Genomic DNA, 82731 nt, shown 5'->3' with positions numbered 1-82731 from the left:
TTTCTTTATGCCAAATAGCGTCTCTTCTCTTTTTTTGGTCCTTTTCTCAGACTCGCTTCGGATCCGTCCGAAAAGCTCTTTACCAAATTGTTTTACCAGCGGGTTATCTACGTTCAGGTCAAACCAATGAAAAGCCCGAATATCAACAATACCCACAGTAAGCTCTCCCCAGCGCCAAAAGTCTAAAGAATTATTTGCTTGCAATGCCTTGGTCGCCCAAGTTCGAGACCAGATATTTCGTTCATGGGAAAAACGAGCTTGTTTTGCAACCTCGCCCAAAAATCCGGGACCCCAGTCACGCGATAGAAATGGCGATGTTACGGAACCAAAATTTCTAAGACCTTCAACCATCAATCCCCTTGCAATGCGGCCTGGTATTTCTGTTGCTACTTCGTTAGCTATCCAGTGTTCAAGCCAGTCAATATGCCCGGATCTTTCGGCTGCGTAGATCAGAGTTTGAAGCTCGGCATCAGTTTTTGCTTGTACCAGCGCTTTTTTTCTTAATTTAGATAAAACCTCAACGTCTGGCCCAGCAAACAAAGTAACTGCTTCTTGAGGAATTTTGGCGTCACCGATATTGATATTTACTATGCTGTCGACACTGGAAAGATGGTTGAATAAATCAGACGTAGTAGTCGGGTTGGTATCTGCCAATGATTCCGCAAGAGCGAGGGCAAAGCTTCGAACGGCACTCAATCTTTCAGGATTTACTTCTTCGAGAATCCGATTCGCCAAGGCTATTGTTTTATTCGGATTTCGTCTGCTAAGTTGCGTCAACGCGATACGGTCAGGTTCTTGGATTAGGCATAGAGCCCCTTCCATTTCGAGCTGCTCGGTGTAGCTTCTGAATTCCAGATCCCGGAGTCTAAGTCTCTCTGAATGTTTATCCAATGAACAGGAATTTACAAAGGTTTGCAAACTGTCATCTGCATTGCCCGTAAATTCTCGGACACGTTCCTCGACATGAATCATAGGATCTCGTGCAGTTTGGTCAATATCGAGATTTAAAGTCCCCAAACTTGGTACGTTAGCCAGAACAGGTTTTAACAAACGATTAACTGCATGTTCAATTTCATCTTCAATTCTGTCGGCCAATTCGCCGTTGAGCTTCGAGGCTGCACGACCCAAAAAACGTGGCGCAATTAAAGAAATCGCTTCGCAAAGATCGAGTGACACTACAGCGGCGGTAACAGCCCTGTCTCGGTGAAATGTTTCCCTAGTATATTTGCTGGTGCCTCGCTGCTTAGCTGCCGTAATCACCAATTCATCAAGAAATTTATCCTGCGCGATAAAGGCAACATCGGAAGCGCACGTAACGACAAGAGGATCATTATCTGTGAGAGCCAAACCCAAAATTTCACGACTGCGATTTGTTAGCGTCGGACGATGAGCGGATATAAAAAAACAAGTTCGTCTCAATTTCCCCGGATCGAACTGAGCAAAAATTAAAGCCATTTCAATTTCCGTCTCATCAAGTGCCTTGAACACATCGCGAAACGTATACATTTCGCCAACTACAGCGGGCAGTCTCAGAAACAGCGCTAATTGTTCGTGCGCAGAATAGTGCGGCAATAGACTTAGTAGAATAAATCCAGTAACGAATGTTTTATCGTTTTCATCCACAAGATCGGGCTGCACTACTATCCGTTCATAGCCTGTTACAACGGATTTAAGCGTATCTTCGTCAAAAAGGGGGCTGAATCTTGGTAGATTCCAACTAAGTTGGCGCAATGGGAGTTCACTTCGAGTTTCAAGTGTTTTGCATACTTCTCGAACTATATGAACAATCAGATCCGGTTGGAAACGAACCAAAGCAGGAGTTATCAATTCCAGCTGATGGTTTTCCTGAGTCACAGAGAATTGCGTCCAAAGAATCTCAGGATTTAAAGTGTTTGCCAAATTAATTGCGTTTTCTAAGTTTTCCGGTCTATCAGAATCAGGATCGTATGGATCAGTCGCGCAATAATTTTCGATTGCTCGCCATCCTTTTCGATATTCGCGTGGGTTTAATTGTTCAGCTTCCAGTGCACCATTAACGGTACCGATCAGACGTAGCGCAATCGCTGCGGCTTTTTTGCTAACCTCGGAGTGCGACTTGGTAAGTAGTCGGTCAATAGCTTGCCTGAGTTTGAGTTCAAACGCTTCAAAATCGGTGGTATTCAACCGAACGCTCCAGCACAAATCGGCATCGCCGTACCGGTAGCCACTTGTTATGGCCAGAGTGAAAGCCCAAGCTAAAACCGCTTCGGCATATTCCGCTTGAGAGTATCCAGCCATCAACTTGGCAGCGACCGAATCTAGCTGAGCGGCTTCTGGTGAATCTACTTCAAAACATGCGGCTGCTAAGAACTCCTTTTCTATTGGTGTCAGATTTGCCAACTTATCCAAAATAGGCTTAGCCTTCTCACTCTGTTGGGATTGCGTTTGCTCATCTGATACCCCCAAGATTTGTGGTACTCGGGACCATCGACCAAGCCATCGACTAATACGTTTATCTATTGCTGAATGGACATTTTGATTTCCGCCTTTCTGTAATAGCGCATCGACAAGCCAATCTCTCCGACTACCGTTAGAACGTTCATCGAATTCGATTTCGACGGTATCCAAAACGGCTTCTGGACAAGCGGAAACATAGGCAACAAGAGCGTCATACGCTGAATCGTCAATATTTTGCAACTCAAGCCAAGCCGAAATGAGTGCAGCTCGTCCCCCCGCTGGATAATTTTCTTTAAAACAACCAATACCAGCGGCTGCGCGTAATGCTTCTCCGACTAAATCAAAACCGCGAATCTCATCAACGATGCGATCAATTAGTTCCCTGGGTTCTTGGTTCGGTTTTCGAAGTTCGTCTTGTAATTCTTGCGCTATCAGCAATCCCAATGCAAAAGGGACTATATCCGGTTTGAACTCGTAAAATCCGTCCCTGTCAGGGGCGATTCGCAAAAATGCGCCTTCTTCAATGTCCGATAAGTCATTTTCTAGCGAGCGACCGTCCGAACGCCTCGCCGCACCAGAATGCTCACGCCAGTTGTCGCGATCAAATTGAACGCCCTGTGCATTGCGAAATTGTTTAGCATGGGATCTAAGCAATTTCTCAAAATCTGGAAGGCTATGACCGGTCAAGTCGCCTCGTTCCTCAAGTCGCCGCCGCCAGTATTCAAGAAGAAGCCGCTCAACGGTTAATGCATCAACCTGCAGAGAAAGGTTTTCCAGAAAATCGATGGCAATCGAACAAATACGCGGATTAAGGATAAAGTCACGCACTTTACCGGGGATCGTGTCAATTGCTATGCCACGTTGCTTGAGCAAATCACCTAATTCATCCGGCGTATAACCGCCCACTCGGACAATCCTAATCGTGACCCCAGCTAATCGAGGCGCTACTTCCCGACCCCAAAACCCTTCGCGGCAGGTTGTAACTAGGCAACCGCCGAGTTTTTCAACTTCAGCTTTTAGAAGCAAAATGGTGTCTGCCCAATGCATCCCACTTCTTTCGTTGAGGCCATCAAGAACGACCAAGAATCTGAGTTGTTCAGCGTTGGAAACTGGACCATGTTCCCTCCAACGTTTCAAACGCCTTAGCCAATGATCGCTCGAATCGATTATTCCATCTTCGCTTTGAGCAGCCAACAACCTAGCCAATGTTAGTAAAGGATCTCTTGAATCGATCCGATCCGCCATCCAGGAGCCTCCCATCACCAGGATAGGCTTGTCATCACAAGCGGCCCACCAATTGGCGACTAACCAGGATTTTCCTGCCCCCTCCGGGCCGAGAATGGCAACGCAGGATGACTCATTAACCGCCTCGGAAAGAGCCGTATTGAGTTGGCAACGGGAAATTACCGGATACCGCTCGTCCAGTATGGTTAGGTATTGTCCAAACGCGGTTCGGGAATTAATTCGATTAGAAAATACTCGATTAATCCAATCCTGGTTGATCTTCCTGAGCGCCGCCAGTCCGCAATAACTAGCACTTGCATCTCTGATTAGTTGATTGCGAGCGGGGATAAAGTTGTTATCCGCTTTAAGGGTATTAAGTTCCGCATCAATAGCTTCAGCAATTTCCTTTGACGTGTAATTGGTGAACCATCGTATGATCGATGATTGCGTAGCTGCCAAGAGTGCCGCCAAACGAGGTAACGGTGCCTCCGTCCAATCGAGCATCAGCAGAGTAATGCCTTTTTCTTCCAGCATATCTTCAAGCTTCTGAAGAACTCCGTCCCCCATTTCGGAAGTGGCGCAAAGTACCCACATATCAACATCAGAGGCAAGTTCATTGGAAGCAAGCCAAATTTTTCCGGCAACATCTTCGAGGCGGAGCGATTCCTTGTAACGCTTGGCTTCCATTGCTATTGCAAAACGTCCGCTGGGCGTGCTGGCATCTCGCCCAAATTGCGATCCACTCTTTGCGAGGCGAAAGGTTAATCCGGTTAAATCGGATAATGCAGTAGCAACCAAACCCTCAAAGCCGTTTGGTCCCGCTGGTTCTAACTTTAAGAGTTGATTACGGAGATTTTCCAGCGGTTGGTATCTTTTGCTTTGCTTGCTCGCTTTGGGTGACATGAATCTGATAAAAGTTAAAGAATTGATCTTTGAAAGACAAGACCACAGAATACTGTGCGTTGCCTATATTTGCGATAGCTATCCAAGAGAAATGTGGGAATCGAAATGCTGATCTTGCGCACTGATCACACTGACGTTTAAATGACCGCAAACTGTAGCGCAGGCGTCGTTTGATTAAAACAGTTGTGTGTCGTTGATGGGTCGGAACCTGCCAATTTACCTCAACTTCCGCTTAACATCCGCCAATTCCTTCTTCCGCTGCAAGGCCTGATCGAACGTCTCCCCCGGCTTGGCGTCCTTGGCCACCGAATTACCGGTCAAACGCGCGATCACAGCCGCCCTCGTCTCTCCCGGCCTCGCCTCGCGTTCAATATCGGCGTCGGTCAATTGTTGCCTCGGCTTCGGCTGATCCTTCAATCCGAATTTGAATTGAAAATGCGTCACAGTTCGTCCGGATTTTCGTTGACCATATCTAACCCAAATATTTGAATGTTCGTTGATCTCGGCAACGGCCGGGTCAATGACACGTTTTTTTAAATTACCTAAACGATCATACTTATCTTCAACCTGGAACTGTTTTTTCAGCCACTCAATTTCGATTTCACGCTCACCGGCAGAACTCCATTGCACTAACAATTCATATAGACGGATCGAATAAACGCTTTCGAACCGTGCGACATGCATCAATTTGTATTTGGTAAATTCTTTCGAGAGCTGGGATAGATAAGGAATGATGCCGACCGAGAAGCTGAGCACCAGCTTCCCCTCTCCTGGCACGTAATCGATGCTGCTGATCCAGCGAGTTTTCCGCAGCGTGATTTGCGGGTTACCCGGATCCGGGTCGTCGATAATCACGCTGCGTTCGTAGAGTTTTTCAGCCGCTTTCTTGAGATCCCGGTAAGCGTTCGAAAGACTATCCAGACCGGCCAGGTCCGCTACGCCAGAAGCGGTAACCTCGAACCGAAAGTTTTCGGACAATTCCGCCGTCGAATCGACCTGCGCAATGCACGCCAACAAAACCCGCTGTTCAGCCAACGTAAGCATATAGCTGGCTTCGACGACCTTGTTCGATTTAACGACGGTTAAGTAAGTGGGCTTGTCCAAATTAGTATCTGGCTACAATATGATAGTGTGCCTCGACTATACGCCCGTTTAATAGCCAAAACAACTACAAATTAATAACGGTGTAGTTATTAACGATCAATTTGTAGTCCTAAGAGATCAATCTGTAGTTTCTAAACGATCAATTTGTCGCTATATGACAATCAATCTGTAGTCATATAGCGATCAATTTGTAGTCATATTCGTGCTGTATCCCTTATAAATAAAGGCTTCCAACGCTCTTAAAAAAAGAAAAAAGGTAAAAAAAGAAAAAATAAGGGTATCGACGATCAATCTGTAGTCATATCAGGAAAATGAAAATGTCCTTTCCCTAAATACAGTCAATTACTCCCTTAATAGCTTACATATTCCGAACATACTTCACAGATTCATCAATCGTTCCAAAATGCCTCGTATTCGGTCGACCGATCTCAACAGCCATCCAAGCCTTTGACCCAAAAGCCTTGTTCCGCTAGGAAACTACTCGAACCATCGCTTCCCACGTTTCTCGGTCATTGATTTTGATATCTGACCATTCGCTCAATCGATCCATAAGCGTTTCATAGTCTGGATCGCCTATATCTTCAACCGTATCGGTAACAATAAACGGTATTCCCCACCATTTCTCGATTTCTTTGATGCTTCTCTTCTCATTAAGTATCGTGTTGATGGGCGAATTTGGCGAAACATGAATAAATGATTCTACCATTAGGCTCATCAGAGAATAGTAAATCGAATGCAGTTTCATCGAACAATAAATTTGAAGAAATGGTATGACTATGAAAAGTCGTCATATTGACGTACAATATCAACCAATATGAAGAACACGACCGATGAGGTTACCCATGTCCAGCAAGAACTTGCAGTTAGCACAAAACCCAGTACGCAAAGAAAGGCTTGGTTTTCGTTTGGATGAACAAACCAAGGACTTAATCGAACGCGCAGCTCATCTGGAATCACGAAAACTCACTGACTTTTGTATAGCGGCACTTACCGATGCTGCACGACGAACCATTGCGGAGCATGAAACACTTATGCTTTCCGAGCTTGACCGAAAGGTATTTTTCGATACGCTCATGAGCCCACCGCAAGCAAGTGAACGACTTGTTCGCGCACTGGCCGAGCACAAACGGCGGATCATTTCATAAATGACTGAGGCGATATCGCCAGACTTAAAAATCGAACCATTCGGCTCCCATCACAACCGTGCTGGCTTTGCCTGCGGCGTCGAAAGCCTGGATCGCTATTTCAAAACACAAGCCAATCAGGATGTGAAGCGCAAAATCAACGGCGTATTCGTTCTCGTCGATCCGCGCGAACCGACTGAAGTACTTGGCTACTACACTTTGTGTGCGACCGCGCTCGCGCAAGGGGACGTACCAGTAGAGGCCCGCAAACACGTCCCGCGCTATCCTTTGGTCAGCGCAACCCTTATAGGCCGTCTGGCGGTCGCAAGTCATCAACAAAGACAGGGATTGGGCGCACTGTTGCTTGCGGATGCGGTGAAGCGGGCTTATGCGAGCGCAAGTTCTATTGGATCTTCCATGCTCATCGTAGATGCCATCAGCGAACAGGCGGCTGCCTTCTACGAGGCTAATGGCTTTATTTGCTTACCAGACTCTCTTCGACTGATACTGCCAATGCAAGCGATTGCAAAGCTGGTGGAGTCGTAATCGCCAATACTGCCCATTTCTGAGCCCGAGCCATCCTAGGGCGCCGCTGGCATGACCACCGGTCCCATTCTCAGTTAATGTGGTCCCGAAAAACAGATGTAATCAGTTTCTGTGCTTCATGTTATCGGCCCGCGACCCTAAAATACAGTCAATGACTCCCTTAATAGTCTACATCTTCCAAGCATACGCGACGGCTTCATCAAGCATTCCAAACGTCTTATACGCGGTACCAGTCTTTACTATCCGGCGTTCTTTCCTTTCTGTTTCCCTGGTTTTACGGTCTTTGAGCTTGATGTCTCCCCTAATGCTTATTTTTCGCACAAAGCCTTACGGTCACCCTATTTAGGAGAATTTGTATTTATATCCTTCGATAGGGTAGCCATTACTTCCTCCAACGCCTGAATACGTCCACGAAGAGAAGCGATTTCCTCGCGAACTTTAGCAGCATCCTTAACTGCCTCATCCCGCTCAGCGCGAACCTTGGTGTAGCGTTCGGCCTGACGAGAAGCTTCTTGAGCACTTGCTTTGCGCTGCTCCTGCTGAACCTTCTGCTCAGCGACCATCTGAGCCTTAAATACAGCAAGCTGCTCAGCGACTTGGTTCTTCTCGCTCTGAGCGGCTTCCAGGGCGCTATTCAACTTACTCGCCTCTGCCTCACTCTTCTCGGTCGCCATCACAGCACGCTGCTCGCTTGCCGCTAGTCGCTCGCGCAACTGAGCCAGCTCTACAGCATGCGCATCGTTCTCACGCTTCAACTGCACACCTGTCGATTGAGCGGATTCCAAGGCGCTATTCAGTTTACTTATCGCTGCCGCATTTTGCTCGGCAGCCGCCCTAGCGCTTTGCTCGGTAGCCGCCAGTCGCTCGCGAACCTTGGCAAGCTCTACGGCTTGTACCTGATTTTCTCTAGACATATCCGCAATGCGTTCCTGAGCAGCTTCCAGCTCAGCCCGTAGCTCATCAAGCTGTTCTTCCAGGTCATCAACCGTCTGCGATGCGTCAGCAAGTTCGCGCTCGGCCTGTTCGCGCTGCTCGCCAGCGGTCCTAATGACTTCTGCAACGCGGCGCTCTGCGGCCTTAACGGCCTTATCGTTTAACTCTACTGCCAAACTTGCCAATCGATCAGTAAGCGATTTAGTGACGGCCGCCACCTCGTCGGCGACTTCAATTGGCAGTTCTGCCACCGGCTCAGTTTTAACAACGGACTGACTACTAACGTACTCATCCCAGACCTGTTTCAATCTGCTTGGATTGCCGCCACCAACCTTGGTGCGGAGGGCAAATCCGGTGATATTGCGACCGGATTCTTGCAGTTCTTGGCCGGCTGTGATGATGTCTTCTTGGGCAAATTCTACGGGTCTCATGGCGGCATTCTCAACAGTTATTTGACGCTTTTAGTATAGCAATAAATAGAATAATAAACAAATAAATTAACAAACAAACTAATAAACTTACAAACAAACAAATAAATTATCCTAGCAAATAGGCAAAAAAAACCCCGCACAGGGCGGGGTTGGTGGGTTTAAGGGGAGAGTGAGTTATCCTTCTAGCACTGCAATAAGCTGCACACTACCAAGGTCAGTTTCGAACTCATTCCCGTCATCATCATATTTCACCCATGCGTAACCGTCTTGAGTCGGTCGTCGCGATAGAACCAATCGGGCGATACGACCGTCATGCAGTACCCGTACAATCGCTTTCTTGAGCTTGTCCGAATCGTTCTCCTTCTCTTCCCTTTTATGTTTGGGCTCTTCTGTCTCGTGCTCCTCTTCTCTATCGACTGTCTCGGTATAAGTCTTGACGGTTTCGGCATCGGTCTTGTCGGTTAGCGTATCCACTGTATCTGGATAATACTCTTCGTCACTGTCTTGATCCTCTAGTTGTTGACGTTTCTTGTCATCGAGGTATTCACGCAACAACTTAACCGATCCCCGCGTCAAGTCCAGGCTGTCGTCGTCCAGCCATGTTTCCACTTCAGAGGGATTCTTTTTGTAAACAGTCACCAGCTCATTGATGACGGTTACATCCCTGACGCGACCGGTGTTGAATATCAGTGCAATCGGCTCCGGCAAATCCAGCAATGTGACATGCTGCGTCACAAATGCCGCCGATTTACCGATTTCTTTGGCAATTTCGCCCTTCTTCTTACCCATCGCCAGCTCGCGACCGATAAAATCAGCGATCTCGCGCGGAGTCAGCTCATTTCGTTGCAGGTTCTCAATAACCTGGTCTGCGTGATTGTAATCGTTGTCAATGAAAACCGGGATGGTCTTCCTTCCGGCCCACTTGGATCCACGGTAACGACGCGCACCGTGATTGATAATGTAGCGGCCCTCTATCTCGGGGTGTTCCCTTACCGATATGGGGGATTTCACGCCACGATCTTTGATCGTCTGCCCTATCTCTGCAATACTCTCGGATGAGAAACCGGGGTTTTCGGCTGTTCGAGGCTGATCCGGATCTTCATCAATCAGTTCTAGCGCCAGTTCCAGCGGGCCGAAGCTCTTAGTTATTTCCGGCTGGTCCAAAAGTTCTGAAAGATCGCCTATGCTCTCTAGGCCCAAGCTCGATTTCTTCTTGGCGTTCATTGTGTAATCTCCATTTTTTCAAAAATATGTGTCGCAAACGCACGAACTTCCTGTGCGGCCTTGCGCGCGGCGGTTTTCTTAATTTTCCAGACGGGCATGCCTGACGCTAACGCATCGGCAATACTACTTCGGAGGCCAATACCGACAGGTATCATCAATTGGGGATAAGCGCGCTTCAATTCTTCCAGGTGTCGACCGTGGCGTGGGTTTCGGCCATCGACCTTACTCGGCACCATGCCCAAAAATTGCAAACCGGGATTTGATTTGCGGATGTTGACAATTGTCGTGACCATCTTCTTGATGCCCTGGATGCTATACGCTTCAAGTTCAATGGGCGAAAAAACATAATCGGCCGCAAAAAGAGCGGCGGCCATACTGACGCCAAGAGACGGAGCGGTGTCGATTAAACAGACATCAAAACCACATTCAGCCAATACTTTGATATTCCGCTTAAAGCTTGTTGCCGCTTCCGTCATGGTGAGCTTTTCCATGTTCGCCATAGCCGCATCGGAACTTATCAAGCACAGAGCTGGTTCGGCGGTCAGATTGTTGAAACAAGCACGCAATTTGTCATCGTCAGCCGTGAACATCTGACTGGCAAGAGAGCCGCTTTCAAATTCTTGCAGCGTATAAGACGCGTTTGCCTGTGTATCAAGGTCGATCACAGCCACTTTCATACCTCGCTCAAGGAAGTCAAACGCGAGATGTACCAGGGTCGAAGTTTTGCCAACGCCCCCTTTTTGGTTCGCTGTGACCAGTGTTTTCATTTCTTTGTCTCCAATTTTTTGGTTGCGTCCTCTGCCCATTTCTTGACGATAAACGCTTGATGTTTCGGTAGGACCGCCGACACCCGCTCGAAGCCCTCCGGGATCTTCTCTTGTTGGACCGCCGCCTTTACGCGGCTGACTGCTTGCGACACGGCCCCCTTCGATATCCCTAGTGCCGCCACAAACTCGGACTGCGGTCTTCCTTCTACCAGCACCCCCCGCGCGATGTCGATGGTCTGCCGACCGACATTCAATCCCTTTATGGCCTCTTCGAATTGAGCTTCGCTTAGTCTCTCTATCATGAAATCCACGCATATATTCGCCACCCTGATGTTGAACCATGGCGGTTACAGCCGCCAATATTTAAAAGTTTTGCTAAGCCACTATTGCTTATCAATTTTTTTAGCGGCTAAAATTTATTGTTGCTTCATGCCTTGCGGTCTATAAAAATCGACAAACCAGGTCAGCGCTACCAATACAGAGAAATGCAACAGAAAAGTCCAACCGGCATAAACGCCGGGCGTGTTCCAATGGTAGATCATGCGCAGCATCTGGAAGAAAATCTCGATTGACAGCACCCATTTAACAAATGGCCAGACAAGCACTGTCATCACCCAAACAAAACTCACCATTTTGTCGAGGACGATTTTTACTCTCGTGGGTTTAACCGACTTACGCGTAAGATCAGGAGTCGGAACCGTCGCTTGTTTGCCGGCCGGTCTCCCCTTTTGAGGAAACTTGATTATGTTCATGCTTGACTCTCCACGCTTTAACGTGTCCAATACCGACGACTTCTCCCACCCTGGGAAAGTAAGGCTTCGGTGTTACAGCGCCAAGCCAAACGCCCCGGAGTACTCCGGGGCAATCTCCACCCGGCACCAACGATTAATACGCATCTGCTTTGTACTCACAGCAACCCGTCTTCCAATGGGTTACGCCCTCGCTCCCCTGTTCGCGAATTCTGGCCATTCACGAAATTCTGCACGTTCATGATTATCGTGACTCGGCAATTTTACGGTAGTGACCGGAACGGAATTCCCGGCCTTCAAAAACGATACTAAATGAAATATCGTTGCTAGTCAATAAGTTTAGCTATACGAATTTCATTATAACGAATAATATATTTTTATTATGCCCCTTCTCTTTCTTGGCGTTAAAGCTTTTTTGAGCCAAAACAAGATGCTGTCTATGAGTTAAGTGTTGTTCCAATCATTAGTTATGTTGCAGCAGCACTGGAGAAGTCGGGTTTTAAGAGATTTAAGAGTATTAATAAGTTTTAGGCCAAAAAAGCGCCTATTTATTCCACATAATCAATACCTTACTGAACCTATTGGTTCCTAATAGACGGATTTGGGTTCCTAAAAGACGGGTTCCGGTTCTTAATAGACGGATTTCGGTTCCTAATAGACAGGCTATACACAGTTTAAGGCTTGTTACGGTCGAAACAAGTTTATATCGGAGATTATGGCTTAGTTTAGCTTTGCCGACAGGATGCAAAAGCACGCAATAACAACTATTATCAGCCGCTGTGGTTTTTATGCCGTCTATTAGGAACCCTATTAATTTTCGATTAATGACTCTTTATGTTTTATGACCAATAAGGGGCCTTCCTGCCCGCTTTCCTCTGCGAGTCGGTATTCAGGCAGGTCGTTAGTTTCGATCAGCTTGCGTAAGGTAAATGTGAACTTCTTGAACGTACCCGTGCTACCGCTGCGCTGGTAGATGAGTTGAAACGACCACTTAGCCACGCTTTTGCCTGCGGCGCGGCGTGCCAAGCGATAGATGAATCGGCCGATGCCGGGTTCTATCAGGAAATAATCAGGGTGGACAGTCAATACGTCCGGACGCTTCCGATCTGTAACTTCGCGGTGCAGCCATTTCGGGATCTCTATTTCAACAGACGCAATCTTTCCGGTTTCGGTGTAGGAGAGCACCGTGTAATCCCCGATTAAGCCTTCAGCCTTGATTTCGCGTAAGCCGCGCTTCCCTCCGATGGCGGGTCGCTCGCGCACACTCTTGATGGTCGTTCCTCTCAGACGATCCAGCGCTTTTTCGACTTCTTCAATTTGTCGGCCACCGTCGCCTTTTCGGCAGAACTTGAGAATTTCGCTAACGTGTGGACGGAATGTGCGGCCTGGCTTGTCTTCCTTCCCTTCACAATAGCGGTTCATGGCATCGGTCAAATGAGAGATCAACATCAGCACGATGTCGTAATCCCAAATCGACGCCATGCCGTCCGGACCGGCCTTGACCTCGACATATCCGTCCGGCAGATCGTATCGGATAACATCTCCCGCGCGCTTCTCTCGCTTGGACAGCCGGAATACTGCGACGTCCATGATGCTTCGGCTGTCACGCGTGCCAACATCATAGCGTGTCGGCACGAAAATATCAGCCTGTCTGTCGCTTGAAGGTGCTTGATGTGTATGTGACCTATGAGGAATGGTGTTTTCTTCGTTTTGCAGAATTCTAGCCGCAGCTTGCTCATAAGTTTCGCCTGGCCTGGCAACGGCCTCTATCTTGCGTCGCAGTGCGGTGCTCTCAAGCGCTTTCAGCTTGACCACGGTCTCCTCAATCATGGCAATTTCCTATCTTTTGGTGTTTAATGATTCGCATTTTGTTGGTCCTTCGTGTTGATCGATTATTATGACTTACAGAGAGGCGTCTTATTTATCGAATTGAAGTTTAGCTAAACCTTTAATTATCGTCAATATTATTTTAGCGGCTAAAATAGGCCAAACTTAACAAGGTAAACTCAGTGTACAACTACATATTCTTTACCAACATTCTTCGTATTTTGGACGAGCGTGGAATGTCCAAAAAAGAATTACATGACCTATCCGGAGTGTCGAACTCGTTTTTATCCGATCTAACATCGGGTACCGGCAATCCATCGCTTAAGGTAATGGAGGCTATAGCAAAGGCGTTAGAAGTTCCGTTGCCTCTTCTGCTCGAATCAACTGACTTGGACAAGGCAGCGCTCGATGAGCTGGCGGGCGGTACGGCTATGCATAGCCTGCCACCGGGATACGAGCGCGTGTCTGTTATTCTCCCCGAAGTCAAAGCCTTTATCGTCAAAAAATGGGGCGAAGAAACCAGGGCTAAAATAAGACAATCTTAATATAACGCCAATACAATAAACCTTCATCCAAAGCTAATAAGGAAACTTTAGCCGCTAAAATTCGCATTTCACCGGGATGACACCATCCCGGTTCATGACTATATCCAGACATCTCAAAGATACCACAACCTGAAAAAATTTCGCTATACCGTTGCATTTTTTATTGTTTCGGTATATCGTATCTATCAAAAGACATGACCTAAATCCGCAGATCTGCAGGATAACGATGACCTCATTAAACGATAACCATGACAGCACCCGTGATCGAGCCAAACGTAAGTTGGAACGCGACATGGGAGCGTCACTCTTGTCGGCTCTATACGATCCGAAAACTGTTGAAATCATGCTCAATGCGGACGGCAAGCTGTGGCAAGAGCGGCTTGGCGAGCCCATGCAATGTATCGGCACCATGCGCGTTGCGCAGGCGCAAGCCATCATCGAAACCATTGCCGGTTATCACGGCAAAGAAGTGACTCGTCAAAAACCGATACTTGAAGGAGAGCTGCCGTTAGATGGTTCTCGCTTTGCCGGTCAGCTTCCACCGATTGTTCCGGCCCCGACTTTTGCCATCCGGAAGAAGGCGGTTGCCATTTTCACGTTAGAGCAATATGTCGAGGGCGGAATAATGACCCCCGGACAACGCCAAGTGATTATTGAATCAGTTGCCGCACACCGAAACATTCTGGTTATCGGTGGCACGGGCTCAGGCAAGACGACTCTGGTCAATGCGATTATCAATCAGATGGTGGCTAACGATCCGACTGAACGCGTCTTCATCATCGAGGACACCGGCGAAATCCAATGTGCTGCGGAGAATTACGTCCAGTACCACACCAGCATCGACGTCACAATGACGGCGCTATTGAAAACCACGCTGCGTATGCGCCCGGACCGGATTTTAGTCGGTGAAGTGCGCGGCCCGGAAGCGCTCGATTTGTTAATGGCCTGGAATACCGGCCATGAAGGCGGGGCGGCAACACTGCATGCCAATAACGCCAGAGCCGGACTTGATCGGTTGGCCATGCTCATCAGCATGCATCCCGATTCCCCCAAACCCATCGAACCGCTCATCGGCGAGGCGGTTCATGTTGTCGTGCATATCGCCAGAACCCCGGAAGGTCGTCGTATTCAGGAAATTATTGAGGTTTCCGGATACCACGGCGGCCAATACAACACAAGATCACTTTAGGAGAAACATCTATGCAATTCGCAATTCCATCGCTTCAGAACGACCGTAACAGCGTTTTGTACCTGAGCCTATTCGTACTGCTCATGGCCGTTATCTTTTTGCCGCAACCGGCCTTTGCGTCGGAAGGCACCGGCGGCTCGCTGCCCTATGAGAGTTGGCTGACGAATCTGCGCAATTCCGTTACCGGTCCGGTGGCGTTTGCGCTCTCGATTATCGGCATTGTGGTTGCCGGCGGCGTGCTTATTTTCGGCGGCGAACTGAACGGTTTTTTCAGAACGTTGATTTTTATCGTCCTGGTCATGGCGTTACTGGTCGGCGCCCAAAATATGATGGGTACCTTCTTTGGTCGCGGCGCCGAAATAGCCTTACTGTCTGACGGTTTAGTCAATTACGCTCACAACGCGGCATCTATCGCTACCGGAAGGGCTGTGTAACATGGCCGGTCGCACGATTCCCATTCGTCGGGCCGGCAATAGAGACAACCTATTCATGGGCGGGGATCGGGAATTGGTGATGTTCTCGGGACTGCTCGCCGGAGCGCTTATTTTCAGTGCTCAGGACATGAGGGCTACGGTATTCGGCGTCTGTCTTTGGTTCGGCGCACTCTTTGTGTTCCGTCTCATGGCAAAGAGCGATCCTAAGCTGCGCTACGTTTATCTGCGGAGCCGTCGCTACAAGAAGTATTACCCGCCGCGTAGTACGCCGTTTCGTGACAATACCAATACCCAAGGGGAGCAATATCAATGATGATCGAAGTACTCGCGATTATGATTGCTGTACTCGGTGCCGTCCTGCTGCTTATGCTGTTCGCCCGCATCCGGTCGGTCGATGCGGAGCTGAAGCTCAAAAAGCATCGATCCAAGGACGCCGGGCTGGGCGATCTGCTTAATTATGCCGCCGTCGTCGATGACGGTGTCATTGTCGGTAAAAACGGCTCATTTATGGCGGCATGGATATACAAAGGGGATGACAACGCGAGCAGCACCGATGAGCAGCGCGAAATGGTGTCTTTCCGCATCAATCAAGCCCTTGTCGGCCTCGGCAGTGGGTGGATGGTACACGTCGATGCGGTGCGCCGCCCAGCCCCTAATTACGCTGAATTGGGTTTGTCGCATTTCCCCGATCCGGTATCCGCCGCGATCGATGAAGAGCGACGCAGGCTATTCGAGCGCTTGGGAACGATGTACGAGGGTTATTTCGTATTAACGCTGACCTGGTTTCCGCCGGTTCTAGCGCAACGTAAATTTGTCGAGCTCATGTTCGATGACAACACGCCGGCGCCGAATCACAGAGCCCGTACCACGGGGCTCATCACTCAATTCAAACGTGAAATAACGTCGATAGAGGAACGCCTGTCAACGGCTATTACGATGACACGGCTCAGAGGTCAAAAGGTCGTTACGGAGGAGGGAACGTCTGTTACGCATGATGATTTTTTGAGCTGGATACAATTTTGCATTACCGGCAAGCATCATCCCGTACAGCTCCCCAGCAACCCCATGTATCTGGATGCTCTCATTGGCGGGCAAGAACTGCGTACCGGGGTCGTGCCAAAAATAGGCCGCTCTCTTATGCAAGTCGTCGCGATCGAAGGGTTCCCGCTGGAGTCAACTCCCGGAATCTTAAGCGCTCTGGGCGAATTATCCTGCGACTACCGCTGGTCATCCCGGTTTATTTTCATGGATCAGCATGAGGCGGTTGCCCACCTGGACAAATTCCGTAAAAAGTGGCGCCAAAAAGTGCGCGGATTCTTCGACCAAGTTTTTAATACCAATACCGGACCTATCGATCAGGATGCTCTGTCGATGGTAGAGGATGCCGAATCAGCGATAGCCGAGGTGAACAGCGGCTTTGTCGCGATGGGCTATTACACCAGTGTCGTTATTTTGATGCATGAGGATAGAACGCGACTTGAGGCAATCGCACGGCAGGTAGAAAAGGCGATAAACCGTCTCGGTTTTGTCGCGCGTATAGAGACCACCAACACAATGGATGCGTATCTAGGCAGCTTACCGGGTCACGGTGTCGAGAATGTTCGCCGGCCCCTCATCAACACGATGAACCTCGCCGATCTGTTGCCCACGTCAACGATCTGGACGGGTAGTGCAACAGCCCCTTGTCCGCTGTATCCGCCCATGTCTCAGGCACTGATGCACTGCGTGACTCACGGGGCCACACCTTTCCGACTGAATCTGCATGTCCGCGATGTCGGCCATACTTTTATGTTTGGACCCACAGGTGCGGGTAAATCGACGCATCTAGCCATTATCGCCGCACAATTACGACGTTATGCCGGCATGTCGATCTACGCATTCGATAAGGGTATGTCAATTTATCCGCTTACCAAGGCCGTTGGTGGGCTGCATTTTTCAGTGGCGGGGGACGGCGAATCACTCGCATTTTGTCCATTGCAATTCTTAGAAACGCGGGGCGACCGGGCTTGGGCAATGGAATGGATAGATACGATCCTGGCGTTGAACGGTTTGATAACCACGCCCGAGCAACGCAATAAAATAGGCCATGCCATCCTGAGCATGAGCGGCACTCAGTCCCGCACACTATCCGATTTCAGCACGACCGTACAAGACTTACCGATTCGTGAGGCGCTACAGCAATACACTATCGGTTCATCTATGGGCTATCTGTTGGACGCCGAAGAGGATGGACTCTCTCTGTCCTCATTTACGACGTTTGAAATCGAGGAGCTGATGGGATTAGGCGATAAATTCGCGCTCCCCGTGCTGTTGTATCTATTTCGCAGAATAGAGCGATCACTCCACGGCCAACCGGCCGTCATCATCCTGGACGAAGCCTGGTTGATGCTTGGGCATCCGGTCTTTCGCGACAAAATCCGTGAATGGCTCAAAGTCTTGCGCAAAGCCAATTGCCTTGTCTTGATGGCGACGCAAAGCCTGTCTGACGCGGCCAACTCGGGTATCTTGGATGTCATCGTTGAATCGACAGCCACCAAAATCTTCCTGCCCAACGTGTATGCCCGCGACGAAGACACGGCAGCCCTCTACCGTCGTATGGGCCTTAATGCCCGCCAAATCGAAATTTTGGCGACCGCCATTCCGAAACAGCAATATTACTACGTTTCCGAATATGGCCGCCGTCTCTACGACCTCGCTCTCGGACCGCTTGCCCTGTCACTTGCCGGTGCATCGGACAAGGATTCCGTTGCCGCCATCAAGAGCCTGGAAACCAAATTCGGCGATCGGTGGGTTCATGAATGGCTCGCCGGGCGTGGACTGAAACTCAATGACTACCTGGAGCCCGCAATATGAGCCTGATTCTATCCAAGAAAAAACCAGTTGACTCTCGGCCTATCAATAAACCCAAAAACGAGGACACTAACCCGTACCTGACTGCCCGGCGCACATGGAATGAGCATGTCGGTTCGGTCGTGTCGTCACGGCAGACCTGGCAAGTTGTCGGTATTCTCTCGTTGTTGATTGCGCTGGCCGGTGTTGGTGGAATCATCCATATAGGCAGTCAATCTAAGTTCATCCCTTATATTATCGAGGTTGACAAGCATGGCCAGACCATTGCCGTCGGACCGACGACAGCGGGTTCTACCGCCGATCCCCGCGTTATTCATGCGTCTATAGCCGATTTCATCGCTAATGCCCGTATGGTCACGCCGGATGTCGCATTACAGCGGAAAGCGGTATTTCGCGTCTACGCAATGTTATCGCCTAATGATCCCGCAACCCAAAAAATGAACGAATGGCTGAACGGAACGCCCGATTCCAGCCCGTTCAAACGTGCCGTGAAGGAAATGGTCAGCACCGAAATCAAGTCCGTGCTGCCGCAATCGCCGGATACCTGGCAGGTCGAATGGGTAGAAACCCTTCGCGATCGGCAAGGCGTTCTAAAAAGTCAGCCGGTCAATATGCGGGCATTAGTTAATGTCTATATCGCCTCGCCTACATCTCAAACAACAGACGAGCAATTACGCAACAATCCGCTCGGTATCTATGTGCGTGATTATTCCTGGTCGATCATCACTTCCTCGAAATAATGATAATGAGACTATTCACCATGAAAAAACATATGATCACCCTTCTGGCCGCCGCTATGGCGGTGTCGGAACCCATCCTGGCCGTTCCCGGCGACGATCTGGCCGACAAATATTTTTCGAAAAACAACCCAAAGCTAACCGCACAAGAAAAGACGGCTCTCGCGATTGCGAAACGCTGGGAAGCCGGAAAATCCAACGGCATAAAGCCAGTATCCGGTGCCAATGGGGCCATCCATTTCATATACGGCGCACAACAGCCCAGTATCGTTTGCGCGGTTCTTCAGGTCTGTGACGTGGCCCTACAAGCCGGAGAACTGGTCAATTCGATCCATCTGGGCGACACGGCCCGCTGGACTGTGGAACCGGCCATCACCGGCAGCGGACCGGCCGAAACGCAACATCTCATCATCAAACCGATGGATGTGGGATTGGAGACCAGTCTGGTCGTGACGACAAACCGCCGCACGTATCATTTCAAGTTGCGCTCGCACCGCACAGAGTACATGCCGCAGGTTGCGTTCACCTACCCGGAAGATGCTCTCGCCAAATGGGATGCGATCCAAACGCGGGAAACACAAGCGCGCGAACAAAAAATCCTCCCGCAAACAGGCGAGTACCTGGGCGATCTGAATTTCAACTATGAGCTGGACGGTGATGCCGCATGGCGTCCGATTCGCGTCTTTAACGATGGAAGTAAAACCATCTTACAAATGCCGAAGGCGATGGCGCAGACCGAAGCGCCGACGCTGTTGGTCTTGCGCAAAGAAGGCGGCCTGTTCTCGGATGATGAGACCGTCATAGTGAATTACCGTGTTCAAGGCGACCGCTACATCGTGGACACGGTATTTGACCAGGCCATCTTGATTTCCGGCGTTGGCAGAAGCCAAGACCGAGTAACCATCAGACGGGAGCAATAATCGTATGCGCACAATATCTCTAGCGGCTTTGGCCGCTCTATTTCTCGCAGGATGCGTGACATCGCCATACGGCAACCATCTACGTAATGTTTCAGTAGATCAACAAAAACTGGCTGACGATGCCGTCAAGCAGCTCGCCACGCTATGGCCGCCGGCAAAAACACAATTTGAGCTAAAACAAACGACACCGGATGTTTTCGGGAATGCGCTGGTAAAAAACTTGCGCGAAAGCGGCTATGCCGTCATGGAGTTCAGCCCAAACACGACAGAGGACAATACCCTACTGCCATTGCGCTATGTGCTCAGTCAAGTCAAGGGAGAAAACGGCAACTTATACCATTTGACCCTATGGGTCGGTACTGAATCCATTACTCGCCCGTACATCGAGCAAAACGGCATGGCGATGCCGGGCGGCTATTGGACGCATAAGGAGTAAATGATGACAGAAGATATCGACAACATGGAACCGGACGCATCGCCAAGCGCTGGCGTGCGCCGCGTCAACAATTTACCCATGTATCTACTCGGCGGGGTATTGACGGCGTTTTTAATTATGATGGGGATTGTCGCGGCGGATCGTGCAGCCCAGCAGACTGATGCGGAAGATCGGCATCTAAAAACCGGCAACACGTCGATGTTCGCTAAGGAAATTGCCGGCGATCACATGGACGGATTAATCACGCCTTTGATACCGCCCGCTGAAGAAACCATGCTGAAACCCGAACCGGTACTCATTGCGCGTCCGGAAACATTGGACAGGCCACCGGCTCCCCCTATGCAGCCGCCGCATGATGATGAAGCGGAGCGTATCCGCCAAGCAAAACTGCAAATGTTTCAAGAAGCGGTGAAAGCCAAAACCGGCGTGCAAGTCATTGCGCCAAAAAGCTCCGGCTCGTCATCCAGTCATGCCAATTTGGGCGCTAACACGCCCAAAACGCGCGAAGCCATGCTGGCTAGGTTATCCGCCGTGCGCCAAGAAATAGACTCGATACAGCATGAGGACCCATCAACGGCGTATCAAAAGCGATTAAATCATCTTCGCAGTAGGCATAGCCTGAATAGTACCGGCGGGATGCCGGCGAATTCATCCGCTTCACCACAAACCGGAACCTCAAGCGAAGGAACCGGTAATGATTACGCGCAATTTGCGAATAATGCCGGTGATCGTTGGCAACTCGAATCGACTACGCAAGCCCCCCGTTCACAGTATGAACTGCGAGCCGGGTTTGTGGTGCCGGCAACGCTAATATCCGGAATCAACTCCGATCTACCGGGACAGATCATGGCGCAAGTGGCGCAGAACGTGTACGACACACCCGTTGGAAAATACCTCTTGATTCCGCAAGGATCGCGTCTGGTCGGCACGTATTCGAGCGATGTGGCCTATGGCCAAGCCCGTGTCCTTGTCGCTTGGCAACGTATTGTCTTCCCCGATGGGAAAGCGCTGGATATCGGTGCGATGCCGGGAGCGGACAGCGCGGGGTACGCTGGATTTAATGATCTGGAAAATCATCATTACGTCCGACTCTTTAGCTCGGCGCTGCTAATGTCGGCCGTAACGGCGGCGACAACCTACAGCCAGCGACAAAATCAGAGTAGTGCGACATTTGGCCGGCCGGATGCCAGTAGCGCGTTGAGTGAGGCGTTAGGCCAGCAACTTGGCCAAGTCACCGCACAATTGATTGCCAAAAACATGAACATAGCGCCAACTCTGGAGATTCGCCCTGGCTATCGATTCAATGTGATTGTCACGAAAGACATGACGTTTTCAAAACCTTATCAACCGTTTGATTACTAACCCTAACCCTAACCGCCGAGCGTAGCGGGTCGGGTTGAGCGGCCGGCTATGCAAAACACTGGAGAATAAAATGAGAAAGAGTTCTTTGACAACATCGATGCAGCATAAAATTTTAGCGGCTAAAAAAATCCTTCTGGCCGCAGTCGAAATCACTTTGGTGGTTTCGATTACGCAGCAGGCGCACGCGCAAACCGCTGTAATTGACATGACCAATTTAACGCAAAATATTGAAACTGCGATTCAATCAGCTATGTCAGCGGGAGAGGAGGTCGCGCAAACACTGAAACAAATTGACCAATATGCGACTCAATTGCGGCAATATGAGGATCAAATACGGAACACGGTAGCGCCGGCGGCTTATATCTGGGATCAGGCACAATCGACGATCGATGGTCTAATAACCGCTACCGACACACTCAACTATTATAAGAATCAAGTCGGCAGTCTCGATAGCTACCTGAGTAAATTCCAAGACGTTTCTTATTACCGTAACTCGCCGTGTTTCTCGAATGAGGGATGCAGTGACGCCGAGTTCGCGGCAATGAGCGAAAACCGGCGCTTGGCATCCGAATCACAAAAAAAGGCAAACGATGCGCTTATTCGTGGACTGGATAAACAACAAGATGCGCTCAAGTCCGACTCAAGACGATTAGAGCAACTGCAATCAGCGGCTCAAAGCGCCGGCGGACGAATGGAAGCCATTGGCTATGCCAACCAGCTTGCGAGCCAACAGGCAAACCAGCTATTACAGATACGTGGACTGTTGATCGCGCAGCAGAACGCAATTGCAACCAGGATGCAGGCGGAGGCGGACCTTGAGGCTATGCAGCAAGCTGCACACGCCACATCGACAGAAGGGCGAGGGCCTGACACACTACCCACCAATCCGAAAAAATGGTGAAGGAGTACGATCATGAAAACAAAAGCTCTAATTTTGATTTTGGTAACCGTCATGCCAGCTTTCCTGGCGGGCTGTGATCCAGAGCCAGCCGAGCAAGCGATGCCAGAAGTCAACGACGAAAATTGCCAGCTAGAAAAGATAATGCAGATAGCGGACAGAACAACACGCGAACAATTTAGCGGGTTGTGTTCGCGTCGTTCTACCGGGGCGGAAACGTTGCCTGCTAATCCGAAAAAGTGGTGATGCTATTATGCGCACGATGATTAAACCAGCGGTGGTTGTGGCCGCATTTGTATTACTAAAATCGACCGATGCAGCGGCTCAATTGGCCTTTCATGACTCTGGCACCAATCAGGGTATCCTTGATAAAGTAATTACCGAATTTTCTACGAGAGCGTCGGGATGGCGAACCTTTGTCATGAATGCGGCACTGTGGCTGTTCTGGACACTGGGCACGATTTCACTGGTATGGACGGGGGGAATGATGATATTGCGTAAAGCAGACATAGGAGAATTCTTTGCAGAGTTTTTCCGTTTCATCATGTTTTTCGGTTTTTTCCTCTGGTTACTCAGGAACGGGCCAGAATACGCCGATTCCATCATTAAATCGCTGCGACAGATTGGCGAGAACGCGATAGGAAAGACCGGTATTTCTCCGTCAGGGATTGTGAACGTGGGCTTTATGATCTTTAAGCAGGCAATTAAAAATATGTCCGCGTGGCAACCTATCGACAGCTTGGTTGGCCTAACCTTGAGCGCCGGTATCTTATTGCTGCTTGCGGCAGTCGCGGTGAATATGCTGTTGATCTTGGTGTCCGCGTGGATTTTGATGTATGCCGGTATATTCTTCTTGGGCTTCGGCGGGTCTCGGTGGACTTCCGACATGGCGATCAACTACTACAAGACAGTCCTTGGCGTTGCCGTTCAGCTTTTCGCCATGGTGCTCCTGGTCGGCATTGGCAATGATTTGCTTTCTACATTCTATGACAATATGAACAAGGGCACGCTCAACTTTGAGGAGCTAGGCGTAATGCTAGTATTCTGTTTTGCCCTAATGATGCTTGTCAATCGCATTCCACCATTGCTTTCTGGCATCATCACCGGCGCGAGCATAGGTGGTGCCGGCATTGGTCAATTCGGTTCAGGAGCTGCAATCGGTGCGGCTGGAATGGCCACGGCAGCAGCGGCAACAGGAGGCGCTATGGTTGCAGCCGGCGCGGCTAATGCCGCCGGAGGTGCGCAGGCGGTCATGGCCGCGTTCTCCAAGGCCAGCGAAAACGTTTCCAGCGGGTCCGATGTCCTGACCAACATGTGGGGCAGTAGCGCCGCCGGTGGCGTAAGCAGCGATAGCAGTAATACCGGCGGCACTCCATTTGCTAAAGCAGCAGGATTCAGCAACAGCTCGGACAGCATGTGGGGCCGCGGCGAAGATATGGAAGCAAAATGGCAAGCCGAAAGAGGCTCCGACCAAGCGAAGAGTGACGATAAACAGGGTAGCGGCTCGACCGAATCAACCAGCTCGGCAAAAACCGGGCAAGGCGGTAACCGGCAATCAACAGACACGCAAAGCGGTGGTTTCATGGCGGCAGCGGCAACTTCCGGAAAAATTGCCGTCGATGCTGGCGTTAATCTGGCTAAGGGTATTGCCGATGTAACCAAGGCCAAAGCCAACGAGCGCATTGCTGATACGACACCGGGCAAGATTGCCGGCGCCATAAGGGGCGGCAGTTCGCCCGAAACAAACATCGAATTCGCCGGCAACAGCCTCAGTGGGGAAAACGATGCTCATTCCGAAGTTGCGGCCTTCGTGAACCGCAGCAATAGCGGCGCACCGACTTAACCCAAAGGGGCGTTATGCTGCCGTTTATTGCCGACCTTACACCTTTTGAACAAGAGCGCGTCGTGTGCGCAATCTCGGCCGCCGTCAAATATGAAGTACCGGCCAACATTGTGTTGGCTGTGGCAGAAAAAGAAGCCGGCAAGCCGTGGCAGTGGGTGCGCAACACGAACGGCACCCATGACGTAGGCTCCATGCAATTCAATACCGCATACCTGCGCGACCTGGAACGGTACGGAATCACAGCGAACGATGTAGCGGCCGCTGGTTGCTATTCGTTCGATCTGGCCGCTTGGCGATTGCGGATGCACATCCGCAACGACAAGGGCGATCTGTGGACCAAGGCCGCTAACTATCACTCGCGCACGCCGCGATACAATGCCGTGTACCGCGCCGATCTCATTCGCAAGGCGTCGAAGTGGGCTGACTGGTTGGAAGCCCATTTCGTGACGCTAGATGTAACCAAAGCGGATACAGCGCCTTCGATGCCGTTTCAACCGATAGAAGTACAACGTGTAACCCAGCAAACCACGGCTTCGTCTCCTTTGTCTTCGCCGGCGGCGAAGCAGGCTTTGGTCCGCTCCCTGAGCCAGAAAAATTATGTGCCACGCTCAATTTCCTTCAAAACCGATGATTAAGAAAACCTGCAATAACCCTCAAGACTCTCATTCCGGCAACCGACGGTGCTACGTTAACAAATAAATCGTCACGGCCAAAAGCACATTACCGTAAAGCTCAACGCAAGTGCCTTGAACGCTGAACAAGAGCAGAAGCTGAAGGATTTCCTCGAAGACCTGGTCCAAGGCGAAGAGTGAGGATTTTTCCAAAACGCCATGAAAAAGTGTCGCAACTTGCGACACTTTTTACATCACCATGCCTTCTCCAATTTGCCGAAGGCAAGCGCAGACGACATCCGAATGATTGGCTGATTCAACAAGCGATGCCCTCTCAATTCGCCGGCCGGTGAATAAATCACACAATCGGCGTGACTCGATCACCGCCTTTTTCTCCAGAAATCGGGATACTGTACACAAGTTCAACGAAACGCTTGAACGAACCATACCAACAAAAACCAAGGGGAAATCATCATGAAAACAGTATCTTTAGCAGCAGTCGTTTTAATGTCAGTCGTCGCCGGCACAGCCATGGCCGAAGGCTCGAAAATCGAAAAATCCACGATAATCAACGCTTCCAAAAACACGTTGACCAACACACAGGCGATCGGCCGCAACAGCGCCGCTCACACAGGTTCTATCAGCATAGTCGGCTCGAAAGTTGAGAAATCGACTCTGATCAACGCCTCAAAAAACACGCTGACCAACACGCAAGCGATCGGCAGGGATTCGGTGGCGACAACCGGTACGATCGACATCCGCTAAGTAGCGCATGAAAGCACAAGGACGTGCGCTATCGGGACAGCAGGACGCGCAGGGATAGCAAAGCTTGGATACCGGCGATCGACCGTAAGAGCAACAAGACTTCGGGCGGCGATGACAGGGACGTATTGCGCTTGGTCAAACGATTGGCGGATTCAGAACGTCGAACGGCTGGACGCGGTTGTCATGGACGACTACCGCGTTCTCACAGGGACGCTTTCAAAAGCAAGCTTGGCGATAGCCTTGCGCAGCGATTAATGGCAGTTTTTCAGACAAAAAAATGCGGACAGCTAAGCCTCCGCATTAGAGTAAGGATATATGGCTGATCCAGGAAAAAGATCAGTGCTTACAGAATATCCGCTAAACGCACCGGCGCAACTGTGACAGATTGTCGCGTCAGCTGTCGCACTCCCACACGATAAACCCGTCCACCACGCCCTCGGCCGATTCCGCCGTCTCCGCATTGAGCAGCGACAACACGGTTTCGTTGAGAATCGTCAACGCCTCCGGATCGGATGCCTCGACAAAACGTTGTTGACGAATGGAATTACTCGGACATTCCTTCGGTATCCAGCGCTGCGTAAACGATTTCACGCGAAAGCCCTGATTGGCCAGTATTTCGGCAGCATAAGGCTTGCCGGTCGGCACCGTCCAGTCGACCTTTTTGAGCGTATGCAATGCACCCACCAATACGACCACAGGCCTGTCGGTCGGCAATGACGAAAGCCGAGCCGCCATCCATTTGTTACGGTCGACGGTTGCCTCCTTGCTTGCGTCGATCGCAACCACGCCTAAACAGGAACCCCGGGCTTTCCGTTTGGCGAAATAGTGGATCATCAAGCGATAAGGCTCATGATCGATGATGTCGGATATCTCGATCGCGCCGGCCGGTTTTTCGCTCGCCATCACTTGGTCGATCACCGATTGTTGGTCGCTGCCGATTTCGAGCGCGAGGATCGGGCATCGATTGCTTGCTATCAGCTCATTGACCAGTCGCTTGATCAGCAAAGGTGATTCGGCTCGATGATGGCTTTCGCCGATGAATACTATCGTGCCCGGCTCGATGCCGGTCAGAATGGCATCTAACGGCGCCGCCGAAAGAGATGAAGCGCAAAGCATGAAGGCCAGGAGTTTTAGGTTTGGCATATTCCTTTCCAGGGTTATCGTTCAAAAAAGTGTCGCAACTTGCGACACTTTTTTGATAACAATGAATACGGTTTTGGATTGATCGTACACGATTTTATGTTCGAAAAAGGCAATCCAAACTCAATCGAGCGATAATCTGAGCATATATTTGTAATAAATAAGCTGTTTATACCAAAAATACCAGGTTTGCATTACCAGATATAATCTTTATACTGGATACAAAATTAAATAAAACGAACACAAAAATGAAGTCAACCGAGAACAAAAAAACAGCCGTCATCGCCGTCGCCAATCACAAGGGCGGGTGCGGCAAAACCACGACGGTAGTCAACCTTGCAGCGGAATTGGCGAAGATGGACCTTTCCGTCCTGGTCATCGACCTCGATCCGCAGGCCAACGCCAGCCTGCATATAGGCAAGAAGCACCCGAGCGAAGTGCCGGTGACCTGCGCGGAACTGCTGTTGTCCGAGGTCGAGAAACTGCCGCAATCGATCTACGATGACACTAACATCGAGGGCGTATCTCTGATCTACGGCTCGCTCAATCTCGGCAAGGCCGAAGACGAATTGAAGGACGAAGCCCCCCGGCCTTCCGAGGAACTGCGCGAAAAAATAAACCACCTTCGCGGCATCTACGACGTGATCCTAATCGACTGCCCGCCCAGCCTCAAGCTACTGACCAGCAATGCATTGGCGGCAGCTACGCATCTGATCATCCCGATCGAGTCCGGCTCGCAGTACGGCATGTACGGCGTGACCGACCTGATGAAGTTAGTCGAAAAAATCAGGCGCATCAACCCGGAGCTCGAATTGATCGGCGCCTTGCTGATCCGTCATGACGCCCGACAAACCGTTTGCAAACTGATCGAGGCTTCGGCGAAAGAGCAAATCGGCAAACTCATCGATGTCCGCATATCGACCAGCACTAAGGTTAATCAGTCGGCGATAGCGCAAACGAGCGTTCATGACATAGACCGAACCTGCAAAGTCTCGCGCGAGTTTAAACGGCTGGCCGACGTGATCGCCAAACAACTCAATCTTGTATAAGGAACCGGCTCAATGGCTAAAGACATTAAAAAAATGCTGGAGAAAAAGCTGCAGGAGAACACGCAGCGTCATGCCTCGGCGGAACAATCCGTCAATTTTGATCAAGGCCGGGAATTGGTCTCGGTTCTGGTCGGAAAGATCGAGCCGAACCCTTACCAGCCCCGCCGCATTTTCCCGCAAGACGAATTGGACAAATTGGCCCAGTCGATCGCCGAAGTTGGTTTGCTGGAGCCGATCTTGCTCAGGAAAACCGGTGATAGCTACCAAATCGCCGCCGGCGAGCGCCGCTGGCGGGCGCATAAGCAAATCGAACGGCGCCATATCGATGCTGTGGTCATGGAGATATCCGATAGCGACATGGCGGTATTCGCGCTGGCCGAAAACATCGACCGGGAGGATTTGAGCGACTACGAAATCGGCATTGCCCTGAAGCAAGTCGAGAAAGCCTTCCCGACCAAGAAAAAACTGGCCGAATCGATGGGCTTGAGTCGCCAGGATATGTACCGGTATTACGCCTACGACGATTTGCCGGATTTCATCATCGCCGATCTCAATGAAAACCCGCGCTTGCTTTCGAGATCCGCAGCAAGCGACATCAAGCGGCTTTTGAACGAAAACAAGGATCATCCCTCGGTCAACGATTATTTGGCCGAAGCCTGGGCGCAATTATTGAAAAGCGACCTCGACCAAACGAAAATCACGGCTTACGTCGCGCGCAAGCTCAAAGGCCATGAAACAAGAGACAGCCATATCCAGGATGCGCACAATTTGATCAGGGACGGCAAGAAAGTCGGTAATATCGCCAGAACCGAAAAGCACATCACTGTAAAGCTCAACGCAAGCGTCTTGAACGCCGAACAAGAGCAGAAGCTGAAAGATTTTCTCGAAGACCTGATCCAAAGCGAAGAGTAGGGATTTTTCGCAACGCCATTAGAAAGTGTCTCAAGTTGAGACACTTTTTACATCACCATTTCCCCTCCAATCTGCCGAAGTCACGCATCGCTGGGATTGCGAAGCGCCGGGAAAGCAACCTGTCGGACACTATGAACGATCAGAAGATAGACAAAACTTTGGGCGGCGATAACATGGACGTTTTCGCCGCGCGGCCAGGGAAGATAAATACCCGCACACGTTCGGGATAGGAAGGCGTGAGCCATTCTGGAGGGCGTAGTGTAAAACAGGGACGTTTTGCGCTCGCCCGGACGATTGGCGGATTCTGTGCGCTGTATTTCCGATTAGAACAACACATTATTGTCCTGTACGATTACCCGTTTTTTTCGGATAACGGGTAACAACATTGATCAATACAGCCAGAACCATTGGCCTTCTACTTTTCTTTGCCGCTCTCCAAACCTTTGCGGCACCTCAAACCTTCGAGCAAGCCAAAGCCGAAGCCCGGCAATACGTCTACCACGACCGAACCCAAGCGGGTACCTTCTATTGCGGCTGTAACTGGGAATGGGTCGGACGATCCGGCGGCCGCGTCGATCTCGAATCCTGCGGCTACCAAATCCGGTCACAGGCAAACCGGGCAATCCGGACCGAATGGGAGCATGTCGTTCCGGCCTCAAACTTCGACCGGGCCCGGCTATGCTGGCAGAACGGCGGACGGAAGAACTGCAACTCCGTTGACCCGGTGTTCAACGCGATGGAAGCCGATCTTCACAACCTGACGCCGTCGGTTGGCGAAATTAACGCCAATCGCAGCAATTACAATTTCGGCATGCTGCCGTCGACGCCTAAACAGCACGGGGCCTGCGATTTCAAAGTCGATTTCAAGGGCCGAACCGCCGAACCCAGGGATGAGGTCAAAGGCCAAATCGCGCGTATCTATTTCTACATGCACGACCGCTACAACATGCGGATGTCCCAGCAGCAGCAACAGTTATTGCTGGCGTGGGACAAGCAATTTCCGGTCAGCGAATGGGAAAGGGATCGTGATAGACGCATTGCCGCCCGCATGGGGCACAGCAACCCGTTCGTGACCGGCGAACGGAAATGGTCGCTAAACCACAAGAACACCGCCGACGGCATTGTCACGCCGATCACGGCGAGTCATCCGGCGTCATCCGAGCCCAAAACGGTAATGGCTGCAGCGGGCGGCACGATCCGGGGCAACCGCAACAGCAGGGTCTACCATCTGCCGGCCGGATGCCCGAGCTATGACGCGATGAAGCCGAAGAACATCGTCGAATTTTCGAGCGAGGCCGAGGCTCGAGCAGCAGGATTCCGGAAAGCGGGGAATTGCCGGTAATCCTCCATACAAAATTACATCCTGAACAGAGCAATTTTCGCACTGATAATGCTGCTCATAGCCTTGTTTAGCGCATGGGCGTTGTTCCCGTCCGGAAAACCGGAAGTTCGAACAGTGACCGGCACGGTTATCGAGGTCAACCAAGGCGAAAGCCAAAGCTGGAAGACAGGGAGTCGGGTGAGCCTTGTCACAGCTCGGATTCGGGTTGGCGATATCGAACCGCGGGTCATGATCACCGGCCAATTGCCGGTAGTCGGAAGTGAAATTGAACTTGTCGAAGAAACTTACCCAGACGGCCAAGTGCGATACCGGTTAAGACGGTAAACGGTCGGCGCCGGCGAGGGCAGGTATAGCAACGCTTGGTTACCGGCGAGCGATAAACAGAGCGTCAAGACTTCGGGCGGCGATGACAGGGACGTTTTCGCCGCGAGGTCATGGAAGGCAAATACCCGCGCACGTTCGGAAAAGGAAAGACTGAGCCATTCGTTTGGCCATTGGGGCAATACAGGGACGTATTGCGCTTGGCCAAACGAGTGGCGGATTTGACGCGGCCAGGCTCCCGGCGTGCGATGGTCAAGTACCGGGGGCGTCGAACCGTGCCGGCCAAAGGTGGGGCGGCACTTACACGGACGTGTGTGCCGCGAGGCCAGGGATGGCTAAATCCCGGGCGCTTCCGGCTCGAGGGCGTGAGCAATTCGGGTGGGCCGAGTTTAAAAGCGTACAGGGATGTATGCTTTTAAGCCGGACCGGACGATTTGCGGGTTAATGCATAGAGTTTGGAATCAGAGTGTCAAATCTCTAAACAGTCATTGATATGTAGGTTGTCCTAAACATCTGCTGCCTTTTCTGAAAACTTTATTACGATGATAATCTAAATACCTACAGAGATATTGATTCGGACTAATTCTTAGATTAGCTGGTATTCGTAGTCTCTCTCGCTCGGTTTCTGGCAAGTTTTCTGAGACTAACATGGCGCCATTATCTTCGAATGAAATCAACCCTGAGTCGAATAATGCATCAAAATTAGATTCCAAAAGTAAGCCATTATTCGGATCAAGTCGTTCTTTATTTGTTGAGCTGCGCCAAGGCTTAATGTGAGAGGCACGAAGAAGTTCTGGAACAGAGCAACCTGTAACAGCACATGAGTTCCATATATTCATTAAACTTTGGCGAAACCTACCTTGGCCGACCCTTGCTTGAATTAAAGATTCTTTTGTTGTTTTATCTAAGTTATTACTATTTTCGATTTGAGTGATATCAGTAATAGCATCTAATTCATCCGTAGAACAGATATGAATTAAATTTTCCAGGATATCAGTATCATTATTTAAGTTGTCGATACTTTTAAGTATATCTAAAGCATTTTTTCTGCTGATTTCTTGATATCTACCGTACATCGTTACTAAGCGATTTTTCCCAGTGATATCTTGAGGAATAAGAAGATGTGGTTCTTGTAACCATAAGAACAAATGTGCAGGGCACTTCCAATTAGGTATCCAATGAACATCAGTTTGCCAGTGTTTACGAAAGGCATTTTGGTCATGTCTATAACAAGATTGAACATTATTGATAGCCCATGCTTCTTGCCATCTTGCATTAATAGCCAAACGATTGACCAATTGTTCGCGCATTTTCCTATGTTGGTCAGAATGTAAGCTTGTAGCTCCGCCCGCTACGCCAACCAAATATTGATTGCCATTATGAGATGCAATCATTAAAACAAAAATTTCTCCTGCAAAATCATCTAAAGATTGATTTCCTAAACCCTCTGAGTGAAAAACACGATAATTTTGATTGTTCTCTTTAAAAGTAAAGCCCGGAGAGTTGTTCCATTCTTCATGGCCATAACCATTTTCCATTGGATAGCCAGATTTAAAATCCACCCCACTTGGTCTCTGGTAGTTTTCGGTATTCCATACAATAGGCTTTAAATAATAAACAGACATAATGACATTAATAAATTTATATTGTTACACTGCAATGATATTGGAATTTTGAGCTCATTCTATAGCCTTAAGCTAAATATCAGGTCACCGTCTGCAACTGACCGAACTGATATAGCCGATTTCTTATGATATTTGCCTAACCGCTCTGCATTTCGGGAATCCTGAGCAGCCCCAAAACTGCTTGCCCTGCTTGTCGCCGTTTCGTGCAGTTCTTAGCACCATTGGCTTGCCGCATTTGGTGCATGAATTATCATCAATCGGGCGCTGTTTTTCCTCAACGATCTCTTTAACGTGCCTCACATGCTCCCGGTGCGTTTTGAGCGATGGCTTAAGCCGGCCGGATGCAATCTTGTCGCAGATAGCCATAACCTGACTATCGCTTATGATCGGTTGCGTTTTGCTTTTAATAAATCGGATATACCCGACGGCGTAGACTACATTGTCCGGCATCGGCGTTTTAAAAGTGCTGTCGCCGACAAAGACGACCAGCGAAAACATTTTTTCCGGATCAAGTTCCAGCGCTGATTGCAGCGTCTGGGTGTGCTTGTAATTCTGGTGGAGCGGGTTTTGGAATTTGCTGGTGTGCCGGTAAATTTTCTGGGTCCAGGTCTTTTGCTGGGAACTGCCAAAGATCCAGCCCTTCATGTTCTTGGTTTCGATGACGAATACGCCATACCGGGATACGATGACGTGATCGATCTGCGTGGTTCCGTCCTCGGTTGGCAGGGTTACGTTCTTAAATAACCGGTAGATATTTTTGTCGAGAAAAAACTTAGCCGCCAGATTAACCAGGAATTCACCTAAAATACCTTTCATAAATGGCGATTTCAGGAAGGCGAGAAGAAAGAGCAGGGTAATTAGCCACCAATAAACGCTTATTAATGGGGCAAAAGCTTGGATCAGTATTTGATTTATGTCCATATCGGGATATTCCAGTAAAAGGGCGGTTATTTTTCTGCGTCTGCCAAAAGCACATAATCGCTGAAATTCTGCAACTCCTTCGCCCGATCGCCGATCACTCGCATTTTCTTTTCGGCGAACATAAAAGTGTCAACTTCTTCGCCAGCCTGCATCGCATTATAAAGAGCAAATTCTGCATCATGGTATGCCTGCCATGCCTTTTGGGCCTTCTCCAATGTCGAATGGTCTTTCGGTTGTAACCGGCTTTCCAGTTTCCCATAGATCACAGACATTTCTTTTTGCCATTCCGAATTGGCTATTTCAACGCAATTCATCATCGCCGGATAATCGTTTGTATTTTCCATGCAGGCCTCGTATTTGACATCGATCGGGTGAGGCTCGGTTTCGCATTCGCTCGGCGCCGACCAGGCAAAGGCTGAAAATATAAGGCCAGTGGTTAGAATAACTTTCTGCATGATAGGTTTATCGAATGATTTCATTGTGTAGCATTCTTTTCAAAACATGAAGCCTGTTCTTTTGGTCGGCAAAACTATGCATTCAAGCCTCTCGCATAGCTCATTAAGCTCGAAAGCCAACCCATTACTCTTGCAATGATTGCACTCTAGCGACAAATATCCGATCAAATCTTCAATCTCATCGGGTTCGATATCAATGGTTTTGCGCCGCTTATTCAAAAGCTGAGCTTTTATTTTCTCTGGGGCGGTGTACCAATACTTTTGGATAAGTGCTTTATCCCTACTGTCGAGTTCTATTCTCATAAAGCACTCAAGTTGCGCCACAATGATTTAATTATCACGTTCGATGCATCATCCGGGTGAGACGTGCCGCACGAAGACAATAATTTGCTCCCAGGCTCATGCAGTCCAAACGCATTCCGGACCGCCAAGCCAAGGCCGAAACGCAGATCGATGAGTTCGTCTTCCGACATCATCGAAATCATCAGCTTTTCCTCGCCGCTCAGTATTTCCATCAGACGCTCGACTGCCTCGCCGACTGTCATCGGAGGCTCAAAACCATGATCAAAAAGTGCCGACCAATTTTTGTTCAATTCGATTCAACGCCAGCAGGAAAGGGGGCTTCGGAGGAAATATGACCAGTTAATGACAAGGTTATCCACAGATTTTGGGGATAACAGTCTTCAATAATATAGCTTTGCATTAATTTATTCTTTCGCCGGTCCACCGGTCTCGACCTTTCCAAAAGGTACACACTGGGCATGTTTCGCCTTCGGGATAATCGATGCCTTCCTGATGAGGACAGCCAATAATGCGATCGGTCATCACGACGGATTTGATGCCATGTTCCGCCATATAGTCCAGTAGCATTTGGCCTATCTCTTCATCACGCCTGACGTCATGCTCGGAATACCAGCTGGTTAAGCGTTCAGGCGGAGAATCTTTACTAGGAATAATGCTAACCGTGACTTTAGTTGCCTGTTTATCGGTTGGTCCATAAAAGGCAACGGTCGCGGCAGGGTAGTCGGTAAAACCCTTACGCGCTTTCTTGGCAAGTTTTTTCCTATTACGTTCCGCTTTGAGGCTCATAAATCAGCGCACCGGATTGTCGTGGGTATCATCGTTCGATTTTCGTTTCTTTGTCCAGATAGAGCAGCCCATACCGGATCATATCCTTCGTACCGGGCGGGGCCATTTCGATTTCCAAGCGATTCAAAGCCTCGCCGATCACGTCGGCATAGCCGGTTGAAATCGTTTTTGCTTCTCTCGAATTGAAATGGCCATGTTCGGTATTTAGTGTTATCGGTAACTATGGAAAGGTTAGCGATAATCTGCTGTGCGAATAAATTCCAATGTTAGCCGACTGCATCGGTTTTGCCAATTTTGGTTGGGAATAGGGGAAAATCGGGCATAAAATTACTACAACATAATTTCTAGGGATTTTTTATGCCTGGGGACTTCCGGTTTTGTGTTTTTGTGGTCCCTAATAGGCGATTTTTTGCTTGAAACCTAGACTTTTACGTTTTTGCATTTTAAGTCTGATGCTATAAAATACTAATTTTAGTAAATTCGGTTCCCGGCCGAAACGACCGGAACGCCGTCGAAAACCGCCAACAGGTTTCGAACGAGCGGATGGAGGAGAGATGGCAAATTCGATTGAGCTGAAGTTCAAGAAAATCCAAAAAGAGTTTCTTGAGTTTTTAAAGTTTACCAAGGGTCACGCCGAGACGACTTGCTACAGCTACCACAGCGATTTGAACATCTGGATCGCCTGGCTGACCGAAGAGGGCCTTGACTGGCGCAAATGCCAGCCGATCGATACCGAGCACTTTGTTTCCTATCTGGCGAAAAACAAAGTCGGCCCCCATGCGATCGCCCGTAAGATTTCGTGCCTGTCCACATTCTACAAATGGGCGAAACGGAACAATCACGTCGAAGAATATCCGATCTACCAGGTCGAGAAACCGAAACGCCCCCGGCGGATGCCTGTTTGGTTGGTTGGAACAAGAAGAGCAGGATGTGTTTACAAAAGCCGTCCGCAATTACGACGACATTCCGGACAACATTTACGACCGTAGCAAACCCTCGTCAATCAAGATTCGTCAGCGTTATGAATTACTGTTTGAGTTAATACAGAATCCGGATTGAGGATCAGCGAAGCCTTGAGCCTAAAAACCGCCGATGTGCGCGTGGTCGATGGTGCAGCCAAATCGGTACGAGCAATCGGGAAGGGCAACAAGGAGCGGCAGGTGCCGCTTCCGGAGAGTTTCGGTCGGGTGTTGGCGTTGTCGATCGCCGACAAATACCGCGATGAATTCCTGTTCGCAAAAAAAACCGGGCTACCGACCGATTGGCCAACATGCCGCGAGGGCGTATCTTAAGAAGATGATCGACAAAGCCGGCATCCAGAAGAAAGTCACGCCGCATAAATTAAGGCACACTTACGCCACGCGGCTGTTAGAAAAAGATGTGCAATTGATTGATATTAAAGCGCTATTTGGTCATGAAAGTATTGCTACTACGCAAATTTACACGCATGCGGGGCAGGAGCGCTTATATAAGTTGGTAGCCGACATTTGAGCAGAAAAAAGGTTATCAATCTGCTCTAGTGACAACCAATATCCCTAAAAGCAATTAAAATCATTTACGTCACAAAATAAATAGGGCAAGCATACCCATGACTGATAAAGTAAGCCCAGAGGTTCGAAGTCGGATGATGGCCAAAATAAAGGCCCGAGATACAAAGCCTGAAATGATAATCAGAAAAATATTACATGCTCTTGGATTCCGTTACCGTTTACATGTCAAAAAACTACCAGGTTGTCCAGATATAGTTCTCCCTAAATATAAAGCTGTCATTATGGTTAATGGTTGTTTTTGGCATGGACATGGTTGTCACATCTCGAATATTCCCAAGAGAAGAAGCGAATATTGGGTAGGGAAAATTTCAAAAAATAGAGAACAGGATATACAAATCAAAACACAACTATATAACTTGGGTTGGAGAGTGGCAATAATATGGGAATGCGCATTATTATAGGAAAATACAATTACTCGAATGACAGAATTGCTAGTCTTTTATCCAAATGGTTAAAAAGCGACCAACAACAAATTGAATTTGAGCTATTTGGTGTAGCGGCTTGCCAGTTGCCATAATTACTATTTTTGGCTTGCTGTTATTCTATGTATTACCTTGATAGGCTATGGAAATGAAGCCAAAAACAAAAAAACTAAAAGACCTTACCCCAAGATTTGGAATCGGAGAATGGTACGGCCATAACCTTACCCAACTTACCGGTGAAGAACGTCGCCAGATTGCAGAAGAAGTCCTAAAAACGAAAAAGGAACGAATTCCCCAACCTTGCCCGTTTCAAGCACGCAAAAAAGACGCGATATGTTCAAAGGAGGGCGGAGTGTGTTCCCTTAGGCTTTATTCTTATGCTAAGCATCCAGGAACAGATCGGGCAATGGGAGTACCTGTCGATGGCAAACAAGGAGAACTGAGAGCTACATGCCCCTATCGATTTCATGAGGAATTGGACGTATTTAATTGGGTTGGTGAAACCATACTTGATGACCCTGAACCGCTGCTTGTTGGTGAGGTTGGCTTTCTCGAAGCAGGTGCCACAACTGACAATGAAGGTGGAGATGATGTTGGCCGTATAGATATGGTTTTGGTTAGCAGCAAGACCACTCAGGGCGCACCAATGGCGTGGGCTGCTCTTGAAATACAAGCAGTATATTTCTCCGGCAATGCGATGAAGGGAGAATTTGAAGCTTTCAATGATGCGTCGGTGGATTGGGTCATTTTCCCAGCTGGCCGCCGTCGACCTGACTATAGAAGCAGCGGCCCGAAACGGTTGATGCCACAGCTTCAAATTAAGGTGCCAACACTCAGGCGCTGGGGTAAAAAAATGGCTGTTGTGGTAGATCGCGCTTTTTTCGACTCCATAGGTGAGATGGACAATGTGACCGATATTTCAAATGCGGACATTGCATGGTTTATAGTTAGATTTGAAGAGGTCGATGGACAAAAGCGGACACGTATAGTGCGCGATGAAATACGCTACACTACTCTTGAACGCTCGGTAGAAGGCCTAACCGGCGGCAAGCCGGTTCCACTATCGATGTTTGAAACTCGCATTAATGAAAAAATCATTTATCCAGTAGCGAAACAACTAGAAACTGATCTGTTTTCAATAGAAGGCGATAATACCGGCAATACTTAGGATTAAGCTGCTTGTTCAACCCCTGTCTCAACCTCCACGCGCGTAACAATTGGCCGCTGTTGTTCTAAGTGCAGATGCAGTTGCTTGGCAATAGCCTTTGCTAACAATACAGGGACTGCATTGCCAACCTGCTCATACTGAGATACACGGGAACCAAGAAATCTGTAAGTATCCGGGAACGACTGGAAGCGAGCAGCCTCGCGAACAGTAAGGGTTCGATCCTGATCCGGTAAAAACACAGTTCCCCAGTGAGGATCGCATTTTGTTAGAACGGTTCCAGATAAACCGTCATTCCGTAATCGACCATAACGTTTAGTATGGTCTGATTTACGAGCACGCTGCATTCCCTTAGGCAAAAGCTCGTGAGGAATATCGCGCCACGATCCACCAGGTTTTACATGCTTCATCCGCTCCGTATTCTGTTTGGATAACTTTGCAGCATAGTGGTTGAAAGTAACTTCGGCAGAGTTACGCATTTCTTGCGCATAACGGCTGTGCGCATCCATAGTATAGCCAATGACTTCGGCTCCTTCCCCCATCTCAAGGCGAGGTAAATCTCCTATTGCATCGCCCACTGTGGCTGTTGGCGGCAAACGTTCTCGATCCGTGTCACTAAGCTGGAATGTCATCGAGTTACCGCCCCGAAAGTTGGCACGTCCACAGGCATAGTGGGTTGGTACAGGATGTGATACCTCGCAAAATCTGGAACCGAGTAAAATCAATCGCCAACGCTCTTGTGGAACCCCATAATGTGCGGCGAAAAGAATTTTTGCCGTTACTGCGTAACCTAGCTCAGTAAAAACTTTAATAATTTGTTGGAATACTTTTCCATCACCTAAAGAAAGCAAGCCTGGTACGTTTTCAAACAAAAACGTTTTAGGCTGGAACTCTTCCAAAAATCGCTCATAGTGCGTGAATAGCTTGTTTCGTGGATCGTCTAAAAAACGCTCCGGTGCATTGATAGAGAAACCTTGGCATGGAGGGCCACCAACAAGAACATCCAACTCTCCTGGTTTCAAACCAAGGCGCTCCCGTATTTCTGCGGGATTGACTCCCTCAATAGAACGGCAATCCGCGATCGCTTCCGGGTGGTTATATTTAAAGGATTCGATAGCCTCAGGCATTACATCATTACCATATAGACTATGGTATCCGGCTTGCCTGAATCCCTCGGTGATACCACCGGCGCCGCAAAAAAGATCAATAGTCCGCAATGGAAAAGCGGATTTAGCTTTACTATTAATCCGCTTTTCAGAAACTTTTTTTGTCCGGTTAGCCTTCGGAGCGCCTTTTGATCGGCTAATTTTTTCGCTGCGGGCTTCTAGTGTCATATCATGCTCAATAGCCATTGTCTCTACTCCATCACAGTAGAATAGTGGTTAGGCAGATACATCGGTTGCAGCCGGTGTATCTGCTGATTTTTAATCATCTAACTGGGTATGATAACCCTGTTAGCTCAAGCGAGCACAATTGTGCCTACCGTGTTATCGGTTTCCCCCTCTTCCAAAGCCTCTATGCTCGGATACAGAACCACGGACTCGTCCGTAATGCCGAGAACTCTGCCATCCGATAACTCGACAATATCGACTGTTTTGCCTCCACCAGACTCCCATGAAGAAACTGAACGGATGTATTCGGTACCAAGTCCATAAACCCTCCTATTCGGAAATCGCTGCCCATGACGGCTGGTTGACCATTGCCTGATTTTTGTTTATTGTACAATAATCAAGATGCAAGATAAACTTTATCATGCCAGAAACAACCAAAAATAAACATGGCGGCAGGCGGCCCGGCGCAGGACGTAAAACCGGAACCGGGCCTTACGGCGAATCCACTAAAGCTATTCGCGTTCCGGAAAGTCTGCTGCCCAGCATTAAAGCCATGCTTGATGATCGTAAGGATAAGACCCAAAAAATCGCTAATGCCTTGGATTCCGCTTATTTGCCAGCCCAAACTCCCAGCAAGGTATCATTGCCGCTGTTTTCCGGCAAAGTCTCGGCCGGCTTCCCGTCGCCGGCGGACGATTATGTCGAAAAGTCGCTCGACCTGAACGATCTGTTAATACAGAAACCGGCGGCCACGTTCTTTGTCCGCGCGCAAGGCGAATCGATGCTCGGCGCCGGCATCCATCCGAACGACACTCTGGTCGTCGACCGGTCCCTGGAACCGGTGCCGGGCAAGATCGTGATTTGCGCGCTCGATGGCGAGCTCGTCGTCAAGCGCTTGAAGTGCCGGGCCGGCCAGTGGTTGTTAGGCTCGGAAAACACGGCTTATAAAGATATTGTGCTGCGTGAGGAAATGGATACGGTGATTTGGGGCGTGGTGACGAGCGTGATACATCCGGTGTGATGTCCGCGCTCATCATCTGATATAGCATCAATAAGTGGACCGTCAATTCCAGGAAAAAGGGCTTTACGCTACCATGAAGCTGACATAGTGATACAAAGTAATCTGATCCATATTTTGAACACAGATAATCTGCCTGTGTATACAGGCTTTGCTTTATGCCTTCGACAATCTCATGTTCATAAATCAAGGATATTTTGGACAATCACGGCAAACCATTTTTTCACTTAATTTTAAATTGAAAGTTTGTGTACTTAGTAAAAATTTTGGTAACTACTCGCGCCCTATAGCCGTGTTCCCAGCAAGAGCCATTTGAATTGCGATGAGCGGATTATAGCCTCGATTAGCCATGGTTTGCAGATAGCTGGATATTCGGCAATAAGCATGGGCATACTCTTCGGCACGAAAGCAGCCGGAGACCTTTTGTTTGACTTTGGCCATGCGTAAATCCTGCTCGGCACGATTATTGGTAAACGCCACATGCGGTTCTTTGGCAAATAGCAGTATGGCGGCTTCATGAACCTTGAAGCGCTCCCACAAGTTGTGCGCATCGGATTTGGCCAGCTTGCCGCGTTTGCCACTGGGTTTGGGTGGAATAACGGGCAACTCTTTTTCGCCGCGGGTCAGGATGGCCCGGTAGCGCTTTTGCAGGTTGGTCAGTTCTATGACTGTCAGTTTCTTGTCGGCGCTTTTTGAGACGGTAACGCAGGTTTCCTGCAATAAGCGTTTCATGTTTTTTGCCCAGCGATAGCCATGCGCATCCACAATAAAAGTGAGCTCGCGCAGCAAGTGTGAACCACACAAGCCATGCCCGCAGTGTTGATAGGCGAAGTACGATGACCAACAATCATGGATGATGGCACCACCATAGCGCGGAATCAGATTAATCGACTCGATGGCTTCCTTGCCTCGCTTTCGATGCAAAAATTTGAGCGTGATGTCGCCAGCTGAATAGACGTGTATCCAGTGATTTTTCCGGTCCACCCGTAGCGAGGTTTCATCCACATGCATCACGGGCGCTTTCAGAATTTGTTCGACGGTCTGCATTTCCCAGGCTTCCAAAGCCTGATGCAAGCGCAATACGAACTTCAGTAAGGTGGCCTCGCTAATCACTACATCCATTATCGATGCCAGCAGCTTCTGAACCCGATTCAAGGCAACCATTTGGCACACCAGTAGATTGATCACAAAGGCTTTTAAGCCATCGCCATATTGCAAAGGTCCGTGCAGATCGGCTGGAAACCGGCCTTTAACCGTGGCCTCGCAGGTTGGGCATTGCTTAATTTCGGCATCGACGTGTTCAACCACTTTCTCGAACACGATATCGATCTGGGTGCGCCTTTCAACGTGCGAACATGGGACGTCGGTCAAATCTTCGCCGCAGACATCACAGGTCAGGGCCTTGGACAGCGTCACAGTTTCCACGGTACGCCTATTTTGCGCGGCAGCCTTGTTATCGGCTTTGCCTTTACCGTTACTGCCAGCCCGCCCTAAAGCCGATTCATCTTTGCCGGTTTGCGACGAAGGCTTGCTGGAATTGGTCGTATCCTTCTTCGTGGTGCGTTCCAGAAAAATGGCCAGTATCAATTCAACCACCAGGAACAAGCTAGTCATAATAGCCTGGCTTTCACAGGTGATTTTGCCTTCGGCACACAGCTTCTCGAAGTCCGCTTTTAAGCGACTGACTTCAGTTCGAACCGAGGCTTTATCGAGGTTGGCCATCCACGTTGATAGGGTAAGTTTTCGACAAACTCATCATATCATGGGTTTTTTCGGCCTCCGCTGGCCGCGTATGAGCGCTGTAAACCGAATTTTTGAGGCTAAACTCCTTGAACCGCGCGAAATCCACGTTGCGCGCACTGAGCTGCCAATAAGGCTGCAATTAAATCAGGGCTGCACAATTTCGCTTTTTAGACGCCAAGAACCTGTCAAGCTTTTTTTGATTTATTCTATGGGGCGAGTAGTTACAAATTTTGTTTCTTATAAGCAGAGTAGGTTGCTACACCAAAAACAAAACACAATAAAAATAACAACATGGGTAATAAATAAATTACCCATGGTATATTTTTTATTATTTTAGCAATCAGTTCAGTAGGTGGACTGTAATTTATTATTAGAGTATCTACGCTGTATAAACCACCAATAAATAATAAACAAGTTATCATTGCTCCTATTTGCCAAAAAAAACTTGTAAATTCAAAAGATAATTCAAGTAAATCTTCAATAAGACTGGTACGTTTTCTTCTTGCCATTTTTCCCTCACACGGAAAATTCATATTAAATATTAAGGATTGGAAACAAGCGCAAACTGCACTGTTTATATGAAACCAAAAATCGAAATAGGCGGTTACCCAGGTATTGGTAACCCGCACAATCCCAATCGGACGAGGAATAGCCGCCAATTAACATCAAAGGTTTTGGATTCTCTGCCTGTTTGAATTTTGCAATGCTTCGAAGCGTCCGCTGGTCCAGCCGACTCATCCTAGCTGAGCAATCCGGATGGGTGTGCCAATCTCCCAAATACACCCATGTTCCTGAAGATTTCTGAAAGATGCCTTCAAGTTGTTCGCATTGCCAAGTATGATCAGGCATGAACCGATTCTTGAGATGGATCGCATTGGGACCTGGACCAATGGCAGCAAAAACTACAGGTTCACCAAACTCTGCAAAATAGCCCACTAATACCCCACCTGTCTCCATCGGGCATGCGCGATTAGCTTCTTCAACCATATCCCGAAATGCCGTTTCACTAATCCAAAGGTGACTCATCTCAAATTACACGTGGTGCATGCGATGGAAACTTTTAGGGTATACGGCGTCCAGTCAGGCACGATCGATAGGCCGGCCCGTTGCAGATCGACGACTGCGACATCCCATGAAAAATCAGGGTAGCCATTGGATTCTCCGCAGTTGAGGGTAGAAATGGCAAGACGGGCAGCAAGCAGAGCTATTTCATCGCTATCGACTCCGGCACCGATAAAGGTTGGTTGTGAGCAGCCGCCTGGTTGGATTTCTTCTCCTCCCGTATCTGCCGGCCGACGTATTGAACCATCAGCGAGTTTATGCTGAAAACAGTGCCAGCAACCTTCTGTTTTACCTGGAATAATACGTCCAACCACGCCCCCAGATGCTCCGTGGGTCGTTGTCAACCACAAATAAGATTTACCAAGTTCCTGAGCGAGATCTGCCAAAAAGTGGCTAACCCGGTAGTTGGCGGAGGCGTCAATTATCAAATTCACCTGCTCGCACACCAAGCGAACGCGATCATAATCAGAAAGGGTATGCTCATCTACATGATTAGATGCCCCGATCCGTAAGTCATAAGTATGCACTTGCGTATAAGGATAATCATTGAGGATATGAGCTTGTAGTGCCAAGTTTTTGGAGAGACCGGCAGATCCCCAACCCAATGCCCAACGTACAGTATTGCCTACCTGTAATTGGTCGAAATCAATAAGATGCAGTACTCCAATTCCTGCGCGTGCCAACTGCAAAGTTAGCGGCGATCCGAGACTACCCAATCCTACAATCAAAGCCGACTTTGCACGTACAGGTCGGAGAGCCGGCACACGTTGCATCCAAGCTTTTTCTCCTCCCCAATCAGTGCGAATGAGCTGTAAACGTGCTTGTGCGGAATGTGGGCCTTTTGCTGGATGCTGGATTCTGATAGCTACGAAGAGCCAATCATCAGAGGTGGCCCGCCATGTCATCTCATCCTGATAAACAAAGCCTGCGATAAAAACCTGCCCACGCTTACCAGCTTTGAGCGCCTTTCCAACCGCAGGAACGTCAGCTTCCATACGCTTCAGCAAAAAGTTCGCTAGATTTGGAATCTCTTCCAAAGGAGGCCGTTCTGGTAAGCGCAACCAAAAACCTTCTAGTGATTCAGAGTAACCAGAGGGGATTATCGAAGAAGTGAACAACGTCTTCCGGGGCATATCGGTAATCATTGTCACCATGCCACTGACGGATGGAGCCTCCTTTAAATTGTCCTTTTGATAGGGGCGGACCTTCAACGTTAAACGGCCGGCAGGAATATCTGTAGATGGACACACATCGGGAACTACGATAGCACAATCTGGCGGATACCTCAGAAACGAAGAGAGAGGCTCGCTGACATGATCTTCTATCTCGGCTACAAAAGGAGAAGATAGATCGACTGCATTCACGGCCAATATCTTCGGAAACTGTTCTTGCAGTAGTCCTGCCAACGTATCCTGGCCGGGGAGCCAATCTTCGCCCTCCCGAGCCAATAAACATAAATTTCTTCCAACAGGATGTTGATGACGTTGAAGCAGTTGACCCTGGAGAAAAACATGAGGTGGAAAGTAGGGGTAAGTATCTGGATATTCAGCAGTCAGATTAGACGGCACCTCTTGCAGAAGCACAATATGAATAACAAGGCGGCCACGCTCCATGGCTACCTTATCAATTTCCCAGATACACCCAAGGGCATTGAGGGCGGCTTTCTCAGCCTCAAAAGCTTCGGGGTAACGATGCCACCATCCTTTCATATCAGCCCACCGGACGGTGATTGGGCGGTTTGGGGGCTCCGTGTCCAGGATTGGGACGATTACTAGGTGGCCCTGGCGGAACATCCGGATGTTCTGGGTGGCCAGGCTTATTTGGGTGATTCATATAAAGCTCCTTTGGATCAAGGTTGGTTTAATAAAACATTATGGTGTTAACTCAGTGGTATCTCTAACACAGGGTTACTATAAGCCAGACATCTTAAAAATATCTTAAAATTAAGATATTTTTTACGTGGTCGTAATAAATATCATGACATCTTTTATATCTATGTGCGGTATGATTTATTATTTATCAGGAATTGAGTTATGTCTCATTATCGAGATATTCAACGTGAACGATTGTTCTACTTAGAGTTTTTAGCTTTATTTTTAGGTCGGGTTAGCCGAAAAGACTTGGTTTCACGATTCGGAATCAGCGAGCCGGCAGCGACAAAAGACCTTTCTCTCTACACCGAACTTGCGCCGAATGTATTGCACTACGATCTGAAGAAAAAGTGTTATGTCTTCTCGAATGGAAAGCCACACTTTACTCATGACATCGATCAAGCGTTGTACTCGTTGGCCGGTGAGCGTGCCATAGCAATTGATACAGAGCATGCAGGACGACTTCCTATTTGGGTAAATTTCAGCATCAAGCGAAAATTGCCTTTGTCTGTGGTTGCTACTATTACCAGATGCATTTACCAGCATCGCAAAATGTCTGCTGAGTACGGATCTCTTTCTAAAGGTAGAAAGACGCGTACTTTGTCTCCAGTTGCGCTTGTGAATGATGGTTTGCGTTGGCACGTCAGGTGCTATGCTCATGAGCACCAAGAGTTTCGCGACTACAACTTAGCGAGATTTAGTGCCACCATTGAAGGCGACTTATCTGAAATTAGACTGGATCAAGACCCTGAATGGAACAATGAAGTGTGTCTAAAGCTTATACCGCATCCTAAAGCCGAACATCCAGAGACGATTCGCATGGACTATGACATTGTTGAAGATGCGAAATATGTGACCTTGAGAGTTTGTTTGGTGGGATATTTTCTTCGGCACTGGCATATCGATTGCTCGGATGCTGCGTCTGGCAATCCGCGAGCGCACCAGCTATTCCTGAACAATAAACGAGAATTACTAGACCAAGGAGTACCGCAATGGGCATTTGAACTCTAATAGAAAGTTAATGAACTAAATTTAGCTACGTATAAGGGATAGCCGCAGAATTCGGAAAAAATAGTACGCTAAGACTTCGGAGTGAATCTATAGCATAAGTTTTTGGCTTGTTCGCATCAGTTCGGAGTTATCCCTATATGAGCGTGTCTCAATGGCTTGTTTCCAGATATTTAAAATTTGCTAAACAACATTGGCCTGACGGGTTCCTGATTTCACAGGCACATTCCCCAGCTTGGGTGCGTTGCATGACAAAATCCTTTATCGGTTCCGCACGCTGAGCTTTTAACGCCGATAAATATTGCTCGGCGTCAATATCAAAACAGTAACAAAGCGCGTCGTTTTGGATCGCTTGACAGCTTCGTAAAAGCTGTTTGGGTAAAGTGTTGCCTGCGTTGGAGAAGTAAGCAATTGAGCAAGTTTTTACCAGGCAAAAATAATAGCTGTCAGTGATGAGCGCCTGATTCTCTGGAAACCGGACTTGATGGTAAAGCGTAGACATACCGACACTTTTACAAGTGGCGCCACACTCAGGACAAATCTGTTTAGTTTTGGTGGATGTATTGGTGGGGCAGCAGCAATCAGACATAGATGTATCCTTGCTTTATCGAGCAACAGGTGTGGCAAGGGAACCCGGATAACCAGCATCCGTCGTGGCTTTGATCAAGGCTGCACTATCGGTTTTTTGGCTATCGAAGGTGATGGTGGCCGTTTTTGAATCGTAATCGACAGTCACTTCTTGTACCCCTTCGACTTTCTGCAAGGCTTTTTTGATGGTGACTGTACACATGGCACAGGTCATGTTTTCTATGTTCAGCGTTACCGTTTGCTGCCGGTTTGGCTGTGCAACAGTCGTTTCAGCCTGTGCTGCCGGCATCCACAACACACTTGATGACAAGCTTAAAATAAACAAACTGGATTTAATGGTCATATCGGAATCCTCTCAAGCCATGAAAAAAGGCGCTAACCAGGGAAAGGCCAGCAGTATCAAAATGAATGCGGAACTCAACCAAAACATCAGGCGTTGTCGGCGTTGAATGTCGGATGTGGCACAGTTTTCACCTTCTTCACAGTGGTGAGGCATTAGATAGAGTTTTCGATACCCTAACGCCATAAAGACCAGGGTCAGGATGATGAAAAATGGACGGACCGGTTCCAGTCCCGTCAACGTGCTCATCCATGCACCGCCAATACCTAAAGATACAAGTAAAAAGGGTCCGACACAGCATGCCGAAGCCCCTATAGCGGCCAAGAGCGCGCCGATACCTAACCATGATGGGGTGTTAATGGGTGTTTCAGGGTCTGTATTCATGCGAATCTCCTCAACCAAACAATGTTCAATGCTGGCAAGAAGCTTAAACCCTGTTGTTAAGAACAGAGTCAAGTGGTCGATGGTGACTTATTTACAATCAGGATTTGATTGATGCATCATCGCAAAACGCATCGAGAATGGCGCAACGCGCGGTTGAAGCTGTCTGTTGACAATCATTGACCAGGGTTTCCAATACCTGATGGAGAGCCTTTAAATCCTTGATTTGTTGATCGATCTGCTGGCATTTTTGCTCGGCGTGTCGTCGTACATCGGCACAATGCGCCCCGTCAAGCGATAACAAGGTGGCAATTTCCTTCAAGGTAAATCCTGCCTGTTGAGCGCGTTTGATGAAGCGGAGTTGAGTAATCGAATCAGCTGAATAAACTCGATAACCTCCTTCGGGTTTCGCGGGTTCCGTCAGTAAGCCAATACGTTGATAGTGACGAATGGTTTCGATGGTAACTTCGGTTTGTTTGGCAAGTTTGCCGATGGTCAAAGGTGGCATTTTGGGTTTTCTCCCCTAAGTGTCCGACTGAGCTATACCTTAACCAAGACGTCAGGCATGGGCTGAAAATTACGTCAGAATAGGGTATGTTCCGGTATTTTCTGACAAAACTCGCATAAATTCTTAAAGTTCAATCTGACAGATTCAGTCTTAACGTACAATATTTTCCGAATTCTGCGGCTACCCCTCAATGCAGTGTCCCGCTCAAGTGCAGAAGCGACACCATGCCATTGACTATAGACCTAATCCCTTGTTTCGCAATATCCAGCCCATCTTATGTTGATTTAGCTTGCAAATGGGACCTAATTCAGATGACGCCGCCATGCGCGACGCAGCCCCATCACCCCGCGTCCTTTGGATCAATAAGTTGGGTATGAGTTAGCAATTGAGGCAGCTGCAACATATCGTCAAATAGCTCTACGTCTTCGGCTCGCCGCGGCGAAGTTTCGCCATTTCGCACATACTGGAATGCTCTCATGCCGGCTGCTGCGGCAGCCTCAATCCCCACTTCACTATCTTCTATCACTATGCATTGGCCAGGCAGAAAGCCCATCGCCTTGGCGGCATATTGGAATAACCCAGGCTCTGGCTTCCAGGAACCCACTTCATACGAACTGAAGAGGTTATCGCCAAAATAAGGTGCGAGGCCGCTGACTTGTAGCGCCTGACGGATTTTCAAGGGCGGCCCACTTGAGGCGATGCACTTGGGGAAATTCATGCCTTCGAGCATTTCAGGAACGCCGGGTATCGGTTTCAGCTCGTGAGAAAAGAGTTCTGCAACACGTTGGCGATACTGTTGTTCAAAAGCATCAGGCAATTCCTGACAAAGACGGCGTTCAAGATCGGCAAGAATTTGAGCCAATTTTTTGCCCCGGTACCGTTGGGTCAATGACGCCACTGTCTCGTTCAACTGCGGAAGCAGATCGAGAAACGCTTGATTGCACAGTCCCTCGCTATCGACGAGCGTACCATCCAAATCAAATATGACGCAGATGTTGGCCATTTACCGAAATGTTCAACGCCGGATTGGCCTAGAGTCAGAATTGGTGCTTACCTGCTGGACGGGCTGAAAAGACTGATTTCTCTTCTGCTCCCAAATCAGGTTAATTAAGTTGCCTGCCATTATCAAGCCAGCGCCCAAAACCAAAAACTCATCTACGCGTTCGCTGTAAAGTGCATAGCCGACGAGCGCTATAAGTGGCAACCGGAGAAAATCCAAGGGCACCACCACCGATGCATCTGCCAAGGAAAGAGCTCGCACCATACAGTAGTGCGCGCTGAGCCCCGTAATGCCGACCACAATCAACCAGGGCCACTGCGCTGCTGCGGGAGTGACCCAATTAAAGACTGCAGGGACTAGACCCAGAGGAAGTTGAATCAACATCATGTAAAAGAGGATGCATAGCGGCGTGTCCTGCTCGGCCAGTTTTTTGGTTAGCGTATGAGAAAGACCATACGCAAAGGCGCCGGACAGCATGACAAAGGCGGCTGGATGCACTACTGACCAACCAGGGCGGAGGACAACGATGACGCCGGTTATGCCAAAGGCAATGGCTAGCAACCGACTCGCGCTGATGCTCTCATTCAGAAGAAGCGCCGCAAATATCATTGTCCAAAGCGGCACGGTGAACTCAATAGCAAACACCGCGGCCAGTGGAATAAGGGCAATAGCATAGAACCAACCGAACTGCCCACCGAAGTGAACAAGGTTACGAGCAAAATGCGTTTTTATATTCCGCACTGAGACCTGCGTCCAGCCCACTCTTGTGAGTATGGCCGAGATAACTAGCAAACCGATAAAGCTGCGGATGGCTAGAAGCTGGAACGTGCCAAAATCAGCTGAGAGCTCGCGTACCGCCACGGCCATTGCGGAAAACGAGATCAACGTACCAGCCATCCAAGCGGCGGCAATAACTACTGAGTGGCGCATAAGAGAATTGTTTCTTCACTGATCTAACGTTAAAGGTCGCCAGTCCGTGTTAGCGGTTCCGGTATACCGTCTTGTTGGGCTTTTTTTTCCATTTTAACGGTCATGCCATTTCTTTCCAAAACGACAAATCCCATTCGCTCATATAGCCGCTTGGCTGGATTGTCTTCAAAGGTTGTCAGACGAATGCTGACTCTTGAATGATTGTCGAGTAGACGATTCAAAAGACTGGTGCCGATCCCTTGATTCTGCCAAGCGGGAGATAGCTGGATGTTGTCTATGTAAATGAAGGTGGATTCTCTTATTATATTGAGGTAGCCCGCTCGTTTACCGGCAATGATCACCATGGCTATGTTTTCAACCACGAATCCTTTACAGAACTCGGCTGGAACCCAGCCTCCCCAGTGTTTACAGAACAAATCCTGCATGTTCCTTTTGGTGAGGCGGTAACAGTAGGTGTAATCATCGCATGTCGCGGGTCTAAGTTCGTAATCCATAGTTCGCCGCTCGCACTCCATGCCATGGCCTAATAATTGCTCAATAGTAACAGGAGACTGCCAGTGAAGGAAGTCCCCCTCGATGGTTTTAGCCATGAGATAACAGTTTCACACCATCTGGACGCAGTTCTCCTTTCGGTGAAACATGTCGGTACAACGTCTGCCGGGTAATACCCAATTCCTTGCAGAGAGCCCCGACGGTCGTCTCCGGCTGGCCCATGGCTGCCATGGCCAGCCGCAGCTTGGCGGCTGTCATCTTGAACGGCCGTCCGCCCTTTCTGCCACGTGCGCGGGCCGAAGCCAGTCCAGCCACTGTGCGCTCAGAGATCAGTTCCCGCTCGAATTCGGACAGGGCCGCAAAGATGCCGAATACCAGTTTGCCGGCAGCGGTGGTTGTGTCGATGGCGGCGCCATGCCCGGTCAACACCTTGAGGCCGATACCTCGCCCGGCCAGATCATGAACCGTATTGATCAAATGCCGCAGATCGCGTCCCAGTCGATCCAGTTTCCACACCAGCAATGTATCGCCTTCGCGCAAAGCCTTGAGGCAAGCCGTCAAGCCGGGCCTATCATCGCGTCTGCCGGAAGCCTGATCTTCATAAAGGTGCCGGGGATCGACGCCGGTCGCCAACAGCGCATCGCGCTGCAAGTCACAGGTCTGAGAACCATCCGCTTTCGACACCCGCATATAACCAATTAACATACTGCTCCTGTCACTTATACGTTCGATTAAGTGACAGTGTGCAACAAAACGGCTGAGCCGTCAAAATGTGTCACTTAACCCGTTCTTTAATGTAAGACTCGCAAAGGGTTAAAAATAGATAATATGTGACATAAAAACCGAAGAACACCATAGACAGGCGATCAAAGAGATGACGTCAAAAACTTCGTGGTGGACAATAAAAAATGATTTTAACGATGCGCAGGCGATTCTTCGATGCCGCCACCCGGCCGAACAAGCGCGTGGTGGCGATTAAAACGCTGGAAGGAGTCCATATAGGGGTTGGAGCTTTAACGGAAACCCTGCATGGGCGGGTTAGAGGTTTTCTGACTGCTGTTATTCGGCTGTCTACGTAATTGCCATACGGCGCGGATCACCAGCAGCACTGCGCCCAGAAACCCAACCGTTGTCAGTGAAAAACTCAGCAAGGCCTGTAGCGGAAAATGCGGTTCGACCGGCATTACCTCAACGGCTTTAGGAGTGAGGCCCCTGATCAAGAAGGCTAGCGGATTGAAGAACGCACCGAAGCAGCAGGCCACTACCAGCCATAGCGGCGGCTCGATAGCATATTGCCGGAACAGCAGGAAAAAGATGAACAGAAACTGTGCCATCATCAGATAATCGACATGCGCACGGATGACGTCGTCGCGCTCCGCCAAATGACCGGCCAACATGCCGTCTGGAAAAAACAAAGTCACGCCCAGCACCCAGGCGATAGCCAGGGCGATGGCCAAACACAGCCCGGCGAACCCGAGAAGAATCAGATTAGGCGTGGAAATAGTCGGTTGTTGCTTCATTGGTTTCCTCTGCAAGTGGTGGGCCGTATGCCCGTTGATGTAATGGTTTGCCATAGCCAGCGGCCGAGCGTGGCTTGGCATTGCCAGCCCGAGCGGTTTTCGGCTAGACTGCCTCAAACCTGAACAGCTTGTGAAAAAAGGAGTATAAGCGATGAGGCAACCACCGTGCTTGTACGAACGTGCTGCGGAAAATGGCGAATTGGACGCGCTGTGGGACATCCGCGACAATTGCACCCTTTTTACCGGGCCGTTGTACTACAACGCCAGCCACCAACACGGTGCGCCGGTGTTTTTGGCGGGCTTGTACGGCAAGTTTCAGTTACGTCTGCACGGCGGCGACTGGTCGTTGTGCCGCACTGCGATCATACCGGCTGGCGTTTTGCATGAATTGGATGTCGGCGGCGAGCCGATTGCCGTGTTATATATCGAATCGGTTGTCGGCGGTGCCGATGTATTTAAGCCGCTGATCAACAACAGCCGGACGCTTAACGGCGCATTGGTCGGTAACGGCGGTGAAATAAACTGCATGCGCAATTTGTACGAAGACCGCTACAAGTCAGACTGGACAACGGACGCGTTACAGGATTTGCTGGGCTATTCCAAGCGGCGAGCCCAAGCCGAGGTTATCGATCCACGCCTGACCCATATCGTCGGTTATTTGTTCGAACACGGCGACGACCTGACTTCCGTGGCCGCTCTGGCGGCTCAGGTGGGTTTATCGCCGTCGCGCTTTCAGCACTTGTTTAGCCAGCAAATCGGCGTGCCGTTTCGGCGTTACCGAGGGTGGAACCGCATGCGCCAAGCGATACGCGAGATCATACGCGGGCACAACTTTACGACCGCGGCGCATGCTACCGGCTTTACCGATTCCGCTCACTTCAGCCATGAATACCGCAAGATTTTTGGCACGTCACCGACGATAGGTTTGCGCAGACTGGCAAGGTTGCAGCTATAGCGTGGTAGGCTGGCGCTCAGTCAGAAAAGATCAGAGCAATAAATTCAGCCTGCGTGGACGGCGCAAAGCGCAGAATGGAACAAATGACTATATGGCTCATCTACTCTTTGGATGCGCAAAAGCGGCGCAATGAAATGAGCTCGCCGATTGGCCAGTTCCCAGGCAGCATCAGGCAGCGTCAGTAAACCACGTTCAACAAAGGGAGGGGGTATCGAGATCCATGCCCAAATCTCATTCTTGTGCAGAGGAGTTTTAAGCATAAACAAGAACGGTGCAGATGACTACTGATTTATGTGTGCTCAATAGTCCTGTGCACAAGGCGGCTCTAGGCCAATGAAATGGTGCAGTCGTCTTCTGAAAATGACAAAATGGCTTTGCTGCAGGTGTTCGACAAAATGATCGTTTTGTCGAACTAACTGCAAACTAAAAAATGACGTGACCGGAACAAGCTGAAATTTGTGTGCTTGGACCGATTCAGAATTAATTCGCATTCCTGAACAGTGAATTTTAAGGTCAATCAAACCACCTGATTTGATTGACGAAACTTCTAGCAGGACCGACTTGCAGACTGCTAATCTATCTTTTTAAATCCGATATTGGAGAAAGTAATGATTAGCCCCCCTGAGGAGATTGCTCTCGATCCCGTGCGCGAACGGTTGATCAAAGCAGCTCTCGACAGTTTTCTATCCGACGAATACCATAAAGTCACAACCCGTCAGATCGCAGAAAAGGCCGACGCCAATATCTCGATGATCCGTTACTACTTTGGTAACAAGGAGGGGTTATACGAGGAGATGATCTGCGACACCATGAACCCGCTGCTTAAGGTGCTGGATGGACAGATGTTGGATTCCGTCATTGGGTTTAAGGACTTCCTCCATCTGTACTATGACACGATGTCCAAACGCCCTGAATTTCCGAAACTGATCATAAAAATTCTAGCACTTAACCAAGGGCCTGGGCGGCGTTTTATCCAACAACTATTGGAGCGCGGCCGCACACGTGGTGCCAGGAAGGTCGAAGATTTGAAGTCCGCCGGCCTAGTAAGTTCTTCATTGGACCCTGACATCGTGCGTATGGCATTCGTCAGTTTGGCAATGATGCCCATCCTGCTGAAAGATATTTTTGAGGAACAGATGGGGCGAACCATGGACACAGCATTCCTAGAAAAACTGGCTGCATTCAATGGCCACCTGTTCGCTACTGGCCTGGCGCCAACAAAAACTGAATAGCAGGAGACTTGCGATGTCGTTACAAAAAAATTCCGGCGCGGTTCGTCGCTTTGCAAAACTGATGAAGTTTGCCGCTTGGCTGCAAAACATTCCCAACAAGGTCACGCCGGCACCATTTAGGCTTATCCAGATAGGCTCGGCATTTTGGCAGTCGCAAGTGCTTCATATTGCCGTACGCCTGGATATTGCATCTATTCTGGGGGATGAATCTCTTACGGTCGAAGTCATCGCATCACGCGCCTCTGCACAACCGGACGCCATCTACCGTTTGCTGCGCATGCTGGCGGCTTTGGGGATATTTGAAGAAGTGTTTCCTCAGGTCTTCAAAAACAATGCGCTTTCTGCATATTTGCGAGAAGACAACCCGAAGAACGTCCGAGCAATGATCTTGATGCATAACTCGGTTGAGATGAGCCGGCCTTGGTATGAGCAGTTTGAACAGGGAGTGCGCAGCGGGGAAGTCCCATTCAAACTTTCTCATGGACGGGAGCTTTATTCCTACATGGATGAGCATGCCGAATTCGATGCGCTGTTTGCCTCTGCCATGGACTGTGTTGAGGCATTGACGGGTGACAGTTTTGCCACCGACTTCGATTGGGGACGATTTGATCGCATCATTGATGTGGGCGGCTCGAAGGGAAGTAAATCCTTGGCCATATTAAAGCGTTATTCACATCTCACTGCTTTAGTGTTCGACCGGAATCAGGTGATACAAGCAGCAGCAACAAACTGGACCGGCAAAGAATCGCCAGACCTGCTTTCCCGATTAACCTACCAAGCTGGGAATATGCTTGAATCGGTTCCCGCAGCCAAAGACGACAAAGACATCTACTTATTGAGCGCCATCCTGCATGGTATGCATGACGAGGATTGCATCAAAGTACTGCGTAATTTGGCCATCGCCAGTACGGGCACTGGTGCCCGCATTGTGCTGATGGAATTGGTTATGCCGGAGTTGAAGACCGATTTTTCCATCGCTGCTTTCGACATACAGATGTTCATGGCTACCCGAGGCAGGGAAAGAACGCTTACTGAATGGCAGGCACTTTTCGAGCAATCTGGATTGATGCTTGAGGAAGAGATAGGTCTTCAATCAATCGGGAAGATGCTGCTATTAATGTCGAAGAGTTAAGACGCACTGGTTACTTTAGTCGTTCTCAATTAATTTGGTTCCTGGCGGATGTTATCGGGCTGTTCTCAATTAATCTGGGCTAATTCTCATTTAATGTGGGCCAGAGTGCTCCGATATTCTCAGCTAATGTGGTCCCAAAAAACGGATGTTATCGGTTCCTGTGTTTTATGTTATCGGGCCGCCACACTTAAGAATACCTTTAAAATGGAGGAAATCCAGGACATGTTTGAGGGACGAAAACCTCACTGGCCTCTGGTCAAAACAAAAAATGGTGCCTTTGAATTTGAAGATGCAAATAAGGTACTCCACTTTCCCCAAAAAAGATGAATTTCGCTTCGCCGCACTATGCTTTTTTTTCGCCAAGCAGTTTGGCTGGTAGGTAACTTAATACTCGACCCTAAAACTCGGACTCTCTTCTGGCCGACTATTTCGCTTATCGTAGAGCCGGGTGGTCGACACATTGGCATGACCTAGCCATTCCTGGACCTTGGCGATGTCGGCCTTGTGATCCAATGCATTGGTGGCGGCGGTCGCCCGCAATGAATGCACACAAAAGCCATGGGTGTCGAGCGTGATGCCGACTTTCTTGGCATAAAACATCACCACATCGCGATAGACCGAACGCGGATTGAGCGGTTTGTCAAGGATGCCGTTCGCGTTATTTTTCACAGGGCGGAAGAGGGCGCTATCCAGTTGTTCGCCGTGGCCAGCCAGCTCCAGATATTCGGCAATCAAGCGCTGGGTTTTCGGTTCTACCGGTACAAACCGTTCCTTTTTGCGTTTGCCGTGGACATGAAACATCATCACGCCGCTACGGCGCTGATAATCTTTGACACTCAGATTGCACAGTTCCTGCCGGCGCAGGCCATGATAGAGCAGAGCGGCTAAAATCGCCCGGTCTCGTTGTCCTTTTACCGTATCTTCCGGCGGGGCTTCCAATAGCAGTCGAGCCTGGTCGTTACTTAAGGCCGGGGTTTTGCCTTCATTGTTATTCGCGGCCGGTCGCTTGACGCCTTTGACCGGATTATGGGTCACGGCGTTTTTCTCACATAAATACTCAAATAAGGAAGACAGAGCAGAGAGCTTGCGGCGGATGGTGGCGTCGGAGAATTTTTTCTCTTCAATGGTTTTTCGCCAGGCAATGACATGGGACCGGGTGACGATACGAAACTCAGCCGGTTGGCTGATGCCGACAAATTGTGCGAAATCGTGAATGTCGTTTTGGTAGGCCTTGCGGGTTTTTTCCGAACTGAGGTTGGCGAACCATTCGAGTTCCGGCGGCACGTCGGATAATTGCTGAAACTGTTTCGCGGTCAGTGCGCGTTCGGGATTTTTCAGCAGCAAGTCGGTCATCGCGGTTATTCCTTATAGATAGGGGCGAAATTGAGGCTGTGTTTTAGGGTGTTATTTTACGTCCTATAAAATACATTATAGGACCTAAAGCGGGCAGAGCCAAAGCTAAAGCTTCACTGACATTTCATTGGAAAAATGCTATCTCCTTATGCTAGAGTATTTAAAAGTACTACCTTTTACTAACGAGGCGATCGCTATGGCAACATCTGTTAAACTCGATGCGGACTTGAAGAATCGAGTTCAGCACCTGGCTGATCTGAGGAATCGATCATCGCATTGGATTATGCGCGAAGCCATTCGCGACTATGTTGAACGCGAAGAAGCCCGAGAAAGTTTCAAACAAGAAGCCTTGTCAGCTTGGCAGGCTTACCAAGAAACGGGCAAACATCTAACGGGCCAAGAAGCGCGTCATTGGCTGAGCACCTGGGGTACAGAGCATGAGCAAGAGAGCCCTGAGTGCCACGAATAATTATTACCGAAGGGGCGGCTCAAGGTTTGGAACGCTGTCGCCTCTTTTTAGCCGAAAAAAATCCTTTGGCCGCGGCAAGAGCCGCGCGGGCAATTGCACAGCGATTTGAGCGCCTAGAAACAGAACCCGAAATCGGCAGGCCGTGGGAAGATCTTCCAGAATTACGTGAATTACTCATTCCATTCGGCGATTCCGGTTTTGTTGCACTCTATCGCTATGAACCGGATGATAATACTCTTTATGTACTTGCCTTTCGACACCAGAAAGAAGCGGGCTACTAATGAGGACTAACGAGAGCATGTGAACAGAAGCTACCGGTTTCGACCCAGAGCACATCCTGTCGGCTATGATTTTGCACTTCCCTAAACCTGTCTCTTAATTTAGATGTTTGACTTTCGCTTGAGTTGGTAATTGCGGTTATTCAGAACGAGGCTTTAGAATTATCCCGATCGGTTTATCATGAATGAAATATAGGTTATACTATATAAAATATTTAGCGTTGAAGCAGCATTCTTGACAATAAAGCAGGAAACTCCGTATGTTAGCCAGATCGGGACAATAACCTGTTGGCTGCTGGATGACCGATGGTGCACGAATGAAATATTCGATCCGTCCCGCCTGCGATGCAGACTATCAGTACTGCTACAGGCTCACTAAGCGGAACATGTTTGATCTATTCTGTCGCCATTGGGGCGGATGGGCTTCGGGCGAATTTCGCAAGAGTTTCAATCCTGACCATATCTCCATGGTGGTCATGCACGGGCGACGAGTTGGCTATCTGAGCGTGAAGCGCGATGATTGCGGCGTATACATTGAAAATATCCAATTGTCGCCCTTCCTGCACGGCAGGGGTATCGGCACTGAGATTCTTGAGCAACTGTTGAATCGACATTGCGAAGAGGCCATTCGGCTTACGACATTTTCGGACAACCCCGCAAGGCGCTTGTATGAGCGGCTAGGCTTCATCGTTACAGAACGCGAGGAGGCGACCCTTCGAATGGCAAGATTGCCCAACAAGGCTAATGCAGCCGACGCAAAAAGCCGCGCGGCTGATTAGCAGCGTTGGACAATAGAAGGACAGAGCGGTATGTACCCGTTCAGTGATGAACAGATATTTGATTCATGGTCTAAGAATGCCTGCCAGTGGAGCGAGGCCGTCCGTAAAGGGAAAATTGAGAGCCGTCGGTTGGTAACCAATGACGCGATTGTTGAGGCTATTCTCAAACGGCCCCCCCAATCTGTTCTTGATGTTGGATGCGGCGAGGGATGGCTTGTCCGCGAGTTGGCTGACAAGGTGGCGCATGTGTCCGGAGTAGATGTCGTTCCCGGTCTCATCGAACGTGCGCAGAACGCCGGAGGTGGCAGTTTCTATGTGGCTTCCTACGATGAAATTGCCAGGGGTGCGCTTGATGGTTTATCCGACGTTGTCGTCTGTAATTTCTCTCTTCTTGGTAAGGAATCGGTAGAGACACTGTTTAAGGCGGTGCCGTCTATCTTGGCACCGAACGGAGCCTTTATCGTACAAACACTCCATCCGTTGGTTTCGTGTGGCAATTCCCCGTATCAGGATGGTTGGCGGGAAGGCTCATGGGACGGATTTGGCCCTGATTTCACGGATCCGGCTCCATGGTATTTCAGGACATTAAGCAGTTGGGTGACACTGTTCCAGAGCAGCGGATTTCGGTTACTTGAGGTCAGTGAGCCCGTCCACCCAAAGACCCATAAGCCCGCCTCCGTTATATTCATTGCAGAGGTAACGGCCAACAACTCATTGCAGTTGGGCGCGGACGTGTCGGCTGAATGAAACGTTGGGCGACGAGAACCTGTTCGGGGGGGCAGACACATCGATGAGCATAATTGAAGCAGTAACGCTGTTCCTGGTGATGCTGCCCCTGGCTGCAATGCCTAGTACTAGTGTTGCACTGGTGGTCGCCAGATCCGTAAGCGCTGGCCGGGTAAGTGGCGTGTTTTCTGCGCTTGGCATTGTCGCGGGCGATTTGGTTTTCGTGGCAATCGCATTAATTGGCATGAGCCTTCTAGCCGAATGGCTTGGTGTTTTTTTCTCTGTAGTAAAGTATTGCGGGAGCGCTTACTTGATTTGGCTTGGCTTCAGTCTGCTGAAGTCAAAGTCTCCGCCAACAGTTCAGCGCACTACAAGTCGGGCGTCTTCGTTTGCGGCGGATTTCTTGGCAGGGCTATTTCTAACCCTTGGAGATGTCAAAGCCATTTTGTTCTACGCCAGCCTTTTTCCGACGTTGGTTGATATTGGAGGGATAGATCTATGGGACATATTAGTTATTATGGCAATCACAACCGTGACCGTTGGTGGTGTTAAGCTGGGGTATGTGATATTTGCCTCGAAACTCGTTGATAGTCTTCGTGGGCGAGTTGCCTCCGAGGTGCCATGCAAATTTGGAGGGGCACTGATGATCGGATGCGGTTTGGTTCTGATTGCAAAAGCATGAAGAGCACTTCGTTGCCTGGGTGCAAAGCTATGAGTTGTCGTTCAACAAGGCGCTCAGGGGTATCGTGAAATTAGCATGGATCAAAGCGTAATAAATGGATATGTATCGGATAGTGACTATTTGATTCAGGCCTTTGAGGCTATCGATTCAGCTGTGTTGTTATCTCATATCTCAGCCTTCCTTCCAGAAGTTCCAGCCGATATTGTTGATATAGGGGCTGGAACTGGAAGAGATGCAGAGTGGCTTGCTTCGTTAGGGCATAATGTTCTTGCAGTAGAACCAGTTGATGAATTTAGGTTGGCTGGAAAATCTATTCACGCCGTTTCGGGAATTGAATGGATGAAGGATTATCTACCTGCACTAAAAAAATTACTAAATGTTGGGAAAGTCTTCGATTTTGTTTTGATCGCATCAGTCTGGCAGCATATAAAAGACGATGACAGAAAAATCGCACTTGGAAACTTGCGTACAATCGTTAAGCGTAAAGGTAGAGTTGCTATCTCGTTACGAAATGGACCGGGAGCGCCCAATCGAAAATGCTATCCAGTAGAGGTAGGGGGTATGATTGGTTTAGCTCAAAAATTTGATTTCAATGTTATATCCCATAGTGAAGCTGAATCAGTACAAAAAAGTAACCAAGCTGCCGGGGTTACCTGGACATGGTTGATTTTAGAGGCGGTGTAATTGTGTACGCCAGCAAATCATCGGCTAACAAAGTGCTGCTAGGGACAAACCTACGCTGCGCTTCGGTTTGCCCCAGAGCATGGCGTTGGGCATGACAAAGATCATCCACGCTTCCATGCAAGCCACCCTGCCGACGGTATCGCTTCCGCCGCTTACGATGGTTCCTCCTACGGAGGCTCAAAGCTATCTGATTGCAGCGCGTGGACTATTTGAAGGAGCCGAGGCATTGGCAATATCCACTTCGCCAAAACTCCTCTCCTGCGCCTTTCTTTCTGCGCAAACGCTCGAATGTGCGTTAAAGGCATTTCTTGCCAGTTCAGGGGCGACGGAAAAGAGATTGCGGTCACCCTCTATCCGTCACAACCTCGAAGCATTGTGGGCGGAAGCAGTGGCAGGTGGGCTGGCGATACCAGCGCAACCGCCTCAGTGGTGCACGCTGTTGAATTCGGCGCACGATAAGCCCTATTACTTCCGATACCCGATGAGATTGAACGGCATGAGTCTGCCGGCGCCTAGACAGATGGTCGATGAGTTGAGGTCTCTTCTCGCGCTGATCGGGGGTGCCGTCAGATGACGCTGAATTTTCGATCAAGCAGACATTTGATGCCCAACAACACGGAGTGCCCAATGGGTCAACAATTTAAGGAATTATCCGATAAACATATCCAGTTCATCAAAGGACAAAATATTTTCTTTGTCGGGACAGCAACCGCAGATAGTCACGTGAATATCTCACCAAAAGGTATGGACTCGTTTAGGGTGCTAAGCAATTCGCGTATTGCTTGGCTAAATGTAACCGGTAGCGGTAATGAATCGTCCGCTCATGTGCAGCAGAACCCACGAATGACCATCATGTTCTGTGCCTTTGATGGTCCGCCTCTGATCTTGCGGCTTTATGGAACGGCAAAGGTTGTGCACAGGACTGACCCCGAGTGGGATGATCTTTTTGGTCGATTTGTCGCATTGCCTGGCGCTCGACAAGTTTTCGACGTTAGAATTGACCTCGTGCAAACTTCTTGTGGGATGGCTGTCCCCTATTTTTCGTATGCCGGTGATCGAGAATTGCTCTCTGATTGGGCAACAAAGAAAGGTGATGACGGTTTGAAGCAATACTGGGAGGAGAAGAACCAAATGAGCATTGACGGCATCCCTACCCACATCGTCGCTAAAAATGGCTAACACATTGCTCCAGCCGACGTCAGGCCGCATCGCGGCCTTCCTCGGCTGAGCTTGGCGTTATATGAAACTAAGTGTGGGTGACATATGAGAATAAAAGACATCCTTAAAGGCTATTTCGATGAGCCAGATGAGGGCGCAGACGATGATCAGATAAAGCATATATTTGTTAAGGTTCCAGAATCACTACTTCAGAGTGATTGCCTAGCATTAGAGAGTTACTGGAAACCTTCAAGCTATAAAGACTACATGATGAGAATCGACCCAGAAGACCCTAATATTCCTCAACAAAGACATGTTCATATCGCGAGGAAGAAGCATACGAGCAGTAAATCTAAACAGGTGTCATGGAATGCTGATGGCTCTAGGCATGACAGAGGCTCCTTTGATGAAAAATCTGTGACGAACACAGTACGCGATATAGCCAGGAAGGCATTAAAGCTTGATGCTACGATCACATTAGAGTCGTTCAGCGCAGACGACCATCCCTGCGTATTTGAAGAGAGTGTTGTTTCTATTGTTGACGAATCAGCGCTTGTAAAAGTCTCAATCGTATAACAATCGCAGGCACAGCGACGGCTTTTTAGATAATCACGATGCAAAATATTCAGCCTCCACCTGATGTAATTTTTTCGATTCCTCTAGATTTGCCAGTTCCTTTGGATGATGGCGCATGCGAGCATTTGGAAAACATGCTGGTACCGAATGTTTCCCTGTGGTCAACCGATGATCAAGAAATCAATCTATCCGGCTTGTCTGGTTGGAATGTAATTTTCTGTTATCCAATGACAGGTCGCCCCGGAGTTTCCATCCCAGAAGGCTGGGTTAAAATTCCAGGTGCTGCAGGATGTACGCCTCAAGCCTGCTCATATCGTGACAATCACACTGAACTCAAACGCAATGGCATTGGCGTTTACGGCATAAGCAGTCAATCAACGGAGGAACAAAAAGAAGCCTCTAGTCGCTTGGAGTTGCCTTATCTGCTTTTGAGCGACGCTAATCATTCTTTTTCATCTGCTTTGAAGCTGCCCCTGCTTGAAGTTGGCGGCTCAAAATTGATCAAAAGGCTGACGCTCATTCTTAAAGATGGGGTGATCAAAAAGTGCTTTTATCCTGTATTTCCGCCAGATAAAAATGTCGTTGAGGTGATGGCTTGGCTATCCGAGAATCAAGCCTAACCCGGCATTCGAGCGGGACAGGCCAAAAGCGGCCTGCCCCTAAATTTTACGTTATCACACAAGAAAGTTGCACAAATGAAGCAAACGGGTAGCTGTCTCTGCGGAGGCATTCAATACGAAATCGACGGGCCGCTGACCGACGTTCTAAACTGTCACTGCTCAATGTGCCGAAAGCTCCATGCCTCTGCTTTCAGAACCCGCGCGAAGGTTCAATCCTCGGATTGGCGTACTCTCAAAGGTCAGGAGTTGCTGAAGTTCTACGAATCGTCTCCTGGTGAGCACAAAGGCTTCTGCTCAAACTGCGGCTCCAGCCTTTACACGAAATTCGACGCAGCTCCTGAAGTCTATGGTTTTCCACTCGGCACACTCGACACCGACCCGGAAGTAAAACCAGGGCGTCATGTATTCGTGGCGAGTAAAGCTCCTTGGTTCGAGATTACGGATGATCTGCCTCAGAATGCTGAGTATGACTAAGGCAGTGATAACAAGTCGCGTAAGGCCTCACTCGTTGACCGAGGTAAATTAGGATAAATACAGAATGTTTGAAATAGACCATCTTATGATTGAAGTCGGAGACCCTTTGAAAGTTGCTAATAATGTAGCGGAACGGCTAGGTTTGCCTTTTGCATGGCCTTTAATGAAAAAAGATGAGTACACCAGCATTGGTGTGAATTTTGGTGATATCAATATCGAATTCATAAATTTTAGAGTCAGATTTGGAATTGAAGGTACGGCATTCAGAGGTTTCAGTGGTATTGCATTTAAGGCCGCGGATTCTCTAGAAGAGTCCATAAAGAGACTGAACGCTTCTGAAATAAGTTATCGGATCGGAGAGGAATGCCAAGCCCACACAACTCTTCCTATCGAAGAACACCAGGTGTTTCCCACGGTTTTTCTTGTTAAATATCACTTTGATACTAGCGGCTGGATTGAACGTCTTAAAAATGAATTTGCCGAGTGTTCTGGTGGAAAATTTCATATCGGACGTTTTAAATCCCTCTCCATTAAACAAAGAACTCCAGCCAATTTGACAGATGAGTTTCAGATTAACGTCGGTGATAAGAACCAAATTTTCTTTGAATCGCGCACTGGGGAAAATGCTGTTATTTCTGATTTGATTGACAATTTGGAGATAGTAATTGCCTAACACAACGGTCAAAGGGACGCGCCGTCCGTTGGCGGTTTTGAAGGCTTCCTTTTTATCGGGTTCAATGGCTTCGTATAGCTTCCTTCAGCGGCGCGCCCCTTACCTTTACGTTGAATGGCAGCTAATTGAATCCCTGCCGACATTGAGCGCAAAGCTTCGAATGTCAACTAGGGGTCGGTTTTGATCGTTCAAGGAGGACATCCGGATTTGAACGGGCGTTACCGGATTTCATTTGCAGATAAAGTGAGCCTGAGAAAATCAAACGCGAGCCGGCACTGATAAATGCAAGCTCATTTGCATTTAATCTGAGCTCGGCAGGATTTTTATTTGCAGTTAATTCGAGCTGAAACCGGCGATAAATGCGAGTCCGACCGTTTTCAAATGCGAGCTCTTACATGTACTCGTTTTAGTTCCTTAGTTTGCTCTATATTCTGTTTCCGTTCCTGGCGTTGTTTTTGGGCTTGTAGAGCTTGGCTAAGTGCCGCCCTAACCTGGCGTTCCAATCCGTTTCGCCCTAATTGGCTCCGTGTGGCAAGATCATTAAAATCTGTATGTGCCTTCATTTTATCAAGGGCATCAATTTGTTCAGAACTGAGCAAAGCATTTTGCAGTTTAATCACTTCCTGATCCGAAAGTTTTACCGTTTCCGGCTCCTTCTGAGCGGCTTCGAGACGGCGCATTGCACGATCATGCTCTCTATACTGTTGGGGAGTAAACGCTTCAAGATTAGGTGGATAAACATTTTCACCCGGCGCAAAAATTGGAAATATCGCGGTGCCATTAACAGCCTTGGCCGCCTCTTCGGCTTTACTGCGACCTGGATTAATACCATCCGTGAGGAGCCGGTTCCTATCGTCGTCGCCGGCGATGATAACAGGTTTATCCGGAAACTTTTCGTGCAACGCCTTGGCCACAACCGGAAGGTTGCCGGAATCAAATGCGGCAACAGTGGCGAAACCCAATGCCTCGGCATTAGTGGCGGCCGTCGCGTAACCCTCGGAAATGACCAAGGCCGGTGCTTGATCCAGGGATTCAATCCCGCCAATCACATGGAAGCAACCTTCTTTACGACTATCTTTGGCGAACCGCTTGGTTCCATCTTCTTGAATATACTGCATCGTCCATTGCTTGCCGTCGACGTCAGTGGCCGGAATGTACGTTTTCTGGCCACCGGCGTCGGTGAGTGTGCCGGCATGTGGCTGAATGCCTTTATCACGCAGATAGGGGGTTGGCTCGAATACCGGCACTAAATTAGCCGTTTGACGGCTTACTCGTTGCGCAGTAGCTTCATGGACGCGTTCCTGTTCAGCCGCCCTGGCTGCCAATTTCTCGGCAGCCTCGGCCTGCAATTTTGCTTTTTCCTGTGGATCGAGCAAATATCCCTTTGATTTCCATTTCATATCAATGCCGGTGCGGTTGTTCTTAATGTAGCCGGCAGGATGACCATCCAAGTGACCGACATAGAATCCGGATTTCCCTCCGGTCTTATCGCCCCCCACTTCGATTCGGTGTTTTTTGCCGTCCATAATTGGGTGTCCGTCGGCCACAATAAAGTCTATCGATCGCATGGCGTCTGCGAATTCCTCCATGGGGGATATTGCCGGACTTTGTTGATTAGGGACATTATCAGGCTTCCAGCGTTCCAGCTCATCCCTCTGTGCATTAGGGCCAACGTACCACGACTTAGCAACTTTATCCCATAACGCACCGGCGGATTTGGCGGCGTTACGTTCACCATACGGCACTGCTAAATACTCGCGTTTATCATTTTGGATCGGGCTTACGGGTTCGTAATCAATGGGTCGATCAACCGACTCGTCGCTTTTATGTGTTGTCCAGTTAGCAAACGGTTCGGGATCAACGCCAGGGGGAAGAAACCAAGATCGCTCTTGACGGTCCCACCGAGCACCAAGCTTTTTCGCGTCATCCTTTTCCTGATAGGGAACATTGATATAGGTCCTGGAATCAGACGTTGAATCAGTATCTCCCTGCGTAATGTTTTCTGTATTGCTGCGTTCGGTTTTAGCCGCTAAAACATCTTCCGGACAGGCTTCACCGAAGTGCTTAATCCATCGATCTCTTAAAGCCGGTTTGTTGCTCATCAATGCGGTTGTTACTGTTAGATTGAACGTTTTTGCATTGTGATCGTGCTCATAAAGCATAACCGCACTCTCTTCCAGATAATCGCGCTCACTTTCATCTAAAGAAAGGGCGTCTTTGAATGCTGTAGTAGGATCGTTGTAACGTTTGGCTTCATCGAGTCCACGCCATCCATCACCGTTCCAAAACGTAAATTGATCGCTGGCGAGAATAAATTCTTTGCTATTCGTTTCCGGGGGTTCCATTGACACAATCTCATCCAACAATTCCCGTTTGCTGAATGATTCGGAGCGGGCCTCTGCCGACAACTTTGGTTTCAATGTCGAAAGTTTTAACAATCGTGCAAGCTCATCTTGGTATTCTGTCATCGCTTTATCCTCGTAGGCTTGGGATACATTGCCTCCATCTATTGATTTCCGTGCGTCATTAATTGCGTTGTGCCATGCTTCAGATGCGGCAAGAAACGCTTCTTTGGAGGCTTGAACAATGGGATCCTCATGGCTTAATTGGTAACGGGCCTCATTTGCGCTGGATTCACCGTACACACGGACTAACTCCTGATGATAGTTTTCCTCCGCAGCCTGCATGCGCTGGTATTCCTTAGTGGTAAGATCGGCAAGTGTTGAAGGGTGTGTCTGCGCTTTCTCCTGCTCCTGGATGTGCTGTTGTTCAAGACCAAGAATATAGCCTTGTATCTTTTCGGCATCAGCGGCCGCTCGGAATATCTCTAATGGATCTTCCTTAAGCGCCTTGATCCACGATCCAACATAAGCCGCATGTTGACCTGGATCATGTCCAATCCCAAGCTCATCACCCAAAATCATGCTGGAAATTTCCGCCCGAAGTTCTTCCTTGGCGTACCCCTCGCTGCCGAAAGGATGTGCCAGGTCTCGATCTAGGCGTGATGAGTGACCAGTCCAGTGGCCCAACTCGTGTAATGCCGTCGAGTAATAGCGATCTGCGCTTGAAAACAACCCCTTATCCGGCAAGTGAATGCTATCGGTCAATGATCGGTAAAATGCTCTTTCACCGCCGTTATGCTGAATATTGGCACCGGATGCGTTCAATATAGTCTCCGCCCGCTCGATCGGATCCCATGTTTGTTCTTTTTTCTCAAGCTCCGGTAATCCATCGATTTGCTCACCGTTGAATACGGTCGCGAAAAACACCCGAGGACGTTCAAGCTTAACAGTCACTTTAACGGGCTTTCCTTCGGCGTCTAAAACGGGTTTACCATACTCATCTTTCTTAGTCTGTTCTTCGGTGAACTTCCAATACTGAATACCCGTGCCCTTCTCGCCTTTGCGAACTTGCGCACCCTCGGCCGCCGCTTGGTTATAGGTCATCCAACGCTGATCGATGCGATCCTGAGCCATTAAGTGCAGCGCATTGATTCCCTTGTAGCGATTGCCGGTAGTTGGGTTATACGGCAAGAAAGATCCTGACGCTCCGGCCTCCCACGGTCGTTGCCACGGCGCTGTCCCGGCTTCGAGTTGCTTGATTAAATTCTCGGCAACGGTTTCGTGATACGGTTTCTTCTGATTCTTCTGATTCATGGAAATGCCCCCACTTTGGCTATGTACATCTGCGGTATTACTGACAGCTTTCGCTATGACGGCCGACTCACTATTCACCGGGTGAATGGCCGATTCGTTGATTACTTTGGGAATGCCATGTTCTTGCTCAACGTCATCGTTTTCCTTGTTCCGGCTTTTCTTGATCAAATCAACCACAGGTTTCGATGCGGTGATCCGTTCAAACACCCGAACTCCGTTGCTACCGGTTGGAATAAAGACCCGATCCACCCAACTGATACGCTCGATAAATGCGCCCTGCTCTTTCAGCACACGTTTTTCGGCATCCGTTAGATAGCCGCGCCCTTTGATCTCGATCCGATCCTCGCGGTTGACCTTGGCGGTTGCGATTTCCCAGCCGTTTGAAAGAATCGCCTTGTTGCCGTTCTTGATTGAATTAAACAAATCGCTGGCCGACATATTGGACAAACCGGAATCCAGTCCCAAATTTTTGAGCGTTTGCTTGGCGGCCTTTGGTCCCAACATGCGGCCCAGCAGCTGCTCGCCGTCATCGGTTTGCAACCGCTTGATGGTTTCCGATCCCTCGACACGATCCCAAATAGGCAAGATCACGCCGACTATCATCCGCTCAGTTTTGGTTTCAGTTTTCGGCGCATTGGAAAGTTGTTCATTCCAAAGGCTTTCGGCTTCCTTCTCATCGATCGCCCTGGTCAGCGTCACTTTCTGATAACTACCCACGCCATGAGTGACAACGGATCTGTAGTCATAGCCACGACTAATCGCATCGGCATTATCGATGTACCGATGATCGTTTTTTCTGATCGTATGCACGACGCCTCGGTGTACCGTCTTGCCTTCTGAATTGAGTCTTTCGCCTATATCGGAAAGAAAAAAGACATCTCCTTTGTTTTTTCCGAACTCAGCGACAAACCATCCGCTGATGTCGTTATCCCTTGGATTTTCGCGCACGAACTTTTTGGCATCTTCCCATGAGTTATATTTAATCTCGTTGGTAACAGCCAACTCGACATAGCGGGTCTGTGCTCCGGTATTTTTATCTTCATAAGCAACATCATCACGCGTCTTGACTATGCTCAGAGCGGTCATGGTCTGCAAACCAACATCATATAACCCCCGCTGCTTGGCATATTCAACGGCCTCTATGAGCCTATCCTCAAACTCGCCAAAAACAGCGTTCTGCATGTCCGTTTTCAGCGACAACAACCGATTCAGAAACTGCGGTATTGCCGGGATCTTGCTTTCACTCAACGATAGATTCTCATCGAGCAGATTTAACCCCATCTGCTTGGTGACCTCATGAAATGACAGGCCGGTTTGACCGCGATAAAGATCACTAAAGAAATTCTTCAGCGCAGTCGAGGCATATTCGCTTTCAAGATTATCGGATGCCGTAAACATGCCTTGACCGGTCGCTTCACGTTGGCCGCGAGTTAATGCGCCTAACTGATCCAGTCTGCGGGCAATGGATGATACGAAACGCTTTTGCGCCTTCAGGTTGGTCGTGGGCAACACATAATGCGGTTCTTGCGCCTGGTTAGTCCTATGGGTTCGGCCGAAGCCCTGTACCGCTGAATCGGCCCGCCAACCCGGCTGCAAAATGTAGTGAACCCGTTTACGCTGATTTTCCGCGGTATTGTCGGCATGGAATGAATACCCGGTGCCACCCGCTCCGGAAAACACCAAAATATCTTTTTTGTTGTTCCGGAATGCTTCGGCATCGGCCCTGGATGCGTTCTTACCGCGCTTTTCTTCAACAACCCTTAGATTGCCTTCATCATCACGAACCTGGACAAACCTGCGGCTACGGCCGGTGACTTCGGCTACCGTGTCAGAACCAAAGGCATTGATGATGGAATCGAGCGGATTCTCAGGCACCCGGATTTGATGCAGCGTTTCCAGTAAAGCGTCGCGCAAGGCAATCGCTTCGCGATCAAAGACCTGATTACCTTCTGCATCACGGACAGGGATATAAATAGTATTACCGTTACTGTCTTGAGACTCTTCATAGGCCGCAACCGGAAAACCGTTGCGCACGTAGTCCATCAACATCTGTCTTGGCGTAAAATCCAAGTCTTCAAGGGCTGCGTCATTGGCCGCCGCATCGGCAATGATCCGTTCTTGGGCCGCTTCGTTTGTGTTGACCAACTGAATGACGGCAACATGGCCTGTATCAAGCTGTTCGCGAATATCGTCAATCACGCGAGGCGTTTGCATCGCCGTGATGATTTGATTGAAAAAACGCTGATGAGCGCCCCAGAATTGGGACATTGCCGCACTCTTCCCTGCGCCGCTCTTACCGGCTTGGGTGATTTCCAATGCCTGATCCACATTGTCTTGAACCACTTGCCAAGCGCCGGCGAGTTCGTTGTAGATGTCTTCCTGCAAGTCTGAAAGCGTATGTTCCAGCCGTTCGTAGCTCACGCCGTCATACGACAACGAACGGGCGAGATACATGCCCATCGCCTTCATATCACGGCTAATCAGTTCCATTGAGGCAATACCGCCTTTAGACACATTATCGATAAACGCAGTCGTGTCGGCGAATGGCGTGCCTTCGCCCCACAGACCTAGCCGATCCGCGTAGCTCAAGTTGCTAATTTCCGTAGCGCCGGTAGCCGACACATAGGTAACACGCGCATTGGGCAGCGCTTTTTGCAGATTGATACCGGCAATCGCTTGTTGCGAAGGCTTTTTAACGCCGCGTTTGCCCTTGACGGCAATAGCGTTACCCATGCTATGCGCTTCATCAAATGCAATCACGCCATCAAAATCTTTGCCCAGCCAGTCAATGATCTGTTGAGCACGGGTCTTGCCGCCCTTTTGCCCTAAGTCATTGGCTAGTTTTTTCTCGCCCCCGCGAAGTGTTGAATAAGTGGTAAACAGAATGCCGTCTTTTTGAGTGATTTCATTACCGGCCTTGGTTTTGCCCTGAAAGAAAATCTTGCTGGGATCGCCGCCTACGCCTGCGAAGTCCCGTCTCGCATCCTCAATCAATCCCTCGTTGAACGAAACCCAGACGGCCTTGCTTCGACCCTGCATCAGGTTATCGAGAATAATGCCGGATATTTCCCGGCCTTTGCCGACACCGGTGCCGTCGCCAATGAAAAAACCCTTCCGTGATCCGTTCGGCAACAATTCGGAATGTGCTTGTCCTGCGTAAACAATAGACTCAAGTTGCGCAATAGACAGCAGGCCATCTTGTATTACATTCACGGGCAGAACCGGCGCATAAGTCGGCGTGAGCGGCTGAACGGCCGACATTGCCGCTGACTGCACCAGCTTTCCGGGGTGTGGTTTTGCCCCTGGAATAGTAAGGCGCTGCGGGCTGTAAGATGCGAATACGGAATCGGTGAACTCGCTGACTTCTCCGCTCTTAACCTCTATTGCAACGGCGCCGACAGGGTTGCTTTCGCTGATGCCACTATTTCCTCCAATATCTGCGCCGCCGATTCCTCCAGCGTTTCCGCCAGTTCCATTTGAAATGCCACTCCCGGCTCCGATTCCGTCATTAACGACATCGCTAACTGCGGATTCGCCTCCAGCTTGGCTATCAGTAGCAGAGGCTCCTGAATCTCCCCCGTGTCCAATAGATTCCGCTCGAGAGCTTCCCGTATCAGAACTAATGCCGCGAGCTCCGTCGCTGGGTTGTAAGCTATCCGGTACTGTTGGAGTATCTTCATCGATTGCTGGTTGATTGAAGCCTCGTTGTAGGTGCTGACGATCATTTCTAATGCCTTCTAATAATGTGGGTAAATCGGCGACCGAATCGACGCTACCCGTTAAGACGGGCTGAGTCGTCGGTCTGGTTTTATCGATAACCAAGAGTTGGTTATCGAACGTCGTACCGTACTTCGCATACTCCTTGCCGGCTATGCCGACATTCGCACGCACGGTGTACTTTTTCTCTATCTCCTTCCACCAGTTGGCGAATGCCGGTCGATCAGCGGCCATTCCATTGCCGACCACAGCCACCAGCCGGCCGCCGTCTTGTAACCGTTTTAAGGCCTGTTCGATATGTCTAGCGCCGTTCGATGTGTCGCGTTGCCCCCGCACTCGGCCAGCGGTCGAAGAAAACGGCGGATTCATGACAATGACGGTAGGTTTGATGTCGGGTGGTAATACGTTGTCCAGCTGCTCCGCGTTTTCCTTGAACAGTCTCGCCTTTGGAAACAGTGAGGAAAGTAACGCCTGCCGGCGTGGCGATAACTCATTTAAAACTATTTCGGCCCCGGCAATCTTTGACCAGATCGCTAAATCGCCAGTCCCTGCGGAGGGTTCGCCCATCACATCATAGGCCTTGACGTTCGCCACCCAATTGGCAACAAACGACAAAGCAGGCGGTGTGCTGAATTGCTGAAACTCTTCCATTTCCTCATCCCGCCGCGTCTGCGTGGGCAGTTTCTGGATTCGACTGGTGAGTTCTTTAGTTTTGCTGGTTGCCCATGCGGCATCCTGTTCAGTCCAATCGGCTTTCTCGGTGTTGCCTAGATGGATGTTGAATGCCGTTTCCATCGCATCATAAGCGTCTTTCGTTGAATAAACCCCTTCGGCCATCGTTCCGCCGAAAGCGCGATTGGCCTCATCAGTTAAGAATTTTGTCGTGATTTCACCGTCCTTATCGAGCTTTTTAGCGAGTCGTAACGCGAGAACATAACGAGACTGATCTTTCGATATCGGTGATGGGTCCGCCTCTTCTTTTGAATGAACAATCGGCGATATCGGCGCATCAACCACAACCAGCCAGTCGTTAAATAAATCCCATTGATCCGGATTCGATTTCTTCGCCATATTTAACTGCCCGAGATTAAGTCCGCGCTACTGTCTAACGCGTCTGATTCACTGATAGCATCCTCTTCAAATGCGCCGGCTTTCTCAGCCTCATCCGGATCAAACTCCACTTCAAAGCCTGGCGCCGTTTCTGCGTCGCTCAGCTTTTCAATCAGTGCGTCAGTCGGCTTGACCGCTATCTCGATTTCGGTGTTTGAACGGCTATTAGTTTCATTATTCATGATGGTATTACCCCTTAATGACTGTCTGATTGTTGTCGCGGCCCTTGCTATAGTCAGGTCGTCCTTTTAGCTCGGGATAGGTTTGCTTGCAGGTAGGGAAGTTGCTGCATCCCCACCAAAAATGCCCTGGCTTTTTGCTGGGTCGACGTGAAAGGCCGCTACCGCACGCCATGCACTTGTGCAGCGAAGATACCGGAGTCCCCTCTTTACCGCCGGCAATGCGCACGGCTCCCGCGTTCGCCTTCGCCACTTGTTCGCGGATAAAATCCTCTTGCCGGGCTATAAATGCGCCCATCTCGGTATTGCCTTGCTCGATACCTTTCAACATTCGTTCATACAAGGCAGTCAAAACCGGACTTTTCACGACTTCCGGCAAAGCATCGATGACGCTGCGACCCAATGTCGTGCTAATAATATGTTTGCCCTTGAGTTCCAGGAACTCTCGGCGTTTTAACTCCGAAAGTATGGATGCTCGGGTGGCCGATGTACCGATGCCATCGCCATCACGCAACACCTTCTTATGATCCGGGTCCGATACAAATTTATGTATGTTCTCCATGGCACGGGTTAACGTGCCTTCGGTAAACCTGGCCGGCGGCTTCGTCTTGGCATCCCGTCTAGCGGCCTGTCCGCAGGTCACATCGTCGCCTTTTTTCATGGCCGGCAAGCGTTGCCTGTTGCCTTCTTCCGAATCGTGTTTGTCGTCCTCGTCAGCTTCTTGAAACACATCTCGCCAGCCGTTGCGCGTGATGACCTTCCCGTTCACGGTGAAGGTTTCACTCTCGACTTCTGCACTCACGGTTGTTTGCCTGTACTCGTGCAACGGATAGAACTGAGCGAGGTAAGCCCGAACAATCAGCTCATAGATAGTGCGCTCTTTGTCACTAAGGCCGGACTTTCCTCCCTTGTGCATCGTCGGGATGATCCCGTGGTGCGCGGTGATCTTCGAGTCGTTCCACGTTTTGGACTTGATGCGTGGATCGGCACCGTCCACGATCCCGCCCAGCTCGGGATTGACGTATTTGATCGCTGCCAAAATACCGGCTGCATCGGCGTGTTGGGATTCCGGCAGATAAGCGCAATCGGTACGCGGGTAGGAAGTCAGTTTGTGCGTTTCATAAAGCGCCTGGCAGGCTTTCAGAACCTCTTCAGCGCTATAGCCGAATTTATGGGAGGCTAATAGCGTTATGTCGGACAGCGCAAAAGCCAGCGGCTGGCTTTGTGTCTTGGCTTCCTCCTTATACTCGGCAATGATGCCGGGCTTGCCGGCTATCTTCTCGACAAGCGCGTTGGCAATAGCGGTATCGACAAGTCGGCCTTCGGAATCAAGGCCGGCTTGATCTTCTTTAGCCTTCCACGCGGCGAAAAAGGAACCTCCCGCATGCTGAATCTCGGCTCGGATAGTATGGTACGGGACCGGCTTGAATCCTTCGATTTCTCTATCCCGCGCAACAACTAGGGCCAAGGTGGGCGTCTGTACTCGGCCAACGGTCAGCAGCGCTCGAGAACCGCCACGTTGCGCCCGCAACGTGAATGCGCGGCTAAGGTTCATACCGATGAGCCAGTCGGCACGCTGCCGTGCCTTGGCGGCATCGGCCCAGCCGGCAAAATGGGTGTTATCCTTCAAGGCAGCCAGTCCACGTTGGACTGAAACAGAGTCTTGCGCAGACACCCAGAAACGACGTACAGGCTTGGTATTGTTGAAGTGTTCAAGGACCTCATCTACCAGCAATTGTCCTTCACGGTCGGGATCGCCGGCGTTCACAATGACGTCTGCCTCTTTGAGTAACTTACCGATCGCGGTCAATTGTTTCTTTGCATCCTCCTTGGGCATGAGTATCCAGGTCGTCGGAATGATAGGCAGTTCATCAACTCGCCAGACTTTCTTGCCATTGTGGCCGCGTGGTACATCACTCGGTGTGTAATCATCCGGTTCGGCCTGTTCGAGCATGTGTCCAAAGCACCAGGTTACTTTGTCGCTCCCACAGTGGATAAAGCCATCGCCTTTGCCTGTCATCCCCAATTCCCCCGCAATGGCTTTTGCCACAGAAGGCTTTTCTGCAATAAATAGATTCATACCCGCTCCTTACAACGTCATTACCGGCAGTATCACGGTCTTAATTTGTGAGCGATCGACAGGCCCGAAGTAGCGGCCATCAAAGGACGTGCCGCTAACATCGGACATCAGCAGTAATTCGTCGTCGCCTAATCTATAGTGCTCTACATGGAAATGCGGCAATGCCCGCCCGGCACTATCAACCCTGCGGGGTACACTGAAAGGAAGAAGCTCGCCATTGACTCGTACGCCCGCTTCATCAATCACGACGATATCGTTTTTAGCCGCTAAAATGCGTTTCATCAGATAACCATACCCCCCCGGACAAAACCCGGCCCCGATATACCCTCTTGCCTTCGCCATTGTGAACATTTCATTATGTGGCGGACAAAACAGCACATAGGCGCCTTTCGCGACTTGAGCATTGCTGGTCAGATACAATCCAACCGGAATGCTTTTCGTCGTGTTAATGCGTACTCCGGCAGCATAGGCGCATCCACTAACGACCAGAGCGGCAATACCTGCTCTCGCAACACTATCCGTAAAGCGTTTCAAGCGCTTCATATCGTAATCTCCACTTCGTTGTGTACCTGAATAAGCTTGTCGCTCAACAGCGGAGCCGGGATCGAAGCCCGCGCTTGAAAAATCGAGTCCTTAAAATAGAGCGGTTGTTTTCCATAGATGGCGGGATATCCGGCTACATAAATGACCATATCCCCCGCTTCTTCAATCTCACCCGCCGCATTCTTACGCGGCCCCGGCATACGTAGGCATTCATCGGCCGTCAATAAGGGCCTCTGCACTTCCTGAATGGTGCGTGAGACTTGCCCCATCATGGCGGCCGTTCGGCGTCCGCTGGTGGTGATCTGCTCTTTAATCACCGTGGTTTGTCCGGTTAAGCGCGAAAGATGCTCGGCCGTCTCAATGCGATTGGGTGGATAAGCGTTCTGAACGTGGCAATTCGAGGTAATCTGTTCATCGTGACCGTAGCCTGTTTCACGGCTCTTGAGCTGGTTAATGTCCTGACAGATCAGATAACACTTGATACCGTAGCCGGCTACGAAAGCGAGAGACTCTTGCAGGATTTCCAGCTTGCCAAGACTTGGAAACTCATCCAGCATCAAGAGCAAACGATGCTTGTAGTGCGCCACCGGGCGACCGTTCTCGAATTCCATCTTGTCGGCCAGCAGACGAACGATCATGTTGACCATCACGCGCACCAAGGGCTTCAGACGGGACTTATCGTTCGGCTGAGTCACGATGTACAAACTCACAGGGTCATCGTGATTCATTAAGTCTTTGATGCGAAACTCTGAATGACTGACATTCTTGGCTACGACGGGATCTCGATACAGGGCCAAGTAGGATTTGGCCGTGGAAAGGACGGACCCGGCTTCTTCTTCGGGGCGGTCCATCATGTCGCGGGCGGCCGATCCAATGGCCGGATGGTTCTCGCCGTTCTGGTAATGGCCGTAGGTCACCATTTCCATCCAGAGCTCGGCAATGTCACGATTAGGATCGGCTAGCATGGCGTCGACCGATGGCAACGTGGCCTGCGTGCCTTCCTGTTTTGCCTTGTAGAGTGCATGCAGGATGACGCCAACCAGCAGCGCAAAAGCGGTCTTCTGCCAATGCGATTCGAGACCCTTGCCGTCCGGATCGACAATGAGGGCGGCAAGGTTCTGTACGTCGCCCACCTCGTATTCCGTTCCGGTGCGGATTTCATCTAATGGATTCCAGCATACGCCGCCGCTGACCGATGCCGGCGCAAAGTTTAGAACCTTGTTTTTGGCGTGCCGCTTTCTCCAGCCCGCTGTCAATGCCCACAGCTCGCCTTTCAAGTCGGTGATAACCGCGCTGGCCGGCCATGAAAGCAGGGTCGGCACCACAAGTCCGACACCCTTGCCTGAACGGGTCGGCGCATAGGTCAGAACGTGTTCCGGCCCGTTATGGCGCAAGTAGTAAAATTTACCCTGATTATCTTCCCAACCGCCGACATACACCCCGGTAGAGGATGGCGATTCTTTACCGGTCACCGCTTCAAGAAAAGTGCGCGGCCGTGGCAATAGACCCGCCGCCTGAATATCCTTCTCCCCGGCCCATCGAGCCGAACCGTGCAGGTGCTCAGTTGCCTTCGATGAATTCGAAGCGATAACTTTTGCAACGGCTACGCTCAGCAGACCCGTCGTTGAAACCAATATACCAACGCTTCCGGCTTGCATGAATTCATTCGGATACTGGCTGTACCATGCCGTCCCCCATTGCAAAATCGACCAGGGCGCATATACATGATTGATGTGAGCGCCCAAACTCTCTTGATAGTTGAATGCAGCTGCGAAATACTGCGTGGCCGCCTGTAGACCGCCGCCCAGCGAAAGCACCCCTAAAGCCGGCAACAGTTTATTGCCTTGCTTTTTTCGCCGTACCTGGGGACCCACTGCATTATGGTGTTTTGTACTCATGTAGTCATCGACTCCTGCCTGATGTTGTTTTAATCGATCCTATCGGGGTAATCGTGATGAAATCGCCTATCCCGACGCGCTTCAATCGCCTGGTCGTCGCTTGATCGATCGGCATAACCATAACGTCATCGCCCTGTTTCAATAATGCCAAAGCCTGACCCTCGACAGTTCTGACTCCTGCATAAGCAAAGGCTCCTTTTTGTCCATTATATAAGTTATGCTTCGGTATATCGTTTATTTTAAGCCTCTTTTGCTCTCTTTCGTCAATATATTTTTTAGCGGCAGTGATTTGTTCAGGGCTCACGCTTGCCCCAGAAACTCCCCGTCGCAATGCGTTATCTGGTTTGGCTCCTTGCTGCTCCAGGTGACCAGAAACATCACGCGGCAATAGCACTTCACTTCCGCCGGCGATGCGAACCACACCGAGTTGGGACAGCCCTCGCAAACGGTGCCGGCTTTGGGGCGGCGGGATTCGTCCAATGCCTCCAATGTCGGGCTTCCGGCTGACGCCGGCGCTAACATTTCCCCCTGTTCCTCGACCGCCGCCTGCTCGGCCATAAGGTTCTGATCGGGTAGCGTGCCGGTCGGCAGCGACTCCTGATTCAGAGCGGCCAATGCCGCGTCCAGCTCGGACTCGATGTTGTGCTGTTCGTTTGTCATGACTGTGCTCCTTGATTAAAAGCGCTTGCCGCCGGCTTTCCAAAATCGGATCGGCAAAGGTGATGGGTAAACGCGAATCGACGGCGGCTCGGATGATCTGCGCCTTGAACTCGGCGGCGCCGTTGACGGTGATACGGCTCCCGTAGCGTTCCATTGCTAACGTCAAGGCTTGTTGCAATCCTTCATGGGAAGCTTCTCGGGATATTTGCAGGCGATCGCCATCATCCCGGACGGCCGACCTGCCGGCTCGGAAAATGATCGTGCCTTTTTTGGTGATGTTGTCCAGGGTAGGCGCTTGGCCGGAACCCGGTCTGGCCTGTCCATCGCCTTTAACAGTGTTACCTTTGAGCCCCTGCGAGGCCTCACGGGCACGCAAGGCGGTCAATGCCTCGGCACTGCCCTGCATCGCCTCCTGCTTGAGCCAGTCGGCCCATGTCCGTCTCCGGAACGCATCATAGAAACCTTGCCGCTCCCGCCAGTACTGCTTATTGATCGACTGTATTTCGTTACGAAGCGCTTGACTGGCTTGCGCATACAGCAACTTCTTAACCAACCGCCCTTCGGTCAATGTTTTGATAGCTGTTCGACGCAGCCGACTCGACTGCTTGGCGGCCTCTATCCGCCTCTCCTTACGTTTTCGCGCCTCGTCCAACTCGGCGGCACGCGCTGCCGTCGACGTTTGCTGCTCAGCCTTATACTTGGCGTACAACTCAACCGTATCAACCCGTAGACGAATCGGGCTTTTTTGATAGTGTCGCTTGGCCTGGGCTTGTCGCTGAGGTGATGCCTCGAATGGTCCCAAACGATCCTCGAGTTTCGATTTTGACAACTCGCGCGATAAGGTGCTGGCCTTAACCCTCGTACCGTCGCCCGCCTCAATGACAAAGCCATTGCCACGCTCTCGCAATTCCAGACCGTTTTCGTGCATCACTCGATGCAAGTCCGTCCACGTCGCGGCGCTTCGGATCTCGTCCAGACATTCCCGCTTGATCCAACCCAACAGGCTTTCAACGCCTGCATGGCGTTCCATGTCGGCGGCTCTATTTTCGGAACCGCTCTTGCGCGGAATATGATTGTCGGGCTCAAGCCGGTAATCTCGCTCAAGAATTGTGCATAATTCGGCCAACGTTTTATGCGGATAATACGGTTCGTGCATTGTGTGGCGTTTCGGATGAATCTTATTGATGGCAATATGAATATGCAGATTATCCGTGTCGTAATGCACTGCGCTGATTCGCTGGTGTTCGCCATAACCAAGCCCCATACAAATGCGCTCTTCAATGGCCCTTAAGGTATCTACGCCGGGCTTCTCGCCTGTTCTAAAGCTGACCAGTAGATGGTAGGTTTTATCGCCCTTGGCCCGCGTGTTGAGATGCTGGGTTGCCAGTGCCTCGGCAATTGCGGCTTGAACCGTACCGGCCTCGCAATTGGTGACCTGAACCGCCCCCAATCTCTCGGTTTTTTCTTGCGCATCGGTGATGTAATCCGCTAAGCCTGCAAAGTCACTTTTACCAGGCGACCGCATGGGGACATGCTTGGCAATCAAGACACGATCCTTAGAATTTTAGCCGCTAAAAAAATCATGACTCAGCTCTGGGTTGAACGATGGACTTCATGACCCGCCCCATTTCATTTTGCGTCGCCTCAATCCGGTTCAGCAGGGCCCGAATAGTGGCATCGCTAAACTGAGCGGTACGCACGTCATCGGTCAACCAGAGTTTGAGTAAGCCGCCCAAACGGCCGAGATCACCGTTGATACGTGCCAATTCGCGCACTTGTTCGTAATCGACAATGCCTGTGATTTTATAACCCTGTCCTACCGTCATCAAAAAAGAAGACAGACTCATCCCTGCCGCTCTAGCATTGCCTTCAATCAACTCCCGCTCTTCCGGAAGGCAATACACCTTGATGGGTGGCGTGCTTTTCCGTGTTTTCTTTTTATGTTCCATGGTTTCCTCTCAATCTAAAGCCGGCGGTAGCCGGCCAGCCTCGCAGAGCAGGATGTCCGTTGAGTGCGTAGCGCGAATAAGGTCAGTGAAGTAGGAACATCCCGCTTGCGGGTGGGCCTACTTCACACATCCTGCCCTGTCCTAACGGACGGTTACGCCAAGAATAGGAGCCCCCTGCAGTTTCGATTTATCATACATAAAGACTGGAAAATATCCTAATTAAATTTCGATATAGAGAATATTGAGTATAATTGACGTATAATCGAACACAACCGGATTGAGCTGACACAAAGTTGACAATTAATAGGAAAACGATGGATGAAAAATCGATATGGCTAACAGCTATCCCGAACAACTTGGCGAATGGGTCAAAAAACGGCAATCAACAAAACGAGACAAGAACTTAGTGGCATTCTTGGCGGTTAAAAACGATGTGCAAGCAGCATTAGATGCGGGTTACGCAGTTAAAACGATATGGGCCAACATGGTCGATACCCAGCGGATCGAATTTGGTTACGACACATTCTTAAACCACGTAAACCGCTTGATACGCCGACCTCAGGCAGCTCGTACAACCGAAACCGAATCAACAGCCACTGCCAATAACGCTACGAAATCAAAAACAAGCAAGACACAAAAAACAACGACACCGCCTTCTTCTCAGGCTGGCTTCGTATTCAATCCAAAACTCAACAAAGAGGATTTATTTTAATGGCTAAAATTCATATGGTTTTGCAAGGCAAAGGGGGGGTCGGTAAGTCGATGATCGCGGCCGCAATTGCTCAATACAAGGCAAGCAAGGGGCAAGCGCCTCTATGCATTGATACCGATCCTGTCAATGCGACGTTTGAGGGATACAAGGCATTAAAAGCGCGTCGTCTGAACATCATGGATGGCGATGAAATCAACACCCGCAACTTCGATGCCCTGGTTGAACTAATAGCGCCGACCCAAAGCGATGTCATTATCGACAATGGGGCCAGCTCGTTCGTCCCGCTCTCGCATTACCTCATCAGCAACCAAGTGCCGGCACTGCTCAAGGACATGGGTCATGAGATGGTTGTTCATACCGTCATCACCGGCGGCCAGGCCCTTCAGGACACGGTAAGCGGATTTGCTCAATTGGCCGGCCAGTTTCCGAATGAATGTGTGTTTGTCGTCTGGCTTAATCCTTATTGGGGACCTATCGAGCACGAAGGCAAGGGCTTTGAACAAATGAAGGCCTACAAAGACAACAAAAATCGTGTATCGGCCATTATCCAGATTCCGACGCTCAAGGAAGAAACCTACGGACGGGATTTCTCGGAAATGCTGCAAGCCCGACTGACCTTCGACGAAGCCCTAGCCATGCAATCGCTAACCATCATGACCCGACAGCGGCTCAAGATCGTGCGCACCCAGATTTTTGGGCATCTTGAGAACGCGGCGGTGCTGTAATGGCGACTGACAAAATCGAGGAAACCATCAAGGAAATTGCTGTTAAACATGGCATCGCTGTGGGCCGCGACGATCCAATCCTGATCCTTCAAACCATCAATGAGCGATTGATGCAGGACAGCGCAGCCGCCCAGCAAGAGATCCTAGACCACTTCAAGGAAGAGCTTGAGGCAATTGCGCACCGATGGAGCGATGATGCAAAAAATAAGGCGGAAAGGACGCTCAACGCGGCCTTGACGGCCAGCCGCGAGACTATGACCCAGACGATGCAGGAAGGCGCTAAGTCGGCGGCGGAATTGATTCGCCGCGAGATTAAAGCGGCATCCGCACAGTTCGCAGCGCCGATCCGCGAAGCAAAGCGCGTGGCCCTCATGAACCTGATCGCCGCCGGCATGACGATCATAGCGGCTGGACTGGTCCTTTGGGCCGCCTCGATGTAAAGACAACAGACATAACTCGGAGGACCGGGCTATCGTTTATAGGGGCTTTGACAGTCCTAAGGATTGAGAGCGGCCTTGCCGCTGCTCATGGGTTTGTTTGCGCTCCCTCTCCTGCTTGCGCATGAGGGCTTGATGACGCCGTGCCGCCTCGCGCATAGCATCCCAATCAGACGCAAGCTCGGGATTCTCCGCTCGCATCTTGCGGGTGGCCAGTTCTTCAATTTTTGGGGCATGAATCCCCATCCCTTCCTTGATTTCGCGCACTGTCTCAAGACGATTATGCAAATTGTGCAGACGTGCTTGCTGTTGTGTTTGCCGGGCCTGCCATGCCCGTTTCGCGCTAGGCATGGACAACAAACCGGGCGTATTGGCCTGCGTGTGTTGTAGACGCGCTTGCTGACGATCGATCAAGTTTTCAATCCGATCCTCGATCTGTTCAACCTGGGCGTGTTTAGCTTGAGCGTACAGCGCCAATGCTTCTTGATACGTTTGCTCAAGGGGAGCGGCTTCTATTAGAGCTTGTTGTTCTTGCTCCAAGCCCTGAGTGCGCTCTAACAACACATCATCGACAATATTGTTCCCGGCAAATCTTATCTCTGTCGCCTTTCTCACAGATCGCGGCGACGCTTGAGTTCCGCTCTCATCCAATCGCTCAACCCGACCCACTGTGTCGTCGGTTAGAATTCCTAAATCACCGTTTCGAATAACCCTGGGGAAATTGCTCCGAGGGCCGCGTTCACCAACTGACTTGTTCAAAGACGCCTCCAAATTTTTAGCGGCTAAAAATTATCGGGAGCGTCCTCGACTTAGTTTGGCAGTCTCGGACGATATGACTGCTTTACCATGATCGTTGTAATTAATGCTTTTTACACTCCCATAAGTAGGCACTATATCGAAATCTTGCCGAGCATGCATAACGAATTTTTTTCCTATTTGCTGATACACACTATTTTTGTCCGCATAAACGATGACGCCATCATACCGCTGCGACTTATCCACCGGCTCCGCCGTGTAAATATTGTATATTCCAGGCTTCAGAGTGCCCGCTTTGTCTACCTTCTGACTCGTCCATGCCCCATCACTTTCGCCTTGCAGTATCCGTTGGCCATTCATTACTAAAAGACGCTGTTTCATGCCTATCCTGTTTCAGATAACTAATTGATTCATCCGGCACAACAAAAAGCCAATATTTAGATACTGGCTTTTTGTTGATGTTCCGAATAGGCATGCAATTGTAGATGAAGAGCAATAACTACACCAATAGCCAACTTAATAAACTATTTGAATGACCGTAAGAATTCGAGAATGGGTATTAGCGGATAAAATCATGTGACGCGTGTTTTATAGAGTCATTTCTTCATGATTCGCCAGGTCAAGCCCTACCTCACTGTCCCATAATTCGTAAATACAGAATCGACTGGGGTGCTGTCGACACGGACTCAACGCCCGCAAAATGTATGGCGTCAATGCCATGCCATCATTCTGCATTTCCAAGTGTTTTACGACAGATCGCAATCGGCCAAATTGAGACAGTCAAGACGGGATTTTGAATGACTTGCTTTAGTAGCATTTCAGCCCTTCATTTTCAAGAACCCACTAAGCTTTTGGGATTCGATTAGCATTCTGTCCG

The 82731-nt window shown here is 49.6% G+C and carries 84 protein-coding genes; 45 read left to right on the top strand and 39 right to left on the bottom strand.

Going from position 1 to position 82731, the window contains the following annotated elements; genetic code table 11:
• The 3 genes from METBU_RS0122970 to METBU_RS0122960 all read right to left on the bottom strand — a co-directional run.
• A partial coding sequence (locus METBU_RS0122970; RefSeq protein ID WP_017842858.1) for a hypothetical protein occupies positions 1-4563 on the bottom strand: 4563 nt, incomplete at its 3' end.
• 216 nt (positions 4564-4779) lie between these two features.
• Positions 4780-5667 (bottom strand): RepB family plasmid replication initiator protein, encoded by an 888-nt coding sequence (locus tag METBU_RS0122965; RefSeq protein ID WP_017842857.1) that lies wholly within the window; start codon positions 5665-5667, stop codon positions 4780-4782.
• 469 nt (positions 5668-6136) lie between these two features.
• Entirely contained in the window at positions 6137-6412 is a 276-nt protein-coding gene (locus METBU_RS0122960; protein WP_144053601.1) for a hypothetical protein, read from the bottom strand.
• A 97-nt stretch (positions 6413-6509) separates the two neighbouring features.
• Between METBU_RS0122960 and METBU_RS0122955 the strand changes: the two genes are divergently transcribed.
• Together METBU_RS0122955 and METBU_RS0122950 are read left to right on the top strand one after the other, a co-directional pair.
• Complete coding sequence (locus METBU_RS0122955; RefSeq protein WP_026130409.1) at positions 6510-6812, top strand: type II toxin-antitoxin system TacA family antitoxin; 303 nt, start codon at positions 6510-6512, stop codon at positions 6810-6812.
• Complete coding sequence (locus METBU_RS0122950; protein ID WP_017842854.1) at positions 6813-7337, top strand: GNAT family N-acetyltransferase; 525 nt, start codon at positions 6813-6815, stop codon at positions 7335-7337. It abuts the gene before it with no gap.
• A gap of 338 nt (positions 7338-7675) precedes the next feature.
• Here METBU_RS0122950 and METBU_RS0122940 read toward each other — a convergent pair whose 3' ends face one another.
• The 6 genes from METBU_RS0122940 to METBU_RS0122915 all read right to left on the bottom strand — a co-directional run bounded on the left by METBU_RS0122940 (position 7676) and on the right by METBU_RS0122915 (position 13271).
• Positions 7676-8701: a DNA-binding protein gene (locus tag METBU_RS0122940; protein WP_017842853.1), complete on the bottom strand. Its 1026-nt coding sequence runs from the start codon at positions 8699-8701 to the stop codon at positions 7676-7678.
• Positions 8702-8875: 174 nt separating this feature from the next.
• On the bottom strand, positions 8876-9925 hold the full coding sequence (locus tag METBU_RS0122935) for a transcriptional repressor gene korB (protein WP_017842852.1): 1050 nt from the start codon (positions 9923-9925) through the stop codon (positions 8876-8878).
• Positions 9922-10692 (bottom strand): ParA family protein, encoded by a 771-nt coding sequence (locus METBU_RS0122930; protein ID WP_017842851.1) that lies wholly within the window; start codon positions 10690-10692, stop codon positions 9922-9924. The genes METBU_RS0122935 and METBU_RS0122930 overlap by 4 nt, the downstream gene beginning before the upstream one ends.
• Positions 10689-10994, bottom strand: a complete 306-nt coding sequence (locus METBU_RS0122925; RefSeq protein WP_017842850.1) for a TrfB-related DNA-binding protein — start codon at positions 10992-10994, stop codon at positions 10689-10691. The genes METBU_RS0122930 and METBU_RS0122925 overlap by 4 nt, the downstream gene beginning before the upstream one ends.
• A gap of 114 nt (positions 10995-11108) precedes the next feature.
• The gene (gene kleE / locus METBU_RS0122920; protein ID WP_017842849.1) at positions 11109-11444 is read right to left on the bottom strand and encodes a KleE stable inheritance protein; all 336 of its coding nucleotides are present in this window, start codon (positions 11442-11444) and stop codon (positions 11109-11111) included.
• 807 nt (positions 11445-12251) lie between these two features.
• Positions 12252-13271: a replication initiator protein A gene (locus METBU_RS0122915; protein WP_017842848.1), complete on the bottom strand. Its 1020-nt coding sequence runs from the start codon at positions 13269-13271 to the stop codon at positions 12252-12254.
• 179 nt (positions 13272-13450) lie between these two features.
• Between METBU_RS0122915 and METBU_RS0122910 the strand changes: the two genes are divergently transcribed.
• The 14 genes from METBU_RS0122910 (at position 13451) to METBU_RS0122835 (ending at position 25858) form a co-directional block, all read left to right on the top strand.
• Positions 13451-13813: a transcriptional regulator gene (locus METBU_RS0122910; protein ID WP_014133095.1), complete on the top strand. Its 363-nt coding sequence runs from the start codon at positions 13451-13453 to the stop codon at positions 13811-13813.
• A gap of 226 nt (positions 13814-14039) precedes the next feature.
• Positions 14040-15002: a P-type conjugative transfer ATPase TrbB gene (gene trbB, locus METBU_RS0122905; RefSeq protein ID WP_017842846.1), complete on the top strand. Its 963-nt coding sequence runs from the start codon at positions 14040-14042 to the stop codon at positions 15000-15002.
• 11 nt (positions 15003-15013) lie between these two features.
• Entirely contained in the window at positions 15014-15436 is a 423-nt protein-coding gene (gene trbC, locus METBU_RS0122900) for a conjugal transfer system pilin TrbC (protein ID WP_017842845.1), read from the top strand.
• Between the two features lies 1 nt (position 15437).
• Positions 15438-15749: a conjugal transfer protein TrbD gene (locus tag METBU_RS0122895; protein ID WP_017842844.1), complete on the top strand. Its 312-nt coding sequence runs from the start codon at positions 15438-15440 to the stop codon at positions 15747-15749.
• Positions 15746-18289, top strand: a complete 2544-nt coding sequence (locus METBU_RS0122890) for a VirB4 family type IV secretion/conjugal transfer ATPase (protein WP_017842843.1) — start codon at positions 15746-15748, stop codon at positions 18287-18289. The genes METBU_RS0122895 and METBU_RS0122890 overlap by 4 nt, the downstream gene beginning before the upstream one ends.
• Positions 18286-19026, top strand: coding sequence for a conjugal transfer protein TrbF (locus METBU_RS0122885; RefSeq protein WP_017842842.1), 741 nt, complete (start codon positions 18286-18288; stop codon positions 19024-19026). The genes METBU_RS0122890 and METBU_RS0122885 overlap by 4 nt, the downstream gene beginning before the upstream one ends.
• 20 nt (positions 19027-19046) lie before the next feature.
• Positions 19047-19943, top strand: a complete 897-nt coding sequence (gene trbG / locus METBU_RS0122880; RefSeq protein WP_017842841.1) for a P-type conjugative transfer protein TrbG — start codon at positions 19047-19049, stop codon at positions 19941-19943.
• A gap of 4 nt (positions 19944-19947) precedes the next feature.
• Positions 19948-20379 (top strand): hypothetical protein, encoded by a 432-nt coding sequence (locus tag METBU_RS0122875; protein WP_017842840.1) that lies wholly within the window; start codon positions 19948-19950, stop codon positions 20377-20379.
• 3 nt (positions 20380-20382) lie between these two features.
• Positions 20383-21741 (top strand): TrbI/VirB10 family protein, encoded by a 1359-nt coding sequence (locus tag METBU_RS0122870; RefSeq protein WP_026130406.1) that lies wholly within the window; start codon positions 20383-20385, stop codon positions 21739-21741.
• Positions 21742-21811: 70 nt separating this feature from the next.
• Positions 21812-22642, top strand: a complete 831-nt coding sequence (gene trbJ / locus METBU_RS0122865) for a P-type conjugative transfer protein TrbJ (RefSeq protein WP_459560738.1) — start codon at positions 21812-21814, stop codon at positions 22640-22642.
• Positions 22643-22654: 12 nt separating this feature from the next.
• Entirely contained in the window at positions 22655-22885 is a 231-nt protein-coding gene (gene trbK / locus METBU_RS0122860; protein ID WP_017842837.1) for an entry exclusion lipoprotein TrbK, read from the top strand.
• Positions 22886-22892: 7 nt separating this feature from the next.
• Positions 22893-24482, top strand: coding sequence for a P-type conjugative transfer protein TrbL (gene trbL / locus METBU_RS0122855; RefSeq protein ID WP_017842836.1), 1590 nt, complete (start codon positions 22893-22895; stop codon positions 24480-24482).
• A 14-nt stretch (positions 24483-24496) separates the two neighbouring features.
• Positions 24497-25117, top strand: a complete 621-nt coding sequence (locus METBU_RS0122850; protein WP_017842835.1) for a transglycosylase SLT domain-containing protein — start codon at positions 24497-24499, stop codon at positions 25115-25117.
• A gap of 450 nt (positions 25118-25567) precedes the next feature.
• Complete coding sequence (locus METBU_RS0122835) at positions 25568-25858, top strand: hypothetical protein (protein WP_017842832.1); 291 nt, start codon at positions 25568-25570, stop codon at positions 25856-25858.
• Positions 25859-26251: 393 nt separating this feature from the next.
• On the opposite strand, the gene METBU_RS0122830 is transcribed toward METBU_RS0122835, so the two are convergent.
• Complete coding sequence (locus tag METBU_RS0122830; protein ID WP_017842831.1) at positions 26252-27001, bottom strand: TraB/GumN family protein; 750 nt, start codon at positions 26999-27001, stop codon at positions 26252-26254.
• Between the two features lie 245 nt (positions 27002-27246).
• Here METBU_RS0122830 and METBU_RS0122825 point away from each other — a divergent pair, with 245 nt between their 5' ends.
• The 4 genes from METBU_RS0122825 to METBU_RS0122810 all read left to right on the top strand — a co-directional run bounded on the left by METBU_RS0122825 (position 27247) and on the right by METBU_RS0122810 (position 30625).
• Positions 27247-28047, top strand: coding sequence for a ParA family protein (locus METBU_RS0122825; protein ID WP_017842830.1), 801 nt, complete (start codon positions 27247-27249; stop codon positions 28045-28047).
• A 12-nt stretch (positions 28048-28059) separates the two neighbouring features.
• Positions 28060-28959: a ParB/RepB/Spo0J family partition protein gene (locus tag METBU_RS0122820; protein ID WP_017842829.1), complete on the top strand. Its 900-nt coding sequence runs from the start codon at positions 28060-28062 to the stop codon at positions 28957-28959.
• Positions 28960-29344: 385 nt separating this feature from the next.
• A complete protein-coding gene (locus tag METBU_RS0122815; RefSeq protein WP_017842828.1) occupies positions 29345-30301 on the top strand; it encodes an endonuclease in 957 nt (318 codons plus the stop codon).
• Between the two features lie 48 nt (positions 30302-30349).
• Complete coding sequence (locus METBU_RS0122810) at positions 30350-30625, top strand: hypothetical protein (protein WP_017842827.1); 276 nt, start codon at positions 30350-30352, stop codon at positions 30623-30625.
• A gap of 482 nt (positions 30626-31107) precedes the next feature.
• On the opposite strand, the gene METBU_RS28525 is transcribed toward METBU_RS0122810, so the two are convergent.
• The 6 genes from METBU_RS28525 to METBU_RS0122775 all read right to left on the bottom strand — a co-directional run bounded on the left by METBU_RS28525 (position 31108) and on the right by METBU_RS0122775 (position 34712).
• Positions 31108-32247, bottom strand: a complete 1140-nt coding sequence (locus tag METBU_RS28525) for an HNH endonuclease (protein ID WP_026130403.1) — start codon at positions 32245-32247, stop codon at positions 31108-31110.
• A gap of 123 nt (positions 32248-32370) precedes the next feature.
• Entirely contained in the window at positions 32371-33168 is a 798-nt protein-coding gene (locus METBU_RS0122795; RefSeq protein ID WP_017842824.1) for a nuclease-related domain-containing protein, read from the bottom strand.
• 26 nt (positions 33169-33194) lie between these two features.
• Positions 33195-33623 (bottom strand): lysozyme inhibitor LprI family protein, encoded by a 429-nt coding sequence (locus tag METBU_RS0122790; RefSeq protein WP_186005696.1) that lies wholly within the window; start codon positions 33621-33623, stop codon positions 33195-33197.
• A gap of 39 nt (positions 33624-33662) precedes the next feature.
• A complete protein-coding gene (locus tag METBU_RS0122785; RefSeq protein ID WP_017842822.1) occupies positions 33663-33926 on the bottom strand; it encodes a hypothetical protein in 264 nt (87 codons plus the stop codon).
• Positions 33923-34168 (bottom strand): DUF6794 domain-containing protein, encoded by a 246-nt coding sequence (locus METBU_RS0122780; RefSeq protein ID WP_235726482.1) that lies wholly within the window; start codon positions 34166-34168, stop codon positions 33923-33925. Before METBU_RS0122780 ends, METBU_RS0122785 begins: the two co-directional genes overlap by 4 nt.
• 157 nt (positions 34169-34325) lie before the next feature.
• Complete coding sequence (locus tag METBU_RS0122775) at positions 34326-34712, bottom strand: hypothetical protein (protein ID WP_017842820.1); 387 nt, start codon at positions 34710-34712, stop codon at positions 34326-34328.
• Positions 34713-35266: 554 nt separating this feature from the next.
• On the opposite strand from METBU_RS0122775, the gene METBU_RS28520 reads away from it, so the two are divergent.
• The 5 genes from METBU_RS28520 to METBU_RS25545 all read left to right on the top strand — a co-directional run bounded on the left by METBU_RS28520 (position 35267) and on the right by METBU_RS25545 (position 37852).
• Complete coding sequence (locus METBU_RS28520; protein ID WP_085986426.1) at positions 35267-35701, top strand: tyrosine-type recombinase/integrase; 435 nt, start codon at positions 35267-35269, stop codon at positions 35699-35701.
• Between the two features lie 84 nt (positions 35702-35785).
• Positions 35786-36004: a hypothetical protein gene (locus METBU_RS28515; RefSeq protein ID WP_201764914.1), complete on the top strand. Its 219-nt coding sequence runs from the start codon at positions 35786-35788 to the stop codon at positions 36002-36004.
• A 4-nt stretch (positions 36005-36008) separates the two neighbouring features.
• The gene (locus tag METBU_RS28510; protein ID WP_235726481.1) at positions 36009-36203 is read left to right on the top strand and encodes a tyrosine-type recombinase/integrase; all 195 of its coding nucleotides are present in this window, start codon (positions 36009-36011) and stop codon (positions 36201-36203) included.
• 97 nt (positions 36204-36300) lie between these two features.
• Positions 36301-36663 carry a very short patch repair endonuclease gene (locus METBU_RS25055; RefSeq protein WP_017842818.1) on the top strand — a complete coding sequence of 121 codons (363 nt, stop codon included), beginning with the start codon at positions 36301-36303 and terminating at the stop codon, positions 36661-36663.
• A gap of 169 nt (positions 36664-36832) precedes the next feature.
• A complete protein-coding gene (locus METBU_RS25545; protein ID WP_017842817.1) occupies positions 36833-37852 on the top strand; it encodes a NotI family restriction endonuclease in 1020 nt (339 codons plus the stop codon).
• Positions 37853-37854: 2 nt separating this feature from the next.
• Here the strand turns inward: METBU_RS25545 and METBU_RS25045 are convergent, their stop codons facing one another.
• Positions 37855-39201 carry a DNA cytosine methyltransferase gene (locus METBU_RS25045; protein ID WP_017842816.1) on the bottom strand — a complete coding sequence of 449 codons (1347 nt, stop codon included), beginning with the start codon at positions 39199-39201 and terminating at the stop codon, positions 37855-37857.
• A 400-nt stretch (positions 39202-39601) separates the two neighbouring features.
• Here METBU_RS25045 and METBU_RS29310 point away from each other — a divergent pair, with 400 nt between their 5' ends.
• Positions 39602-40201, top strand: coding sequence for a LexA family protein (locus tag METBU_RS29310; protein WP_017842815.1), 600 nt, complete (start codon positions 39602-39604; stop codon positions 40199-40201).
• Between the two features lie 270 nt (positions 40202-40471).
• Here the strand turns inward: METBU_RS29310 and tnpC are convergent, their stop codons facing one another.
• The 4 genes from tnpC to METBU_RS0122725 form a co-directional block, all read right to left on the bottom strand.
• On the bottom strand, positions 40472-41920 hold the full coding sequence (tnpC, locus tag METBU_RS0122740; protein WP_017842814.1) for an IS66 family transposase: 1449 nt from the start codon (positions 41918-41920) through the stop codon (positions 40472-40474).
• 242 nt (positions 41921-42162) lie between these two features.
• Complete coding sequence (locus tag METBU_RS27840; RefSeq protein ID WP_144053600.1) at positions 42163-42450, bottom strand: hypothetical protein; 288 nt, start codon at positions 42448-42450, stop codon at positions 42163-42165.
• Positions 42451-42475: 25 nt separating this feature from the next.
• Positions 42476-42967, bottom strand: coding sequence for a Mov34/MPN/PAD-1 family protein (locus METBU_RS25540; RefSeq protein WP_017842812.1), 492 nt, complete (start codon positions 42965-42967; stop codon positions 42476-42478).
• Positions 42964-44712 carry a HesA/MoeB/ThiF family protein gene (locus METBU_RS0122725; RefSeq protein WP_186005694.1) on the bottom strand — a complete coding sequence of 583 codons (1749 nt, stop codon included), beginning with the start codon at positions 44710-44712 and terminating at the stop codon, positions 42964-42966. The genes METBU_RS25540 and METBU_RS0122725 overlap by 4 nt, the downstream gene beginning before the upstream one ends.
• A 324-nt stretch (positions 44713-45036) precedes the next feature.
• Here METBU_RS0122725 and METBU_RS0122720 point away from each other — a divergent pair, with 324 nt between their 5' ends.
• Positions 45037-45885 carry a WYL domain-containing protein gene (locus METBU_RS0122720; RefSeq protein WP_017842810.1) on the top strand — a complete coding sequence of 283 codons (849 nt, stop codon included), beginning with the start codon at positions 45037-45039 and terminating at the stop codon, positions 45883-45885.
• 148 nt (positions 45886-46033) lie between these two features.
• Here METBU_RS0122720 and METBU_RS27835 read toward each other — a convergent pair whose 3' ends face one another.
• The 8 genes from METBU_RS27835 to METBU_RS0122680 form a co-directional block, all read right to left on the bottom strand.
• Positions 46034-46471 (bottom strand): putative iron-sulfur cluster-binding metallochaperone, encoded by a 438-nt coding sequence (locus tag METBU_RS27835; protein WP_144053599.1) that lies wholly within the window; start codon positions 46469-46471, stop codon positions 46034-46036.
• A 15-nt stretch (positions 46472-46486) separates the two neighbouring features.
• Entirely contained in the window at positions 46487-47194 is a 708-nt protein-coding gene (locus METBU_RS29295) for a MerT/CopZ fusion-like heavy metal transport selenoprotein (RefSeq protein ID WP_331725250.1), read from the bottom strand.
• Positions 47195-47291: 97 nt separating this feature from the next.
• A complete protein-coding gene (locus tag METBU_RS0122705) occupies positions 47292-47699 on the bottom strand; it encodes a MerR family transcriptional regulator (protein WP_017842807.1) in 408 nt (135 codons plus the stop codon).
• 340 nt (positions 47700-48039) lie between these two features.
• Positions 48040-48702 carry an HAD-IA family hydrolase gene (locus METBU_RS0122700; RefSeq protein WP_017842806.1) on the bottom strand — a complete coding sequence of 221 codons (663 nt, stop codon included), beginning with the start codon at positions 48700-48702 and terminating at the stop codon, positions 48040-48042.
• 12 nt (positions 48703-48714) lie between these two features.
• Entirely contained in the window at positions 48715-49629 is a 915-nt protein-coding gene (locus METBU_RS0122695) for a DMT family transporter (RefSeq protein ID WP_017842805.1), read from the bottom strand.
• A gap of 29 nt (positions 49630-49658) precedes the next feature.
• On the bottom strand, positions 49659-50219 hold the full coding sequence (locus METBU_RS25035) for a GNAT family N-acetyltransferase (RefSeq protein ID WP_017842804.1): 561 nt from the start codon (positions 50217-50219) through the stop codon (positions 49659-49661).
• Positions 50212-50826 carry a recombinase family protein gene (locus tag METBU_RS0122685; RefSeq protein ID WP_017842803.1) on the bottom strand — a complete coding sequence of 205 codons (615 nt, stop codon included), beginning with the start codon at positions 50824-50826 and terminating at the stop codon, positions 50212-50214. Before METBU_RS0122685 ends, METBU_RS25035 begins: the two co-directional genes overlap by 8 nt.
• A 308-nt stretch (positions 50827-51134) precedes the next feature.
• Complete coding sequence (locus METBU_RS0122680) at positions 51135-51641, bottom strand: hypothetical protein (protein ID WP_017842802.1); 507 nt, start codon at positions 51639-51641, stop codon at positions 51135-51137.
• A gap of 151 nt (positions 51642-51792) precedes the next feature.
• On the opposite strand from METBU_RS0122680, the gene METBU_RS0122675 reads away from it, so the two are divergent.
• From METBU_RS0122675 to METBU_RS0122665, 3 genes are all read left to right on the top strand, one after another.
• Positions 51793-52596 (top strand): helix-turn-helix transcriptional regulator, encoded by an 804-nt coding sequence (locus tag METBU_RS0122675; RefSeq protein ID WP_017842801.1) that lies wholly within the window; start codon positions 51793-51795, stop codon positions 52594-52596.
• A gap of 608 nt (positions 52597-53204) precedes the next feature.
• Entirely contained in the window at positions 53205-53828 is a 624-nt protein-coding gene (locus METBU_RS0122670; protein ID WP_017842800.1) for a TetR/AcrR family transcriptional regulator, read from the top strand.
• 13 nt (positions 53829-53841) lie between these two features.
• Positions 53842-54960: a methyltransferase gene (locus tag METBU_RS0122665; protein ID WP_017842799.1), complete on the top strand. Its 1119-nt coding sequence runs from the start codon at positions 53842-53844 to the stop codon at positions 54958-54960.
• Between the two features lie 384 nt (positions 54961-55344).
• Here METBU_RS0122665 and METBU_RS0122655 read toward each other — a convergent pair whose 3' ends face one another.
• Entirely contained in the window at positions 55345-56313 is a 969-nt protein-coding gene (locus METBU_RS0122655; RefSeq protein WP_017842797.1) for a tyrosine-type recombinase/integrase, read from the bottom strand.
• A gap of 196 nt (positions 56314-56509) precedes the next feature.
• On the opposite strand from METBU_RS0122655, the gene METBU_RS0122650 reads away from it, so the two are divergent.
• The 12 genes from METBU_RS0122650 to METBU_RS0122595 all read left to right on the top strand — a co-directional run bounded on the left by METBU_RS0122650 (position 56510) and on the right by METBU_RS0122595 (position 63432).
• Entirely contained in the window at positions 56510-56782 is a 273-nt protein-coding gene (locus METBU_RS0122650) for a CopG family ribbon-helix-helix protein (protein WP_017842796.1), read from the top strand.
• Positions 56770-57063 carry a type II toxin-antitoxin system RelE/ParE family toxin gene (locus tag METBU_RS0122645; RefSeq protein ID WP_017842795.1) on the top strand — a complete coding sequence of 98 codons (294 nt, stop codon included), beginning with the start codon at positions 56770-56772 and terminating at the stop codon, positions 57061-57063. Before METBU_RS0122650 ends, METBU_RS0122645 begins: the two co-directional genes overlap by 13 nt.
• A 296-nt stretch (positions 57064-57359) precedes the next feature.
• Positions 57360-57839: a GNAT family N-acetyltransferase gene (locus METBU_RS0122640; RefSeq protein WP_017842794.1), complete on the top strand. Its 480-nt coding sequence runs from the start codon at positions 57360-57362 to the stop codon at positions 57837-57839.
• A 30-nt stretch (positions 57840-57869) separates the two neighbouring features.
• Entirely contained in the window at positions 57870-58586 is a 717-nt protein-coding gene (locus METBU_RS0122635) for a class I SAM-dependent methyltransferase (RefSeq protein ID WP_017842793.1), read from the top strand.
• Between the two features lie 43 nt (positions 58587-58629).
• Positions 58630-59247 (top strand): LysE family translocator, encoded by a 618-nt coding sequence (locus tag METBU_RS0122630; protein WP_017842792.1) that lies wholly within the window; start codon positions 58630-58632, stop codon positions 59245-59247.
• 75 nt (positions 59248-59322) lie between these two features.
• Positions 59323-59931 carry a class I SAM-dependent methyltransferase gene (locus METBU_RS25030; RefSeq protein WP_017842791.1) on the top strand — a complete coding sequence of 203 codons (609 nt, stop codon included), beginning with the start codon at positions 59323-59325 and terminating at the stop codon, positions 59929-59931.
• Positions 59932-60022: 91 nt separating this feature from the next.
• Positions 60023-60505 carry a HEPN domain-containing protein gene (locus tag METBU_RS0122620; protein ID WP_017842790.1) on the top strand — a complete coding sequence of 161 codons (483 nt, stop codon included), beginning with the start codon at positions 60023-60025 and terminating at the stop codon, positions 60503-60505.
• Between the two features lie 53 nt (positions 60506-60558).
• Positions 60559-61110, top strand: a complete 552-nt coding sequence (locus METBU_RS0122615; RefSeq protein ID WP_017842789.1) for a pyridoxamine 5'-phosphate oxidase family protein — start codon at positions 60559-60561, stop codon at positions 61108-61110.
• 84 nt (positions 61111-61194) lie between these two features.
• Positions 61195-61665 carry a DUF6367 family protein gene (locus METBU_RS25535; RefSeq protein WP_017842788.1) on the top strand — a complete coding sequence of 157 codons (471 nt, stop codon included), beginning with the start codon at positions 61195-61197 and terminating at the stop codon, positions 61663-61665.
• 38 nt (positions 61666-61703) lie between these two features.
• Positions 61704-62285 carry a peroxiredoxin gene (locus METBU_RS0122605; RefSeq protein ID WP_017842787.1) on the top strand — a complete coding sequence of 194 codons (582 nt, stop codon included), beginning with the start codon at positions 61704-61706 and terminating at the stop codon, positions 62283-62285.
• Positions 62286-62360: 75 nt separating this feature from the next.
• On the top strand, positions 62361-62759 hold the full coding sequence (locus METBU_RS0122600) for a GFA family protein (protein ID WP_017842786.1): 399 nt from the start codon (positions 62361-62363) through the stop codon (positions 62757-62759).
• A gap of 64 nt (positions 62760-62823) precedes the next feature.
• Positions 62824-63432 carry a hypothetical protein gene (locus tag METBU_RS0122595; protein WP_005372857.1) on the top strand — a complete coding sequence of 203 codons (609 nt, stop codon included), beginning with the start codon at positions 62824-62826 and terminating at the stop codon, positions 63430-63432.
• Between the two features lie 377 nt (positions 63433-63809).
• Here METBU_RS0122595 and METBU_RS29170 read toward each other — a convergent pair whose 3' ends face one another.
• The 7 genes from METBU_RS29170 to traJ are packed head-to-tail and all read right to left on the bottom strand — an operon-like array spanning position 63810 to position 79224.
• Entirely contained in the window at positions 63810-71876 is an 8067-nt protein-coding gene (locus METBU_RS29170; protein WP_017842785.1) for a strawberry notch-like NTP hydrolase domain-containing protein, read from the bottom strand.
• Between the two features lie 2 nt (positions 71877-71878).
• Positions 71879-72097, bottom strand: a complete 219-nt coding sequence (locus tag METBU_RS0122585; RefSeq protein ID WP_017842784.1) for a hypothetical protein — start codon at positions 72095-72097, stop codon at positions 71879-71881.
• Positions 72098-72104: 7 nt separating this feature from the next.
• Positions 72105-74174 (bottom strand): DNA topoisomerase III, encoded by a 2070-nt coding sequence (locus METBU_RS0122580; RefSeq protein WP_017842783.1) that lies wholly within the window; start codon positions 74172-74174, stop codon positions 72105-72107.
• A gap of 9 nt (positions 74175-74183) precedes the next feature.
• Complete coding sequence (traF, locus tag METBU_RS0122575) at positions 74184-74717, bottom strand: conjugative transfer signal peptidase TraF (protein ID WP_017842782.1); 534 nt, start codon at positions 74715-74717, stop codon at positions 74184-74186.
• Positions 74714-76615: a type IV secretory system conjugative DNA transfer family protein gene (locus METBU_RS0122570; RefSeq protein WP_017842781.1), complete on the bottom strand. Its 1902-nt coding sequence runs from the start codon at positions 76613-76615 to the stop codon at positions 74714-74716. The genes traF and METBU_RS0122570 overlap by 4 nt, the downstream gene beginning before the upstream one ends.
• A gap of 4 nt (positions 76616-76619) precedes the next feature.
• On the bottom strand, positions 76620-78821 hold the full coding sequence (gene traI / locus METBU_RS0122565) for a TraI/MobA(P) family conjugative relaxase (RefSeq protein WP_026130401.1): 2202 nt from the start codon (positions 78819-78821) through the stop codon (positions 76620-76622).
• Between the two features lie 34 nt (positions 78822-78855).
• Positions 78856-79224, bottom strand: coding sequence for a conjugal transfer transcriptional regulator TraJ (traJ, locus tag METBU_RS0122560; RefSeq protein WP_017842779.1), 369 nt, complete (start codon positions 79222-79224; stop codon positions 78856-78858).
• Between the two features lie 331 nt (positions 79225-79555).
• Between traJ and METBU_RS0122555 the strand changes: the two genes are divergently transcribed.
• Genes METBU_RS0122555 through METBU_RS0122545 form a run of 3 tightly spaced genes read left to right on the top strand, consistent with a single transcriptional unit; the run spans position 79556 to position 81101 of the window.
• A complete protein-coding gene (locus METBU_RS0122555) occupies positions 79556-79936 on the top strand; it encodes a TraK family protein (RefSeq protein WP_017842778.1) in 381 nt (126 codons plus the stop codon).
• Positions 79936-80661 (top strand): nucleotide-binding protein, encoded by a 726-nt coding sequence (locus METBU_RS0122550; RefSeq protein WP_017842777.1) that lies wholly within the window; start codon positions 79936-79938, stop codon positions 80659-80661. Before METBU_RS0122555 ends, METBU_RS0122550 begins: the two co-directional genes overlap by 1 nt.
• Positions 80661-81101 (top strand): conjugal transfer protein TraM, encoded by a 441-nt coding sequence (locus METBU_RS0122545; protein WP_017842776.1) that lies wholly within the window; start codon positions 80661-80663, stop codon positions 81099-81101. The genes METBU_RS0122550 and METBU_RS0122545 overlap by 1 nt, the downstream gene beginning before the upstream one ends.
• Before the next feature lie 36 nt (positions 81102-81137).
• On the opposite strand, the gene METBU_RS0122540 is transcribed toward METBU_RS0122545, so the two are convergent.
• Both METBU_RS0122540 and kfrB read right to left on the bottom strand, forming a co-directional pair.
• Positions 81138-81857 carry an IncP plasmid survival protein KfrC family protein gene (locus METBU_RS0122540; RefSeq protein ID WP_017842775.1) on the bottom strand — a complete coding sequence of 240 codons (720 nt, stop codon included), beginning with the start codon at positions 81855-81857 and terminating at the stop codon, positions 81138-81140.
• A gap of 30 nt (positions 81858-81887) precedes the next feature.
• On the bottom strand, positions 81888-82235 hold the full coding sequence (gene kfrB, locus METBU_RS0122535) for an IncP plasmid survival protein KfrB (protein ID WP_017842774.1): 348 nt from the start codon (positions 82233-82235) through the stop codon (positions 81888-81890).
• Between the last annotated feature and the right edge of the window lie 496 nt (positions 82236-82731).

Origin of the sequence: Methylotuvimicrobium buryatense 5G, assembly GCF_000341735.1 — a bacterium.
GTDB classification, from domain to species: Bacteria; Pseudomonadota; Gammaproteobacteria; order Methylococcales; family Methylomonadaceae; genus Methylotuvimicrobium; species Methylotuvimicrobium buryatense.
The sequence above is the reverse complement of the archived record's forward strand: the minus strand, read 5'-3'. Positions and strand labels throughout refer to the sequence as shown.

Bases quoted from the DNA above. Each gene is read 5' to 3' on its own strand.
- METBU_RS0122615 (WP_017842789.1), top strand. From the start codon at position 60,559: ATGGGTCAACAATTTAAGGAATTATCCGATAAACATATCCAGTTCATC.
- METBU_RS0122585 (WP_017842784.1), bottom strand. From the start codon at position 72,097: ATGAATAATGAAACTAATAGCCGTTCAAACACCGAAATCGAGATAGCG.
- METBU_RS0122545 (WP_017842776.1), top strand. From the start codon at position 80,661: ATGGCGACTGACAAAATCGAGGAAACCATCAAGGAAATTGCTGTTAAA.
- METBU_RS0122810 (WP_017842827.1), top strand. From the start codon at position 30,350: ATGCTGCTCATAGCCTTGTTTAGCGCATGGGCGTTGTTCCCGTCCGGA.
- METBU_RS0122950 (WP_017842854.1), top strand. From the start codon at position 6,813: ATGACTGAGGCGATATCGCCAGACTTAAAAATCGAACCATTCGGCTCC.
- METBU_RS25030 (WP_017842791.1), top strand. From the start codon at position 59,323: ATGGATCAAAGCGTAATAAATGGATATGTATCGGATAGTGACTATTTG.
- METBU_RS0122795 (WP_017842824.1), bottom strand. From the start codon at position 33,168: ATGGACATAAATCAAATACTGATCCAAGCTTTTGCCCCATTAATAAGC.
- METBU_RS0122685 (WP_017842803.1), bottom strand. From the start codon at position 50,826: ATGTTAATTGGTTATATGCGGGTGTCGAAAGCGGATGGTTCTCAGACC.
- kleE (WP_017842849.1), bottom strand. From the start codon at position 11,444: ATGAACATAATCAAGTTTCCTCAAAAGGGGAGACCGGCCGGCAAACAA.
- METBU_RS0122640 (WP_017842794.1), top strand. From the start codon at position 57,360: ATGACCGATGGTGCACGAATGAAATATTCGATCCGTCCCGCCTGCGAT.
- METBU_RS0122790 (WP_186005696.1), bottom strand. From the start codon at position 33,623: ATGCAGAAAGTTATTCTAACCACTGGCCTTATATTTTCAGCCTTTGCC.
- METBU_RS0122820 (WP_017842829.1), top strand. From the start codon at position 28,060: ATGGCTAAAGACATTAAAAAAATGCTGGAGAAAAAGCTGCAGGAGAAC.
- METBU_RS0122915 (WP_017842848.1), bottom strand. From the start codon at position 13,271: ATGATTGAGGAGACCGTGGTCAAGCTGAAAGCGCTTGAGAGCACCGCA.
- METBU_RS28510 (WP_235726481.1), top strand. From the start codon at position 36,009: ATGATCGACAAAGCCGGCATCCAGAAGAAAGTCACGCCGCATAAATTA.
- tnpC (WP_017842814.1), bottom strand. From the start codon at position 41,920: ATGGCCAACCTCGATAAAGCCTCGGTTCGAACTGAAGTCAGTCGCTTA.
- trbG (WP_017842841.1), top strand. From the start codon at position 19,047: ATGAAAAAACATATGATCACCCTTCTGGCCGCCGCTATGGCGGTGTCG.
- METBU_RS0122655 (WP_017842797.1), bottom strand. From the start codon at position 56,313: ATGACCGACTTGCTGCTGAAAAATCCCGAACGCGCACTGACCGCGAAA.
- METBU_RS25045 (WP_017842816.1), bottom strand. From the start codon at position 39,201: ATGGCTATTGAGCATGATATGACACTAGAAGCCCGCAGCGAAAAAATT.
- METBU_RS0122835 (WP_017842832.1), top strand. From the start codon at position 25,568: ATGAAAACAGTATCTTTAGCAGCAGTCGTTTTAATGTCAGTCGTCGCC.
- trbJ (WP_459560738.1), top strand. From the start codon at position 21,812: ATGAGAAAGAGTTCTTTGACAACATCGATGCAGCATAAAATTTTAGCG.
- METBU_RS0122960 (WP_144053601.1), bottom strand. From the start codon at position 6,412: ATGAAACTGCATTCGATTTACTATTCTCTGATGAGCCTAATGGTAGAA.
- METBU_RS29170 (WP_017842785.1), bottom strand. From the start codon at position 71,876: ATGGCGAAGAAATCGAATCCGGATCAATGGGATTTATTTAACGACTGG.
- METBU_RS0122550 (WP_017842777.1), top strand. From the start codon at position 79,936: ATGGCTAAAATTCATATGGTTTTGCAAGGCAAAGGGGGGGTCGGTAAG.
- trbB (WP_017842846.1), top strand. From the start codon at position 14,040: ATGACCTCATTAAACGATAACCATGACAGCACCCGTGATCGAGCCAAA.
- METBU_RS29310 (WP_017842815.1), top strand. From the start codon at position 39,602: ATGCCAGAAACAACCAAAAATAAACATGGCGGCAGGCGGCCCGGCGCA.
- METBU_RS0122955 (WP_026130409.1), top strand. From the start codon at position 6,510: ATGTCCAGCAAGAACTTGCAGTTAGCACAAAACCCAGTACGCAAAGAA.
- METBU_RS25540 (WP_017842812.1), bottom strand. From the start codon at position 42,967: ATGAGTCACCTTTGGATTAGTGAAACGGCATTTCGGGATATGGTTGAA.
- METBU_RS0122875 (WP_017842840.1), top strand. From the start codon at position 19,948: ATGCGCACAATATCTCTAGCGGCTTTGGCCGCTCTATTTCTCGCAGGA.
- trbK (WP_017842837.1), top strand. From the start codon at position 22,655: ATGAAAACAAAAGCTCTAATTTTGATTTTGGTAACCGTCATGCCAGCT.
- METBU_RS27835 (WP_144053599.1), bottom strand. From the start codon at position 46,471: ATGTCTGATTGCTGCTGCCCCACCAATACATCCACCAAAACTAAACAG.
- METBU_RS0122940 (WP_017842853.1), bottom strand. From the start codon at position 8,701: ATGAGACCCGTAGAATTTGCCCAAGAAGACATCATCACAGCCGGCCAA.
- METBU_RS0122885 (WP_017842842.1), top strand. From the start codon at position 18,286: ATGAGCCTGATTCTATCCAAGAAAAAACCAGTTGACTCTCGGCCTATC.
- METBU_RS27840 (WP_144053600.1), bottom strand. From the start codon at position 42,450: ATGGCAAGAAGAAAACGTACCAGTCTTATTGAAGATTTACTTGAATTA.
- trbL (WP_017842836.1), top strand. From the start codon at position 22,893: ATGCGCACGATGATTAAACCAGCGGTGGTTGTGGCCGCATTTGTATTA.
- METBU_RS0122925 (WP_017842850.1), bottom strand. From the start codon at position 10,994: ATGATAGAGAGACTAAGCGAAGCTCAATTCGAAGAGGCCATAAAGGGA.
- METBU_RS28520 (WP_085986426.1), top strand. From the start codon at position 35,267: ATGGCAAATTCGATTGAGCTGAAGTTCAAGAAAATCCAAAAAGAGTTT.
- METBU_RS0122725 (WP_186005694.1), bottom strand. From the start codon at position 44,712: ATGAAAGGATGGTGGCATCGTTACCCCGAAGCTTTTGAGGCTGAGAAA.
- METBU_RS0122580 (WP_017842783.1), bottom strand. From the start codon at position 74,174: ATGAATCTATTTATTGCAGAAAAGCCTTCTGTGGCAAAAGCCATTGCG.
- METBU_RS0122630 (WP_017842792.1), top strand. From the start codon at position 58,630: ATGAGCATAATTGAAGCAGTAACGCTGTTCCTGGTGATGCTGCCCCTG.
- METBU_RS0122825 (WP_017842830.1), top strand. From the start codon at position 27,247: ATGAAGTCAACCGAGAACAAAAAAACAGCCGTCATCGCCGTCGCCAAT.
- METBU_RS25055 (WP_017842818.1), top strand. From the start codon at position 36,301: ATGACTGATAAAGTAAGCCCAGAGGTTCGAAGTCGGATGATGGCCAAA.
- METBU_RS0122635 (WP_017842793.1), top strand. From the start codon at position 57,870: ATGTACCCGTTCAGTGATGAACAGATATTTGATTCATGGTCTAAGAAT.
- METBU_RS0122870 (WP_026130406.1), top strand. From the start codon at position 20,383: ATGACAGAAGATATCGACAACATGGAACCGGACGCATCGCCAAGCGCT.
- METBU_RS0122670 (WP_017842800.1), top strand. From the start codon at position 53,205: ATGATTAGCCCCCCTGAGGAGATTGCTCTCGATCCCGTGCGCGAACGG.
- METBU_RS25545 (WP_017842817.1), top strand. From the start codon at position 36,833: ATGAAGCCAAAAACAAAAAAACTAAAAGACCTTACCCCAAGATTTGGA.
- METBU_RS0122695 (WP_017842805.1), bottom strand. From the start codon at position 49,629: ATGCGCCACTCAGTAGTTATTGCCGCCGCTTGGATGGCTGGTACGTTG.
- METBU_RS0122605 (WP_017842787.1), top strand. From the start codon at position 61,704: ATGCAAAATATTCAGCCTCCACCTGATGTAATTTTTTCGATTCCTCTA.
- METBU_RS0122600 (WP_017842786.1), top strand. From the start codon at position 62,361: ATGAAGCAAACGGGTAGCTGTCTCTGCGGAGGCATTCAATACGAAATC.
- METBU_RS0122555 (WP_017842778.1), top strand. From the start codon at position 79,556: ATGGCTAACAGCTATCCCGAACAACTTGGCGAATGGGTCAAAAAACGG.
- METBU_RS0122650 (WP_017842796.1), top strand. From the start codon at position 56,510: ATGGCAACATCTGTTAAACTCGATGCGGACTTGAAGAATCGAGTTCAG.
- METBU_RS25035 (WP_017842804.1), bottom strand. From the start codon at position 50,219: ATGGCTAAAACCATCGAGGGGGACTTCCTTCACTGGCAGTCTCCTGTT.
- METBU_RS0122720 (WP_017842810.1), top strand. From the start codon at position 45,037: ATGTCTCATTATCGAGATATTCAACGTGAACGATTGTTCTACTTAGAG.
- METBU_RS0122700 (WP_017842806.1), bottom strand. From the start codon at position 48,702: ATGGCCAACATCTGCGTCATATTTGATTTGGATGGTACGCTCGTCGAT.
- kfrB (WP_017842774.1), bottom strand. From the start codon at position 82,235: ATGAAACAGCGTCTTTTAGTAATGAATGGCCAACGGATACTGCAAGGC.
- METBU_RS0122775 (WP_017842820.1), bottom strand. From the start codon at position 34,712: ATGAGCCTCAAAGCGGAACGTAATAGGAAAAAACTTGCCAAGAAAGCG.
- METBU_RS0122620 (WP_017842790.1), top strand. From the start codon at position 60,023: ATGACAAAGATCATCCACGCTTCCATGCAAGCCACCCTGCCGACGGTA.
- METBU_RS0122705 (WP_017842807.1), bottom strand. From the start codon at position 47,699: ATGCCACCTTTGACCATCGGCAAACTTGCCAAACAAACCGAAGTTACC.
- METBU_RS0122895 (WP_017842844.1), top strand. From the start codon at position 15,438: ATGGCCGGTCGCACGATTCCCATTCGTCGGGCCGGCAATAGAGACAAC.
- traF (WP_017842782.1), bottom strand. From the start codon at position 74,717: ATGAAGCGCTTGAAACGCTTTACGGATAGTGTTGCGAGAGCAGGTATT.
- METBU_RS0122930 (WP_017842851.1), bottom strand. From the start codon at position 10,692: ATGAAAACACTGGTCACAGCGAACCAAAAAGGGGGCGTTGGCAAAACT.
- traJ (WP_017842779.1), bottom strand. From the start codon at position 79,224: ATGGAACATAAAAAGAAAACACGGAAAAGCACGCCACCCATCAAGGTG.
- METBU_RS0122935 (WP_017842852.1), bottom strand. From the start codon at position 9,925: ATGAACGCCAAGAAGAAATCGAGCTTGGGCCTAGAGAGCATAGGCGAT.
- METBU_RS0122665 (WP_017842799.1), top strand. From the start codon at position 53,842: ATGTCGTTACAAAAAAATTCCGGCGCGGTTCGTCGCTTTGCAAAACTG.
- METBU_RS0122595 (WP_005372857.1), top strand. From the start codon at position 62,824: ATGTTTGAAATAGACCATCTTATGATTGAAGTCGGAGACCCTTTGAAA.
- METBU_RS0122780 (WP_235726482.1), bottom strand. From the start codon at position 34,168: ATGACAGTCGGCGAGGCAGTCGAGCGTCTGATGGAAATACTGAGCGGC.
- METBU_RS0122570 (WP_017842781.1), bottom strand. From the start codon at position 76,615: ATGAGTACAAAACACCATAATGCAGTGGGTCCCCAGGTACGGCGAAAA.
- METBU_RS0122830 (WP_017842831.1), bottom strand. From the start codon at position 27,001: ATGCCAAACCTAAAACTCCTGGCCTTCATGCTTTGCGCTTCATCTCTT.
- METBU_RS0122850 (WP_017842835.1), top strand. From the start codon at position 24,497: ATGCTGCCGTTTATTGCCGACCTTACACCTTTTGAACAAGAGCGCGTC.
- METBU_RS28525 (WP_026130403.1), bottom strand. From the start codon at position 32,247: ATGTCTGTTTATTATTTAAAGCCTATTGTATGGAATACCGAAAACTAC.
- METBU_RS25535 (WP_017842788.1), top strand. From the start codon at position 61,195: ATGAGAATAAAAGACATCCTTAAAGGCTATTTCGATGAGCCAGATGAG.
- METBU_RS0122785 (WP_017842822.1), bottom strand. From the start codon at position 33,926: ATGAGAATAGAACTCGACAGTAGGGATAAAGCACTTATCCAAAAGTAT.
- trbC (WP_017842845.1), top strand. From the start codon at position 15,014: ATGCAATTCGCAATTCCATCGCTTCAGAACGACCGTAACAGCGTTTTG.
- METBU_RS0122890 (WP_017842843.1), top strand. From the start codon at position 15,746: ATGATGATCGAAGTACTCGCGATTATGATTGCTGTACTCGGTGCCGTC.
- METBU_RS0122675 (WP_017842801.1), top strand. From the start codon at position 51,793: ATGAGGCAACCACCGTGCTTGTACGAACGTGCTGCGGAAAATGGCGAA.
- METBU_RS0122680 (WP_017842802.1), bottom strand. From the start codon at position 51,641: ATGAAGCAACAACCGACTATTTCCACGCCTAATCTGATTCTTCTCGGG.